The sequence below is a fragment of the Flavobacterium aerium genome, assembly GCF_030766725.1.
GTDB classification, from domain to species: domain Bacteria; phylum Bacteroidota; class Bacteroidia; order Flavobacteriales; family Flavobacteriaceae; genus Flavobacterium; species Flavobacterium aerium.
The window spans coordinates 230,687-346,029 of record NZ_JARQWR010000003.1; the positions used below are offsets into that span (position 1 = coordinate 230,687).

General features: G+C 32.3%; 109 protein-coding genes and 1 tRNA gene (2 of these 110 running past the window's edge). 60 read left to right on the forward strand and 50 right to left on the reverse strand.

The window, feature by feature from the left end; all coding sequences use genetic code 11:
• Positions 1-591 carry the beginning of a hypothetical protein gene (locus tag P6733_RS05510; RefSeq protein ID WP_306350759.1) on the reverse strand. 1,512 nt of this gene lie to the left of the window's left edge, so 591 of the gene's 2,103 nt are visible here — the first part of the coding sequence; the start codon lies at positions 589-591; the stop codon falls past the left edge of the window.
• Positions 592-1,034: 443 nt separating this feature from the next.
• Between P6733_RS05510 and P6733_RS05515 the strand changes: the two genes are divergently transcribed.
• Positions 1,035-1,583, forward strand: a complete 549-nt coding sequence (locus P6733_RS05515) for a GNAT family N-acetyltransferase (RefSeq protein WP_306350761.1) — start codon at positions 1,035-1,037, stop codon at positions 1,581-1,583.
• A 74-nt stretch (positions 1,584-1,657) separates the two neighbouring features.
• On the opposite strand, the gene P6733_RS05520 is transcribed toward P6733_RS05515, so the two are convergent.
• The 6 genes from P6733_RS05520 to P6733_RS05545 form a co-directional block, all read right to left on the reverse strand.
• Entirely contained in the window at positions 1,658-2,782 is a 1,125-nt protein-coding gene (locus P6733_RS05520; protein ID WP_306350763.1) for an AI-2E family transporter, read from the reverse strand.
• Positions 2,783-2,865: 83 nt separating this feature from the next.
• A complete protein-coding gene (locus P6733_RS05525; RefSeq protein ID WP_306350765.1) occupies positions 2,866-4,038 on the reverse strand; it encodes a dicarboxylate/amino acid:cation symporter in 1,173 nt (390 codons plus the stop codon).
• Positions 4,039-4,076: 38 nt separating this feature from the next.
• Positions 4,077-5,081, reverse strand: coding sequence for an EamA family transporter (locus tag P6733_RS05530; RefSeq protein ID WP_306350767.1), 1,005 nt, complete (start codon positions 5,079-5,081; stop codon positions 4,077-4,079).
• 418 nt (positions 5,082-5,499) lie between these two features.
• Complete coding sequence (locus P6733_RS05535; protein ID WP_306350769.1) at positions 5,500-7,479, reverse strand: ATP-binding protein; 1,980 nt, start codon at positions 7,477-7,479, stop codon at positions 5,500-5,502.
• Positions 7,480-7,626: 147 nt separating this feature from the next.
• Positions 7,627-7,875: a hypothetical protein gene (locus P6733_RS05540; protein WP_306350771.1), complete on the reverse strand. Its 249-nt coding sequence runs from the start codon at positions 7,873-7,875 to the stop codon at positions 7,627-7,629.
• A 493-nt stretch (positions 7,876-8,368) separates the two neighbouring features.
• Complete coding sequence (locus P6733_RS05545; protein WP_306350772.1) at positions 8,369-9,271, reverse strand: LysR family transcriptional regulator; 903 nt, start codon at positions 9,269-9,271, stop codon at positions 8,369-8,371.
• A 181-nt stretch (positions 9,272-9,452) separates the two neighbouring features.
• Here P6733_RS05545 and P6733_RS05550 point away from each other — a divergent pair, with 181 nt between their 5' ends.
• Positions 9,453-10,733 (forward strand): acetyl-CoA C-acetyltransferase, encoded by a 1,281-nt coding sequence (locus P6733_RS05550; protein ID WP_306350775.1) that lies wholly within the window; start codon positions 9,453-9,455, stop codon positions 10,731-10,733.
• Between the two features lie 248 nt (positions 10,734-10,981).
• Positions 10,982-11,626: an SDR family NAD(P)-dependent oxidoreductase gene (locus P6733_RS05555; protein WP_306350777.1), complete on the forward strand. Its 645-nt coding sequence runs from the start codon at positions 10,982-10,984 to the stop codon at positions 11,624-11,626.
• Positions 11,627-11,676: 50 nt separating this feature from the next.
• Here P6733_RS05555 and P6733_RS05560 read toward each other — a convergent pair whose 3' ends face one another.
• From P6733_RS05560 to P6733_RS05570, 3 genes are all read right to left on the reverse strand, one after another.
• Positions 11,677-12,429 carry a LytR/AlgR family response regulator transcription factor gene (locus tag P6733_RS05560; RefSeq protein ID WP_306350779.1) on the reverse strand — a complete coding sequence of 251 codons (753 nt, stop codon included), beginning with the start codon at positions 12,427-12,429 and terminating at the stop codon, positions 11,677-11,679.
• Positions 12,422-14,191 carry a tetratricopeptide repeat-containing sensor histidine kinase gene (locus tag P6733_RS05565; protein ID WP_306350781.1) on the reverse strand — a complete coding sequence of 590 codons (1,770 nt, stop codon included), beginning with the start codon at positions 14,189-14,191 and terminating at the stop codon, positions 12,422-12,424. The genes P6733_RS05560 and P6733_RS05565 overlap by 8 nt, the downstream gene beginning before the upstream one ends.
• Positions 14,192-14,269: 78 nt before the next feature.
• Positions 14,270-14,695, reverse strand: a complete 426-nt coding sequence (locus P6733_RS05570) for a hypothetical protein (RefSeq protein WP_306350782.1) — start codon at positions 14,693-14,695, stop codon at positions 14,270-14,272.
• 188 nt (positions 14,696-14,883) lie between these two features.
• Between P6733_RS05570 and P6733_RS05575 the strand changes: the two genes are divergently transcribed.
• The 14 genes from P6733_RS05575 to P6733_RS05640 all read left to right on the forward strand — a co-directional run bounded on the left by P6733_RS05575 (position 14,884) and on the right by P6733_RS05640 (position 25,586).
• A complete protein-coding gene (locus tag P6733_RS05575; protein WP_306350784.1) occupies positions 14,884-15,474 on the forward strand; it encodes a hypothetical protein in 591 nt (196 codons plus the stop codon).
• 29 nt (positions 15,475-15,503) lie between these two features.
• Positions 15,504-16,202: a DUF2589 domain-containing protein gene (locus P6733_RS05580; protein WP_306350786.1), complete on the forward strand. Its 699-nt coding sequence runs from the start codon at positions 15,504-15,506 to the stop codon at positions 16,200-16,202.
• A 32-nt stretch (positions 16,203-16,234) separates the two neighbouring features.
• Positions 16,235-16,516 (forward strand): hypothetical protein, encoded by a 282-nt coding sequence (locus tag P6733_RS05585; RefSeq protein ID WP_306350788.1) that lies wholly within the window; start codon positions 16,235-16,237, stop codon positions 16,514-16,516.
• 21 nt (positions 16,517-16,537) lie between these two features.
• Positions 16,538-16,996 carry a DUF2589 domain-containing protein gene (locus tag P6733_RS05590; protein WP_306350791.1) on the forward strand — a complete coding sequence of 153 codons (459 nt, stop codon included), beginning with the start codon at positions 16,538-16,540 and terminating at the stop codon, positions 16,994-16,996.
• 38 nt (positions 16,997-17,034) lie between these two features.
• A complete protein-coding gene (locus P6733_RS05595) occupies positions 17,035-17,424 on the forward strand; it encodes a hypothetical protein (RefSeq protein ID WP_306350794.1) in 390 nt (129 codons plus the stop codon).
• A gap of 111 nt (positions 17,425-17,535) precedes the next feature.
• Positions 17,536-17,742 (forward strand): hypothetical protein, encoded by a 207-nt coding sequence (locus P6733_RS05600; RefSeq protein WP_306350797.1) that lies wholly within the window; start codon positions 17,536-17,538, stop codon positions 17,740-17,742.
• A 35-nt stretch (positions 17,743-17,777) separates the two neighbouring features.
• Positions 17,778-19,028: a TolC family protein gene (locus tag P6733_RS05605; RefSeq protein ID WP_306350798.1), complete on the forward strand. Its 1,251-nt coding sequence runs from the start codon at positions 17,778-17,780 to the stop codon at positions 19,026-19,028.
• Positions 19,029-19,062: 34 nt separating this feature from the next.
• Positions 19,063-19,872 carry a hypothetical protein gene (locus P6733_RS05610; protein WP_306350800.1) on the forward strand — a complete coding sequence of 270 codons (810 nt, stop codon included), beginning with the start codon at positions 19,063-19,065 and terminating at the stop codon, positions 19,870-19,872.
• Between the two features lie 27 nt (positions 19,873-19,899).
• Positions 19,900-20,364: a jacalin-like lectin gene (locus P6733_RS05615; RefSeq protein ID WP_306350802.1), complete on the forward strand. Its 465-nt coding sequence runs from the start codon at positions 19,900-19,902 to the stop codon at positions 20,362-20,364.
• Between the two features lie 19 nt (positions 20,365-20,383).
• Positions 20,384-21,466, forward strand: coding sequence for a hypothetical protein (locus P6733_RS05620; RefSeq protein WP_306350804.1), 1,083 nt, complete (start codon positions 20,384-20,386; stop codon positions 21,464-21,466).
• A gap of 72 nt (positions 21,467-21,538) precedes the next feature.
• Complete coding sequence (locus P6733_RS05625; protein ID WP_306350806.1) at positions 21,539-22,819, forward strand: glutamate decarboxylase; 1,281 nt, start codon at positions 21,539-21,541, stop codon at positions 22,817-22,819.
• Positions 22,820-22,837: 18 nt separating this feature from the next.
• Positions 22,838-23,872 carry a ligand-gated ion channel gene (locus tag P6733_RS05630; protein WP_306350807.1) on the forward strand — a complete coding sequence of 345 codons (1,035 nt, stop codon included), beginning with the start codon at positions 22,838-22,840 and terminating at the stop codon, positions 23,870-23,872.
• Positions 23,873-24,184: 312 nt separating this feature from the next.
• A complete protein-coding gene (locus tag P6733_RS05635) occupies positions 24,185-25,312 on the forward strand; it encodes a TlpA disulfide reductase family protein (protein WP_306350809.1) in 1,128 nt (375 codons plus the stop codon).
• Between the two features lie 193 nt (positions 25,313-25,505).
• A tRNA-Tyr gene (locus P6733_RS05640) sits at positions 25,506-25,586 on the forward strand.
• A gap of 217 nt (positions 25,587-25,803) precedes the next feature.
• Here the strand turns inward: P6733_RS05640 and P6733_RS05645 are convergent.
• Together P6733_RS05645 and P6733_RS05650 are read right to left on the reverse strand one after the other, a co-directional pair.
• On the reverse strand, positions 25,804-26,490 hold the full coding sequence (locus P6733_RS05645; RefSeq protein ID WP_306350811.1) for an SIMPL domain-containing protein: 687 nt from the start codon (positions 26,488-26,490) through the stop codon (positions 25,804-25,806).
• Between the two features lie 61 nt (positions 26,491-26,551).
• A complete protein-coding gene (locus P6733_RS05650; RefSeq protein WP_306350813.1) occupies positions 26,552-27,193 on the reverse strand; it encodes a rhomboid family intramembrane serine protease in 642 nt (213 codons plus the stop codon).
• A gap of 142 nt (positions 27,194-27,335) precedes the next feature.
• On the opposite strand from P6733_RS05650, the gene P6733_RS05655 reads away from it, so the two are divergent.
• Positions 27,336-28,232: a lysophospholipid acyltransferase family protein gene (locus P6733_RS05655; protein ID WP_306350815.1), complete on the forward strand. Its 897-nt coding sequence runs from the start codon at positions 27,336-27,338 to the stop codon at positions 28,230-28,232.
• Here the strand turns inward: P6733_RS05655 and P6733_RS05660 are convergent.
• The 3 genes from P6733_RS05660 to glmM form a co-directional block, all read right to left on the reverse strand.
• Complete coding sequence (locus tag P6733_RS05660; RefSeq protein WP_306350817.1) at positions 28,210-29,703, reverse strand: aminotransferase class V-fold PLP-dependent enzyme; 1,494 nt, start codon at positions 29,701-29,703, stop codon at positions 28,210-28,212. The two genes, P6733_RS05655 and P6733_RS05660, sit on opposite strands and share 23 nt — an antisense overlap.
• Positions 29,704-29,841: 138 nt before the next feature.
• Positions 29,842-30,447: a peptide deformylase gene (gene def / locus P6733_RS05665; RefSeq protein WP_306350818.1), complete on the reverse strand. Its 606-nt coding sequence runs from the start codon at positions 30,445-30,447 to the stop codon at positions 29,842-29,844.
• A gap of 116 nt (positions 30,448-30,563) precedes the next feature.
• A complete protein-coding gene (glmM, locus tag P6733_RS05670; RefSeq protein ID WP_306350820.1) occupies positions 30,564-31,952 on the reverse strand; it encodes a phosphoglucosamine mutase in 1,389 nt (462 codons plus the stop codon).
• Positions 31,953-32,151: 199 nt separating this feature from the next.
• On the opposite strand from glmM, the gene P6733_RS05675 reads away from it, so the two are divergent.
• The 3 genes from P6733_RS05675 to P6733_RS05685 are packed head-to-tail and all read left to right on the forward strand — an operon-like array spanning position 32,152 to position 35,101.
• Entirely contained in the window at positions 32,152-32,736 is a 585-nt protein-coding gene (locus tag P6733_RS05675; RefSeq protein ID WP_306350822.1) for an acyl carrier protein phosphodiesterase, read from the forward strand.
• Positions 32,733-34,421 carry a gamma-glutamyltransferase gene (ggt, locus tag P6733_RS05680; protein WP_306350824.1) on the forward strand — a complete coding sequence of 563 codons (1,689 nt, stop codon included), beginning with the start codon at positions 32,733-32,735 and terminating at the stop codon, positions 34,419-34,421. The genes P6733_RS05675 and ggt overlap by 4 nt, the downstream gene beginning before the upstream one ends.
• Before the next feature lie 11 nt (positions 34,422-34,432).
• Positions 34,433-35,101: a DNA alkylation repair protein gene (locus P6733_RS05685; protein ID WP_306350826.1), complete on the forward strand. Its 669-nt coding sequence runs from the start codon at positions 34,433-34,435 to the stop codon at positions 35,099-35,101.
• A 41-nt stretch (positions 35,102-35,142) separates the two neighbouring features.
• Here P6733_RS05685 and P6733_RS05690 read toward each other — a convergent pair whose 3' ends face one another.
• A complete protein-coding gene (locus P6733_RS05690; protein ID WP_306350828.1) occupies positions 35,143-35,583 on the reverse strand; it encodes a GNAT family N-acetyltransferase in 441 nt (146 codons plus the stop codon).
• A 432-nt stretch (positions 35,584-36,015) separates the two neighbouring features.
• On the opposite strand from P6733_RS05690, the gene P6733_RS05695 reads away from it, so the two are divergent.
• Positions 36,016-37,512, forward strand: coding sequence for a serine hydrolase (locus P6733_RS05695; RefSeq protein WP_306350830.1), 1,497 nt, complete (start codon positions 36,016-36,018; stop codon positions 37,510-37,512).
• Between the two features lie 352 nt (positions 37,513-37,864).
• Entirely contained in the window at positions 37,865-39,652 is a 1,788-nt protein-coding gene (locus P6733_RS05700) for a chloride channel protein (protein ID WP_306350832.1), read from the forward strand.
• 43 nt (positions 39,653-39,695) lie between these two features.
• On the opposite strand, the gene P6733_RS05705 is transcribed toward P6733_RS05700, so the two are convergent.
• From P6733_RS05705 to P6733_RS05755, 11 genes are all read right to left on the reverse strand, one after another.
• A complete protein-coding gene (locus P6733_RS05705) occupies positions 39,696-40,094 on the reverse strand; it encodes a hypothetical protein (protein WP_306350834.1) in 399 nt (132 codons plus the stop codon).
• A gap of 53 nt (positions 40,095-40,147) precedes the next feature.
• Positions 40,148-40,639, reverse strand: a complete 492-nt coding sequence (locus P6733_RS05710) for a hypothetical protein (RefSeq protein WP_306350835.1) — start codon at positions 40,637-40,639, stop codon at positions 40,148-40,150.
• 180 nt (positions 40,640-40,819) lie between these two features.
• Positions 40,820-41,008 (reverse strand): DUF1493 family protein, encoded by a 189-nt coding sequence (locus P6733_RS05715; RefSeq protein WP_306350837.1) that lies wholly within the window; start codon positions 41,006-41,008, stop codon positions 40,820-40,822.
• An 11-nt stretch (positions 41,009-41,019) separates the two neighbouring features.
• Positions 41,020-41,436, reverse strand: coding sequence for a hypothetical protein (locus tag P6733_RS05720; RefSeq protein ID WP_306350839.1), 417 nt, complete (start codon positions 41,434-41,436; stop codon positions 41,020-41,022).
• Positions 41,437-41,483: 47 nt separating this feature from the next.
• Positions 41,484-41,849, reverse strand: coding sequence for a hypothetical protein (locus P6733_RS05725; protein WP_306350841.1), 366 nt, complete (start codon positions 41,847-41,849; stop codon positions 41,484-41,486).
• Positions 41,850-41,978: 129 nt separating this feature from the next.
• Complete coding sequence (locus tag P6733_RS05730; RefSeq protein ID WP_306350843.1) at positions 41,979-42,425, reverse strand: hypothetical protein; 447 nt, start codon at positions 42,423-42,425, stop codon at positions 41,979-41,981.
• 362 nt (positions 42,426-42,787) lie between these two features.
• Complete coding sequence (locus tag P6733_RS05735) at positions 42,788-43,435, reverse strand: CPBP family intramembrane glutamic endopeptidase (RefSeq protein ID WP_306350845.1); 648 nt, start codon at positions 43,433-43,435, stop codon at positions 42,788-42,790.
• Positions 43,436-43,474: 39 nt separating this feature from the next.
• Positions 43,475-43,951, reverse strand: coding sequence for a hypothetical protein (locus tag P6733_RS05740; protein WP_306350847.1), 477 nt, complete (start codon positions 43,949-43,951; stop codon positions 43,475-43,477).
• A 74-nt stretch (positions 43,952-44,025) separates the two neighbouring features.
• Positions 44,026-44,508 carry a hypothetical protein gene (locus P6733_RS05745; protein ID WP_306350849.1) on the reverse strand — a complete coding sequence of 161 codons (483 nt, stop codon included), beginning with the start codon at positions 44,506-44,508 and terminating at the stop codon, positions 44,026-44,028.
• A gap of 95 nt (positions 44,509-44,603) precedes the next feature.
• Complete coding sequence (locus P6733_RS05750; protein ID WP_306350851.1) at positions 44,604-45,098, reverse strand: hypothetical protein; 495 nt, start codon at positions 45,096-45,098, stop codon at positions 44,604-44,606.
• A gap of 7 nt (positions 45,099-45,105) precedes the next feature.
• Positions 45,106-45,738, reverse strand: a complete 633-nt coding sequence (locus P6733_RS05755) for a GIY-YIG nuclease family protein (protein WP_306350853.1) — start codon at positions 45,736-45,738, stop codon at positions 45,106-45,108.
• A gap of 34 nt (positions 45,739-45,772) precedes the next feature.
• On the opposite strand from P6733_RS05755, the gene P6733_RS05760 reads away from it, so the two are divergent.
• A complete protein-coding gene (locus P6733_RS05760) occupies positions 45,773-45,904 on the forward strand; it encodes a hypothetical protein (RefSeq protein ID WP_306350854.1) in 132 nt (43 codons plus the stop codon).
• A gap of 43 nt (positions 45,905-45,947) precedes the next feature.
• Here P6733_RS05760 and P6733_RS05765 read toward each other — a convergent pair whose 3' ends face one another.
• The 7 genes from P6733_RS05765 to P6733_RS05795 all read right to left on the reverse strand — a co-directional run bounded on the left by P6733_RS05765 (position 45,948) and on the right by P6733_RS05795 (position 56,019).
• Positions 45,948-46,571 carry a hypothetical protein gene (locus tag P6733_RS05765; protein WP_306350857.1) on the reverse strand — a complete coding sequence of 208 codons (624 nt, stop codon included), beginning with the start codon at positions 46,569-46,571 and terminating at the stop codon, positions 45,948-45,950.
• Between the two features lie 25 nt (positions 46,572-46,596).
• Positions 46,597-47,208 carry a hypothetical protein gene (locus tag P6733_RS05770; RefSeq protein WP_306350859.1) on the reverse strand — a complete coding sequence of 204 codons (612 nt, stop codon included), beginning with the start codon at positions 47,206-47,208 and terminating at the stop codon, positions 46,597-46,599.
• A gap of 15 nt (positions 47,209-47,223) precedes the next feature.
• Positions 47,224-47,532, reverse strand: coding sequence for a DUF1493 family protein (locus P6733_RS05775; RefSeq protein ID WP_306350861.1), 309 nt, complete (start codon positions 47,530-47,532; stop codon positions 47,224-47,226).
• Between the two features lies 1 nt (position 47,533).
• Positions 47,534-47,845 carry a hypothetical protein gene (locus P6733_RS05780; RefSeq protein ID WP_306350863.1) on the reverse strand — a complete coding sequence of 104 codons (312 nt, stop codon included), beginning with the start codon at positions 47,843-47,845 and terminating at the stop codon, positions 47,534-47,536.
• Positions 47,846-47,989: 144 nt separating this feature from the next.
• The gene (locus P6733_RS05785; protein WP_306350865.1) at positions 47,990-48,619 is read right to left on the reverse strand and encodes a hypothetical protein; all 630 of its coding nucleotides are present in this window, start codon (positions 48,617-48,619) and stop codon (positions 47,990-47,992) included.
• A gap of 6 nt (positions 48,620-48,625) precedes the next feature.
• On the reverse strand, positions 48,626-55,534 hold the full coding sequence (locus tag P6733_RS05790) for an RHS repeat-associated core domain-containing protein (protein ID WP_306350867.1): 6,909 nt from the start codon (positions 55,532-55,534) through the stop codon (positions 48,626-48,628).
• Between the two features lie 5 nt (positions 55,535-55,539).
• Positions 55,540-56,019 carry a T9SS type A sorting domain-containing protein gene (locus P6733_RS05795; protein WP_306350869.1) on the reverse strand — a complete coding sequence of 160 codons (480 nt, stop codon included), beginning with the start codon at positions 56,017-56,019 and terminating at the stop codon, positions 55,540-55,542.
• Between the two features lie 413 nt (positions 56,020-56,432).
• Here P6733_RS05795 and uvrA point away from each other — a divergent pair, with 413 nt between their 5' ends.
• The 8 genes from uvrA (at position 56,433) to P6733_RS05835 (ending at position 68,978) form a co-directional block, all read left to right on the forward strand.
• On the forward strand, positions 56,433-59,264 hold the full coding sequence (uvrA, locus tag P6733_RS05800; protein ID WP_306350871.1) for an excinuclease ABC subunit UvrA: 2,832 nt from the start codon (positions 56,433-56,435) through the stop codon (positions 59,262-59,264).
• Between the two features lie 26 nt (positions 59,265-59,290).
• A complete protein-coding gene (locus tag P6733_RS05805) occupies positions 59,291-60,016 on the forward strand; it encodes an LOG family protein (protein ID WP_306350873.1) in 726 nt (241 codons plus the stop codon).
• A 208-nt stretch (positions 60,017-60,224) separates the two neighbouring features.
• A complete protein-coding gene (locus P6733_RS05810; RefSeq protein ID WP_306350875.1) occupies positions 60,225-63,056 on the forward strand; it encodes a gluzincin family metallopeptidase in 2,832 nt (943 codons plus the stop codon).
• Positions 63,057-63,325: 269 nt separating this feature from the next.
• Positions 63,326-65,731, forward strand: a complete 2,406-nt coding sequence (locus tag P6733_RS05815) for an alpha-ketoacid dehydrogenase subunit alpha/beta (RefSeq protein WP_306350878.1) — start codon at positions 63,326-63,328, stop codon at positions 65,729-65,731.
• 93 nt (positions 65,732-65,824) lie between these two features.
• On the forward strand, positions 65,825-66,664 hold the full coding sequence (locus P6733_RS05820; protein WP_306350880.1) for a helix-turn-helix domain-containing protein: 840 nt from the start codon (positions 65,825-65,827) through the stop codon (positions 66,662-66,664).
• Positions 66,665-66,767: 103 nt separating this feature from the next.
• Complete coding sequence (locus P6733_RS05825; protein WP_306350882.1) at positions 66,768-67,364, forward strand: ester cyclase; 597 nt, start codon at positions 66,768-66,770, stop codon at positions 67,362-67,364.
• Positions 67,365-67,473: 109 nt separating this feature from the next.
• A complete protein-coding gene (ygiD, locus tag P6733_RS05830; RefSeq protein ID WP_306350884.1) occupies positions 67,474-68,292 on the forward strand; it encodes a 4,5-DOPA-extradiol-dioxygenase in 819 nt (272 codons plus the stop codon).
• Positions 68,293-68,312: 20 nt separating this feature from the next.
• Positions 68,313-68,978, forward strand: a complete 666-nt coding sequence (locus P6733_RS05835; RefSeq protein ID WP_306350886.1) for a class I SAM-dependent methyltransferase — start codon at positions 68,313-68,315, stop codon at positions 68,976-68,978.
• Positions 68,979-69,065: 87 nt separating this feature from the next.
• On the opposite strand, the gene P6733_RS05840 is transcribed toward P6733_RS05835, so the two are convergent.
• Both P6733_RS05840 and P6733_RS05845 read right to left on the reverse strand, forming a co-directional pair.
• On the reverse strand, positions 69,066-69,728 hold the full coding sequence (locus P6733_RS05840) for a hypothetical protein (protein WP_306350888.1): 663 nt from the start codon (positions 69,726-69,728) through the stop codon (positions 69,066-69,068).
• Positions 69,729-70,015: 287 nt separating this feature from the next.
• The gene (locus P6733_RS05845; RefSeq protein ID WP_306350890.1) at positions 70,016-70,471 is read right to left on the reverse strand and encodes a hypothetical protein; all 456 of its coding nucleotides are present in this window, start codon (positions 70,469-70,471) and stop codon (positions 70,016-70,018) included.
• 298 nt (positions 70,472-70,769) lie between these two features.
• On the opposite strand from P6733_RS05845, the gene P6733_RS05850 reads away from it, so the two are divergent.
• On the forward strand, positions 70,770-71,432 hold the full coding sequence (locus tag P6733_RS05850) for a CatA-like O-acetyltransferase (protein WP_306350892.1): 663 nt from the start codon (positions 70,770-70,772) through the stop codon (positions 71,430-71,432).
• 79 nt (positions 71,433-71,511) lie between these two features.
• Positions 71,512-72,096: a TMEM175 family protein gene (locus P6733_RS05855; RefSeq protein ID WP_306350894.1), complete on the forward strand. Its 585-nt coding sequence runs from the start codon at positions 71,512-71,514 to the stop codon at positions 72,094-72,096.
• A gap of 31 nt (positions 72,097-72,127) precedes the next feature.
• Here the strand turns inward: P6733_RS05855 and bla are convergent, their stop codons facing one another.
• From bla to P6733_RS05880, 5 genes are all read right to left on the reverse strand, one after another.
• On the reverse strand, positions 72,128-72,886 hold the full coding sequence (bla, locus tag P6733_RS05860) for a subclass B1 metallo-beta-lactamase (protein ID WP_306350896.1): 759 nt from the start codon (positions 72,884-72,886) through the stop codon (positions 72,128-72,130).
• Positions 72,887-73,008: 122 nt separating this feature from the next.
• Positions 73,009-74,655 carry a serine hydrolase domain-containing protein gene (locus tag P6733_RS05865; RefSeq protein WP_306350898.1) on the reverse strand — a complete coding sequence of 549 codons (1,647 nt, stop codon included), beginning with the start codon at positions 74,653-74,655 and terminating at the stop codon, positions 73,009-73,011.
• Between the two features lie 78 nt (positions 74,656-74,733).
• On the reverse strand, positions 74,734-75,543 hold the full coding sequence (locus P6733_RS05870) for a helix-turn-helix domain-containing protein (RefSeq protein WP_306350899.1): 810 nt from the start codon (positions 75,541-75,543) through the stop codon (positions 74,734-74,736).
• Between the two features lie 36 nt (positions 75,544-75,579).
• Complete coding sequence (locus P6733_RS05875; protein ID WP_306350902.1) at positions 75,580-76,977, reverse strand: serine hydrolase; 1,398 nt, start codon at positions 76,975-76,977, stop codon at positions 75,580-75,582.
• 171 nt (positions 76,978-77,148) lie between these two features.
• The gene (locus tag P6733_RS05880; RefSeq protein WP_306350903.1) at positions 77,149-77,703 is read right to left on the reverse strand and encodes a hypothetical protein; all 555 of its coding nucleotides are present in this window, start codon (positions 77,701-77,703) and stop codon (positions 77,149-77,151) included.
• A gap of 369 nt (positions 77,704-78,072) precedes the next feature.
• Here P6733_RS05880 and P6733_RS05885 point away from each other — a divergent pair, with 369 nt between their 5' ends.
• From P6733_RS05885 to P6733_RS05905, 5 genes are all read left to right on the forward strand, one after another.
• A complete protein-coding gene (locus P6733_RS05885) occupies positions 78,073-78,870 on the forward strand; it encodes a penicillin-binding transpeptidase domain-containing protein (protein WP_306350905.1) in 798 nt (265 codons plus the stop codon).
• Entirely contained in the window at positions 78,867-79,970 is a 1,104-nt protein-coding gene (locus P6733_RS05890) for an NAD(P)H-dependent flavin oxidoreductase (RefSeq protein ID WP_306351140.1), read from the forward strand. The genes P6733_RS05885 and P6733_RS05890 overlap by 4 nt, the downstream gene beginning before the upstream one ends.
• Before the next feature lie 221 nt (positions 79,971-80,191).
• Positions 80,192-80,656, forward strand: coding sequence for a GyrI-like domain-containing protein (locus P6733_RS05895; protein ID WP_306350907.1), 465 nt, complete (start codon positions 80,192-80,194; stop codon positions 80,654-80,656).
• Between the two features lie 30 nt (positions 80,657-80,686).
• On the forward strand, positions 80,687-81,196 hold the full coding sequence (locus P6733_RS05900) for a GNAT family N-acetyltransferase (protein ID WP_306350909.1): 510 nt from the start codon (positions 80,687-80,689) through the stop codon (positions 81,194-81,196).
• Positions 81,197-81,205: 9 nt separating this feature from the next.
• A complete protein-coding gene (locus tag P6733_RS05905; protein WP_306350911.1) occupies positions 81,206-81,655 on the forward strand; it encodes a hypothetical protein in 450 nt (149 codons plus the stop codon).
• 66 nt (positions 81,656-81,721) lie between these two features.
• Here the strand turns inward: P6733_RS05905 and P6733_RS05910 are convergent, their stop codons facing one another.
• The 5 genes from P6733_RS05910 to P6733_RS05930 all read right to left on the reverse strand — a co-directional run bounded on the left by P6733_RS05910 (position 81,722) and on the right by P6733_RS05930 (position 88,884).
• Positions 81,722-82,561 (reverse strand): CvfB family protein, encoded by an 840-nt coding sequence (locus P6733_RS05910; protein ID WP_306350913.1) that lies wholly within the window; start codon positions 82,559-82,561, stop codon positions 81,722-81,724.
• Between the two features lie 123 nt (positions 82,562-82,684).
• Positions 82,685-83,029: a DUF2853 family protein gene (locus P6733_RS05915; protein WP_306350915.1), complete on the reverse strand. Its 345-nt coding sequence runs from the start codon at positions 83,027-83,029 to the stop codon at positions 82,685-82,687.
• A gap of 98 nt (positions 83,030-83,127) precedes the next feature.
• Positions 83,128-84,795, reverse strand: a complete 1,668-nt coding sequence (menD, locus tag P6733_RS05920) for a 2-succinyl-5-enolpyruvyl-6-hydroxy-3-cyclohexene-1-carboxylic-acid synthase (protein WP_306350917.1) — start codon at positions 84,793-84,795, stop codon at positions 83,128-83,130.
• Positions 84,796-84,971: 176 nt separating this feature from the next.
• On the reverse strand, positions 84,972-85,562 hold the full coding sequence (locus P6733_RS05925) for a glutathione peroxidase (RefSeq protein WP_306350919.1): 591 nt from the start codon (positions 85,560-85,562) through the stop codon (positions 84,972-84,974).
• A 133-nt stretch (positions 85,563-85,695) separates the two neighbouring features.
• Positions 85,696-88,884, reverse strand: a complete 3,189-nt coding sequence (locus P6733_RS05930) for a cytochrome c biogenesis protein CcsA (RefSeq protein ID WP_306350921.1) — start codon at positions 88,882-88,884, stop codon at positions 85,696-85,698.
• Positions 88,885-89,205: 321 nt separating this feature from the next.
• Between P6733_RS05930 and rlmF the strand changes: the two genes are divergently transcribed.
• From rlmF to P6733_RS05990, 12 genes are all read left to right on the forward strand, one after another.
• Entirely contained in the window at positions 89,206-90,144 is a 939-nt protein-coding gene (gene rlmF, locus P6733_RS05935; RefSeq protein WP_306350922.1) for a 23S rRNA (adenine(1618)-N(6))-methyltransferase RlmF, read from the forward strand.
• Positions 90,145-90,268: 124 nt separating this feature from the next.
• Positions 90,269-91,915 carry a DKNYY domain-containing protein gene (locus P6733_RS05940; RefSeq protein WP_306350924.1) on the forward strand — a complete coding sequence of 549 codons (1,647 nt, stop codon included), beginning with the start codon at positions 90,269-90,271 and terminating at the stop codon, positions 91,913-91,915.
• 97 nt (positions 91,916-92,012) lie between these two features.
• Positions 92,013-92,777, forward strand: coding sequence for a Rossmann-like and DUF2520 domain-containing protein (locus P6733_RS05945; RefSeq protein WP_306350926.1), 765 nt, complete (start codon positions 92,013-92,015; stop codon positions 92,775-92,777).
• Entirely contained in the window at positions 92,761-93,288 is a 528-nt protein-coding gene (locus P6733_RS05950) for a KdsC family phosphatase (RefSeq protein ID WP_306350928.1), read from the forward strand. The genes P6733_RS05945 and P6733_RS05950 overlap by 17 nt, the downstream gene beginning before the upstream one ends.
• Positions 93,289-93,341: 53 nt before the next feature.
• Complete coding sequence (locus P6733_RS05955; protein WP_306350930.1) at positions 93,342-94,247, forward strand: geranylgeranylglycerol-phosphate geranylgeranyltransferase; 906 nt, start codon at positions 93,342-93,344, stop codon at positions 94,245-94,247.
• Positions 94,240-94,830 (forward strand): Maf family nucleotide pyrophosphatase, encoded by a 591-nt coding sequence (locus P6733_RS05960; RefSeq protein ID WP_306350933.1) that lies wholly within the window; start codon positions 94,240-94,242, stop codon positions 94,828-94,830. Before P6733_RS05955 ends, P6733_RS05960 begins: the two co-directional genes overlap by 8 nt.
• Positions 94,831-94,838: 8 nt before the next feature.
• Complete coding sequence (locus P6733_RS05965; RefSeq protein WP_306350934.1) at positions 94,839-95,393, forward strand: mechanosensitive ion channel domain-containing protein; 555 nt, start codon at positions 94,839-94,841, stop codon at positions 95,391-95,393.
• A 215-nt stretch (positions 95,394-95,608) separates the two neighbouring features.
• Positions 95,609-96,085, forward strand: coding sequence for a hypothetical protein (locus P6733_RS05970; RefSeq protein WP_306350936.1), 477 nt, complete (start codon positions 95,609-95,611; stop codon positions 96,083-96,085).
• 152 nt (positions 96,086-96,237) lie between these two features.
• Positions 96,238-98,748: a PIG-L family deacetylase gene (locus P6733_RS05975; protein WP_306350938.1), complete on the forward strand. Its 2,511-nt coding sequence runs from the start codon at positions 96,238-96,240 to the stop codon at positions 98,746-98,748.
• A 149-nt stretch (positions 98,749-98,897) separates the two neighbouring features.
• Positions 98,898-100,619, forward strand: a complete 1,722-nt coding sequence (locus P6733_RS05980) for a sodium:solute symporter family protein (RefSeq protein ID WP_306350940.1) — start codon at positions 98,898-98,900, stop codon at positions 100,617-100,619.
• A gap of 387 nt (positions 100,620-101,006) precedes the next feature.
• On the forward strand, positions 101,007-102,359 hold the full coding sequence (locus tag P6733_RS05985) for a hypothetical protein (RefSeq protein ID WP_306350943.1): 1,353 nt from the start codon (positions 101,007-101,009) through the stop codon (positions 102,357-102,359).
• Between the two features lie 17 nt (positions 102,360-102,376).
• Positions 102,377-102,964: a DUF6705 family protein gene (locus tag P6733_RS05990; RefSeq protein WP_306350945.1), complete on the forward strand. Its 588-nt coding sequence runs from the start codon at positions 102,377-102,379 to the stop codon at positions 102,962-102,964.
• A gap of 149 nt (positions 102,965-103,113) precedes the next feature.
• Here the strand turns inward: P6733_RS05990 and P6733_RS05995 are convergent, their stop codons facing one another.
• Complete coding sequence (locus P6733_RS05995) at positions 103,114-103,959, reverse strand: DUF2911 domain-containing protein (protein WP_306350947.1); 846 nt, start codon at positions 103,957-103,959, stop codon at positions 103,114-103,116.
• 156 nt (positions 103,960-104,115) lie between these two features.
• On the opposite strand from P6733_RS05995, the gene P6733_RS06000 reads away from it, so the two are divergent.
• Together P6733_RS06000 and P6733_RS06005 are read left to right on the forward strand one after the other, a co-directional pair.
• Complete coding sequence (locus tag P6733_RS06000; RefSeq protein ID WP_306350948.1) at positions 104,116-104,589, forward strand: SRPBCC family protein; 474 nt, start codon at positions 104,116-104,118, stop codon at positions 104,587-104,589.
• 48 nt (positions 104,590-104,637) lie between these two features.
• Positions 104,638-105,924 carry a cryptochrome/photolyase family protein gene (locus P6733_RS06005; protein WP_306350949.1) on the forward strand — a complete coding sequence of 429 codons (1,287 nt, stop codon included), beginning with the start codon at positions 104,638-104,640 and terminating at the stop codon, positions 105,922-105,924.
• Between the two features lie 21 nt (positions 105,925-105,945).
• On the opposite strand, the gene P6733_RS06010 is transcribed toward P6733_RS06005, so the two are convergent.
• Complete coding sequence (locus P6733_RS06010) at positions 105,946-106,605, reverse strand: HAD family hydrolase (protein WP_306350950.1); 660 nt, start codon at positions 106,603-106,605, stop codon at positions 105,946-105,948.
• Positions 106,606-106,762: 157 nt separating this feature from the next.
• Between P6733_RS06010 and P6733_RS06015 the strand changes: the two genes are divergently transcribed.
• From P6733_RS06015 to P6733_RS06025, 3 genes are read left to right on the forward strand one after another with little or no spacing between them, the layout of a single operon-like run.
• Positions 106,763-107,305, forward strand: coding sequence for an RNA polymerase sigma factor (locus tag P6733_RS06015; RefSeq protein WP_306350951.1), 543 nt, complete (start codon positions 106,763-106,765; stop codon positions 107,303-107,305).
• A 30-nt stretch (positions 107,306-107,335) separates the two neighbouring features.
• Entirely contained in the window at positions 107,336-107,752 is a 417-nt protein-coding gene (locus P6733_RS06020; RefSeq protein ID WP_306350953.1) for a hypothetical protein, read from the forward strand.
• 2 nt (positions 107,753-107,754) lie between these two features.
• Positions 107,755-108,207, forward strand: a complete 453-nt coding sequence (locus tag P6733_RS06025; RefSeq protein WP_306350955.1) for a sensor of ECF-type sigma factor — start codon at positions 107,755-107,757, stop codon at positions 108,205-108,207.
• A 54-nt stretch (positions 108,208-108,261) separates the two neighbouring features.
• On the opposite strand, the gene P6733_RS06030 is transcribed toward P6733_RS06025, so the two are convergent.
• A complete protein-coding gene (locus P6733_RS06030) occupies positions 108,262-109,326 on the reverse strand; it encodes a WD40/YVTN/BNR-like repeat-containing protein (protein ID WP_306350957.1) in 1,065 nt (354 codons plus the stop codon).
• Between the two features lie 52 nt (positions 109,327-109,378).
• Entirely contained in the window at positions 109,379-111,319 is a 1,941-nt protein-coding gene (locus P6733_RS06035) for a M1 family metallopeptidase (RefSeq protein ID WP_306350959.1), read from the reverse strand.
• A 523-nt stretch (positions 111,320-111,842) separates the two neighbouring features.
• Between P6733_RS06035 and P6733_RS06040 the strand changes: the two genes are divergently transcribed.
• The 4 genes in view from P6733_RS06040 to P6733_RS06055 are tightly spaced (at most 16 nt apart) and all read left to right on the forward strand, a layout consistent with a single transcriptional unit that may run on beyond the window.
• A complete protein-coding gene (locus tag P6733_RS06040; RefSeq protein ID WP_306350961.1) occupies positions 111,843-113,012 on the forward strand; it encodes a porin in 1,170 nt (389 codons plus the stop codon).
• A 16-nt stretch (positions 113,013-113,028) separates the two neighbouring features.
• A complete protein-coding gene (locus tag P6733_RS06045) occupies positions 113,029-114,459 on the forward strand; it encodes an anion permease (RefSeq protein ID WP_306350963.1) in 1,431 nt (476 codons plus the stop codon).
• A gap of 16 nt (positions 114,460-114,475) precedes the next feature.
• Positions 114,476-115,135, forward strand: coding sequence for a succinate dehydrogenase cytochrome b subunit (locus tag P6733_RS06050; RefSeq protein WP_306350965.1), 660 nt, complete (start codon positions 114,476-114,478; stop codon positions 115,133-115,135).
• Positions 115,136-115,139: 4 nt separating this feature from the next.
• Positions 115,140-115,343, forward strand: partial view of a fumarate reductase/succinate dehydrogenase flavoprotein subunit gene (locus tag P6733_RS06055; protein ID WP_306350967.1) — the 5' end (the start) only. 1,713 nt of this gene lie beyond the right edge of the window; 204 of the gene's 1,917 nt are visible here — the first part of the coding sequence; its start codon is at positions 115,140-115,142; its stop codon lies beyond the right edge, outside the window.

The window sequence follows — 115,343 nt, forward strand, 5'->3', positions numbered from 1 at the left end:
CCGATCCAAAATTATTTGTACACTTGCTAAATGACTAGCTCCCCCATAAAACTTTCCTATTTGACAACCAGCAGGAACTATTATTGGATGGAAATTATCCGAATTATCGAAAAATATTTTTTCTAAATATGTACTATCAATAGCCTCGGAAAAATCATATCCTAGAGAACTAGCACTAGCTAGATTACTTGTTTCATTATCTAAATTAATTTTATCTTGAAGTTTCTTAATAATATCTAATATATTATTCGAATCCCAACTTGGGTCTGATGCTTTAATAAATTTATCATTTCCAAACAATGTTGCTTTTTTAATGCCTCGATAAATTATAAACTTAATTGGAAAACCCAATAAATTAGCATCTAAAGGTCGTATTGCTATATTTAATAATTCCTCATCTCCATTACTTTGAACAGCTAAAACAAGTGATTTCGTTAAAGAGTAGACTGGAGCCTCCTCTAGAACCAAAAATTTATTTTCTAATTGATAACGCTCATATCCTGATTCATCATTTTGAGGACCAAAAGCCATACTCTCGATTTGATTGTTTTGAATACTTTCTTCTTTCGTAAAAAAATATATTTCTGTCATTTATATTAGATTTAATGAAATTAATTGTCATGATTCAAAACTCACTTACTTTTATAAAATTGAAAAAACCTTTTCTTCTTCTTTTAAATAAATTTCACAAGTTCTTTCAAAAAAGCATGTTCAGTTTCTAAATTTAGAAATAAATATTTGGATTAGCTACTTCAAACTTAAGTCTTTTCCTGTTTTTAACGTAAATATCACATTCAATTATCATAAGAAAAAACTTATAATTAAATGGTAGCTTAAGTAAACAGTAGGGGAATCTTTTTTTTATAAAGGGAAATTTTAGAAAAATAAAAATTGTAGTCTTTACTATTTGTCCTTCTCTTTTATACTTAAAGAAAAATCTTCCATATTTCTTTCTATGTAAAAATACTATATCTCAAATTCCTTATCTTTGAGTAGATATTATTACATTATAATAACCCACAACTCTTCTGATTATGATGGATTTTGAAATAATCGAAACAGATCGTTTAAAACTTCGAAAGGTTACACCTGATGTTTATGATTTTATTTTTCAGAATTATACCAATCATGAAATTAAAACTTTCTTAGGATTACATGATGATATTGATTTTCATCGAGAACGTGAAAAATACAATGAGGGCTTAACAACCTATAACAGGTCTTTTCTAGTATTTCAACTATTAGATAAAAATACAGAAACTATAATAGGTTCCTGTGGCTTTCATACTTGGTATCTAGAACATGATCGTGCCGAAATTGGGTATGCTTTAACGAATGAGCAGTACAGAGGCAAAGGATTTATGACGGAAGCTATGGATACTATTATTGCATATGGATTCAACACGATGAATCTACATCGTATTGAGGCATTCATTGGGCCTAATAATACGCCTTCCTTACAATTAATTAAGAACTTTCATTTTACACAGGAAGGACATTTAAGAGAACATTTTTTCAAGAACAATGTGATGGAAGATTCTCTCGTTTTTTCACTTTTGAAAAAGGAATATAAAAGCAAATGATACAACCTAATTCCTATAAAAACAAAAGCCGATTTCTATAGAAATCGGCTTTTGTTTACTCATAAAATATGTTATTATACATCAGAATCCTGATTTAAATATACTTCATCTATTTCTTCTTCAGTTTCTTGTACAGGTGCTGCATGATAGTGTTGTTCATCTTCTCCAAGCACCATTCCCCAAGGCTTTAAACCATCCACACGGTCAAAAATAACTTTGAAAATTGCTATCACTGGAATCGATAAGAACATACCCGTAATACCCCACATCATTTCTCCTACCACTAAACCTAATAAAGCGACAAGTGTATTAATTTTCACTTTGGATCCTACTATTTTAGGCATAATAAAATTACTGTCAACCAAATGTATTGCTGCCATCGAAATCACTACAAACAATACATGACTACTACTTGTTGTTGCAAAAGTGATGATTATCGTAATCAATAAAGCAATGAACATTCCGATGTATGGAATGATATTAAATATTCCTGTAATCAATCCTAGTAAAAAGGCATACTTGATACCAATACATTCAAAAGCAATGCATGCTAATGTTGTTACAATCAACATTTGCAGAAAAAGCCCTACAATGTATTTCTTTACAATATATTGTACTTGATTAATCGCATCATATACAATTAAACTATGATTTTCATGGAATAACGAAACAATAAATCGTAGTAATAAATGGCGGTGTAACAGAATAAAAAACGTATACAGAAAAATAAACATCAGAAACAATACCAATGAAGACACAGACAATAAGGTTTGCCCTACTAGGGATGTTCCCTTACTCAATACATCGGTTGCAAAACTATTGATGTAGTTAATCTGTTCTGTATTATTAACATGGAAAGTATCCGAAATCCAATTCTGTAATGTGGTGGTAGTTTCCAATACTTGTTGCCTAAAGGCAGGTAAATCCTGAGCAAAATCGGTCAATTGAATACCCAATAAAAATAGGACTCCAAAAATGGTAACAATCAAAACCAACAATACAACAAAGGCAGCCAAGCTACGAGGAAAACGCCAGCGTTTCTCCAAAAAATTAGCAAAAGGCAATAATAGCAGGGAGAATAGAAAGGCAAAAATTAGCGGTGCTAATAGTGTTTCTCCTATAATCGCTACGTATCCCACAATAACTAAAATAATCAAAACATGTGCTAATCGCGTATAAAAAGGCGTAATCCGTGTCATTCTAATGTTTTTAATTTGTTACTGAATAAAAATAATCCAAATTACAGTAGCGATTGCATTTATTCTGTAAAATTTGAATCAAATTACTCGTTAGTCAATTTTTTCTTATCAGCATAGGCCGATAGCATCAATGATAATGCCCCATCTCCTGTTATATTACAGGCTGTTCCAAAACTATCTTGTAATGCAAAAATGGTTAGTAGTAAAGCTGTTCCTGCTTCATCAAACCCTAATACTGATATAATGATTCCCAACGAAGCCATTACAGTTCCACCTGGGACACCTGGAGCACCGATAGCAAACACGCCTAATAATAATATGAAAATTACTAGTGTTGATAGAGCCGGTAATGTTCCGTATAAAACCATTGATACTGTCATTACAAAAAATACTTCGGTTAGTACTGATCCACATAAATGGATATTTGCAAACAGCGGAATAGAAAAATCGGTAATATCATCTCTTAATATTTTACTTTTCTTTGCCGATTGTAATGCTACTCCTAAAGTAGCGGCAGAAGACATCGTACCTACAGCTGTAATATAAGCAGGTCCATAATGTTTCAATACTTTCCATGGATTTTTCCCCGAATAAAGTCCTGCCACGCCATACAAAAAGGCTAACCAGATGTAATGACAAACAATTACTATAATTACAACCTTTAAAAACACAGGCAACTGGTGTGTAATGGATCCTTCATAACTTAGAATACAGAAATTTGCTGCTATAAAAAAAGGCAACATTGGTATCAGTACTTTATTTACCAAGGCCAAAACAATTTTCTGAAAATCTTCCAGTAATTCTTCAATCTTTTTTGATTGTGTCCATACTGTGGCTACACCCAACATTAAGGCTAATACTAAAGCGCTCATTACACTCATCACAGGTGGTATATCCAATTGGAATAATAATGCTGGAACTTCTTTCAATCCTTCCTTTGATGCTACAATATCCAAAAAGGGAATAAACTGATATCCTACAAAAGCTCCAAAAAGAGCACTTCCTACAGATGATAAATAAGCAATCAATAATGCCAATCCTAATACTTTGGAAGCATTGCTCTTCAATCGGGTGATGGACGGAGCCACAAATCCAATGATAATTAGGGGAACCATAAAAAAGATCAATTGACCTAATATATACTTAACGGCAATAACAGCCTGAATTTGTTGTTCAGTAATATAGTTACCCAATAGGATACCTAGAATAACACCAATCAGTAATTGGAATACGGTACTCGAAAATACTTTTTTCATAAAATAAATATTCTTTTAAAAATGCTAATGTGCCGGTTTTACGACGTTGTAATGTGTTTATAAGGACGGGAAATTTTAGTCAAAAAACGATTGATTCTGCGCAACTTAACCTTAGTTCGTTTATCCAGCTTAATCTTATATTTTGAAATATTTGTAAATAATACCCCCGCCAGTATTATTCCTAAACCAATAAATTGTGTACTGGTAATTGATTCTCCTGCAATAATCCATCCCAGCAATACTGCTACAATTGGATTAATATATGTATGCGTACTCACCGTAACTGTATCTTTGATAGACAAAAGCCAAATGAATGACAAATAGGCTATAATGGATCCAAAAACAATTAGAAATCCTAATCCTGCCCAAGCTTTTATCGGTACTTCTGCAAAGTGTATGCTACTCCATTCACCTCGAATTAAAGCAATACTAAAACTCACTGTACCTGCTACGATGAGTTGTTGTGCAATATTCATAAAAGTAGAATGTCCAGCTGGATTATTCTTAGAATATAAAGCGCCCAATACCCATGAAACTGAACTGAGTGCCAATACTACAAAAGCAATAATTCGGGTAGAACTATCGGCTTTAACCGATACTGAGCTTACACTTCCCTTTAGGAATAATAATAATCCTGAAAATCCTATTGCCAGTCCTAATACGATGTATTTATTGGAAAAATAATAATTCCAATTTTTCTTATCAATAGCAATAAACCAAAAAGGTCCCGTTGCGATTGCAATTGCTGCTTCGGTAGAGGTAACATACTGCTCACCCCAAGCTACTAATCCTGTACCTCCTGCCAAAATTAAACTGCCAGTAATCGCGTTTTTCTTCCAATTCGGCAAAGATAGTACTTTCTCGCCTTTTGCATAACGCCAGGCAAATAATATCAATCCTGCAATTAAAAAGCGAAATCCTGATAAGATAAAGGGAGGAAATCCTTGTAAACCATAGAAAATAGCTAAGAATGTAGACCCCCAGATAATGTATATACTGGCAAAAGCCAGGAAAACAAGTAATGAATTTTTATATAAAGCCATAATAAATTAGAGTAATAAATGAAATAAAAAAAGCCCTTCATCATTGAAGGGCTTGTAATTGGTACTTTTTATGATCAATAACATTCCTTCAACAATACGATAAATTCATATTGCAGCACATTGAAATTGAAATCATATTCACATTAATAGTTTCCATAGAATAGGTATTTTAAGTTATCGTTTTGGTTGATTATTTGAGCATAAAAAAAAAGCCCTTCATACTGTTGCATGAAAGGCTTTTTATCTATTGAAATATATTTTATATACTAGACCATTTCATACCATAAGGGATTCGAGCAACACATATTCATGTTACTTGAATTAATTATAATATTTTGGTTATTTCTCTTCATTATGCGACAAAAGTAAATAGTTTTTCAATACGAACGGTATATCGAACCAATTTTTTATCAATTAGTTAATATGGAATTTCAAAATTGGCTTTAAAGCCCTTTCCTGTACCAGTTTCAAAAATAACTTTTCCACCAATCGTATGAATTCGTTCTTCTATATTTTTCAAGCCACTTTTATAGACGGCTGCATTCGATTCCATCCCAATTCCATTATCAGAATACGTAATATTCAATTTTTTAACATTACTTAAAAAACCTACAACAATTAGACTGGCTTCACTATGTTTTTTCATATTTACCATTAATTCCTGAAGAATACGAAACACAATAATTTTTTTATTTTCCTGAATTCCCTTCCAATCGATTGCATCCAACCCACGAATGATTACATTCGATTGATTGGTGGAATATTCTGAAAGTAGTTGTTTTAAATGTTCGCCATATTTTGCTCCAGTATCAATCGAACTATTTTCTCTTGAAATATCACGGGTTCGTATATATACCTGATCTAATGTATTCATTAATCTTTCTTTATTCTCAGGAGAAGACAAATCCTGATTTTCTGCGAAAGCCATGGCATTATGTACATCATTTGCTAATTCATCATGTACTTTTTTAGAAATCCTGGTTTCTGTCTTATACGTTTCCTGAACCATTTGCCTTTTATGTATAGATTTAAGTATATAAATCAACAAACCACAAATTAATAATGCCGAAAGTCCTCCTAGTCCATATAAGTTTTTCTGATTACTGATACGTTCTACCTGAATTGCTCTAATTGCTTGGTCTGCCTTCAATTTTAAATTTTCTTCTTTACTTTTAGAAGAATCAAATTTTACGGAAGCAAACTCATCTTTGACTTTCATTCTTACTTTACCAATGCTATCTCTTAAATTGTTATTATAGAGGGCGAGTTCTTTTAGTTCAGATCCTGAGCTATCTTGGATTAATAAATGTAACGCTTCAATACGATCGTCAACACTATTATTCTTTGTTGCAAATTCATAAGCTTTTGATGCATATTTTTTAGCTAGAATTAAATCCTTAGGATAATAATAGCGGGATAAATTCATATAACTTGAAATGAGTTCGTATGAATTATTAATTTGCTCGCGTATCATTAAACCACGCTCAAAATAGAATAGACTTAATTTTCTATCACCCAAATCAAAATAAGCAGTTCCTAGATTATTCAGTACACGTCCTTTTAATTTAAATACTTCTGTTTTTAATTTTTCATCCTTAATCTCAATAGGTATTTGAATTAATGATGATAATATCGGAATAGCCTGCATCGGCGCTTTCTTCTTAATGTATACTACTGCTTGATTATTTTTCAAAATTATTTTTGATAAGGAATCTTCTGTAAGTTCATAGGCTTTTTGATAATAATCTAAAGCTTTATCATAACTCATAAGGTTTTTATAAGCTACTCCCAATATATTATAGGCTTCTCTATAGTATTGTTTATTTGTAGAGTTTTTTAAAAACTTTAATGCTTCTGTCGCTGTATTTTCACTCCCAAAATAATCATTAGACGTTTGTTGAATACGGGCCATTAATAACAGTTTGTATACTACTTGAAGACTATCTTTTCTTAATTCATATTGCAATTTTGAAATGTTATAAAAATAAAAAGTACTATCTAATTTTTCTTTTTTCCAATAATAATTACCGAGTTCTTCATATGCCTTTGCTTTATATAAAGTATCATTTTTTTTAATAGCATAATTTTCGAATTTATGAATATAATACCATGTACTATCTGTAGTATTTTGAGTTCTTAAAGTCACTACATTCCACAATGTTTTCAATACCAAAGAATCTTGATTTGAAGCATAGGCCATTTTATACGCCTTAGTACTGTTATCCAATCGTTTTTGTATTGAAAGAGAATCTTCTTGACTAAGAGTCAAATATTTATTCACTTGATTAATAACATCCTGTTGCCCAATAATCGACTCTTTAGGTTGATTACAGGATATAAAAGCCCCTATAATAATTATAAAAAATAGAAGCTTGTATTTTTTCTTAATCGTTACCATAAAGCTAAAGTACTAATTATAATGTTTTTTCTATAGGCATTATACATTCTTCAATCAAAAAGCAATCATTCATTACCGATAATTTTAAATAAAAAATACCCTCAAGAATAGATTCTTGAGGGTATGTCATACTAAATTATTATTCTATTACTTTTTTGGCGGTGTAATCGGTGTATATCCATCATCTCCACCAGTATCAATTTCATCATCATTAGGTATCACGCCTTTTGGGAATGGAACATCACCTGGATCATTTATAGAATCTTTAGCTTGTAAAGATTCATATGGTTTTTGACTCATTGTGGTTCCTGATTCATCGTATAAACCATCTGTTGAACATGAAAATAATGTAGCGCTGATTGCTAAAATTGCCGTATATATAATTGATTTTTTCATTGTTTTTAAATTTTAAAAATTTGACATAGGAATGGCCGTTCGAACTTTTTTGTTCGATTTTTTTAATACATTCATTCCGTTAAAAATTGGTTTTTGGGAAGTGGGAAATGCGACAACAGAATAGGATGATTTATACTTCCCAGTTCATTATTCTACCCTGTCTTGCATTTCCATAATAGAATCAACTTATACATTTGCCTCAATTGCTGACCGATGTTGTAATTAATTCTGAGACAAAGAAATAACCATTGTCAACGAGTATTGCAGTCAAATTCCGATGATTCTGATAATTCCGATAACTTCCTTGTATTTCCGCCAAATTCCGATTCTATACCTTGAAAAATTCCGATATTTCCGGCTTTACAATCCATTTAAAACACAAAAAATCCAGTGTGAATGACACCAGATTTTTAAATATTGATTTAATTTTTAGGCAAAAAAAATGGCATCATTTACATGATACCATTCGTTTCTTTTCTATGTTATTTGTATATTATAGTGGTTGCATTTCTTTTTCAAATATTTGCTGAATTACAGCAATCTCTTTGGCATAAATTGTTTTCTTACGCATTGCGAAATACAATGTGTTCTCTATCGTGTGTTCCCCTTCCCATAGCACCTTAACTTTCCCTTGACTTACTTCATTTTTACATAAGAAATCTGGAATAACAGCTATACCACTGCGTCCACTAATACAACGGGCAATTGAATTCATGTTAGGAACAATAAAATTGGGTTTAAAATCTGGACGTTTATTAAAATTCATATACCAGAATCTTCTTAAGTGTTCCATATCTGCAGTTGTTCCATACCATATCTGTTGCTTCAACCACTGCTGGGCTCCTTCAAAATCTTTCTTTTTGATTAAGCTGTTGAATACTTCGCTTTCTGTTTCGCTACCTGCTACTAAAACAATCTTTTCTTTTGAAAACGCTTTATTCTCAATTGATTTGTTATCTCCTTTTTGTGGAGTAATTATTAAATCCAGAATACCATTGCATAAGTCATTGAGCATTTCGGGATAATCTCCAAATTTTATAATGACATTAAAATCTAAAGTCGGTAAATAGGATTCTAAAGTAATTTGGAACGTTTCAAAACACATCCCAATACTAATTGTCGGTTTATCTTTTTCCGCACTTCGATGAAAGTGCTGCTCGGCCGATTCTAATTTATTTAATGCATCCAATATATAATTATAAAGTACTTTTCCACGCTCTGTAGAAACCATTTTACGAGACGTACGATCAAACAACTTATAACCTACATAAGCTTCTAATGAACTTAAATGTAAGCTCACACCAGGTTGCGAAATAAACAAGGTCTGAGCTGCGCCAGTAAGTGTACCTGTTTCATATATTGCTTTAAATGTTCTATACCATTCTAAATTGACCATAGCATTTTATATTATATTTATAATGCAAAAGTACTACTTACTCTATTTTAATAATAGCAATTTAACATTCTTATTTTCCTGCTGTTTAGTCTTTTCTCTGTTTTTATATCATAAAAAATTGCCAAATCAAAAATCTGGGTTTTAATATTTTGTATCTTTAATACCATAAAATTTGAACATAATGATAGAAAATAAGCCCGCTCGAAAAGTAGCAATTGTAGGATACAACCGTATTCCTTTTGCACGTCAGAATACAGCCTATATAACCGCTAGTAATAAAGACATGATGACTGCTGTTTTAAATGGACTTATTGAGCGTTATCATTTACAGAATCAGATTTTAGGAGAAGTTGCTGGAGGTGCTGTAATTAAACACAGCTGGGAATTTAACTTAATGCGAGAATGCGTTTTAAATACTTCATTAAATCCCAGAACACCTACCTGTGATTTACAACAGGCTTGTGATACAGGAATTGAATCGGCTATCTATATCGCAAATAAAATAGCCTTAGGACAAATTGATGTTGGTATTGCAGGTGGTGTAGATTCTACCAGTAATGTTCCTTTGATTTTAAATGAAAGTTTGCGAAAAAAATTACTAGCTATTCGAAGAACAAAAGGATCGTGGAATAAATTCACTCAACTTTTATCCATTAAATTTAAAGATTTAGCCCCTATTGCTCCCATGAATAGTGAGCCGAGCACTGGTTTATCTATGGGTGGACATACTGAGTTTACTGCAAAATATTATAATATTTCCCGTGAGGAGCAAGATGTATTAGCTTTGGAAAGTCATCAAAAAATGGTTAAGGCCTATGAACGTGGTTTTTTTGATGATATGATTTCACCGTATTTAGGCTTAGAACGTGACAATAATCTTAGGGCAGACACTAGTCTTGAGAAGCTAGCCCGATTAAGACCTGCATTTGATAAAGAACATGGTACACTTACTGCTGGGAATTCATCTCCACTAACCGATGGTGCATCGGGTTTATTATTAGCCAGCGAAGAATGGGCTAAGGAACACAATTTACCGATTTTGGCCTACATTACTTTTTCTGAATTGGCCGCTATTGAATATGTACAGCATAAGCACAACCTTCTTCTGGCTCCAATTTATGCCTCTACAAAAATGCTTCAAAGAGCCAAAATGAATTTGCAGGACTTTGATTTTTATGAAATCCATGAAGCTTTTGCAGCACAAGTACTCGCTACTTTAAAAATATGGGAAAGTCCAGAACTCACCAAAGAATTTGGACTGGATCATCATCTAGGCGCTATTGATCGTGCAAAACTCAATGTGAACGGAAGTAGTACCGCAGCAGGTCACCCATTTGCAGCAACTGGCGGGCGTATTATTGCTACTATGTCCAAATTACTGAACGAAAAAGGATCTGGAAAAGGATTTATTTCTATCTGTGCTGCGGGTGGACAGGGAGTGACAATGATTATTGAAAAATAAACCTCAACATTCAGGTTTATTACTAAATAAATAGGTTGCATAACATCGAAATAAGGCTAATTCTATTCTTACAAAACATATTAAATATTTTGTTCTCTCCACACTATAAATCCTCCCTTTATAGCAGAGAAATAAGTCCAAAATACTTTTAAATCTTTACAATAAATCGTAACTTAGTTTCGCCGTCAATCAATACTGATTTAGGGCATGAAAAAGGATTTTTTGAATAAAAAAACAAAAAAAATTATATGAAAAAAGCAGTTATAATAATTGGTGCTGGAACCGGTTTAAGTAAAGGAATAGCACATAAATTTGGAAAAGAAAATTACACCATTGGTTTAATCAGTCGTAATGCTGAAAATCTAAAAAAACTTCAAACAGAATTAGCAGAAAAAGGAATTGAAAGTTTTTATGCTACCGCAGATGCACATCATGCTAATGAATTAACCACAGCCATAGAGAAATTAAAAAAAGAATTAGGCGGAATAGATGTATTAGTCTATAATGTCGCTAATATAAAACACAAAGATATACTGGAAGAAACATCTGATACATTGGTCAATGATTTCACCTTAAATGTTGCTAATGCGTTACACTCTTTACAATGCGTTCATAATGATTTAAAGGATAGAAAAGGAGCATTTCTATTGTCTGGAGGTGGTCTTTCATTATTTCCACATTCACAATATGGATCATTAGCTATTGGTAAAGCGAGTATTCGTAATCTAGCTTTTCAATTGAATAAACGACTAAAGCCTGAAAACATATTTGTAGGAACGGTTACCATTGCAGGTAGTATTGAAGAAAATAGTAAAACACATTCTCCAGCAATACTAGCCAATAAGTTTTGGGAATTATTACAACATCGATCTGAAGCTGAAATCCAGCATTAATATAAAAAGAGAACGTTATATGATAACGTTCCCTTTTTTAATATGATTCTCTATTTCAAAACAGAATAGCGTTCTACAAATTGATCTTTGTATCGTCTACTTATCGTAATCTTTTTTCCCGAGATTAGTTCCATTTGATTATCGGCTAAATGAAGTTTTTTCACTTTATTTAAATTCACCACATGGTTACGATGAATTTGAATGAATTGTTTTTCTGGTAATTTCTGAAACAATAACTTTAATGATATCTCAATTAAAAAAGAATCATCTTCCGTGAATATAGTTGCATACTTCCCTTCTACTTCTATGAATTCAATATGATCAAAGGGAACTTTAACCAAAGTATCTCGTTTCTTAATGAGAAAAAAGGCTTCCATAATTAATGTTGCTCCTATTTGTCCAGAGGAAAATAAACCTACCGTATTCGTGAATTTTTCCAAGGCTAATTCTAAAGCATATTCAAGCTCTAAGGTATTGAAGGGTTTGATTAAATAACTATAGGGTTTTGTGAGTCGAGCGGCTTCAAATGTACCCCGATCTACTGCACTGGTTAGAAATACAAAAGGTTTTAATGTAGCTGGATTTTCATTAATCCGTTCAGCAAAAACAATCCCATCTGGTTTCCCATCCAAGTATACATCGATAATTACAATATCTGGTTTTTGAGCATAGAAAAAACCAAGCCCATCTTTTAAATTTGTTGCTACAGCTGTAACTTCATACCCTTTTTCTTCTAGAGTTTCACGCAATATCTGTCCTTGCTCCGGTTCATCTTCAATAATGAGTATACGTATCTTAATCATGGTTTTCATTTTTTGCTAACTCTAAAGTAATAAAAACTCGGGTACCAATCCCTTCTTCACTTTCCAAATCTAATGTTCCTCCATTTTTCTCAGTCATGGTTTTACATAATTCTAAGCCTAATCCTGTACTCATCTTACCATGAGTATCTCTTTGTCTTTTTTCCAAATGGACATTAAAAATAGAAGCTAAAACAGTTTTTGAAATTCCTATTCCATTATCTTCAACAACTAACTGGATTAACTGTTCTTTTGTTCGGGTATAAAGCTTTATCTCACCTCCATTTTTCGTGAACTTTAAGGCATTATCAATCAAATTTCGAATGACGATTTTGAAAGCATTCAAATCAGCATAAATCCATACATGAGTAGGAATATCTTGAATAAATTGGATTTGTTTCAGTTTCATCGATTCGATATAGTTAACACATACTTGTTCCACAATAACATGCAACGGTAATTTTTCTATCGTAAAAAAAAGATTCTTATTTTGTTCCAAAGCCCAGTAGAGCAAATTGTCTAGCATGGAATAGGTGCTTTCTGTAATTCTGATATTTGATTCCAATAGTTTTTGAAAATCAATGTAATTTTGATTAACCAGTGCTTTCTGTAACTTGACATTACTTTCTTTCAACATATAAACTGGTGATCGGAGATCATGGGCTACAATTGAAAACAGACGATCTTTTGTTCGGTTTAATTCATCAAGTTGAATATTCTGACGGGCAATTATCTTGTTCTTTTTTAAACGTTGTCTGTAGGCAACAATCCCAATTAAAAGACAAATTAATAAGGTGATTGTGACAATAATAAAAGTATTCCGTTCTGCTCTTTTTGCTTGTAAAAGTACCTTTTGAAGCTTAGCTTCTTTTTCCAATAATTTAATCTCACTTTCTTTCTTATTGACAATAAACTTCTTCTCTTGTTCTGCCAATTCCCATACCTTATCTCTATTCCATATCTTCTCCTGTATCTCAATATAAGCTTTATAATATACTAATGCTTTTTCGTTATTGCCTTTTGATTCCATTGCCAATGCAAGATTAAAATAAATATCATCTTGGATATCTAGGGCTTTTATCTTCTGAGCCAATACTAACGCTTTTTTAAAATATCGAATCGCCTCATCATCACGATACTGCTCAAAATACAAATCTCCTAAATTAAGATATCCTGTGGCAATCCTTAAACTGTCTTTTAACTCCTCATGAATTGCAATACTTTGTTTATAATATACCTCAGACTTTTTAAAATCGTGGTTTTCAATATTGGCATAACAACGGGCTATATTATTGTATATTCCTCCCTCTAGATATTTATTATCAGGAAAACCACCTGCTTCAGATTCTAATTTGAGGTAATATTCTAATGCTTTTTCATAATTTTCTTGTTCAAAATATGAAATTGCAATGTCTATATTCAAGTTAAACCAACCCAATGGTTCTTTAAATTGCATGCCTATTTTCTGAGCTTTTAATAACGTAACCAAAGCTTCTTTATACAACTCATTTTTACAATAAAAACTTCCTTTTAAGTAGTAACTTAAATATAATAAAGTATCCTTTTTTACTCCATTTTCGTAATAATTAATTGAAGTCAATATGGCTGGTAAAAGACTATCGTATTTTTTCTCCTCCAGTAACATATGCATCTTATGAAAAGGGACAAAACTTAACGTTGAAACGCTATTTTTTGTCCCTTTTTCTACGTTTATATTTTTTTTACAAATCAAACATTGCTGTTTTGTAATCGTTGAAAGTTTCATTGATGTTCCTGTTTGTTGTCCAAACGACGGAAATAATCCTAAAAAAAAATAAGTACTATTGTTTTCATTCTATATAAATTAAATATTAGTCAATGAATTTGACATTCCAACTGTTTTTCCGCCTCTTATTTTACCTGTACCCATATCATTATCAACCTGAATTTCAATGATGCTATAAAATTCATCTAAGTCAAAAGGGACCGATTTGATATACCATAAATTAATAGCTTCCATTCTGGAGCTTCTAAAATTGATATTAATTTTTTTCACAGGTAATAGCTCTTTATAAAGCTCCATAAATTCTTCCGGAACTAAGGAAATTTCAGATTTTGAGCTATCAGAAATAGGCAGATAACACATAATTTCGATAGTCCATGATCTTTTCCCTGCAACCTTAGATTTATCATAGGTAGCATTAACAAAGGGTGTCATACAAACAGGTTCCATTTTGGCAGGATCTGTAGGGATTTGAAATGATTTTTGAATAAGAATTGGTTCAGACATATTTATATTATTTTATAAGTTACATGCTAGTAAAAATAGTTAAATAATGCTTATACCTACTATTTTACCACTCATACTATTCGTATTACCACTCCTGCCATTTCTCCAAAACTACATGATTCCTCGCTGTAATATTGTCCTATAAATACGTCACAAATCAATCTTTTTATCAACAAAAAAATAGGACAATGAAACCATCAGTTAATGAAATTCAAACCGTTCTAACGAAAAAAGGGTATCTCTTTTTTGACCAGAACCTACCTTATAATATCAATATTATTGGGATCCGCAATAAAAATGAAATCGCCAATTCTTTTGACGATACATTATGTCTAATCTATCGTGATGATAGTCTTACTCTTCAACTATTCTCATTCCCTGTTACAACCGATCCAGGATTGTATTGGTTAAAAAATCCTTTAAATGTAAACGGAACAGCAATTCTAGTTCCGGGGCAATACAAAGGATCGCATCAAGTAGGAATGCACAAAGGACAGTATGAAGCTTTAGTACAAAAAGCCCCCCTAAAAGTATGGAGAGATGCTAACAAAGATGGAGTTTTAAACTTCTCAGGTATTCAACATGAAGGAATCTTCGGAATTAACATTCACCGCAGTAATCCACAAACAGAATCTCAATCTGTTGAAAAATGGTCTGCTGGATGTACTGTTTTCAAAAAGGTTGCTGATTTTGATTTCTTCATGAGTATTTGCCGTAAGTCAAAGAATCTATACGGAAACTCTTTCACCTACACTTTACTAGAGGAGGCTGATTTCTAACGAATTAATAACCCTTAAATATTTACATTATGAACATTGCAAATCAATTCAAAGGTCTTCCAATGGAGGATCTTATCGGTGGTCCTTTATCGGCAGCCGTCAAATCCAACGTGGATTTAGCCAAATCAACGGCTGCCTTTATTAATGACATCGGTTTTGAACAAATCAAAGGAGAAGATGGAATCTTAGTTCCGGGTCCAGCCCGAATGGTCGATTTTATGTTCGAACGTCCAGGAATCGATAAAGATGGAAATGCTACTGTAGAGGAAGTAAAAATGAAAGTTCCAATGCTAGCCATTGTACCGATTCCAAATCTACAAGTAGATTTAGTAGACATCACATTTGACATGGAGGTTAAAAGCTCTGTTAAATCTGTGGATAAATCTGCTTCTGAAGGAAAATTCAGTGCTAGTTTAAGTGCAAAAATTGGATTCTTTACGATCAACGCTACTGTTTCAGGTGCTGTTTCTGCGAGTAAAGAAAACACGCGTTCTTCTGATAAATCTGCAAAATACCATGTTGAAGTAAAAGCAACAAACCATGGTATGCCAGAGGGATTATCTAGAGTATTGGACATCATGAATGATGCTGCAAAACCACGTCAGGTTATTGCCTACAAACCAAACGAAAATGGTGAAATCGCTAGAGGAGAAGATGGTAAACCAACAGACAAAGGAACCTTAGTAAACGCTGATGGAACTCCTGCAAATGAAACTCCAAAAGAATAAATCCATTAATCATTAACTAAACGCCAACTGTTATGCTACCCGATACCTCAAAAAAGACCGCTATTGCAGAGATACGATACGTCAAAAAAGTAACCATAGGAACTGTCAATCCAAGCGCTCCTTTTTCTGAGGACAAACGTGAAGAGCAGTTGGCGTTTCTTAATAAATGCCTATCACAACATCCTAAAGGAACCATCATCGGTAAAGATATATCGATTGGGACTTTCATGATGGGTGAACACGAACTGAATATGCAAAGCACTACCTATCATATTGGCTTCACTAGAAAGCCTTATTGGATGGGTGAAAAATAAAAAACTTTAAAAACTAATATCATGTCACAACAACGATTTGACCATTTATTACAAGCTATTCACAATGCTGTACTTCGTGCCCAAGAACTTACGGAAGAACAACACATTCAGCAAATAGCAAAATATTTTGATGAAGATGGGAAACCAATTATTCAGGAACTACAGGTCCCAACACTAGATCCTGATGATGATCCGGAAAATATGACAATTCTTAGAGTTCCACTTTTGAGTTTGCTTCCGCCTTCTGCTATAAAAATCAAAGAATTGAAGTTGAACTTTAAAGTAGCACTTGGTAAAATTAAACTAGAACAGTCGAATAGCAAGAATAATGGCCCAAGTCTAGACATTGATATGGGTGGTGGTGGTGGAATTTTCGGAAAAAAACAAGCTACTGCAAAAATTGAAATCATTTTTGAATCTGGTGATCCTTCCGAATCTTTCCTAAGAATCAATGATTATTTAGTAAAAAGTGTAGTGTAATCCACTACATCAGTATTAACCTTTTAAATAAATACACAATGGCACTAACTTTTAAAAAAGGCTGGAACACAGCCAAGCCAGGTTATGAAAAAAAGTATGGTCAGTACCAAGCTTTTTTGGACACCTTGACAGAAACATCAATTATCAATGCTTTTAAGAACGCCCGAAATCACTTTTCAGATCATTGGGTATTAGAATTCATTGATATTGCTACAAGCAGTAGCAGAACAGAACGTGTTACCATAGAACAGGGAACACACCAACCAGAAGATACCCGTGGCGGTGGATTCTGCTTACATTTCACTGGACGTGACAATTATAACTATGCTTTCCATTTCTACATCATTCAAAATTTAGATGGAACACCAAAGATTATGGAAATAAGCTACCGTGAAAACAATCAGACTGTGAGTGATTATAGATCATAATTGCTAGAGATTAACCCTTTTTAACCCTTAAAAACTCTTTGTGAGTTCCTCAAAAATCATCCGGATGTGTAGAGGTTATCATTCTAATGTTTCATATAAAATTATTATATCATGGGAAGTTTAATCACTGTAAAAGGAAGACAACAACAGGCTTTTTATGTAACCAAAATCAATAAACTAGCCTTGGATGATGAATTATGCATCTGTGCATTAGCCGATTTTTCACTCAAGAAAGGGATTCCTTATCCTGTTTGTGAAATTCAGCATAAAGTTGACATTACTCGAATCAATGCTATTAATCTTGATGAATTAGCATAGTATAACTACCACTCCAATCTATTAAAATCTCGATCATGAAAACACGTGTTGTATTAATCAGTATAGGCTTCTTATGCTCTATTCCGAACGTAATAAGTCAGAACATTTGGTCCTTAAAAGAATGTATTACCTATGGTAGAGCACATAGTTTTGATGCGGAAGAAATTGCTGTACTAAATACCACATATAAAGAAGACAAAAAAGCAATTCACGCCTCATACATGCCGCAATACAAGGCTACATTAAATCCATCGTATACAGCCGATTACAATTACAAGTCGTTACTACAAACAAGTTTAGGTCTTGAAATTAATACGATTATTTCTGCCGGTTCCAAAAAGAAATATGAATTACAAAAAGCCGATTTAATCATTACGCAAAGTGAATATGCAATTGCTACTGCACAAAATAATGTAGAAGAACAAATATTATATGCCTATACCAATGTGCTTCTTGCAAAAGAACAGTATGCTATTTTATTGGATTTTTACAATCGACTACTCCTACTCTTGGATACACCTACTCTTAATGAAAATGATAATGTATCACTCCGAGATGATGTATTCTTCAATGCCTTATTGGAGCAAGATGGACAAGAATTGTTATCCTTAAAACAGCAATATGAAATTGCTTTAGTACGATTACAACAAACCATGAATCTACCTTTTGATCCATTATTTGAAGTGGACGAAATTCCAGAATTTATGGTGTCCTACCCTACTTTGGAGGATGCTTTTCCTAAAGCAACAATAGCCGATCCATCCATCAGTAGTCGATTATTTGATCAGATGATTGCTCAAAAAGATATTGCTATTGCAAAAAGTAATCTTTATCCCGCTATTGATTTTCAGTATACACCCTATCATACCTGGAATAGTTTACCAAATCAACCCGATATACAGCATTACTTCGGAATCCGAATTGCCATTCCTATTCTGAATCTTAAAAGCCAGAAAGCAAACATCCAACGGGCTACTATTAATCTGCATTTACAAGAAACTATACTCGATAATCAGAAGGAGAAATTATACAATACAGTCAATCTAATTCTCCAGAATTTAAAGAATAGGCAAGCTCTTTTTATTCAATCGGCACAATCCTATAACAAAACAGAAGAATTATTTAGTGATACCGAAGAACGATTTTTATTACAGGCTGTTTCCTATGAAGACTATATGGCTACGCGCAGTTGGGATAAAGAAAATGCTTTGAAATTAATCGCCTTAAAATACGAAGTCATCACACTGGCAAAACTGCTGGATTTCTATACAGGTGTAACCCTTTAATTTTTGCTTTTTCACTCACTTAATACAAAATATCATGAATGCAATTTATGAAAAGATTAAAAATCGATCAGCTTATGCGATTGAGACATCCGAAGAAGTCTATGAAGAACAAGATGCTGTACCCAAAATAATGGTCGCACATTCCTCTTCTAAGCCAACTGATTATGACGCTGAGTTTCAGGAAAATTTAAACATTGATATCGAACAGATGTTACACTATTGCCTGCAAAAAGGAAAAAAAATAACCGCAGAAATTGGAGCATTACTCAATAGTAGTACACTTTCTCATCGGGTAGTGTTATACAATCTCCTTCAAAAAACGATAGAACCAGCAACGGCAAAAGGAATTATTTATCTCAATCAATATCAGGAAGATTCAAAAGTAAATTTCTTTAAAATACCATTGGTACGTTATTTCACGATATTACTAATGGTTACTATTCTACTAATGGTTTTTGGTCTTTATTTCAGTGAAATAGTAATTGAAAATACGGGTACGCAAATACCCTACAATGATGTTAGTATTTCGATTGCAAACTGGAGCTATACTATTATCTCAGCCAGCTTGGGAGCATTAATCTATTTTTTATTAAAGCTATTAAAACAAGTTCGAGAGGCAACCTTAACAACGAATCATATTCCCTATTACTGGATTGGGCTATTTCTCGGAATACTCAGTGGAATCTTCTTTACTGAGAGTCATATTCTTGATCCCTCCCTGACACAAAATTATCTATTAAATCACTTCATCGCAGCTCTTATTGGCGGATTATCAGGTGATCTACTTTATCAAATTTCAAAAAAAATCATTCAAAAAATCACAGCAATCATCGCTGTTTTCTAAAACAATTAACCCTTAAATTATTTTCTTATGAGCTTACAAATTGAAAAATTCGGCCCAAGTGGCGGAATAGGTGGTAACAATTTCACAATCATTGCCGAAGGTGAAACTACTGCAATAATCATCCGATCTGGTTCTTGGATTGATGCTATACAAATAGCTTATACCGATGCCAATGGAAAAGAAGAACGAACTGCAAAATGTGGTGGTAATGGTGGTACAGAGCAAATCTTAAAGTTAGCCAAAGAGGAATGTATCACGAAAGTATCAGGTCGTTATGGCAGTTACATTGACAGTATTATTTTCGAAACTAACCTCGGGAAAAAATACACTTTTGGAGGTCCTGGAGGTCATACCAACTTCACTTTTACAGTACCTAACAAAATGAATTTTGCAGGTTTTACTGGAAGATCAGGCTCTTTTGTTGATGCTCTAGGTATTTGCTGTGTCAGCGCAAATGGACTTTCTGATTTAAAAAACAAATTCAAATTCTAACCTTTTAAAATTTCTAAAAATGAAAAAACTTTTTTTATGGTACGCAGGAACAGGTACCACAGCAGAACATATGAAGAATTTCTTCAATATCACTTCAAGCGCTACAATTAAAACTGCTTATGTTGATGGTTTAGGAACACCAAAAAATCGCGAAGAAAGTCAACTAGCAGGTAATTATAAAACCAATAGTTGGACAGAATGGTTTATGGGTTTCATAAAAAAAACAGAATTGGGACATGATCAAATCTATGGTTATAAAGAGAAACATCAGTTGGCGCAACTAGAGCATTACTTTAAGCTTTTGGATGAAGTAGATCCAGTAAAAGACAAAGAAGTCGAATTAGTCGTTGGTGGACACAGTCGTGGGGCTGCAGTAGGATTATTAGGATTTATAACGGCGCTATATGCATCTTGTAAATCAGGACAAACCTTAAAAGGGAGTCCAATTCAAAAAATCAAAATCATTGCTGTTGATCCAGTAGCTGGACATAAAGGTAATGATATCCTTGGCTTAGAAACAGAAAAGGCTTTCAAGGACAATCCAATATTGTACATGTTGAATTACATTGCGACTTCTAGTGGTAAAAAAAATCTATTCAAAGTAATTTATTACTCTGCTCGATTTGATGCTCGTGATGAATTTAAATCAGATAACCATTGGTTAAAATACGCTGAGAGTCAACGTGTCAATCCACAGATTGAAACGAACTTTTACATTGGTGGTTTCAGACATTCTTCCATGGTTTTCAATGAGGAAGAAATTACCCAATTGTATCCTAATACTGCATGTCCGACTATTTTACTAAAAGAGATTGTAAAATGTGAATTGCAATTAGTGCAAGAAAATATCACTGGAGTAATTCAGGAGGATATTCAAAAAATTGAGCGTCTGGCTATTCACAATATTGCTTTAGGCAAAGGAAATCCTGTGTTAATCAAACAAACGAATATCAAAGCTTATGGCTTAGTAGAAGGTTATGTGGCTTATCATGGAAGCTCTTTACAGGAAATAATTCTGAGTGCTACTAATAATGGGAAGAATATTTCTGCTCTAAATCCTAGCAACAAAATAGAATCCAATCAACGCTTTATAAATCAATAATTCTTGTATTAAATATCCCTAGTTCAACTCTAGGGATATTTCTTTCCTCATTAATTTTTAATTTCTACTCCCATGAAACATGATATCCTCTCCTTTTCTGAAAATTTTCCTGAAAAAGGAATCGATGCTGCCCAGGCGTATCGCAAAATTTGTGAAGAACTTACTATGGATGGTAACATACATCTGGATTTAGGGAGTTTTACAACGACATTAATGGATCCTTATGCTGATAAACTGATTATGGATCAGATTGGTAAAAATTTTATTGATTTTTCAGAATATCAACAAACGAAAAAAATCCATGATCGAGTGGTTACTATGCTATCGGCTATGCTCCATGCTCCTGCACAGTTAACTCCAGTAGGAACAGCAACAATCGGATCGTCTGAAGCAGTAGAATTGGCATTACTTGCTCATAAGTGGCATTGGAAAAAAAGACAACAAGCAAATAATAGATCCACAGCCCGTCCAAATATTGTATACAGTAGTAATGCACATGTATGTTGGGATAAGTTTGCTCTTTATTTTGATGTTGAACCTCGTAAAATCCCTATTAAATCTTTTAATGATTACCCAATAGAAGAAATTCTAAAAAACATCGATAAGAATACTATTTGCGTAGGCGCAGTTGCAGGAAATACCTATACTGGAAGCATTGACCCCATTCAGGAACTAAATCATCGACTTAGCATCCTAAATCAGGAAAATGGTTGGGATATTGGGATTCATGTAGATGCAGCAATTGGAGGTTTTATCTTACCTTTTTTACCAGAAACAAAGATGCTGAAATGGGATTTTCGTTTGCCTCTCGTCCGTACAATTAATTTATCGGGGCATAAATTCGGCTTGGTATATCCTGGTGTTGGATGGCTCATCTTTAGAGATCAAACAGCACTTCCTCGGGAATTAATTTTTAGCTCCCATTATTTAGTAGAGCCAATAGAAACCTACACTTTGAATTTCTCAAAAGGTTCCTCTATGATTCTAGCCCAATATTTTACCCTCTTGCAACATGGTATAGAAGGATATGAGAAAATCATTTCGCAATGTTGTACTACAGCCAATATACTTCGACAGGAATTAGAACAGTCTGGTTATTTTAAAATAATAGATGATCGAACCTTACCTGTAGTTGCCTTCCAACTAAAGAATTCTGATGTAGTGGATATACAAGCTTTAGTTACACAGCTTCGAGCCAAAAACTGGATGTTACCGGCCTATAAAATGCCTCAAAATCTAGAAAATGAAATTCTAATTCGAGTTGTTGTTAAAGAAAATTTCAGTCCAAGAATGGCCGAAATTCTGAGTAATGATATCATTACAGCCTATGAAAAACTAAGCTTCAATACCTAATGTTATTCTATTGCCATTATGAAAACAAAGTTTATATACTTCTTCTTAATTTGCTTTGCTTTTGCAAATGCTTCGACTTTAAAGCAAACTAAAAAAACAAAAGACAATACCACAGGGCCTATTGTAGTAACTGTGTCTATTCATCTTAATAAGATTTATGATATTAATTCTGTAAATCAGACCTATCTAATTGATGCCTATTTGGTATTATCTTGGCATAATCCAAAATCATTTTCAGGTCAAGAATATCAAATTCCAGAAGAACGTATTATTTATGAGAATGAAGAATTTCCTAAAAACATTGCTGTTCCTTCTTTTGAATTCATTAATATTCTTGGAAATCGAGAAATTATTAATAGACGATTAATCATAAATCCTAATGGACAATTGACCTACAATGAGCGCTTTCATGGTATGTTTACCACTCCAATGGATTTTCATAAATACCCAAATGATAAACAATGCTTTACACTTCAATTGGAATCCTTTTCATTAGCAAAAAATGATTTGTTGTTTGTAAATCCAAAACTTTTTCCAGAAAAACTGGATGAGTCATATATGGAAGAATGGACGATACTGGGTACGAAAGATTATGTGAATGACATGGCTTACAATCATCTTAGTATTGATGCAAAAAAGGCAGAATTATTTTCCCGTTGTAATTTTGAAATTTACGCACAACGTAAAATTGGTTATTATCTCTGGAAAGTTATTTTACCAATAGGGATCCTTATTGTCGCTTCATGGCTAGTATTCTGGGTAAAAGATTTTGCGAATCAGTTGAGTATTTCGTTCACTTTAATGTTAACCATGGTTACGTTTAATTTCTATACCTCATCACTCCTGCCTACATTACCCTATAATACTTTTATAGAAATGATTATCATCTCTGGATATATCTCAATTTTTCTAACTTCAATTGCGATTATATTTAGTTATGCTTATTCAAAAAATGAACAAACGACAACACGAATTAATTCGTTCTTTCGTTTATTTTTTCCATCTCTTTATTTATTATATATCTTATTATGTATAATTATCATCTTTTTATAATGAATAATGGGTATTATCTAGAAAATGACTGCAATTGATTAACTTAATTTATTGACAATTTATTCTTAAAACGCATATTATATCATAATTCCACTGTTTTGTTAGTTGTATTTATGTTAAAATTATAAAAATCAATAAATTTCATTATTCAATAAAAACCTGTTAATCAGTAGTTTAAAAAAATATAATCTACGTAAAGTTTAAGTAAAGTCTTTATCGACAAATAATAACAAAATTTTAGTTTTAAAAATTGTCATTGCGCCTGATTTTTAAATACTTTTGTTTCTTAAAACGATAAATTTTAATTTGAAAATGAAAAAAATTCTTTTGTTAGCTTCTTTTACGGCTATTTTAGTGTCCTGTAATAAAGCATCTGAAAACGAATATGTGATTACTGGAACGGTAACAGGTGTAGAAAATGGTAAAATGGTTATTCTTGAAAAACCAGGAGATATGGGTCTAGTACCGGTTGATACTGTTAAAGTAGAAAACGGAACATTTAAATTTATTGGAAAATCTACTGAACCAGAAATCCATTTAATTCAAGTTGATGCAGTAAATGGAAAAGTACCTTTCATCTTAGAAAATGGTGAAATCAAAATTGTTGTTTACAAAGATAGCGTTAACACAAGTAAAGTTTCTGGTACTTATAATAATGATGAGTTAGCACAGTTCAACGCTGCTGGAATGAAAGTTCAAAAAAGAATGATGGAATTCCAAAAAGTGAATACTGAGAAAATGACTAAAGCACAACAAAGTAACGATACTGTTGTAATTAATCAATTAAGAAAAGAATACACTGGTTTCCAAAAAGAACTAGAAGGTCAATCTAATACTTATATTGAAACACATCCAAAATCATTCATTTCTGTATTGTTAATTGAAGGATTATTCAATAGCCCAACAGCTGATGTAAAGGTGATTGAGAAATACTACAACACACTTTCTTCTGATTTGAAAAACACTAAACCAGGAAAATCTATTAAAGAAAAACTAGGATCTGCTACAACTGTTGAAGTTGGTAAAGCTGCTCCAGAATTTAGTGCACCAAATCCTGAAGGAAAAATGGTTTCTTTAAAAGAATCATTAGGTAAAGTTACAATCATCGATTTCTGGGCATCTTGGTGTGGTCCATGTAGAAAAGAAAACCCTAATGTTGTGGCTCTTTACAATGAGTTCCACGATAAAGGTTTAAACATTATCGGAGTATCTTTAGATAAAGAAGGTGATGCTGCAAAATGGAAAGAAGCTATTGCAAATGATAAATTAACTTGGACTCAAGTTTCTAATTTAAAATTTTGGCAAGATCCAATCGCTACACAATACAATGTAAAATCTATTCCTCAAATGTTCATCTTAGATGCTAATGGAGTAATTGTAGGTAAAGATTTAAGAGGTGAAGAACTAAAAAATAAAGTAAAAGAACTGTTAGCAATCTAATTTTTGCACTAAAAAACATCTTTTTTTAAAAAATCTCCCTAGTGGAGATTTTTTTATTTTATTCACTCCCAATAAGTTAAATACCGGCATGAAAATTATCTAAAAATAATCTCTAAAAATTGTTTGTATAATTAAAAAACAGTCCTATATTTGCAACCTCGTTAAGCGGAAAACGCTGAACCAGCAAGGTATCGGGGAGATACTCAAGCGGCCAACGAGGGCAGACTGTAAATCTGCTGGGAAACCTTCGTAGGTTCGAATCCTACTCTCCCCACATCAAACCCGAACAGCAATGTTCGGGTTTTTTTATGCCTTAATTTCAAGCTTATTTTCTAGTTTATTATTCACGTTGTAATGAAGTGCTTTTAAAAGCATTCTTTACTAAAAATCGAATACTGCTATAGCTAATCTATAAAAGTATATTATATCGCTTATATGCATAAAAAAAGGCGATCCAAATGGATCGCCTTTTCTCTATTCTAGTACTGTGATTAGTTCAATAAAAAACTTACCGTTACATTTCCTGTTACATCAATATCACCAACAGCTAATGTTTCTCTTGGCATACTGCTATCTCCTGCTACCATTTTCATTGAAGCATACATTGGTCTTGGGTAGTTTGTTTGTGAGTTATCACTAATCAATACTGCTTTTCCAATTTTTTGACCTAAAGCTCCAGCGAAATCTTCTGCTTTATGTTTTGCATTCAAGATTGCTTTTTTTCTAGCTTCTGATTCTAATTGCTCAATTTTAGAAGATTTGAATTCAACTTTTTCAATTTTGTTGATTCCAGCTTCTACCAATCCATTCATTAAAGCCTCATATTTAGATAAGTCTTTCAATTCAATGTTGATCGTTTGAGTTGCATTATAGTAATTTTTCTTTTTCTCGTAATCGTATTGTTTGTTTAAAGAAACTTGTTGAGTAAGAACATCTTCTTTTGGTAAATTCATTTTTTTGATGAATTTCACAACAGCTTCAATAGCGATATCATTTTTCTTTTTTACATCTGTAGCTTCATTTCCTGTTGTTTCAACACTCACAATAATCTGAGCATTGTCTGGAGTTACTTTGATGATACCTTCACCAGAAACTGTAATTTGCGGTACTTGTTTTAGATCTTGAGCATTAGCGAATGTCATAGTCATGGTAAATAAGATTAGGAATAATTTTTTCATAAGTGGGATTTTAAATTCTGTTATATAAATGTTTGAACTGGGAAATACAAAAGTTGTGCCATTATAGCTTACCAGCTTTCGCGAGGATAAACAACAGGACAATAGGCAAAGCTAAAATAACAACCATAAAGGTATTATCTGTTAACATATGGGGATTTTTAGTTAAAGTTATTAAATATCCTCCTATTGCACCACCAAAGTGGGCAGTATGTCCAATATTATCATTCTTTGCTTTCATTCCGTAGATAGAATACAATAAATATACAATACCAAAAATATACGCCGGAATTGGAATTGGGATAAAGAATAAATAGATGCTTGATTCGGGCTGTAATAAAATAGCAGAGTACAATACTCCTGTTACTGCTCCAGAGGCTCCTACTGCTCTATAAGAATATTCGTCTTTATGAAACCATAGTGTTAATAGGTTTCCAAAAACTAAACTTCCTATATAAATCATAATGAAAGAGAATCCACCTAAATAACTAATCACTACTGGTGCAAAGAAATAAAGCGTTAGCATATTAAATATCAAGTGCATCATATCGACATGTAAAAATGCTGAGGATATCATTCTGATTTGTTCTCCTGCACGAATACTACCGATATGAAATTCATATTTTCTGAAAAATGACATATCGTTAAAACCTTTATAACTGATTAGTACGTTTAGGGCAATGATAATAATTAAAATAATGTCCATGGTAAAGCTTTGAATTGTTTTATTGGTATGTAAAATTACAGAATGCAAGTGAAACTTTCAGTGCATTTAAAGAAATATCCTATCAAAAATCAAAATAGTTGCATTAGAATAAAAAGTATATTTGTAAAAAATTTGAATACGAATGCAATTACTCGCTTATATCCTTCTCTATCCTATATTTTGGTGTATTTCTATACTTCCATTTAGACTCCTTTATATGTTATCAGATGGTATTTATATCCTCATTTATCGCATCATTGGTTATCGAAAAAGAACCGTTCGAGACAATATCGCTATGGCATTACCGAATCTTTCGATTGCAGAAAGACGCAAAATTGAAAAAGACTTTTACCATCATTTCTGTGATACTTTCTTAGAAATGATTAAAACAATGACTATAACACACGAAGAAATCAATAAACGTTTTGTTTTCACCAATGTAGAAGCTATTGCTGAAATGGAAGCCAAACAAAAAAGCGTTTCTTTTGTCTGTGCTCATTATGCAAGTTATGAATGGTTATTAGTAGCAAATACTAAAATGAAATTTCAGGGTTATGGAATTTATAAACGCATTCGAAATAAATACTTTGATCGTTTAGTACATAAAATAAGATCAAAGTTTAATGCAAAGCTTATTGATGCTAAGGAATCCATTCAGGTTATTAAAGAAAATCAGCAGAAAGGGATTCTAGGTTTTTATGGTTTTGTAACCGATCAATCTCCAAAATTACATCGTACTACTCATTGGGCAAATTTCATGGGTATTTATGTTCCCATTCATACAGGAGCAGAAATGTTGGCCAAAAGAATGGATATGAATGTATTATTTGTGAAAACGGAAAAAGTAAAAAGAGGACATTATCAGGCTACTTTTATTCCTGTAGAAGGTAATATTAAAGCAATTCCGAATTACGAAATTAGCGAGGCTTATTTAAAACTACTGGAGCAACAAATACATGAAGCTCCAGCTTATTATTTATGGACGCACAAGCGTTGGAAACACCGTAAGGCAGATCCTAAAGCTCAAACCACTGCTTAACCATTTCTTTTTCTGTAGGCGCATAATTAATATGCACAAATTCATTCGTTACTTTATTGTAAGTGTACTCTTTTGCCCATTCCTGATGGTTTTCGGCTAAAGCTTTTATACTATCGCATACAAACTGAATTTCCTCATTTAATGTTGTTGGGTGAATTGACATTCTAATCCATCCTGGTTTTTTAATCAAATCACCTAACGTAATTTGATCTACTAATGAATGTGATGTTTCTTGATCTACATGCAATAGGAAGTGACCATAAGTTCCTGCACAACTGCATCCTCCACGGGTTTGAATACCAAAACGGTCATTCAAAATTTTCACACCTAAATTAAAATGTAAATCATTGATAAAGAAGGAAACTACTCCTAAACGATCTTGATGTTGTGGAGCAAGAAGTATAATATTTTCTTTATCATTCAATTCAGAAAAGACAAAATCAATAATTTCATGTTCTCTCTTTAAGATATTTTCAACACCCATTTGCTCTTTCAATTGAATCGCTAAGGCTGTTTTAATTACTTGAAGGAAACCCGGTGTTCCACCATCTTCTCTTTCTTCTATATTCTCCAGATATTTATGTTCTCCCCAAGGATTCGTCCAGCTTACGGTTCCTCCTCCAGGACAATCTGGAATCATATTTTTATATAATTTTTTATTGAATACCAATACTCCTGAAGTTCCTGGTCCACCAAGGAATTTATGAGGAGAAAAGAATATTGCATCTAGTGAAGCTTCTGGATCTTCTGGATGCATATCAATCGCTACATAAGGTGCAGAACAAGCAAAATCAACAAAACAAACACCATTGTGCTTGTGAATCAATTTGGCCACTTCATAATAGGGCGTTCTAATTCCTGTCACATTCGAACAGGCAGTGATTGAAGCTATTTTTAGCGTACAATCTTTATATTGTTCCAATAGTTTTTCAAAACTTTTTAAACAAAGTAATCCTTGCTCACAGGCTGGAATTACTTCTACACGGGCAATCGTTTCAAGCCAAGAAGTTTGGTTTGAATGATGCTCCATGTGAGAGATAAAAACTACAGGTTTTTTTTCTTCTGGAACCTGAGTATACGCTTTTAGATTTTCAGGAACTTTCAATCCTAAAATACGTTGAAACTTATTGATTACTCCTGTCATTCCTGTACCATCTACAATTAAAACATCGTCTTCATTACTGTTCACGTGTTTCTTAATAATGTTTCTGGCTTGGTGGTATGCCATAGTCATTGCAGTACCTGAAACTGTAGTTTCTGTATGTGTATTGGCTACAAATGGACCAAATTGATTCATTAATTTTTCTTCAATTGGTCGATATAATCTACCGCTTGCAGTCCAATCTGTATAGATAATTTTCTTTTTCCCATAAGGTGAAACAAAATCTTGGTCTATACCGATAATATTTTTTCTAAACTGTTGAAAATAAACTTCCAATTCGGTTTGTAATATTGTATCTGCTGTGTTCATTAGGCAATATGTTTGAAGCAAATTTATGCTTTTTTATACAAATGAAAATAGTGACGGTTGTTAATTCTGATTTTGTTGTTTTTATTTAACAAAAAAAACCAAATACTGTCTCGTTGGTTCGATTAGGAATTATTGGGATTATCTCCTTTTTTTAGCGCTCTTTTTTAAGAAAAGTTCCATTTCATCATTGGCTGGGATTAATTCTAAATTGGCTTGTTCCAAAAGACGATCTGTAAACAGAATCCCATTTAAATGATCGATTTCATGTTGAAATACTACGGCTGTAAAACCTTCTATCATTTCTTCTTTTTCATTCCCTGAAACATCCATATACGAAATCTTAATGGCGTAACTTCTCAATACATTATCCTGAATATCGGGAATAGACAAACAACCTTCTTTTCCTTTACGAAGAAAATCTGAATACCACGTGATTTTTGGATTGAGGTATAATTCTGCGGGTTCATCATCTTTATCAAAACGGGTTACCCAAACAACATTACGGTTGATTCCCAATTGTGGGGCTGCGATACCAATACCAGGATTTGCTGGATCATTCATCGATAAAAGCATGCGTTCACTCAATAGCTTAATCAATTCCTCATCAGGTCTAACATCAGTAGATACTGTTTTCAATACAACCAATTCCTTAGGATCTGTGACTTGTATAATATGCATCATACCGGTTCCCAATTGAATCAGTTCTTTTTCGGCTTTTGTAAATTTTTCGGCTTTAGTTTTCATCTTCTGCGCTTGGACAGTAATGGTTAATACTATAAAAATCGCGGTAGTACAAAGTCTTTTTCTCATGCTATTCACTATAAAAAATGCCCGACAGTACACTGTCGGGCATCGTATCTTTAGATTCCTGCGATTACTTTAATCTCATCTATAATTCTCAAAGCAAGCTTATCGGCTGCTGCTTGAGTAGAAGCTTCTGTATAAATACGGATAATAGGTTCTGTATTCGATTTTCTTAAATGAACCCATTCTTCTGCAAAATCAATCTTTACTCCATCCACTGTTGAAATATTTTCTGATTTATATTTTGCTGTCATGGCTTCAAGAATTGCATCAACATCAATTTGAGGAGTCAATTCAATTTTATTTTTACTCATGTAATATTCTGGATAGGAAGCTCTCAAAGCAGAAACTGACATTTTTTTATTGGCCAGATGCGTTAAAAACAAAGCCACTCCTACTAATGAATCACGTCCGTAATGTAATTCAGGATAAATAATACCTCCATTACCTTCACCTCCAATGATGGCGTTGTTCTTTTTCATTAATTCTACAACATTCACCTCTCCTACTGCACTAGCTTCATAAGTACCATGGTGAATATTTGTCACATCGCGTAAAGCACGAGAAGATGACATATTTGAAACTGTATTCCCTGGAGTTTTACTTAAAACATAATCTGCACAAGCAACCAAAGTATATTCTTCTCCAAACATTTCTCCATCTTCAGCAATAAAAGCTAAACGGTCCACATCTGGATCAACCACAATTCCTAAATCTGCTTTTTCTTTCACTACCAATTCAGAAATATCCGTAAGATGTTCTTTTAACGGTTCTGGATTGTGTGGAAAATGCCCATTGGGTTCACAATATAATCGCACAACCTCAACGCCCATTTGCTCTAATAGCTTCGGAATAATAATTCCTCCCGAAGAGTTCACTCCATCTACTACAACTTTAAACTTTCCTTTTTTCACAGCTTCAATATCCACTAAAGGTAAATTCAATACCTCATCAATATGAATATCCATGTAAGCATCATTTTCTGTAACCGTGCCTAGATTGTCTACATCTACGAAATCAAACAATTCATTTTCGGCAATATTTAAAATTTTCGCTCCTTCTTCTCCATTTAGGAATTCTCCTTTTTCATTCAATAATTTCAAGGCATTCCATTGTTTTGGATTATGGCTTGCCGTTAATATAATCCCACCATCTGCTTTTTCTAGCGGTACAGCTACTTCCACTGTTGGTGTGGTTGATAATCCTAAATCTACTACATCAATTCCCAATCCTACTAAAGTATTTACTACTAAATTATGAATCATTGGACCAGAAATACGGGCATCTCTACCAATAACTACTGTCAGTTTTTCTTTTTTAGCATAATCCTTTAGCCATGTTCCGTATGCTGCTGCAAACTTCACTGCATCAATTGGAGTAAGATTGTCTCCTACTTTTCCACCAATTGTTCCTCTAATTCCTGATATTGATTTTATTAATGTCATCTTCTAATTTTATAAAAAACAAATATACGAGTCTTTGATTAAAATTTTTCTAAATGTTAAAAAGTTAAGATTTAATTCTAAATCTAGTATTCCTTATTGCTTCCACTTTGAATTACCGGATGACTCACTATACTTTTGATGATAAAAAAACATGCTTTTTCATTCTACATATTTAAATACTATTCCGTAATTTGTACGAATGAATTTTCTAGCACATATTTATCTATCCGACAACAATCCTATGGTGGAAATTGGCAACTTTATGGCCGATGGAATTCGAGGAAAACAACTGGATCAATTTGATCCGGAAATTCAAAAAGGTATTATACTCCACCGTGCGATTGACACTTTCACGGATGCACATCCTCTTTTTAGGCAAAGTACAAAGCGGTTGCATGCTAATTACGGTCATTATTCGGGAGTAATTATTGATGTATTTTACGATCATTTTTTAGCCAAAAATTGGTCGAATTATTCCAATATACCTTTGCAAAATTTTGCAGCAAAATTTTACCGTACACTGGATGATCATTATCCTATTCTTACAGCAAAAACACAAAATTTATTGCCGTATATGAAACAGGAAAATTGGCTTTATATTTACCATACTGTAGATGGTCTCAAACATATTTTAACGCAAATGGATTCGAGAACAAAAAACACATCCAAAATGCGTTTTGCTACTACCGAATTAGTTGAATTCTACGATGATTTTGAAAAAGAATTTACTGAATTCTTCGAAGAATTACGCGCTCATACTCTTGAAAAATTTAATACTTTATGAAAAACATTACCCCCGTACTCCTCCTTTTCTTATTCATCGCCTGTAAAACAGAGAGACAAACTGTACAACCTACTGGTTTAGTAACCGATCATGTTATTGTAGTTTCCGCTCGTGAAGAAGCCTCCGCTATCGGAGCAGAAATTATGCGCAAAGGCGGAAATGCTTATGATGCCATGATAGGAACCGAATTGGCCTTGGCCGTTGCATATCCAAGTGCTGGAAATCTTGGTGGTGGTGGATTTATGGTGTACCGCAAAGCAAATGGTGAAATTGGTTCTTTGGACTATAGAGAAAAAGCTCCTTTGGCAGCTTCAGCAAAAATGTTCCAAGACGAGAACGGAAATATTATTCCGGGCAAAAGTACAGAAACTGCATTTGCTGTTGGAATTCCTGGTACCATTGCAGGATTGTTTGAAGTTCACAAAAAACTAGGTTCTCTTCCTATAGAAGAAATTTTAAAACCAGTAATTGCTTTAGCAGAGCGTGGTGTTATTGTTACAAAAGATCAGGAAAAGAGCTTGGCTACTTATCATGATGTTTTCGTTAAAGCCAATGGCCCTTCTTCTTTGTTTTCTCAAACTTTCAAAAAAAATGATACTATAAAATATCCTGCCTTAGCACAAACCTTAAAAAGGATTGTACAAAATGGTAAAAAAGAATTTTATGAAGGAGAAACCGCTCAAAAATTTGTAAATTATGTGAAGACTAAAGGTGGTATTATCACACTAGACGACATGAAGCAATACGAAGCAAAATGGCGTAATCCTATCACTTTCAATTATAAGGAATTAAAAATTATTTCGATGCCACCTCCAAGTAGTGGAGGAATTACTATGGCTCAGATTTTTCAAATGATTGAAACATATGATATCGGAATTACTGGACATAATTCTACTAAAACCATTCAGGTAATTACAGAAGCGGAACGTAGAGCGTATGCCGATCGTAATTATTTTTTGGGTGATCCAGATTTTGTAAAAAATCCAACAAACGAATTGATGGATCGTAATTATCTAAAGAACCGTATGAATAATTTCTCTTTTGAGAAAGCTACTTTATCTTCCGATATTGCGCATGGTGTCATTCAATTTCACGAAAGTAAAGAAACTACACATTACTCGATTGTTGATAAAGATGGTAATGCTGTAGCAGTGACCACTACTTTAAATGATAATTATGGTTGTAAATTATATTGTGATGAATTAGGGTTTTTCCTAAATAATGAAATGGATGATTTCAGTGCCAAACCAGGCATCCCTAATCTATATGGTTTAATTGGTGCCAAAGCCAACAGCATAGCACCAGGAAAAAGAATGTTGAGTTCTATGACTCCTACTATTGTAGAAAAGCATGGACAATTATATATGGTTGTGGGAACACCGGGTGGTTCTACGATTATCACTTCCGTTTTACAAACAATTCTGAATGTATATGAATTCAATATGAGCATGCAGGAAGCTGTTGATGCTCCTCGTTTCCATCACCAATGGTTACCAGATGAAGTAACCTTTGAACCGAATGGTTTTGATGCGAAAACATTAAATGAGCTGAAACAAAAAGGGTATAACATCAATGAAAAAGACAATCCTATCATTGGTAAAGTGGATGCTATTTTGGTTTTACCGAATAAAAAACTGGAAGGTGGCGCCGATAAAAGAGGTGATGATAAAGCAGTAGGATTCTAAATAGAACTTCGATGGGATTCTGTAGTGATTTAAAACTTGCCTTTCAGCAAAATGCTTCTGAAGCGAATGCCATTCCAATGGCAAATTACATGAAAAATCGTTTTGCTTTTTATGGTATTAAATCGGAACAACGCAAAGCTTTATTGAAAGCCATTTGGAAAGAGCATTCAAAAGAAATCAATGAAAATCCATGGGGAATTGCCCTTGCTTTATTCCAGAACAAAGAGCGAGAATGCCATTATTGTGCTGTAGAAATCATTAGTAAAACGCTAAAGAATAAATACCAGAAGAAAGACATTGGTAACATTGAAATTCTAATTACACACAATTCATGGTGGGATACAGTTGATGCTACTGCCAAGGATATTCTCGGTAATTATTTAATGTTGTATCCCGAAGAAGTTTCTACGGTGATAGAGCGGTTCTCGAATCATACCAATATGTGGCTGAATCGATCGGCTATCTTATTTCAATTGGGTTACAAAGAACATACAAATCCAGCGTTGCTATTTTCCGAATGTATGAAACATGCTAGTTCAAACGAGTTTTTCATTCAAAAAGCAATAGGTTGGGCACTGAGAGAATATGCTAAAAAAAATTCCAAGGCTGTCTTAGATTTTGTCGATTCTACGCCATTAAAACCTTTAAGCAAAAGGGAAGCTTTAAAACATTTTAAATAAAAAAATAAGCGCTATGTACAAGTTGTACATAGCGCTTATTTTTATTCTAATTCCATATGGAGTAAAGGATAAGCTTTTCCTTGTCCGTCGATAGCAGAACGATCGACAGTTATAAAACCAAAGTACTTGTAGAAACCTACAGCCTGCTCATTCTCTTCGTTAACATCAACTTTAGTGACTTTCATTTTTTCAATAGCATATCGAAGTAACTCTTTTCCGATTCCTTTGCTTCGACTGTCTGGATGAATAAAAAGCATTTCCAATTTGTCTTCGGCTATTCCTATAAAACCCATGATTTCATTGTTATCATTTCGAATAGAAGCGAGTTCTAACATTTTCAAATATTCATTTAGAATCAAAGGTCTGTAAAACGCTATATCGGCTTCGTCTAAAAAATGATGTGTTGCTCGTACGGATGCTTCCCATACCGTAACTACTTCTAGGTATTCTGACTCCTGAATACGCATTATCTTATGATTCATCTCCTTAATTTTAATTTTGATTGTTCTCAAAAATAACAACTTTCTTCAAAATTTAAAATTCTACCGCATCTCTTTTGAAGCATAAAACTCATTTTTGAACCTTATTTGTTAAAATAATCTTATAATTTATTCATTATCAGTAGTATAATTGAAAAAATCATAGTAATTTTATACTCCATAGAAAAACAAAATAAACGATTTTATAAGTATTGTTTAACTAACTGTATAATTGAATTCAAAACACCATGAACTTACAGCCTCTAAATTACATAGGCTTGCTGAAAAATGGAATAAAATACAGATGAACTTCATACTTCCTAACCATTTCAGGCAAGCCTATAATTTTAAATAAAATACTTCCTAAATAATTTATTTTCAAATAACTGTAACATTTTATTTTTTAAGCCGTCATAATTAAAAAGACTTTTAATTATGAAAAAAACAGCCCTATTCTTTTTATTATTCCTTCACTTTTATAGTCAAGCACAAACTATTCCTACGGACAATCCTTTACAAAGTGAATTAGACCAGTTTGTCCAAAAAGCTGCCTTATTGTACATGAAGGATAATGGCAATACTGCCCTTTCCATTGGAATCATAAAAGACAATATAGCATATACTTACAATTATGGTACCACAAAATATGGAGAACAAATTTTACCCACAAACCATACTGCTTATGAAATTGGTTCCATCTCCAAAACTTTTGCAGGAACACTAGTTGCACTAGCACTAAAGGATAAAAAAATTAACCTGAAAGATGATATTCGAAAATACTTGGATCAAAAATATCCAAATCTCGAATACAATGGACAACCTATCCGAATAGAACATTTGGTAAGTCATACTTCGGGATTACCAAAATTCATACCTAATATTGATTTAAATAATAAATCTGAGGATAGCGTGATTGCGCAAATTATAGCATCGTCTAAGAACTATAGTACTGATGTATTTCTTAAAGATCTTCATCAAATTAAAATCAATTCTTTACCCGGCACTCAATATAATTATTCGAATGCTGCAACGGAACTGATGGGAATTATACTAGAAAAAGTATATCATAAGTCCTATACAAAACTATTGAAAGATTATATAACGGTTCCATTAAAAATGATTAATACAGAAATCAATCCCAACAGAAATAATCCTAATTTAATTGCTGGCTATAATTCCAATTTTAAGATAATGCCTCCTATTCCGTCCAATGTAATAGCTGCTGGTGGTATATACGCTACAACTACGGATATGCTTCAGTATTTAAAGTTTCATTTGAACGAAAAAAACGATATTGCTCACTTATCTCATCAAGTGACTTGGAGAGATTCTGAAAGCTTTGCTCTTGGATTATATTGGCGTATCAATACAACTTCAGAAGGTGTACAAAAATTATCCCATAGCGGAGGAACATTTGGTTATTCCAGCTATGGTGTTATTTATCCTGAATTGAATATTGGAATTATCATGTTGACGAATTGTAGTGGTGCTTCTTCCCAAAATGATTTAGAAAACACTGCCGAAAAAATATTCAATAATCTTTATTATACTCCGACTGAACTAGCAGCAGAGGATTTTGAACTTCCTCGAAATATTAAAAAGCTTCGAATTCAATTACTTCAAAGAGGTTTTAATCAAGCCATTGCTGTTGCCGAGGATTTAAACTCTCAAAAAAATAAACTCTCCGAAGGAGAATTAAATAATTGGGGCTACACTTTATTGAGAAGTAACAAAAAAACTGAAGCACTCGAAATTTTCAAATTGAATGTTCACCTATTTCCTAAAAGTGGTAATACTTATGATAGTCTAGCAGAAACATACGAAAATCTTAAAAATAAAGAATTGGCTCTTCAAAATTACAAACGCTCTCTGGAATTGGACCCAGCAAATAGTAATGCCGTAGAACGCATCAAAAAATTAGAGCAAAAATAGATTCCGCATTTCGAGATTTCAATCATCAATCGAGTCAATACCCTATGCACTTTATTCTACATAGGGTATTTTTTTTTACTATCGTTTTATGCTTTTCATCAGAATATTTAATACTGCCGTGTAGATATTACTGTATATATAGTAGGTCTTTTCTCCTATTCTTTAAATTATGATAAAATAAAAACATTTTGAATAGCGAGTACATTCTTATCTTTTTAAATCATTCTTTCAGAATACGTGATTTTTTTTCTATAAAACAGGATAATTAAGAAATTTCAATAATAAATATGTTCTTTTTCATTCAAAAATGGGTAGAAAAGTGTTAATTTAGCGTTTTCACAAAAAACCAGAAATGTATACAAAATATCTTAAAAAGTTTGAGATGCTTATCTCATGGACACAAGCAAGGCTCTCTAACAGACATTTTATATTCCTTTCCAGTATATTGGTAGGTGTTTCGTCCGCACTGGCCGTAATTGTTTTAAAGACATTTGCTCACTCTGTTTATTCTTTTGCGGAGAGCGTTAATAAAATTCTGAATGTCAAACACGTTAATGTGATATTACCCATTATTGGTATTTTATTAACGGCTGTAGTTATTAAAAGAGTATTGGGTGGAACCATTGAAAAAGGAACTTCTCAGTTAATGTATGCTGTCGCAAAAAAAGCCAGTATTCTTCCTAAAAAACAAATGTATGCTCAGATCATCACCAGTTCCCTAACCGTTGGTTTAGGAGGTTCTGCTGGGCTTGAGTCACCAATTACTATAACGGGTGCTGCCTTTGGTTCTAATTATGCACAAGCCTACGGATTAAGTTATCGTGATCGTACGCTATTATTAGCTTGTGGTGTAGCTGCAGGTATTGCTGCTGCCTTTAATGCTCCCATTGCAGGTGTACTTTTCACGATTGAAGTATTATTGGCTGATGTAGGGATAACGGCTTTTATTCCCATTATGATCTCAGCAGCAACTGGGGCTATTGTTTCAAACATTATCTTAAACGAAAATATTCTTCTCTCTTTTAAACAACAACAATCTTTTGATTATAATAATATTCCTTATTATGTGATATTAGGCGGATTAGCTGGTTTTATTTCTATTTATCATTCCAGAGTTTTTCAGCGTATTGAGCATTACTTTGAACGTTATAATGTAGGTCGCTATAAAAAAGCCCTCATTGGATCGTTGATGTTGGCTGCTATTATTTATGTGTTTCCATCCTTATTTGGAGAGGGTTATGAGAGTATTAAAATCCTGTCCCAACAGAATCCTGAGCGCCTATTGGATGAAACCATTTTTAGTGGTTTTCGCAATAATACATGGGTATTATTAGTATTTGTTGGCGCAACCACTTTGCTTAAAGTATTTGCTACGGGTATTACTTTAGGAAGTGGTGGTAATGGAGGAAACTTTGCGCCCTCACTATTTGTGGGTTCTTATTTAGGATTCTTCTTTTCTACTTTTATCAATCAGTTAGGAATAACCAAACCATTACCCGTTAGTAATTTTACATTGGTAGGAATGGCTGGTTTATTAAGTGGTCTTTTCCATGCTCCACTTACCGCAATATTCCTTATTGCAGAGATTACTGGTGGTTATAATTTGATGATTCCTTTAATGATGGTTTCTTCAATCAGCTTTGCTATTTCGAAACAGTTTGAAAACCACTCTATGGATATTAAGAAACTGGCGGCAAAAGGTCATGTTTTTACGAGTAACAAGGATAAGAATATCTTAACGACTATTGAGGCTTCTACCATCATCCAGACCGATTATGAAAGTATTCAACCGGAAGATAATTTAGAGAAGTTAGTCGCTTTGATTTCGCATTCTAAACAGGTTGTTTTCCCTGTTGTAAACAACGATCAGGAACTGGTTGGAATCATTTATTTTGATGCCATCCGCGATATTATTTTCAGTCCTTTCAAGGCGAAATATACCTTGGTCAAAGAAATCATGAAAGCACCTAGCAATACTATAAATTCTTATGATAATATGGAACGCATTATGAAGAAATTTGACACTTCTCATGAGACGTATCTACCTGTTATAAAAGACGGTAAGTATTATGGTTTTATCTCCAAAACCGTAGCTCTGGAGACTTATAGAAATCAATTGAAAACAATGACGATTGAGTAGTTTTTAGAAATGAGATACTAGTATTTTGTATCAATTTAAAATATTATTTAACCTCTTCTGAAAGAGCAACATCCATAAAGGGAATTCTTAAATTTTCTAATTCTTTCTTTAAGATATTTATAAATTTTTTTATCATTAAATTATCTTCCCAAAAATCTTCAAGATTACATTGTTTTAATAGTTTATCATTCTTTGTTATATAAAACTCTAATTGATCATAAGACAAATTAAATTCAATAGAATGCTCAAAATAATCAAAATCAAAACAAATTGAATAATTTATTTTGCCTTCATATTTCCCTCGAACCCCTAAAAATTTATAACTTCTTACAGACAAATTATAAATTCTTTCTTCTATAAAAATCTTATATAACAGAACAACACAATCATTTTGTAATTTAGATTTTATACCTACCTCTTGATTAAAAACTGTATTAATCATAATGTTTTATTTTATGTTCGATATTCATCTATTTCTCTTCCGGGAAATCTACTTTAAAAACTTAAAATCCATAAACAAAATACAATAATAGTAGCTATAAACGTGAACCAACAGTATTTTCTTTTTTCATCTCTTGTCCACTTATCAAACTTATCAAAATACTTTATGTATTTGTCATTTTTGAAAACAAAAACATAACATACTATACCTGATAGTATTCCAAAAATTATAAAATATATTGTTCCAAGATTATCAGTATTAAAAAGTTTGTGAATTAAGCCAACTACTCCAAAAATTAAAAAAAACAATAACCCTAATAAAATTCCACCGGCAACAGTCACACTCATTCCGAAATTTTTATTTCCAAAAACAGAATCTATTTCTTTTTGAATATCTATTCCTAATTTTTCATATCTTCTTTTTTGAAATGGCAACTTATGAATAAGTCTAAAAGGATTTATTTTGTTTGTTAACAGATGTAATTTATAATGTGCTTTATAATAGCAAAAATGTATTACGTTTAAATATAATTCTAGTTTATTCATAACCTATTTCTATCGCACATGATATATTGTTATTCTTTCATTACATTAAGGATTAAACCATTTACCTTTTTCGACAACATGTCCCAAGTGTTCAATGGTTAATGCTTTTTTCTCTGGACATATTTCTTTTCTAAAAAATAACCGTATTAAAATTACTTTTTTCCATGAATATTCTGGGTATTAAAAATAATCTTCTATTATAAAACCAGCAGATTTCACATTAAACTCTTTAAAAAAAAGTTTCATAATATGTTCTGCATCCAAATCAAATATTTTTAATTGCGGTGAAGCTATATTTGTAAAACGGGTTATATCCTTTAAACCCGTTTTATCTTTTATAAACTTTATAATTTTATGTTCAATATCCATATAATCGTATTTTATTTATTAGTATTATAATCTAATATTGTGCTTCCATGCCCAACCATTCCTGTTCCTATGATAGGGGAGTTCCTTCCTAAAAAAGTTCCCCAAGTATATGATTTACCATAAAGAGTCGGAAGTGATTTTGTACCTAAAAAATTTATACTTTTTGAACCTATTTTTTCCGTAAAATATACAGAAGACTTTAATGTATTTTTAGAACCTCCTAATACAATTCTCATACCTATTGATGCTTTTGAAATAGTAGTTAATCCCATCCATATCAATTTTCCTCCCATATAAATTTCTCCAACTGCAAATAAATTACTTGTAAAACTCGCAGAATCATCAGTAATTGCCCCTGAAGCTAGTGTTCCATTAACTTTTACTCCATACCCTCGGTGTAAAGTTTTATTACCTTGCCCATGTTCCATAACTCTAGTTGGCTCTATAACTTCTCCTTTATTATTATATTTATAATCTATAGTATCCCATTATCATTGATTTTATTTCCTTTCTCATCATAACCATTATCGTTATCATGCATCGCATGGTTCAAGGCTGTCACGGTAAACGCAGTAGCGGCACCTTGCCAAAAGTTCCCTCCTGTTAGGGCTGCCCCAGCACCACCCGAAACTGTACCAAAAGCAATGGTACCAAAGTCTCCACTACCCCAGCTACCACCAGCACCTTTCCATGTTGAGCCATTGGCTAATTTTCCACCACTCCATACGGAACCCACCATACTACTAATTGAGGCACTGGCAAAACCAGTCCAGAAATTCCCTCCTTGAACACCACTTAATCCTCCTTGAAAGGTACCATGGGCTAAGGCTTGGAAAACCATCCTTGTTCCGAGCTGTCGTATGGTATTCGCAATATCCCCAATTCCATTGGTCTACATTTTATATTTTAATTTAAGTAAATACTCGTAGCAGACAAGTACCAATGGATTTCTGAAAAAATATATTTTTTTTCATTTTGGTAAAAAAAGCTTACTTTTTTTAACTTCTTTATTACCCCAAAAAAAACTTCCTTTCCTAATTACATTATACATTTCAATTCCAAGATAATTATGAATTGATAGTATTTTAGAATTATCTTTTAAAATTATTAAATTAATATATCCATTAAATATTGATTCAATAATTTCAATCGTAGTGTTATTTTCTAATTCATGATTATTAAAAACTATGCACTCATCAAAAACACTAATATCAATAATAATTTCATCATTATTGATAGTAAAATGGATACTATCATTATTTTTAATTAAATAAAAATCACAAAAATCATGTAAAAAAATTGATTCATCGAACTTTATAAATTCTACTTTGTTAAACAAATTGGTTTTGTACTTTTTAAGTATGTTATTAAAAATATTGATTTTAAATAGTACTTTTTCACTAAAATTATTGCTCATAAATATTATCTTAAAGTTTTTATTATTGGATTTGCTATTTCGTTTGCTGTCCAAGTGGATCTAATATATAGATGTCTTAATGCAATGTTTGGGTTCTCGCTAACACCTATCCCAATTCTAATTCCATAACCCCAAGCACCTTCAGAATTTTGAAAGGTTGACCCCATTTACATTTAGAAGTCCTTTTCTTACAACAGAGTTTCCGAAAAATTTTGACCCAATACCAATTGTTTTATTTGAAATAGCTGCACCTGAAAAAACATTCCTTACGCCTTTAAGAGCTGTTCCACCGATAAAAAATTAGCTATTGTATTATCCTCAGTGATTGCTCCTGAGGAAAGCTAACCACTGTTTTACCATACTTATACATTCTTTTCTTGATTAGTCTTGATTAGAGATAATATCATTACAACAAAACTTAATATACAGGTTATTAACATAAAATAATGACTATTTTCTTTAAATTTTAATAACGTAAGAAAAAAAGGAAAAACTATTAAGGTTATAATATTGCTTAAAGAATGCGCAATAAAACAGACAAAAATATTTTTCGTTTTTACATATAAAATTCCTAAAAAAACTGCTAATATAAAAACTGCTAATAAATTTGAATTAGAGAGATAATGAACAATAGTGAAGCCTAATGAAGATAAAACTACTGCTTTTTTAATAGATACTTTTTTAATTAGAAAAGGTAATAAACTACCTCTAAAAATTAACTCTTCAAGCAATGGTGATAACAATAAGACTTTTAATACTCCATAATTAGTATAATTTCCTATTTTATTTATTGTATCATCTTTATAAATTAGCAATGGTAATATGCTGAAAAAAAATGAAAAACTTAAAGTAAATAAAAAGATTTGTATTGTCAAATTCTTATTTACTTTCAAAAATTGTTTATTAGAATAATCTTCTTTATTATTCCAAAAGAAGAAGGATCCCACAAAAAAAGCATATAACAAAATACTTTTAAAATTATACTTCGAATCATAATATGTAATAATCATTACACAAACTATATATAAATAAAATTTCATCATTTCCTTTTACTTTGTTTTATAATACAAATCATATCTGCTATATCCAGAATAAGGACTATAGGCATTATTTATTGTAGGAGTTTGAATTTCACCTTGTGGCATAAACATATATTTAATTAAGGCATTTTTTGCTCCCTGTATTCTCATTTCTTTTTGTATTCTATCTGAAGGTTGATTATTTTTAGCTAGATTACCATCCCCTAACAGTTCCCCAACTGGTCCTTTCTTAGTAATAAATTCTAATATTTTTATTCCAAGTTCTTCCCCAATTTTGCCTGGTATTTGATCAATTAATCCATTGACATTTGTTCCAGGAATATTCTTATAGCTCACTTCTATATCTAGTCCATTAAATTTAACCCCTTTATGAGTTAAACTAAAAGGATGTGCTTTAAGCCATTTTTGAATTTCATTTATATTACCTCCATATTCTTTTACTATCTGTTTTGCAAGTTCTCTATCAGGATCTATCTGTTTATGCATCGCATGGTTCAATACTGTCACGGTAAACCCTGTTGCAGCACCTTGCCAAAAATTCCCTCTTGTTAGGGCTGCATCTAAACATTATCTAAATAGGAAAGTATATACATTTTTTTATAATTTGAGTCTTCATTCATTAATTGTTTTTTTAGTTCAACTAATTTTAAATTATTCTGTTCATTACATTGAACATACAAATAAAAATATGGTAAAAGAAATTCCTGCTTCTTTAATAAATCAACCATTCTATCTTTATATAGTCCTGGAGAATATAATATCATTTCATCTATGTATATTTTCCAAAATAATAATTCTAGATTTCTAGGGTATTCTTGTAAAGCTATTTTAAATAATTCTTCTACTCTCAAAGGCAATTTTGAAATTTCTTTTTCTGAAAAAAAGTTGTGTGATACACAATATGACTCCGTGCCATAATCAAAAGAAATATTCCAATATATTAATATTAAGTTTATAAAATCATCTTCTGAATAATTACTTTGAGCTAATCGATCTTCATATAAATCAATTGATTTTGTTATATTAAAATTTAAATTTTCCATATACTAATTAGCTTAATGCAATATTTTTATGTTACTGAATTTAAATTGAGTTTTTAAAGGTTACCTTCAGCCTATATTAAATATTTATAGGTCTATTATTTTTTATTTTTCTCAAAATATCCTTCATGAAAATTATTAGTATTAATTATAAATTTCTCTTTACCACCAATTATATAATCGATTGCTCCATCAGGAAATGAAAAGGTTACAACTGGAATTTTATTTTCTTCTTCCGTCAAATTTTTACCAATTTTTATCTTTTTATCATATTGTAAAATATACCAATCATGTGTTTCAAGATCTCTCCATCTAAATTTAGGATAATACTGCATTTCGACTGGAATAGTTTTATTACCCATTAAAGTCCATTTTTTCATTTTTATACCTGTATTTAAAGCTGTATAAAAACAAAAACTATAACCTGAGTTTATAATTTCATCTAAATTCTGAGTTTCTTTATCAATATTAAAAACCCATATTAAATCTCCACCTAAATAATTAACATCTGAATAAAAATATTGAAAATAACGTATTTCTATTCCGTTAACAATTTTAAATATATTGCCTGTAGTCATTCTTTTTAAAGCCATAGCATTCTTATTTTATTCCGTATTTTCCCCAATATTTTTGCGCTACTCCATTTATTTTATTATACAATTTATCTAAACCATGACTTAAAATTTCTGTCTGCTCATAGTATTTTGCTTGAAATTTAGTCAGCCCACCTTTATATAGTACTGGTTCAACATTTTTTATCCAAGCTTCTTTTGTGGGATCTAACAAATGTTGCTCAAATCGTTTTAATATGCCTTGTTTTGTTTTACCTACATATTCTATAACTTTTGTTTCTTTATTTACGAGATGATAAACTTCATAAAGTTCTTTAACAGCTCCACCACCTTCAACAAACTCAAAAAGTCCCATTCCAAATTCTTGCGGCTCAAAATATTTTGGATCAAGCTTTCTAATTGTTTCTTTCTTTTTAACTGGTGGATCCAGATCATGCATCGCATGGTTCAAGGCTGTCACGGTAAACCCTGTTGCAGCACCTTGCCAAAAGTTCCCTCCTGTTAGGGCTGCGCCTGCACCACCCGAAACTGTACCAAAAGCAATGGTACCAAAGTCTCCACTACCCCAGCTACCACCAACACCTTTCCATGTTGAGCCATTGGCTAATTTTCCACCACTCCATACGGAACCTACCATACTACTAATGGAAGTACCTAGCAATACTATTAATTCTTATGATAATATGCAGCGCATCATGAAGAAATTTAACGCTTCCCATGAAACGTATCTACCTGTTATAAAAGACAATAAGTATTATGGTTTTATCTCCAAAACTGTAGCTCTGGAGACTTATAGAAATCAATTGAAAACAATGACGATTGAATAATTTTTAGAAATGAGATACTAGTATTTTGTATCAATTTAAAATATTATTTAACCCTAAAGGGTACCTTATTCGATATTATTTCTTTATCATACAACTCATAACCCATAGCTTGTAAAGAATCCAGTGTCGATTTATTTAATACCGTTTTGACAACATCTTTATCTGCCTGGTATCGAATTTCAAAATCATACATTTTATCCTCTTCTACTTCATACGATTCATAATTTGAACTATACAACGATTTATTTTTTACATAAAAAGGAAAATTAACCACTGCTTTACTTTTAGCTTTAACTTTAGTAATTCTTTTTATATTTGAAAACTGATTCAAATATAGATTTTTTTTAACATTGGTTCCGAAAGTATAACTTCCTGTTGAACCACTAAATGTAAATAATACTTCTCTTCCATTTTCTTTCAATATTATTGTTGGATATAATAATGTTAATCTATTAACACCAAAAAATTCAAAATTATTACGTCCATAAAAATCAATAGGTAAATAATAATCCTTATTGGTTGGATTGATAATCTCTAAGGATACTATGGTACTATCTTTAATTATGCTATTGGTAATTATAAACGCTAGCCGATTATTATTGGCAGACTTATTTACTCCACATGATACTATTACTACAAAAATGAATAGTAAACTTAATATTCTCATCCCCTAAAATTTAATCAATACATTTCTATTTAACCGTAAAGGGTACCTTATTCGATATTATTTCTTTATCATACAATTCATAGCCCATAGCCTGTAAGGAATCCAATGTCAACTTATTTAATACCGTTTTGACAACATCTTTATCTGCCTGGTATCGAATTTCAAAATCATACACTTTACCCTCCTCTACTTCATACCATTTATAACTAGAAGTGTAAGGTGATTCTAGTTTTACATAAAAAGGAAAATTAACTACAGTTTTACTTTTTGCACTTACTTTGGTTATTTTTTTTACGCTTGAAAATTGATTTAAATACCATTCTTTTTTTAAATAATAATTAGGTATACGATCATCAGCAGAACCATAACCTAATAACAAAACTTCTTTCTTATTTTCAGATATGGTAATTGAAGGATATAATAACATTTTTTCTTTGACTTTTAAAAAATCATAGTTATTACGATCAAAAAGATCAATAGGTAAATAATAATCTTTATTGGTTGGATTGATAATCTCCATAGAAATGTAACTACTATCTTTTACTATATTATTTTTTATATTGAATGCTATCTTCTTTGTAGAACAACTTCCTACTATTAAAAGCACGAAAAGCAGATATACTATTTTCTTATCCATTAACAAACATTTTGATTATTCTAAAGGATCAAACCATTCTCCTTTTTTAACTACCTCAATCATATGCCCTATAGTAATAGGCTGTTTTTGTTTTTGTTTTATCTTTTTAAATCTAATTATATCCCAAAATTTTGGGGTTTTATAAAAATATTTATCTAGATCTAGATAACCCTTTTTAATCTTGAATTTTTCAAAAAATTCAAGAAAAAGATAAAATGCATCATCTTCATATTTACAAAAATCACTCAGATTGGAAGAAACTCTTATTTCCTTATTTAATGCCTTTCTAAAAAATAGTAAGACATCTTTTTCTAATTCGTTCATATTATTCATTATTATAAATACCATAGACACCAGCAGATGCTCTAGTACCTCCAAATATTGATGCATTTCTACCTAAAAATAGTCCTAAATTTTGTGTAGGCACCCCTGTTATTGTTGGAAGTCTAAAAGGCATTTTCGCGTTAATTCCCAAAACTCTTGTATAATAATAGGATGATTCTAAAGTAGTTTTAGAACCACCTAATCCAACTTTTAATCCTAAATTTGCTTTTGATAAATGTGTAATTCCCATTTTTAATTCAGTTGCTCCAGTTACTAAATTAAAAGCATCTAATACAAAATCTGTAAGCCTCATACCTTTACCTTGTCTAAGGTTTCCAATGACCGTTAAAAGATTTTTTTAAGAAAATTTGATGCAAGCTTTAACTCAAAATTATACTTACCTTATAATGGAGTAAATACTCTATTACCATCCATTAATACAATATTAATAAATCACTTAAAATTGATATTTATCACTAATAATATTTTTATAATATGGTATTAAAGTAGTAGTAGATAATTTTTGTTGTAATGCCTTTGAGGCAACACTATCAATAATTTTTTCATTCATTTTGTAATTTAATTGAATGAAATATTTTTTGTTTTTATCTAAATCATATTTAATATTTCCATTACATAAATCTGTATTCAACGTAAAAGGAATTTGAATATCTTTTTTCTTATTTGGATGTAAAACAATTACATTATTAAGCTCTTTTAAACCTTCATAGTATAATTTTGCTTTTTCAGTATCAATTTCAAAACATTTCGTCACTTTTGAATTAATTTGATCTGCTTTAAAAATGAACATTTCTCCCTTAGGAGATATTAATTGATTACCATCATAAATATCATATTCTAAGTGAGTAGCTTTATTTAAGGCTGTATTAAAACTCAAATATCCATCTAAACGAGTAGTATCCATCGTTATAAAATAACTTGTTTCACTTGTATTAAGTAATTCTACTGTTACAAACTTTTTAGACATATTTACATTAATAACTTTCATGTTAACCTCTTGAATTTTATCAACATTAATATTACAAGAAAATAGAATTAATAAGAATAAAGAAAAATATACTTTCATAATTATTTAAGGTTTAGTCATTATATAAAAATTAGAATCAATTATTGATTGGGAAGGGTATCCTCCTACTTTTACTTCCCATCTTTGCGCAGCCCATTCTGTCATTGAATTAGCTTTCCTTATACCATATTTTTCAACCCATTTATCAAAAATCCCTGAGTTGAAATGATATACATGATTAAGTTCATGCCCTATAGTCGCAGCTAAAAGTCTATAACTCGTCAAGGCCTTTCTGCTAATCTCAACAGAGCTTTTAACTCTATACTCTCCTTTTTTATTTGGTATGGATTGTGTCAACCCATAAGCTTCTCCTCCTTCATCAGAATATATTCTATCCTTCAGTAGAAATGTGGGGTTTCCCGATTTATCCATCAAGTCAGGGAAAATATCTTCGGCAAAACTACCTAATTGGCTTTGATAAATATTAGCTGTAGCATCTGGATCAAACCCTTTTAATTTTAATCTATTATCTATTATTTTTCTATCTTTATTACTATGCATCGCATGGTTCAATGCTGTCACGGTAAACCCTGTTGCAGCGCCTTGCCAAAAGTTCCCTCCTGTTAGGGCTGCTCCTGCACCACCCGATACTGTACCAAAAGCAATGGTACCAAAGTCTCCACTACCCCAGCTACCACCAACACCTTTCCATGTTGAGCCATTGGCCAATTTTCCACCACTCCATACAGAACCCACAATACTACTAATCGAGGCACTCGCAAAACCAGTCCAGAAATTCCCTCCTTGGATACCCGAAATAAGTCCTTGTGCAGTGCCATGAGCCAGTGCTTGATAACTTAACTTGAGTCCAAATTGAGCGATTGTTGAAGTTCCTGTACCAATACCAAATGTAACTGCTCCACTAATAGCTCCAACAAATGATGCTTTAATTAATCCGCCCACTGTAAACGGAACATCCGCTAACAAAGCCGTTAAGGTATAGGTCGTTGCGGCAATCGCCGCCCCAACTAGAACTGCTGTCAGTAAAAATTCTCCACTCGGATCACTGTACTTGAATGGATTGTTATACGCATAACTATAACGGTTATAATTCTGTGTATTACTCGGATCCTGTACATAATTATCCGGTTGCAGGAATCGGTGTAATTTAGGATCGTACAAACGTCCATTCATATGAATCAAACCGACACTTTGTAAATGTTCGTGTCCTGTATAACCTCGATCCAAAACGGTTAATTCTGCTAAATCTCTCCCTTGTCCATTCTGGACCTTTATGATACTTCCCCAGGCGTCAAACAAACGCTTTTCAATGACTGCTCCTGCTTCATTACTAACCGCTAAAATTGTTCCTTGGTAATCGCGGTGCAAATATAAATATTCTGCTGTAGTTCCATTACTTTTTAGAACAACAGGTGATGTATATCCATCCCCACCAATATACGTAATAAATTCTACTTCTCCTGTTTCAATATTTTCTTTAATTTCCATGCTTCCATCACTGGAGTAATGCTTTCGCAACGGACGTTGAGTCTTATCATCCTGTAGTCCGCCATAGAACATACTGCTCCTCCCATTGGAATCGTTATAGAGAAAACTAATTTTATCTACCCCTGTTTCTTCAATCTGAACTGGGCCTTTAAAGACGTTATAACTAACATTCAACTGTCGGGTTGCGTTTGGTGTATTACTTGTTTTACGAATGCGTAGATCATCAAACCAAACATTTCCTATACCCATATTATCTACACGGATATTCAATCGTTTAATATTTGCCGGAACTGTTACTGTACGTTCCACATATACCCAATCATTTTTTAACTCTGTTACTAAATGTTCTACTTGTGTATAATGCCCCACTTCATTCTCCTTGTACATGAATAAAACAATTCTTCCCGTAGGATTATCACTGTATATCCACCCTGAAAAAGTATATTGAGTATCATTTGCATTATTAATATAGACTGATTCATCAGAATGAACAGCATTTACAGGTATTTGTGAAGCACTAACCTTTAATGAAGATTTACCCGTCTTAAATTTTGAATTATCATACGAAATTCCTAATGGTTGAATAGCTTCACTCCATTTATTATGCCCTTCCATATCATCATTAAAAATTCCTTCTCTATGTTGGTAATACGGAGCCGATTTAGCATTCAGGTCAATCGAATTATTTTGATATGGTTTAGCTGAGTCATAATTATATTGACCTAATTCATTTTGGGTAATTCGACCACGTTCATCATAACTTTGCTCTATTTGTTGTCCTTCTACACTATTAAAATGAGTCAAACGGTCTAGTTCATCATATTGAAATGCTTCCGACCAATTGAAACTATTATTAAAACGACTGGTTAAGTTTCCTCGTTTCGGTTCAAAATTAGTATACAGATTAATCATATCTGTTGCACCAATATTGTGCTTAAACTGGGATGGGAATCCATAATCATCATATTGATTTGTGACTGCTACCCCGTTACCCATCGTCGCTTTTGTTAATTGTCCGCGTGCATTGACATTATCTGTTTGCCATAATACTTTTCCACTGGCTACATCAATAACCTGCCATGGGTATCCATTTTTATATGTATTTTTAATTTTCCGACTGGAATTTTTCGTTGCAGAGGAAGCATTATATTCTATCGTATTTTGTCTACCGAATTCATCGTACGTAAAGTATTTTACAAAACCACTATAGGGAGCCGTTCCTTCATTGGCTTCAATCAATCGCTTGTAATTGTCATACTCATAAAAATAAGCCGTATTCACTCCCGCAATATTATCTTTAAAGTCACTGTATATCAATAATTGACTGGCATCATCATAATAATAAGTCGTTTTTGTATTGGTTAAGTTCCCAACAATTTTTTTCTCCATCAACTTACCTACTGCATCATATACAAATTCAGTAGCACCATTGGGTGTCGTTTCTTTAATCGTTTCTCCTAACGGACTATAAGCATACGTATATTTTCCTGCCGATGGATCCACTAAGGATTTCTTTCTACCCCATTCATCATATTCTATTGCAATTACATTTCCTTGGTAATCGGTCGTTTTCTGACTTCCATTGGCATAATAGGTATAGTTAATCGCTCCCCCTAAATCGGTAGAAGTTACCACATGGCCATTGGCATTTTTGATAGAGCTCGTTGTTTTTGTTCCATCTTGAGCGACCACTGTAGTCCCAAAATAAAGTATTGTGGTTACTAAACCTGTGTATCCTGTATTGGTTATAACACGGTTATAATCGTCATATTCTGTAGTATTCCATTGGCTTGGTGTTGAGAAATAAGGTTCACTTACTTTATTTTTACGACCTAAGAAATCATATTCTACGCTTTTGTACGACCAGGAATTATCAATGTTCTTTACTCCCGATTTGATGCCTCTTCCCAAGGCATCACTAATTTCAACACTCGTACTTCCATCATCTCCCGTTTTTACCGTAGTATATTCATTCGCTGATTTGGTATAGGCATACTGTATGCTTTTGTTCAAATAATTAGTAGCTTTTCTTACTTTACCCCAAGTATCGTATTCAGTGGTAGATGTTAAATTAAATGGATCGGTAGCCGATAAAACCAAACCATACAAAGGATGGTAACTATTAATTTTACTGACCAAACCAGCAACATCCGTTGTAGTTTTTACAAAACGTGCTGTGGGGTCATAGGTAAACTGAACTGTTCTCGGCGTTACCGTTGTAGGATATCCGGTTGCCCCGACAATCTTTTTCGTAATGTTACCGTAAGCATCGTATTCAAATTCCTCAGTCTGGTATTTTTCTTCGGTTGTATTTCCTTTTTTCATCGATTTAATCAATCGATTGTTGGCATAATATAACGATTCCGTGGTTTTGAAAGTATCCGAATATGCTTCTGTCATCGAATTAATGGTTGCTGGACGACCGATATAATAATTAGCCCCAGTACCCGATATATCACTATTAAAAATCGTACTTATAGTACTTGTGCCTTGTAGTGTCCCATTCAGGAAATTTTTCGTCACTGTTTTTACTGGTAAAAAATAAGGTGTATCGTACGTATACGATGTTTCTGTAGTGATATTCGTTAGATAATCCTTTACAACCTGGGTATTCAAAAAGGCATGATAAACCATATTGGTTGTATAGCAATTAAAGTCATTAACAGTACTGTTTACAATCATATCTGGATCTCCCGAGGTCACAAAAGCAAATTGGCTTCCATTATTCAATAATTGAGTATAACTTCTTTGGGTAGCCCCTCTCCACAAAGGATTATTTTCGGTAATACTCCACACGCGTTTCGTACTCGCATTTTGATACCAGGTACTACGTGCCGTTTTCGTAAAACCAATGGTTCCAAGTCCATGCATATTTACGACAAATCCATGATATCTGAAATCCTGAAATTTCACGACACCATTAACAGTATTTTTGAGCAATGATACTAAATAATTGCTCGGTATTTTTTTAATTTCAATATTCGGATAATTTACACTATTGGAAGAAGAATACAATTCCGTCAACATTCCTTGTCCATTATTGGCTTCAGTAGATTCCATCGTTTTATAGCTGATTTCATCTACTATATTCCCTCCTGAACTGGTTACTTTTCGTAACAAATTATCTTGAGATACATCTTTAGTAAAATCTACATAAGTTAACTGATTATGATGATTTCTGACCATGATTAGCTCTTTGTTCAATCCTTGATGTTTATAACTCGATACTATAGGAATAGGTAAATCAGGTGATCTATTATCATTTTTGCAATCTGAAAAACAAGGACTAGAATAATCATGTGTAAAAGTTGATTGAGATGTAGTATTACCAATATTGTTAACAAAAGTATTTACTGTCCACTGAGTATCATGATCATTTATGGTCCAATTTGGTTTATAATAATTACGCCAAACACGCACTAAATCTGACTTACCATCACCATTGGTATCCAATGCATAGTAATTATTATAAAAACGTTGTGTACTATAATGTTGTTCTGTATCTGGCCAATATTCAGTGATATTATGCGATTCTTTTTCAAAAAAACTTCCTCCTGTATATTTAGGATTACTATAGTAAATATGCCATAATGTATGATTTTCTCCTCCTTCGGTATCTGGTAGCATAATATCCGTTTTACCGTCACCATTAAAATCTCCAAATAATATCTGTTTAGTCGATGAATAAGCATCCAGAATTCCTTGCCCAATTATATCAACCTGAATCCAGGGAGCAGACTGAAGTTGTGTAAAACTAACAATTTTATACTTCTTCCCTTCATTTAATATAAGTATATCAGATTTACCATCTCCATTAAAATCCATCACATATCTTCGTTCATAATACTCATTCCCTCCTAGTATATTTGAATTATTACCTAGTCTAACATAGCCTTTTTCTCCTAAAACACTACTTGTAGAAGGATCAAAATCAACAATAAAATGTTCAACTCCATCATTAACAATACTCTGATTACATATTGAAACCGAACCTCCATCGTATGGATAATAAGTCATATATCCAGTATTAAGTCTCTGATTCTTATTACTTATTATAAGAATTTCGCTAATTCCATCTCCATTAAAATCTCCTTCTAAGTAATTTGTAGTCTTCTTAAGTTCAGAAAAGGTTTCACAATTGGATACACCATACCCGCAATTATATTCCTGATAACCACAATAATAATACTCATTCATTGTTTCTCCTACAGAAACTTTATTATCAATATTTATTGTTTTAGACAATGAATTAATAATTGAATTTCCTGTAAGATTATAAACTTTAAATTCTGTTGTATTTATAGATTCATTTGCAAATCCAATAGATTGAAATTGGTTTAATTTATTATCTGTTAAAATAGTTGCCGTAAATTTCTGTCTTTTACTACTGACAAAAGGTAAGTTTAATGCTGTTGCACCATCCATATTCTGAAACAACTTAGTAAACACCTGATTATTTGTTGTAAAATCCAATCGTCCATCGCCATCAAAATCACCCGATAATTCTGTATCATTAAAATTTAAATTATTATTATAAGTCGTTGTATATTGTGAATTATTAATATTTGTTTGTGTGTTGATATAATCAAATAAGACTGGATTAGCTCCTTCTAGTGCTCCATTAAACTCTTGAATTTGCGATATTTTCTCATAACCTAATTGTAAATCGACGATATGAGTAAATTGATATTTTCTAAATAATATATTATTTGTTTTAACTTCAATATTATCTAATAACACTCCCTTTTCATACTTAAGACCTTGTACATAGGCAAATTCACTTCTCTTTGCTACTTTGTAATTAAATTTAATGCTATTAAGCGGTGTCAATCCGTTTACGTTAGCACTAAATTTTATTTCATCAATACATAAACTTTTGTTCTGGGGATTGGTATAATGGTAGGTGATATAATTGCCATTCGTATCTTCAAAACGAACAATATAAAAAGCCGTCAAATCTGCAGCATTTGTACCTCCATAATTCCCATACCATGAACGGGATCCATCAGGTGATGTAACAATAAAATAAGTGGTTTCGCCACTTCCTTTTAATTCAATTTTGGTATTCGATTTGACTTCAGTTTCATAGATAGAGCCATGTCCCCAATAAGCACCAGATTCGGGTTTAATAATCAATCGTTGTCCATCCAAAGCCAATTTATCATTTTCATCAAAATCAACACCATCTATATAACCATCAACATCCAAACGGGTAGCAATTCTACTGATGTTTGAAATTGCATTAATATTCCATCCCTGTCCTGCAATACCACCCATTTGACCACTACTATACACTAAATTAATTACGGGTGCTACATTCTTTACACTGGTTGGCATAGCAATTGGTAACGTATAGGAGGTTTGTCCTGAACTGGAAATTTCTAATTTACCTTGTGTATCATGAAAATTCTGTGAAAAAGATAAACTTGTAATAAACAATATAATTGTAAGTAATTTTAATTTCATATCGCTTATTCTTTAATAATTTTAATTGATTTCTGTTGGCCATTCACATACAATAACAATAGATTATATACTCCACGTGGGTATTGTTGAAATGGTATTGTATATCGGGTAGTTCCCTCTAAATTTTGATATTCTTTTAAGAGTTGTCCATTTAAAGAATGTAGCACAATAGATGTCACTACATTTTCATCAACAGGTATCCATTTTAGATAGAGTTCTTCTACTACTGGATTGGGATAATAAGACAACAAATCTCCTGGGAAAAATTCTACAAAATCTTCTGAAACAAATGGAATTGTATCATTTGAAATTCTAGAATTTATTTCATCACTAATAGGCAGATGGAATAAACGTTCAATTTGATTACCTGCATCATCATAGTGAAAACGCAGTACTCCTGCAGATGGAGTTACACTACCTTTCTTTACACCTTGCGCAGAAAGTATACAAGGTATAATCAATAGTATCCATAAAATATTTTTCATCGTCATAAGAATTAAGTTGCTATACAAATGATTTCATTACTAGTAATTTCCCAATAATTATTTATTGAAAAATTTAACACTAAAAATGAAACAAAAAGCAAAACTACTATTTTTTTATCATTATGAAAAACATATTCACTATTGCCATACGGAAGTTTTTTTTAAACATTTTACGTTAAAACCATAATTTTTAATGTATTAAATGCATAAAAATAGATTAATTACATTTTTAATCGATAAATAACACTTTATACGGATAGTTAATTTTTTGTTAACATAATTTAACAATTAATGCTCCTTTTTTAAAACTGATAATTCATTTTTTTAACACAATAACTTTTAACAAAATCTTCAATCGGGTATGTTAAAAAGACCAAACCAAAGTATTACCTTTGTTTTTTGCTCAATAGTTTATGATAAAATCAGATGATACTATAGAAGTATTGGGTGCGCGAGTACACAATCTAAAGAATATAGATATAACCATTCCACGAGAAAAATTAGTGGTGATTACCGGACTTTCCGGTAGCGGAAAATCATCCCTTGCTTTCGATACCATATATGCTGAAGGACAACGTCGTTATGTAGAAACATTCTCTGCCTATGCACGTCAGTTCTTAGGTGGCTTGGAGCGTCCAGATGTGGACAAAATTGATGGTTTGTCTCCTGTTATTGCCATCGAACAAAAAACAACCAGTAAGAGCCCTCGATCAACCGTTGGTACAATTACTGAAATCTACGATTTTTTACGTCTATTGTATGCTCGTGCTGGTGAAGCATTCAGTTACAATACGGGAGAAAAAATGGTGAGTTATAGTGATGAACAAATCAAATCTTTAATTTTTGAGGATTTTGTAGGCAAACGCATTAATATTCTTGCACCTGTTGTTCGTTCACGTAAAGGACATTACCGCGAATTATTTGAACAAATCTCAAAACAAGGGTTTGTAAAAGTTCGTGTCGATGGTGAAATCAAAGATATTGAAAGTGGATTCAAATTAGACCGTTATAAAACCCACGATATCGAAATTGTTATTGATCGTATGGTTATCGAAGATAATCCAGATCATGACAAACGATTAAATGATAGTATCAACACAGCCATGCATCATGGTGATAATGTTTTGATGATACTGGACCAAGATAGTAATGAAGTACGTTATTTCAGTAGAAATTTAATGTGTCCCACTTCTGGTATTTCTTATCCAAATCCAGAACCTAATAATTTTTCGTTCAACTCTCCAAAGGGAGCTTGTGATCATTGTAATGGTTTAGGTACAGTACATGAAATTAATCTTAAAAAGATCATTCCCAATCCAAAACTTTCCATAAAAAGTGGTGGGTTCATCCCGTTAGGGGAATATAAAAGCACATGGATTTTCAAACAATTGGAAACCATTGGTGAAAAATACAATTTCAAATTAACAGACCCTATTGAAGATATTCCTGCCGAGGCAATGGAGATGATTCTAAATGGTGGTAAAGAAAAATTTGTTGTAGAATCCAAAACATTAGGAATCGCACGTGATTATAAAATTGATTTTGAAGGAGTTTCAAATTTCATCAAGAATCAATTTAATGAAAGTGAATCTACAACTATTAAGCGTTGGGCAAAAGATTTTATGGACGAAGTGAATTGTCCAGAATGTCATGGCACACGTTTGAAAAAAGAATCACTTTATTTCAAAATAAACGATCAGAATATTGCTGAACTGTCTCAAATGGATATTTCAGAATTAAGTAAATTCTTCGAAGGATTGAACGAACATCTTTCTGAAAAACAGAAAATCATTGCTAGTGAAATTATCAAGGAGATTAAATCCCGTTTAGGATTTCTTCTTGATGTAGGATTAAATTATTTGGCTTTAAGCCGTAGTTCTAAATCATTATCTGGTGGAGAAGCACAACGTATTCGTTTGGCGACTCAAATTGGATCTCAATTGGTTGGTGTATTATACATATTGGATGAGCCAAGTATTGGTTTACATCAAAGGGATAATGAAAAATTAATTCATTCGTTAGAGCAATTACGCGATATAGGGAATTCTGTCCTTGTGGTGGAACACGATAAAGACATGATCCTTCGTGCCGATTATGTAATTGATATTGGACCCGCAGCAGGACGATTTGGTGGTGAGATTGTGAGTAAAGGTACTCCAGCTGAAATGCTGAAAGAACATACTCTAACAGCATCTTATCTAAACAATGAAAGAACTATTGCTGTCCCTGCAAAAAGAAGAGAAGGCAATGGAAAGAGCTTAAAATTAACAGGAGCAACAGGAAACAATCTGAAGAATGTAAGTATTGAGCTTCCTTTAGGGAAATTGATTTGTGTTACTGGAGTATCAGGAAGTGGAAAGTCAACATTAATCAATGAAACGCTCTACCCTATTCTGAATGCTCATTTTTTCAATGCTGTAAAAAAACCACAACCGTATAAAAAAATTGAAGGATTAGAACACATCGATAAAGTTATCGATATTGATCAATCGCCAATTGGAAGAACACCACGATCTAATCCAGCTACATATACTGATGTATTCTCAGAGATTAGAAGTTTATTTACACAAACTTCCGAAGCTATGATTCGTGGATACAAGCCGGGAAGATTTAGTTTTAATGTAAAAGGTGGGCGTTGTGAAACCTGTGAAGGTTCTGGTGTGCGTGTAATTGAAATGAATTTCTTACCGGATGTATATGTCGAATGTGAAACTTGTCAAGGAAAACGTTTCAACCGAGAAACATTGGAAATTCGTTACAAAGGAAAATCCATTTCTGACATATTGAATATGACAGTTGATGAAGCTGTTCCTTTCTTTGAAAACATTCCTAAAATTTACCGTAAGGTAAAAACAATTCAAGATGTAGGTTTGGGTTATATTACATTAGGACAACAAAGTACTACTTTATCTGGAGGAGAAGCGCAACGTATCAAATTAGCGACTGAACTCTCTAAGAAAGATACAGGAAATACCTTCTATATTTTAGATGAGCCTACAACAGGATTACATTTTGAAGATATTCGTGTATTAATGGGCGTTATAGATACGTTGGTCAATAAAGGTAATACGGTATTGATAATCGAACATAATATGGATGTAATCAAGCTAGCCGATTACATTATTGACATTGGTTATGAAGGTGGAAAAAATGGTGGACAGGTAGTGTGTAAAGGAACCCCTGAAGAAATAATAAAAAATAAAAAGAGTTATACGGCTCAATTTCTTAAAAAAGAATTAAGTTAGTATTTGTTAAATAATAAACGCAGAAAATGAGTGTAAAAGAATTTGAATCAGAAGACGAAAGAATAAAAGCACAATTCAACCAAAAAACATGGAATGAAATCAGAACCAATGATTCTTGGGCAATTTTCAAAATCATGTCGGAATTTGTAAATGGCTTTGAGAACATGGGACGTATCGGTCCTTGTGTTTCTATCTTTGGTTCTGCAAGAACAAAACCAGACGATAAATATTATCTATTAGCAGAGAAAATTGCTTATAAAATCACAAAAGGAGGCTACGGTGTCATTACAGGTGGTGGTCCCGGAATTATGGAAGCCGGTAATAAAGGTGCCCATTTTGGAGGAGGAACTTCTGTAGGTTTAAATATTGAATTACCTTTTGAACAACATTATAACCCTTATATCGACAGAGATAAAAACTTACAGTTTGATTATTTCTTCGTTCGTAAGGTAATGTTTGTAAAATACTCACAAGGATTTGTAGTTATGCCTGGAGGGTTTGGAACTTTAGATGAATTGTTTGAAGCAATAACATTAATCCAAACGAAAAAAATTGGTAAATTTCCAATCATCCTTGTCGGAAGTGATTTCTGGAGTGGGTTGATGGAATGGATAAAAACTACCTTATTAGGAAAATACAATAACGTTAGTGCACACGATTTAGATTTAATCAAAATTGTAGACACGGAAGACGAAGTTTTAGACGCTTTAGATAGTTTCTATAAAAAATATAATTTGAGTCCAAATTTCTAATTAAAAAGCTGCTTTATGCAGCTTTTTTTATTAATTCCTTATAATTTTATTCTTACGAAATCCATTTCTTAAGATTCTCATTTTAAACAATAAACTACAGAAAAAATAGTTTTAGTACTTAAACTCCTAAATGGTTCTATTTCCAATAGAAATTATTATATTAGGGTAGAAATTAAGTCTTAATCCTATAAAATTCATTGCAAAATAATTGAAATTACTCTTTAAAATTACTTTCTATTTAGTCATCTTACTTTTCTCAGTAAAACAGTATGGACAACATCATTCTGAGCTGAAAGTAACGATAAATGATGAATTGAAATTAGCACAGGTTGTACAAAAAATAACGTACAATAATGAGACAAAAGATACATTAAATCAAATTTTGCTGAATGATTGGAATAATTCTTATTCCGAAAAAAACACCCCACTCGCTCGACGTTTCTCTGATGAATTTTCACGCTCTTTTCATTTGGCTAAAAATGAAGAACGTGGTAATACAGCGCTATTTGCTGTGATTGACCAGAACAATCTCAATTTAAACTGGAAAAGACCCGAAAAGCATCCTGATTTAGTACAGGTACAATTGAAAAACCCTATTTATCCGGGACATCAATTTACTATTACAGTTGTTTATACTGTTAAGCTACCACACAGTCGTTTCACAAAATATGGCTACAGTGACAATGGAACACTTTTTCTTAAAAACTGGTTCCTTACTCCTGCCATCTATGAGGATCATAAATTCTTACAGTACAGCAACGAAAATTTGGATGATATTGCCAATGCAATTTCCAACTTTACTGTCACACTCAAACTCCCTCAGCATCTGGAACTGACCACGGATTTAAATTTCAATGGAAAAACAATTGATGAAGAGGGAAAGCAAGTTTATGAACTTACCGGCAAAAACAGGAATGATATTGGTTTAATCTTAGAACCAAAATCTACTTTTTCAAAGTATAAAAATGATATTCTTGAAGTAGAAACGAATCTCAAAGACAACCGAATTAACGAGATTCAAAAGGCAATGATTATTGACAAGGTAGTTCGTTTTGTCAATCAAAACATTGGCCACTATCCCAACGAAAAAATCATTATTTCACAAGTAGATTATGATCGAAATCCATTTTACGGATTGAACCAATTACCTGCATTCATCAGTCCTTTCTCAGATGAATACTTGTACGAAGTACAGTTTTTAAAGACTTATTTAAATAATTATCTCAAAAACAGCTTACACCTTAACCCAAGAAAAGACAATTGGATTTATGATGGTATTCAGGTCTATACGATGATGAAGTATATAAACGAATATTATCCTGATAGTAAAATGATGGGGAATGTATCCAAGTTCAAACTTTTGAAAGGTTATATGCTCACAAGCATAGGTTTTAACGAACAATACAGCTACCTCTATATGTTGATGGCTCGTAAAAATCTTGACCAACCTATTGGCGATCCAAAGAATACTTTTATAAAATTCAATGAGCAAATAGCGGGGAAATATAGAGCTGGATTAAGCTTGAATTACTTGGACAAATATTTAGAGCATGATATTGTAAAAAACAGTATTCAGGAATTCTATGGCTACAACTTAGAACAACATGCCACTCGAGTTGATTTTGAAAGTATATTAAAGAATAATACCGATAAAGACATCCGTTGGTTTTTTGACGAAATCATTAATACACGAAATATTATTGATTATAAATTTGGTAAAATATCCAAAACAAAGGATAGTATTACGGTGACACTTCGAAATAATACTGAAACCACAGTACCTATTTCATTATATGGTGTAAAGAATGATTCTATTGTATTTAAAAAATGGTTTGAAAACATCAAAAAGGATAGCACCTTCACCGTAGAAAGACATGATGCGGATAAAGTAGTAATCAATTATAATAAAGAAGTTCCAGAATACAACTTAAGAAACAACTGGAAATCTCTACGTGGTTTCATCTTCAATAATCGTCCCTTAAAGTTTAATTTCTTGAAGGACTTAGAAGATCCTTACTACAATCAGGTTTTTTACGTACCTGTAATTGGTTATAATCTTTATGATGGCGTTTCACCTGGAATACGATTACACAACAAATCTATTTTGGATAAACCCTTCCAATTTGATATTGCCCCTACTTACTCAACCAAAACGAGTTCGATTACGGGTAATATTAATTTATTGTACAATCAATACATTCGTGAAGGAGGATTATACAACATACGTTATTCGTTAGGAACGTCTTATTTCCATTATGCTCCAGATGCTACCTATTTGAAGTTTAATCCAATGGTACAATTCCGAATTAGAGAGAATAATTTCCGAGATAATAAGAAACAACTGATACAAGTACGTTATGTATCAGTAATTCGTGATGCTACAACTTTCTCTGTGGACTCTAAAAATGAAGATTATAGCGTATTCAATGCCCGATACTCCAATACTGCAACCGAAGTTACCAAGCACTTTAATCTAACCACGGATTTACAAATCGCAAATGCCTTTGGAAAAATATCTGCTGAGATAGAATACCGAAAATTATTTGAAAATAACCGACAAGTAAACTTTAGATTATTTGCAGGATCTTTTATGTATCGAAGTACAAATTCAGATTTTTTCAGCTTTGCATTGGATCGTCCTACCGATTATTTATTTGATTATAACTATTATGGTCGATCTGAAAGCACTGGATTGTTCAGTCAACAGTTAATCATAGCCGATGGTGGTTTCAAATCGAAATTGGACACACCGTATGCTAACCAATGGATTGTAACTGCAAATGGTAGTTTTAATATCTGGAATTGGGTAGAATTATATGGAGATGTTGGAACATTGAAGAATAAATTTGATCGTCCAAAATTTGTGTATGATAGTGGTATTCGTCTTAATCTCGTTACGGATTATTTCGAATTATATTTTCCTATTTATTCGAATAATGGGTGGGAAATAGCTCAACCGAATTACAATGAAAGAATTCGATTTATTGTAACTATAAGTCCAAAAACATTAATAAATCTCTTTACCAGAAAATGGCTTTAAAAGTGATAAAAATAAAAAAATACTAAAAAAACAATACACAATTTGCATAATACAGTAGATTTTTAGTATATTCAATCACTAAAACTTCAAAAAAAATACTTCCTTTTTTTTACACATATAACAGTATAGCCCCAGTAATAATGACAATCTATCAATCATTATACCTCAGATTATAATTTGATTGACAATAATTAAATTATTAATTATTGTCTTTTTTGTATTATTTCATTGTTTTAATTAAATTTGTGGCATACACTAGATATTTCATTATGACAAATACAGCCACAACGCAAACACTTTCTTTTGAAGATTTCAAAACTGAAGTACTGAATGACTATAAAATTGCAATTACTAGTAGAGAATGTAGTCTTTTAGGGCGCAAAGAAGTTTTAACTGGGAAAGCGAAGTTTGGTATCTTTGGTGATGGTAAAGAAGTACCTCAATTGGCAATGGCCAAAGCTTTTAAAAATGGTGATTTCCGCTCAGGATATTACCGTGACCAGACGTTTATGATGGCTATTGGTCAAATGAATATTGAACAATTTTTTGCAGGTTTATATGGTCATGCCGATATCGAGCACGATCCAATGTCGGCAGGAAGACAAATGGGTGGGCATTTTGCAACACACAGTTTGAATCCTGACGGGTCATGGAAAAATCTAACTGTACAAAAAAATTCAAGTTCTGATATCTCTCCTACTGGAGGGCAAATGCCTCGTTTATTAGGTTTAGCACAAGCTTCAAAAATATACAGAAATGTTACTGGAATAGAGAACAAAACTAATTTCTCTATCAATGGTAATGAAATTGCTTGGGGAACTATTGGTAACGCCAGTACATCTGAGGGATTATTCTTCGAAACCATTAATGCTGCTGGTGTTTTACAAGTACCAATGGTAATGAGTGTTTGGGATGATGAATATGGTATTTCTGTACATGCAAGACATCAAACTACAAAAGAAAACATTTCGGAAATCTTAAAAGGGTTTCAGCGTGATGAAGAAAATAAAGGTTTTGAAATCATTCGTGTAGAAGGTTGGAATTATCCCGCTTTAATTGCAGCGTATGAAAAAGCCGCTAAAATAGCACGTGAAGAACATGTACCAGTATTAGTACACGTGAATCAATTGACTCAACCACAAGGGCATTCAACTTCTGGATCTCACGAACGTTATAAAAATGCTGACCGTTTAGCATGGGAAGCAGATTTTGACTGTTTACTTCAGATGAGAAACTGGATGATTACCAATAATATTGCTACAGTTGAAGCATTGGATGAAATTGATGCAATCACTAAAAAAGAAGTATTAGAAGGTAAAAAAGCAGCATGGAGTGCATTTGTAACACCATTAAAAGCAGAGCAACAAGAAATTGTAGCTTTATTAGAAAAAATTGCTGCCACTAGTAACAATAAAGTATTTATTGCAAAATATGCTGCTGACTTAGCTGCTATTAAAGAACCTATTCGTAAAGATATCCTTGTAGCCGCTCGTAAAGTATTACGTCTTATTGTAAAAGAAGATGGAAGAAGTGAATTAGCTGCTTGGATTAATAATTATACTGATAAAATTCAACCAAAATTTAGCTCACATTTATATTCTGAATCAGGTAAAAATGTATTTTCTGTAGCTGAAGTTTTACCAACCTATGATGATAATGCTGAAGATGTTGATGGTCGATTAATTATCCGTGATAATTTTGATGCTATTTTTGCAAACCATCCTGAGACCTTAATCTTCGGAGAAGATTCAGGAAATATTGGTGACGTAAATCAAGGATTAGAAGGATTACAAGAAAAATATGGAGAATTACGTGTTGCCGATGTTGGAATCCGTGAAGCTACTATATTAGGTCAAGGAATTGGAATGGCAATGAGAGGTTTACGTCCTATTGCAGAAATTCAATATTTAGACTATTTATTGTATGCTATTCAAATCATGAGTGATGACTTGGCTACATTACAATATAGAACAAAAGGGAAACAGAAAGCACCGCTAATCGTAAGAACACGTGGTCATAGACTAGAAGGAATCTGGCACTCAGGTTCGCCAATGGGAATGATCATCAATGCTATTAGAGGTATACACGTTTTAGTACCAAGAAATATGACTAAAGCAGCTGGTTTCTACAATACTTTATTAGAAACAGATGAACCAGCTTTAGTAATCGAATGCTTAAACGGTTACCGATTAAAAGAGAAAATGCCTAATAATATTGGTGCTTTCAAAACTCCAATCGGTGTTGTAGAAACGTTGAAAAAAGGTAAAGACATTACATTAGTATCTTATGGTTCAACGCTACGTTTAGTAGAGCAAGCTGCCAAAGAATTAATGGAAGTAGGTATTGATTGTGAAATCATCGATGTTCAGTCTTTATTACCATTCGATGTCAATCAAGATATTGTTAAGAGTATTGCAAAAACCAATCGTTTATTAGTAATCGATGAGGATGTACAAGGAGGTGCTTCTGCTTATATTTTACAACAAATTGTAGATAAGCAAAATGCTTACAAACATTTGGATAGTAAACCAGAGGCTATGTCTGCTAATGACCACCGCCCTGCTTATGGAACTGATGGAGATTATTTCTCTAAACCTTCTATTGAAGACATCTACGAAAAAGTATATTCGATTATGCATGAAGTAAATCCAGGAGAATATCCAAGCTTGAGGTAATATTCTGAATCTTATTATATTTGATCCCAATTCTAACCGATTGGGATTTTTTTTGCTTCATTTCATATAAAAATAGTACTTTTAAGGGGACCAATGGATGTCAAAATTCCGCCTCAAATGGAACAACCTTTCTTTATATATAAGTTCACCGAAGAATCGGCATTGAAAGCAATTAACACGCCGTCAAAGCCACATCGTCATGATTATGAAGAACTCATTATCGTAGCTGAAGGATCACCCGATCATTTTATCGATCTAAATAAAGAGACTATCACTGCTCCTACTGTAATTTATGTTGCCCAAGGCAAAATACATCACTTTTTACCCACAGAAGCCACTCGTGGTTGGGGAATACGTTATAAGACAGAATTCATTCCTGAAAGTAAATTTCATTTCTATTCTAATTTTCTAGACAGTATCAATTATCCAATTCAATCTGACGAATGTTTACTCAAAATTGAAACCCTTTGTGAGATTATGCTGGATGAATACAAACAGCCTATTATCAATATTACCATGATCAAAAAACTATTGGAAGCAGTATTGTCGAAACTGGAAGAAGAGGGACGAAAATTAATTATAGACAATCCTCACTCTTCGCAATTGATCACTTTTAATAATTTTTTAAAAATAGTAGAAGACAATTACAAACGAACGGTTGATGTACATTTCTATGCAGACAAGTTGAATACTTCATTACGAAACCTGAATTTAATTTGTCAAAACGTATTTAATAAAAGTGTTTCTGAAATCATTGAAACCCGTAAGTTAATTGAAGCCAGACAGCTACTACTCCATAGTGACAAGTCTATTTCCGAAATAGGGTTTGAATTAGGCTATCAGGAAAAATCATATTTCACTAGAGTTTTCACCAAAAAAACAGGTCTTACCCCTACCCAATTTAAAGCCCAAATCCAACCGCTTTTTGCATAAAAGTGCAACACTTCTTCCTAAAAGTGTAACCCAATAGCTTTGAAACAATTGCATCTTTGTAGTATAATTTTTTAGTTCAATTTAACCTTTAAAATGAAAAAAAATGAAAAAAAGATCACTTCACATTGGAATTCTGAGTACACTACTTTTAGTTTTATTATTTTCAACTGTAAGTTGTAATACAAAAATAGAACATGTAGACACTTCAAAACTAGAGGCTAAGGTAGATTCCTTAGAAAATCAACTGAAAAAATTCAATGATGAAAAAGCATTAACTGAAATGCGACTCATCCGATTCGACTCTTTGGATTTTGATATATACAGTAATGCGAAGTGGGATCAACTCCATATTAGCCATGCTGATAACATTTTGGTTACTTATCCTGATGGTCATCAAACCAAAGAAATTGGGACACATATTGATGAATTAAAACCTCAATTTGTTTTTGCGCCTGATACAAAAATAACATCACATCCTGTAAAATTTGGAAGTGGTGACTGGACATCTGTCATTGGTGAAATGGAAGGAACTTTTACAAAACCAATGCCCATTGGAAACGGGAAATTCATACCGCCTACAGGAAAGAAATTCAAATTGCCTATGTGTACTGTAGGGAAATGGAAAGATGGAAAAATGATTGAAGAATATTTGTTCTGGGATAATATGGCCTTTATGAAACAAGTAGGAATTGCTCAATAAAAATAAAGGGAGGCTATCATTTTGATAAAATCCCTTTATATTATTTTGTATCATGAATAGACTCGATTTTTTAAAAGTGGTAGCTCTGCTCCCCTTAATTACAAAGACTATGAAACTGAATGAATTAAATAAAATGACTGCTTCTTTTTCTAATACCACAAAAATGCCGGTATTATTTTTAGGTCATGGTAGTCCAATGAATGCTATTGAAGAGAATGAATTTACCCGCAATTGGAATGCAATAGGAAAATCACTTCCTAAGCCCAACGCTATAGTATGTATCTCAGCGCATTGGGAAACCAAAGGTACTTTTGTTACAGCAATGGAAAAACCGCAAACAATACATGATTTTGGTGGATTTCCTGAGGCTTTATTTGCCGTAGAATATCCTGCTCCTGGTTCTCCTGATTTAGCAAAAGAAACACAGCAAATTATTACGAAAACCAATGTGGAACTGGATGATAAATGGGGATTGGATCATGGAGCATGGAGTGTAATTAAACACTTATATCCCAACGCTGATGTTCCAGTAATTCAAATGAGTTTGGATTATTATCAAAATCCACAATACCATTATGAATTAGCACAAGAATTGACTGCTTTACGCCATAAAGGTGTATTAATTATTGGTAGTGGAAATATCGTTCACAATCTAAGACGATTGGATTGGAAAAATACAGATGGTGGTTATGATTGGGCTATAGAAGCCAATGAGAAAATGAAAGAATTAATCTTGGATAATAATCACAAGCAATTGATTAATTATCAAACAATGGGAAAAGCTTTTGAATTATCGATTCCAACACCCGAACATTACTTACCTTTACTCTACACCTTAGGTTTAAAGGGTGACCATGAGAAAACCACTTTTTTCAATGATAAAACCGTAATGGGTTCTATTTCGATGACCTCATTAATCATTGATTAAACCATTTAAATGATAATCGTATGCAACATAAATTTAGTGAAACTGAATTAAAAGAAATAGCCCGTCAACTGAGTTGTCCGGACGGCGAAAATGGAATAAAAACAGGGGAACGTATGGACACTGCGAATGGAAACATGACGCATAGAGCCATTGAGACATTATCCATTGCTAGTAATCAACAGATTCTGGAAATTGGCCCGGGTAATGGAAGTCATCTTGCACAGTTATTGAATAAAGCCCATAATCTACATTATACCGGAATTGATATTTCAAAAACGATGGTTGATGAAGCTTCCAGAATTAATGCGGAACAGATACAAACTGGAACCGCTACCTTTCTGTTGACAGATGGATTACATCTTAATTTTAAAGAAGAATCATTTGATCGGGTTTTTACGGTAAATACTGTTTATTTCTGGGGAAATCCAACGGAATACATCGCTGAAATATACCGTATCCTTAAAACAGATGGATTATTTAATCTGGCTTTTGTACAACAGCATTCCATGGAGAAATTACCTTTTACGCAATATGGATTTCAATTATATACTATTGAGAAAGCAACTAATTTGCTTAAAAGCGCTTCATTTTCAATACAGAATATTACAAATGAAACAGAAGAATTAATCAATAATATGGAATCTAAGATTGAGCGTGATTTTGTGATTATTACTGCCCGAAAATAAAAAAGGCTGTTACTGTAAAAGTAATAGCCTTTTTTATTCACTAACTGGTACTCTCTTTAAAAACCCATTCATTTGTTCATCTTTTTATTATGCATCATAGTATAGTTCTAAAATTAATTTACCTTTATTATTACACCATTTTATCCAAAATTTTTCCGCATTATCATCTTCAAGCATCAGCCAATCACCATCAATTTTAATAGGATAATAGAAGCTGTCTTTATTCTTTGGGAATTGTTGAGACTTCTGATCTGGAGCTAATCGTAATGGATTTTCTTTTTCATTAAAATCAACTGAGAATACAGTCAATATATGTACTTCAATAGTTTCAAACTTAAAATTCAAATTCGATTCTTTTATGTATTTTATGGTATTTTTATTCTCATTTACAATTACTTTATAGAATTCATTTTCTTTTCCCAAGCATTTAAATACTAACAGCGTATTTTCTGGTTTAATAGCATAGGGATCAATATCATCATATTTAAACTTATCATCAAAATAAAATGACTTCCATTTTGACTGATCTAAATTATAGATTGTTAATTCATTTTGTTGATTGTATGTGTTTTTTAATACTATGAAACCAGTATATGGAATTTCTGATTTTTCTTCATTTACAATTTCGCTTTGGTTAGGCTTATTGTCAATCGTAGCGGGTATCGCATGAGAGCTATGAATCGTATATAAAGCAAAAATTGAAATGATAGTCAAGACATATAGGACAAATAATAGTAGTAGCTTTGTCATTTTTTTATCCCTCTTTTCATTCCGCATACTGAAAATCTGGATAAGAAAAAGAATAGGGTATAACAAAACCAGTATTATAAATAAAACAAAAAGATAGGTCATTAATAAAGAAAAGATAGCTTGAGAATCTACGGTATCTAGATTTCTATTAAAATATTGATGAGCTGGTTTGTCCCAATAATAAATGAAAGTGAGAATGATAAATACTGTAAATACACCAAGCTGAATATTAAATATTACTTTCCAATTCTTTATTATAAAATTCTTTATCATAGTCCTTTATATCGTTATTGATCAAACTCAAAATTCTCTTCTTTATCTGAAAGAATATCGTAAACTACATTTCCTTTTTTGAGTATATAAAAAATATCTTTATTCCCTTTTTCATATCTAATGTAAGCAATGAGATCTTGATTATGACCATCTAATCCTTCCTTTCCTCCTTTGTATTGATTATTGAGGATGTTTGTTTTTTTATAGATATAGATGGAATATAAATGATATTTCGGTGTGTTTACACCTACTATCTTTTCTTCAATTTTCTTTTTTAGTATTTCATAATCCGTGTTGTTGTATGAAAAATTTCCTTCTGAATAAAAATAATCGATTCTATTTTTATTTTCTTTCGTTTTAAACTCATAGGTAGCTGGTGATAAAGCGACCAACTGGAAGTCTTGCGACTTATTAGTCACACAAGCTATAAATAGTATGAACAAGGGAATAATAACGATTATTTTTTTCATTTAATCTTTTACTTAAATCTTTTGTTTTTTATCTGAAATCAAATCTAGTATCGTATTCGTAGTATCAATCGAATTTATCAATATAATAGAAGATAACCAAAATGAGTCGTCAATTTCTATAATTCAATCTTGGCTATATTGTTTCCAACAATCATTTAAATTAGGGTTTTCAAAGTTCATCAATAAAACAAATAACGCTATATCAGGCTACTAAATAAAAATAGTTTTTTTTAAATAAAATAGAGTAACTTCATCCTTTATAATATCCTACACTACAGGGAACATAATGGCACTATCAATGATTACAGAATTTCAGAAAGTCAATACTGAAACATGGGAACGTAAACCTTATTTCGATTATTTCTACAATACTATCAAATGCAAATACAACATCAATGCTACAATTGATATTACAGACTTATTAAAGGCTATTAAAGAGAATCAACTTCGTTTTTTCCCTACTTTTTTATATGTCATTATGCGCGCTGTGAATGATAATAAAGAATTTAGGATGAGTTTTGATGCTGATGGTAATTTAGGTTACTGGAATTATGTACTTCCCTCCTATACTATTTTCCATGATGATGATAAAACGTTTTCTGATGTATGGAGTGAATATCATGCCGTATTTTCTGAATTTTACACTACGATTATTACCGACATGGAAACTTATAAGGATGTGAAGGCTATTAAAGCACGACTGAATCGCCCTGGTAATTTTTGTCCTGTATCTTCTTTGCCTTGGTTAAGCTTTACAAACTTCAGTCAGGATACGTATACGGAGTCTTCATTATTATTCCCCATTATCCGATTTGGAAAATTTTATACAGAAAACAATAAGGTTTTGTTACCGATTTCAGTTTTTGCAAATCACGCTGTAGCGGATGGTTATCACACGTGTAAATTAATTAATGACATGCAGGATTATGCTTTTAATGCATTAAATTGGATATCAATCTAATAGTAATTCCCTTTATTGCAGCTTTGTCTTATCTTATTTTTTATCTATTTTTGAAATTATAACCTAATAATCAACTATTATGAATAAAGGTCGTTTAGAAGCATTTAGCGATGGCGTAATTGCTATTATCATTACCATTATGGTATTGGAAATCAAAGTTCCACACGGAGGAAATGATTTTAATGCATTAAAACCTTTACTACCCGTATTTCTAAGTTATGTACTGAGTTTTATTTATGTAGGTATCTATTGGAACAATCACCATCATATGTTACAAGGAACTCAAAAAGTAAATGGCTCTATATTATGGGCAAATTTACATTTACTATTCTGGTTGTCCGTTATCCCTTTTGTAACAGGATGGATGGGAGAAAATCACTTTGCTCCCGCTACTATGGCTTTATACGGTGGCGTACTATTAATGTGTGCTATTTCGTACGCTATCTTACAATATTATATTATTAAAAAAAATGGGAAAAGTTCCACTCTATCAGTTGCTTTAGGCAGAGATTTAAAAGGAAAGATATCCCCTGTACTATATACCTTGGCCATTATTGCTTCATTTTTTAGTGAATGGGTTTCGGGAATTATTTATATTTTAGTTGCCTTAATGTGGTTGATTCCTAGCAAAAAAATAGAACGAAGATTAGAAGATCTTGAGTAAAATTCTTCTAATCATGTCTATAGAAGTTTTTCTATTGCGTCTTAAATAATTTGATGGTATAATCAAGTAACTGTTTATTCCCATATTCTCCATGTCCTGGAACCACGATTTCTACATTTGGATATTCCTTTCTTACTTTTTCAACTGTACTTGACCAGTCTGCAATATTTGAATCACCTAAATAACCTTTATTAGCTTCTAATTCTTTTATTAAACAACCTCCAAATAGAATATTCTCACTTGGAAAATAACCAACTACATTATCTCTGGTATGTCCTTCTCCTAAAAACTTTACAATACTATTTTCATTACCTACTCTTAGAACCAGTGAATCCTTAAAGCCATTTTGAGGAACCGTAAAATTATTCTCTTTTGCAAATTCAATAGTTTTGAAATATGCATATGAAGGAACATCATTTTTATGAAATGCGTTTAGTCCTGCTAAACAATCATTATGGAAATGGGTTGGAATAATTGCCTTTATTTTACAATGAAGTGTTCCTTCTATCCATTTGATTAGTTCTTCTGAACTTTCGTCATTCGTTGGTGTATCAAAGATCGCTACTTCATTATTATTTCTCACAATAAGGCCGTTACAAGGAACATTTCCAAAATCTTGGGTTTGTAAAAATGAGATGTGTACAAAAGAATTTTCAGCAATTTGAGTTACAATTAAATCCTTGGATTTGTATACTTCTTTAGATTTGAATGGCTCTTCTTTTTTAGAACTACAATTTAAATTTGTTACCAAGATTCCAATAACCAATACCATTTTTATAATAACTTTCATTTTGCTTTTCTGTTTTAAGAATTTCTACTCAAGGTTCTATAGTTCTATATTTAACGCAAAAAAAGATTTTGAAGTATCAAACGGCTATTGCTAATTTGTAATCACAAAACCCACATTATATACTATTTCGTTATGGCAGGAATTAAATAGTCCTGCATGATTTTTTCAACTTGTTTGTGTCCGTAATCTGTATTGTATGCTGTCGAAGTGATAACAATAACAAGCGGTTGGTCTTTGAAAATAAATACTCTATTCCCACCGTTTCCACTGGAATAATAAACTTCATAATTTTTGCCCTCAACATGGTAGGTTTTGTTCCAAAATAAATAACCATAATATTCACCCTCAGCTATTGTCATTTGTTTTGATAAACTTTTTGCTACCCATTCTTGGGTAAGAATTTGTTTGCCATTCCAAATCCCTTGGTTTCTGTATAACTGTCCAACTTTTGCAAAGTCTAATGAACGCAATCGTAAACCGCCGGCTGTATTGGCCACTCCTTGTGGTGTGAACTCCCATTGATATTTTGTAATTCCAAGTGGCTTAAATAAGTTTTTATCTGCATATTTATCTAAACCATTGGGAACCGATTTGTGAATAACATCACCCAAAATCACTACGCCAGCTGTAAAATAATCCCATCTTTTCTCTGCTACTTTTGTTTTATCGATGGATAGATTTAAAGCAAAATCAACCCAGTTTTTGGTAGGGTACATATTTTCTTCATTCCCAGGTGATTCTTGATCCATATCACTACCATCCAATGAGGAACTCATTGTCAACAACTCTTTTAGAGTAATATTCTCTTTTTCAATGGAATAATTTTGAAATGTTTTCAAGTCATAAAATTCATGGAGTGGTTGCATCTCATTTTTTATATAACCCGCATTAATTGCAATTCCCATAATAGTGGAAGCAAATGATTTCCCAACGGATCTTGTATCGTGAAGTTTGCTTCTAGTGGCTCCGTTAAAATATTCTTCCAGTAAGAGTTTACCGTCTTTTATGACAACAAGGCTTGTTATATTCTTATAGGTTTGTGTTGCAATTTTTCTGTTGAGTTCTTCAATTTTAGAAATATCAATTTTCTCCGTAGAAACTTCCCAATCTTTAAGAGGCTTTATCGGTTGAACTTTAATCAGTTTTTCATCAACTATGATTTCGGGAACTATCATTTTTATTTGTCCTTCGGCAATAATAGCACCTGTCAATAGCTCGTCTAGTTTTATATAAGGTCTAATTTCAATCGTAAGAATATGCTCTCCACTTGTTAATGCTTCCAGTCCTCCATTTCCTAGAAATCTATTCCATAGAAATCTTCCCCAAGAGTCTTCGTTTGTAGTGCTTATTAAAGGAATTCTAAAAACTGTTCTCTTATTTTTACTATCAAAACTACCTGCACCGGCATTCAGATTCTCAACATAAATCTTTTTACCATCCACAATGAATGTAAATTGATAATTTCCATTTTTAGTCAACTCTTCAGCGGATAGTTGAGGCAAAAGCAAATGAAGATAATTGGTCAAAGAGTTCCTTAAAAAAACTCTAATATTTAAATCTGTTTTTTCTTTGAGTTCAAAAGCAGTCAGAAAATCACTTTGTTTAAAGTTCTCCATTTCAATGGTTTTCTCCATAAAAGCAATTTTACCAATGTTTTCAAGGTGAATCGGAGAAACAATACTATCATTTTTTACCCAGTTTGTTGTCTGTCCAAAAATTGTTACCGATATAAGAAGCATTATTGGAATTAGAACACAAGCTTTTTTCATATTTTAAAAATTAGATTTAGTTCCCAAAACTAAGAAAGGAAGAACAACCAAAATAGAACAGAATTAACATCATGAAAATTACTTGGTAATAATTTTTCTAAAATCTTTTGGGTTTATTCCGCTAACTGATTTGAAACAACGATTAAAATGGCTTTGATCTGAAAACCCACATCCGTAGGCTATTTCAGTCAAGGAAAGCTGCTTATTTGATAAAAGTGTATACGATTTTTCAATTTTTAATTTTCTTAAATAATCTCCCAAATTACAATTGAAGTATTTCGAAAAGTCTCTAGAAAGATGGACGGGATGAATCCCTAATGTATTAGATAAATATTCGAGCGTTAGATTATCTGAAAATTCATAGAATAAAATTTCTTTGATTTTATGCACCCACATTGGATTCTTATCCAAATCTACGTGTGAATTCCGAAACATTTCTGCTAGTGTTTGTAACAACAATGACTGAATTGATAGTGTAGTGGTATTGTCTTCAATTTTAGTTTCTTTAAATATCTTATACAGTAAAAATTTAATGTCAACATTAGCAATTTTTGTACTGCCTTGTAATTTGTCAATATTAAAATCCAATTGATCAAACCAAGTATTTTTTAATTCAATTTGGAAACCCCGGGTGTAACCTTCAGGTTTTATGTTGTAATGTGGTTCTTGCCAATGATGAAATAGTAGGCTTCCTGCCCCACAATTATAAACTTCTTTCTTATTGCCTTCAATAACATTTCCTTCCAAAATAAAAGTAAAATAAGCATTCTCATGGTAGTGCCAATCCACACGATCAAGAGTATATTCTGTGTCAGTCAAAGTAATCCCATCCAAATGAATGGTTTGATTCGTCTGTCCATAAAATTCTCCCGTCTGTAATTGCTTCATGTTTTGCGCTTTTAGAAGTTGTATTGTTTTCTAATGTTATTTTTTACTTATTTTGTTTAATAGATCAAAACATATCACATCAATTTTTTCATTTATTCCAGAAACATTCGATAATATGATAATCGCCGTTTTCTCTTCAACATTGACAGCCATTGAAGAGGAATATCCACCTGTGCCACCATTATGCCAAAATAATTCTTTATCCTTTTCTAATTTTAGAATATGCCAGCCTAAACCTATTTTCATTTTATCTTTTATAACAAAGGTTGGTTTTCGCGTTAGCGAAAGTTCTTTGTTTTCAGGATTAAACTGTGCATTGGCAAACTTTGCCAAATCTGCTGTTGTGGATAGAATCCCACCACCGCCAAATAAAACATCAAAATCCCAATTGGATACCAATTCTCCATTTGCACTTAATCCTTTTACAAGCTTATTGCCTAAATTTTGCGAACTTGTAAATGAATCCATCATTTTATATTTATCGAAAATCTTCTTTTGAAGTAATGCATTAAAACTTGTTTTTTGAGATAATCCAAGTGTATAACCTAATAACCCAGCGCCAAGGTTTGAATAAGAATAGGTTTTTAAAGGTTCATTTTCAAGTTTCAAAAGGTTTTTAAGGTATTCCTCAAGTTCTTTTGCTTTATAATTTTTATACGGATTTATTTCATTTGACAAATCCAAATTCTGTGGTAAACGAGGTAATCCAGAAGTATGATTTGCTAAACTTTCAAAACTTATTTTGATATTATCTTTAAAAGGGAAAGAATAATATGAATTCACATAATCTGTCAATTTTATTTTTTTCTCTTCCACCAAAGAAGCTAAAACAGTCGAAGTGAACACTTTTGTAATGGAACCTATTTCAAAAACTTTATGCTGATTCTCAGATGGTTTTATCGAATCGTTTTCTTTTATAATTCCATAATAATTTGTTTTCCCATTTTGAATTATTGCAATGGAAAGTTGGGCATTATTAGGAAAATCTTTTGATTTCGAATATATAATCTCGGCAATTTCTTTTGGATAACTTCTTAAAGCATAAAAAGTATTATTTCCTCCATTATTTGATTCTTCATAGGGTTTGATAAAGAGTCCATTTATCTTGTTTTGACTATCAATAGAAATGTGTACAGCAAAAATAGCTTTTTCAAATTTCGTTTTATAAGTTGCGTAAGTTCCTTCTTCAATTTTGATGAATTCTTTACTTTCTATTTTACCCACTTGAGTTTTCAAATTACTCAGAAATTGTTTTGTATCTGCAAGCGGTAGGCCTTGTTTCATTTCAGATGAAAAGCTATTGAATATTTCATCGTATTTGTCATCATTATAATTTGCTTGAAAATTTTCCATTGCTGTTTTATAATTTTCCGTCTGAGCAAATGAAATAGTAGTAACAAAAATTGTAATTAGGATAAAAAATAATCTTCTCATACCTATTTTTATTAGAATGTTAGTTAATGTTTTGAACCTTTTCGCTTAAATTAGGAATCGAGTTACAGAAGCCGAATTTATAACTAATATTCAATCAAATTACAAACATTGAATTTTGTGCGTCAGTCTGCTTGATGTAAGACCTTTGTTAATGCATTTTTTTTATTCATTTCATTTGTAATGCTCTTTTTCTTTACAATTCTCGAATGCTTCAGTGACTAAGTTTTCAAAGAGTTGTCCTTTTGCGTAAATTGTCATCCATTCAATTCCATTTGAAGCGGGTAAACAAATTGCAATCTTTCCATTTGCAGCTTCTTCTCTGCATTTTTTTGTTGCCGATAGGCTATTTCCAGAATTTGGCATTCCTGATAAACCTGGTCTATATGTATTTTTAAATAATTCTGTGAAGTCTAATTTACCTTCTTCAAGTAAAATAATAATTGATCCTCTTTTCCAACTTGTCGCATTCCATAAATATTCGTGTCCCTCAATACATTCTTTTGAAGTATCAAATCTAAATTTCCCTTTTTCACTAATTAAAATATCAGAATTAGTTTTATACAATTCATCTTCTTTTTTAAGCCCAAACACATAAGCCAAATAGCAATTATCCAGAAGAGGTTTTAAAACCAAATTATGGGCAGGCAATGAACTTTTCTCATTGTAATGATGTCTAATTTCTCCTGTCAGATTAACCTCTAATGGCGAAAAATATTCGTTTCTCATGCTTTAATTTATTTATAGCTGTACTAAAGTTTCTGCGACTGTTTTATGAATTTTGTACACCAATCTACTTGATGTAAGGATCTAATTACTAAATCCATTTAATTAATAAAAGAACCGGTAACTCTCAAATATACAAAGATTTCACAAATCTTAAAGATTCATAATATAACAGTCCTATAATTGAAAAAAGAGTTTCTAACTCTCCTATATAAAACTAATACTCCAATACAAATACCCTATCCTACTGACTTACAGAAAGTCGGATTATTTATTGAATATTTTAGTTTTAATAACATTATTTTACTTGATATAAAATCCTATTTCATCTATCTTTGTTAATGGCCCAAAAGCTATTTACACCTCCTATTTATGAAACATTTTTTACTATTTGCATTACTTTTTTGTTCTGTTATTACCTTTGGACAAGTCAATTTAGATTCTATTTTCAAACAATATAATGTAACGGGTAGTGTTACTATTTATGATTTCAAAAATCAAAAGTGGGTTTTTAGTGATCCTGTAGATGCTAATGTTGCTTCGCTTCCTGCTTCTACATTTAAAATTATTAATTCTTGTATTGCTTTGGAATTAGGGGTAATAAAGGATGAACATGAAATTATAGCATGGGATGGAAAAGTACGTAAGCTAGGAGATCAACCGATGGAGGCTTGGAATAAGGATAATGATTTAGTATCCGCTTATAAAAATTCAACGATTTGGTTTTATGAAGCTTTAGCCGAAAAAATAACCAAAGATCGTTACAAACAGTATTTAAGTAAATGCCATTATGGAAATGGTAATCTTACTGAACCAGGCGTTAATTTTTGGGTATATGGAGCTTTTGCTATTGATCCAATTAGTCAAATTCAATTTTTAAAGAATCTTCATTTTCAACAATTGCCTTTTTCAAAAAGAACGTATGCTATCATGAAGAAATTAATGATTTCTGAAGAAAATGATCAATATACTTTTAGAGATAAAACAGGTTGGGCTACCAAAGATGGGAAAGACATCGGTTGGTGGGTAGGTTATGTAGAAACCAAAAACAATGTTTACTTTTTTGCCACACGTGTCAATAAAGATGAGAAAGACAACAACCCAAACTTTGCTGCAAGCCGTAAAGAAATTACAAAAGAGGCTTTAAGACAAATTAAAGCTATAGAATAGTTCCGCAGCGTAATAAAGACGATTATTTAAATTCACATCATATGAAATGGGAAAATGAATTAACGCGACAATTAAGAATCACCTATCCCATCATTCAGGCACCCATGCTAGGCATTACTACACCAGAAATGGTAGCGGCTGCGTCTAATACTGGTGGATTAGGCTCTTTACCCATAGGAGGATTATCTCCTGCAAAAACAACTGAATTAATACTCCAAACCAAAGCATTAACGAATAAACCTTTTGCTGTAAATCTTTTTGTACACGACCTCCCTTCACTATATGATAATGAAGCGTATGAAGCGATGCAAAACTATTTGGAACAATATGCTACGCAACACGGAACAACTTTCACCCGACAAGCTCTACAAGATATTCGATTCTATCATTATCTGGAACAAATTGAGATTTTAATTGAACATCAAATTCCTATTGTAAGTTTCACTTTCGGAATACTAAATGATGATAGTATTAAGAAATTAAAGGAAGCAGGAATTATTTTAATTGGAACTGCAACTTCCTTAGAAGAAGCTCAATTATTAGAACAAAAAGAGATTGATTACATCGCTGTACAAGGAATTGAAGCAGGTGGCCATCGAGGGTCATTTATCAAAGGTGCATTACCGATGATTGGGCTTATGCCTCTGCTCAAACAATTAAAATCAGTAATACAAACACCACTAATTGCAGCTGGTGCTATTGCCGATGGAGAAAGTGTAAAAACAGCTTTGACACAAGATGCTATTGCCGTACAAATTGGCACCTTATTTATCCCTGCCAAAGAAAGTACTGCTGCCCCCATTTACAAAGAAAGTATTCAACACGCGAAAGACACGGATACAGAACTTACGCAGTCCTTCTCTGGTCGTTGGGCAAGAGGTGTTAAAAATACTTTTATGGAAGATATGATTAAATCTGGATTAAAAATTCCAGCATATCCAGTCCAGAATACTTTAACAAGTAGTTTGCGTGTGTATGGACAACAGCAAAACAATAAAAACCTAATCTCGCTCTGGGCAGGACAAGCTTCTTCAAAAGCTAAAGTTGGAACTACCACCGAAATTTTATTAAACCTTATTAAGGATACAGAAAAGCAATAACTTTCTCAGGATTATGTTACTATAATGTAAGGGTAACATCATTAAATCATGAGGTATTTCTCTCTTTATTTTGAACCAATCAAAATTTAAAAAAACTAATTGTTAATACTGATATAGGCATATTTTTTTGATTAGAAATACTATATATTTGAAGTTCTTTATCACTCAATTTTTGCGATATTAATAAAATAAAACACTAAAATAACTTAATACATACCCAAATGAATACTCCAACGACCCTTGAATCTTTTAAAATTATCGGGATAACGGTAAGAACTACTAATAAAAACGGTAAGGCTATGGAGGACATTGGAAATCTTTGGAATCGTTTTTATACCTCGAATATTCAAACATTAATTCCCAATAAAGAAGACAGTGCTATTTACTCTATCTATACTGATTATGAATCAGATTATACAGGCAAATACACTTGTATTCTAGGCTGTAAAGTAAGTTCATTAAATGATATTCCAGAAGGCCTTGAAGGAAAAGAAATTAATGGAGGAAAGTACATAAAATATACTGCCAAAGGAAAAATGCCAGAAGCTGTAGGTCAAACTTGGGGTGAAATATGGAATCAGGACACACAATTAAATCGTCTATATACTGCCGATTTTGAAGTTTACGATGAAAAATCTGCTTTACCTCAAGATCAAGCAGAAGTAGGAATATACATTGCTATATAAATAATAACAGAAATTAAAATTAAACAAATTATGGCTCAACTTGAAACGGACCGTTTACAATTACGTTACCTTACGTTAGATGATTCTACTTTTATATATACTCTTTTAAACACACCTGAGTGGATTAAATATATTGGAGATCGTGATATAAAATCATTAGATGATGCACGCAACTATATTACAAATGGTCCCTTTGAAAGTTATGAGAAAAATGGTTTTGGTCCTTTTGTCGTACAGCTAAAGGAGAGCAATATTCCTATTGGATTATGTGGGCTTTACAAAAGAGATGGTTTGGATGATGTTGATATTGGTTTTGCTTTTCTATCCGAATATAGCGGTAAAGGATATGCGTATGAGGCAGCTTCTACAACATTAGAATATGCCAAAACAACTTTAAATATGAATAGTATTGCTGCTATTACAGTGGAATACAATATTAGCTCTATAAATCTGATCAAAAAAATAGGATTAACCTTTGAAAAAATAATCCGCATTCCTAATGATCCAGAAGATTTGATGCTATTTGTTTACAGAAAATAAGGGTTGAATATGCATAATGAAATTCAAGATACTGTTACAAAACATATTCTAGATACTTTAACCGCTCGTTTTTATAATGTATTTACCAATACAGGAGATTCAAAGCCTCAGGTAGAGCGTATTTACGACCTCTTCATTGCAAAAGCTATTATCATAAAAAACAGTGGGTTGAGTCCTGAAATTTATTCCTTATCAGAATTTGTTATTCCACGAGAAAAACTATTAACCGATGGACGATTAATTGATTTTAAAGAAGAAGAAATTGATGAAAGCACTACGGTTTTTGGAAACATAGCCCAACGTATCAGTTTTTATAAAAAATCAGGTATTCTGGAAGGGAAAGAATTTAAAACAAAAGGCGTTAAAAATATTCAGTTTATACATACTTCTGAAGGTTGGAAAATGAATGCTTTAACGTGGGATGATGAAAGAGAAGGATTTTCAATCCCTATCTATTAGTTATCATCAAACTGAATAAAAAAAAGTCGGGATATACCCGACTTTTATGTTTTTAAGAAATATGTATTATTCTTTCACCAAATGAATACCATCTTCTTTTATTTCGATTAACTTTTGTTTGAAGAGTGCTCCCACTGCTTTCTTAAAAGTCTTTTTACTCATTTTTAATACCGTTTTGATATCTTCTGGATGACTGTTGTCATTTAAACGTAAAAAGCCTCTATTCGCTCTTAATTCATCTAAAATCTTTTCCGCATTAGGTTCAATATTCTCATACCCTAATTTTTGTACCGAAACATCAATCTTGTTATCAGGTCTAATGTTCTTGATATACCCTCTTATACGGTCGCCTGTACGCAAATCATCATATACTTCATCTTTGTATAATAATCCTTTGTGCTTCTCATTAATGATCACATTAATACCAACTTCTGTAATATGGGAAACGATTAAATCTACCTCTTCGTTTTTCTCAACAGTCAGTTCATCATTACTTAAAAACTGATTTGTTTTACTAGAAGCTACTAATCGGTTTGTTTTCTCATCCATATACAGATAAACTAAGTAACGTTTACCTTTCTCCATCGGGCGAGCTTGCTCTTTAAAGGGAACCAAGATATCTTTTTCCATACCCCAATCCATAAAAGCCCCAATCTGATTTACATAATTCACTCGTAATAATGCAAATTCATTCAGTAATATATAAGGTTCTAATGTAGTTGCAACGGGTCTTTCTTCATGGTCTAAATAAACAAAAACGATAAGTTCTTCCCCTATTTCAAATTCCCTTGGTACATATTTATTCGGTAGAAGAATGTCTTCATTTTCATTTCCATTTCCTAAAAACAGTCCTACCTTGGTGTCTCTTAAAATGGTTAACGTATTGTATTTTCCTATTTCAATCATTTCGTAAAATTATGCTACAAAGGTATTCATTTTGTTGAGACCGTTGGCACGCTATGAAATTCATTCATAAAAAAAGTGCCCAATTTAAAATTGGGCACTCTATAACTTTTTTAGTTTGGTCGATTATTTGTTGTAAACACTTTCTTTTTTGAAATGTGTTGCAAGTAAATAATAAACTACAACTCTATACTTATTCTTATTAGAACGACCGTACTTTTCAATTACACTGTCAATTGCTTTATCAAGCTCAGGACCATCTTTTAAACCTAACTTTTTAATCAAAAAGTTGTTTTTTACCGTTTCTAATTCTTTTGGGCTCGTACCTGAAACAGTAGAGGCATCAGCATTATAAATAGAAGGACCACAACCGATCGTAACTTTTGTCAACAAATCCATGTTAGGTGTTACACCACATTTATCTTTTAAATCTGCAGCATACTTAGTAATCAACTCGTCTCTTTTGCTCATAATAATAATTTTTTATGTTTAAAAATGGTTTTACTTTATCCAAATTTAACACTTTATTTAAAAAACAAAGCTTAAAATCTGATTAATATTAAGTTAATTTATACTAAGTTCTTGAAATATTGCAACAAAATGTCATTATTCAACTTTTCTGGCGTATGTATTTCCAGTAAACAAGGTTTATCATTGGAATTAAAAAAATTAGGTAATGTAGCTACTAAGTCCGCTTCAGTACTTACATTCGAATAATGATAATCATACATCTTAGCCAACTGTTCTGCTGATAATTGATGGGAAGTTTCAAAAAAAGTATTGAAGACTTCGCTTTCTTGATGTCCAGGTAAAATTCTAAAAATCCCCCCTCCTCCATTATTAATCAAAATAATTTTGAAGTTGGATGGTGTATAATTGTTCCAGATAGCGTTACTGTCGTAAAAGAAGCCAATATCCCCCGTAAGTAGTATTGTCATTTTAGAAGAAGCTACGGCTGCTCCTACGGCTGTAGAAGTACTACCATCTATTCCACTTGTACCTCGATTACAGAATACTTCTATTGAAGGATCTATTGGAACCAATTGAGCATAACGAATAGCAGAACTATTACTTAAATGCAGCATACTATTATCGGGCAAAGCTGGAATTACTTTTTCAAATACTTTAAAATCAGAAAAAGGTATGGATTTCAGATATTCAGTATGTTTTTGTGCTCTAAGCAATTGAATAGCATGAGCATGTTCTTTATAATCACTTGGGTTATTCTGTACCAATGGAATCAATGCATTCCAAAAAGTATTCACACTTACTTCAAAATGCTTTGTTAAGCATCCATAAGTATTGTAAGCTCTTAATACATCAATATGCCAATGTTCCTTAGGTTGGTACCCTCTTAAAAAGGCTTTAATTCTTTTAGAAACAACCATCCCACCAAATGTGATTAAAATATCCGGTTGGAACGCTAAGAAATCTTCTTTTGTAAAAGGGGTAATTATTGTATCAATATGATCTAAAAATGTAGCATGATGTACATTTGAAGTCGTTTCTGTCATCACTATAACAGACGGATCTTGTGCCCAATATTCTATTATTTTTGAATCAATTGTATTGGGTTCATTCGTTCCAATTAAAATTAATTTCTTTGATGCTGCATTCCATTGTGTTGCATAAGATTCCAGTTCTACAGATGAAATAGTAGCCTCATTTGTTTTTGAAGCTAAAATTTCTGGAGATACCGTTAGTTGAGGAATGGTATCATACAATGGCTCTTCAAACGGAGCGTTAATATGAACAGGGCCTTTCTTTTCAATAGCTGTATTTATAGCCTCATTGATCAGCTGTTCATTCTCAGCTTCATCTACTAGGCCATCTTTAAGGTTTGCATTGTACAAGGAATGATTCTGGAAAACATTTTGTTGACGAATCGTTTGCCCATCCCCAATATCAATTTTCTCTGTTGGTCGATCTGCCGAAATAACCACTACTGGTATTTGACTATAAAATGCTTCTGCAACTGCAGGATAATAATTCAGCAATGCCGATCCAGAAGTACAAACGACAGCTACTGGTTTTTTAATTTGTTGTGCAATTCCCATTGCAAAAAAAGCCGCGCAACGTTCATCAACGATACTGTAGCATTTAAAAAAAGGGTTGTTTACAAAGCCTATGGTTAAAGGGGCATTTCGTGATCCAGGAGAGATCACTATATCAGTGATTCCTTTTGCTTTACATATTTCAATAATACTTTGAGCCAAAGGTATTTTAGGGTAAATCATTGTGCAAAAAATTATTTTTTTCTTGAGTTTCTATAATTTATTTATCAAAACAAATTAATTTCAAATCTACTAATAATTCGTCTGAATCTAGGGGAAAATAAGAACAAATTAAAAAAGAGATAATCCTTCTTTAATTTGAAGGATTATCTCTTTATGTACTGATTTTAAAAAATAAACTAAGCTTTAATCCAGTTTACAACTTCTGGATCAGTAGGCAATGTTTTTGGTCCAATTACTTTTTCCAATTCGCCATTTGTATTTAGTAAATATTTTTGGAAATTCCATTCTACTTCAGAATCTTGTAATCCATTTTTAGATTTCTCTGTTAGGAATTTATAAATTGGTGCCATATCCTCTCCTTTCACAGAAATTTTGTCCATCATAGGGAATGTCACACCATAATTTTGTTCGCAGAAAGTAGCAATTTCTTCATTTGTACCTGGCTCCTGACTAGCAAAATTATTTGCTGGAAAACCTACAATAACAAAATTTTGATCTTTATATTCATCATAAATTTTTTGTAAGTCTTTATATTGTGGTGTTAATCCACATTTTGAAGCGGTATTCACTACTAATATTTTTTTCCCTTTTAATGAGGCAAAATCAAATTCTTTCCCATAAAGGTCTTTTACTTTAAACTGATAAATACTTTCTTTAGTCATAGATTCATTTTTTTCGTTAATTGCCATAGTATCTTCTTTTTTAGCTTGATTTTGACAACTCGCTAAAACCACTATAGCACAAACAGCAGTTATTATTTTTTTCATAATAGATTTGGTTATTTTTTTCGATTATAAAATTACAAATTATTGAATTCAACCAAATTAAACTTTTGTTAAACCTTTAAATAAAATAGCCCCTGAAATACATCAGAGGCTATTAAATTAAACTTATATAATCTTATTTCTTATAAAACTTCTTGTATTTCAAATAAGAGAAGAATCCTATAATTGTTACAAATGCTGTCGAATAATAAACAAAATCTGGTGTTACTACTTTATCTCCACTAGCATAAGAATGTAATCCTGTTAAATAGAAATTCACTCCAAAATAAGTCATCAATACTGAACTGAAAGATGCCACACTAACTAGATTAAAAATCCATCTTCCACGTAGTGCAGGAACTAATCGCATGTGGATTACAAATCCGTATACCATGATACTAATTAATGCCCATGTTTCTTTTGGATCCCATCCCCAATAACGACCCCAGCTTTCATTTGCCCATTGTCCTCCTAAGAAGTTACCAATAGTCAACATGACAAGACCAACAGTCAATGCCATTTCAGTGATGTATGTTAATTCTTGGATATTTAAATCCATCTTCATTTTGTTATTCTTGTTCGTGAATATCATCAAGAATAATGATACTAATCCTAATACCATACCTAAAGCAAATGGTCCGTAACTAGCTACAATAACTGCCACGTGAATCATTAACCAATATGAGTTTAATACAGGCTGTAGATTAGCAATCGCCGGATCCATCCAGTTCATGTGTGCTACCCATAGAATCATTGCTGCTACAAACGTTGTTGAAGCTACTGTTAAATGTGACTTTCTTCCAAATGCTAAACCAAAGAACATCGTTGCCCATCCTACATAAATCATCGATTCGTAAGCATCACTCCACGGTGCATGACCAGAAATATACCAACGTGCAATTAATCCTGCAGTATGTAAAGCAAATAATATTCCAACGAATATATGGCTTCCTTTCACCATGATATTAATAAACTTTCGTTCTCTGAAAATTTTAAGTATCGTAAAAGTAAACATCACAATTCCTGCAAGAAAATACCATTGATATAGATTCTTGAATATATCATATTTATTGTATAAAATCTCTAAATCTATTTTACGATCGGTAGGTCTAACTTTACTTCCGTATTTCTTTTGAAATCCTTCTACACTTTCTACCAGCTTATCTGCATTTTTATATCCATCTGTTTTATTAGCTTCATTTAAAGCTGACATATATAGCGGTAAAACATTTTTCGTGTAAATTGAATCGATCCCTTTTATTGGTGTTTCATTCAATTCTAGGTAGGAAACCCATTTATTATTTTCATCAAAAGGAATTGGGAAAATCTTTAAAATACTTCCGCTTAAAGCAGTGTATAAAAGGTCAATTTTACGAGCGGTTTCAATAAAATCTTTTTGAAATTGATTTGGAACAGCAGCATGATTTGCATCTTCAAGAACTTGTGCTAATTTATAATTTCCTCTTTCATCAAAGAAACTTACTAATGGTGCATATTTAGTTTTAACATCTACTCCAATAATCTTACGAAGACTGTCATTCCCTCTTTTCAAATATACTAATGGTACATTGTACCAAACTTGTGGGAATTGTGTCATGGATAAGAATACCTGATCAGAGTTTAATCCTTTGTAATGATCATCATTACTTACTTTACGTAACAATTCAGAAGAAAACGTATTAATCGGTTTCATTCTTCCTTTTCCATCTTGAATTACAATTTTACCAAATTTAGCAGCGTGATCTTTGCTTACTGTAAATTTCATAATCAATGAATCGGCTTGTGCCGCTGTAGGCAATTGTACTTCAGTATGGTCTTTATCTCCTACATGCTCTGCATGACCAGGATGATCTGCATGTTCTTGGGCAAAGCCATTAAAGCTCAATAAAAGAACTAGAATGGATAGTAATTTTGCTTTTTTAGCTTTCACTTTATCTAATTTAACTTTCAAATCACCAAAACGAGTATTCTTATCGAATAAAATTGCCATTAGAGCAAAATACAATAAGAAGTAACCAACATATGTAATCCATGTTCCCCACTCATCGTGGTTTACAGAAAGTATTGTTCCTTTTTCATCTGGATCAAACATGGCTTGAAAGAAACGATATCCTTTATGATCTAAAATATTGTTCATGTATATTCTTGCATCAAATTTTTTCTCTGGATCAAGAATCGTCACCTGACTTTCAAATGAAGCATAATTCTTTTCGGTGCCCGGATACTTCTCTGCAATAAATTTGTTTAATTTAATTTTGAACGGCAAAGTATACACTTTACTTCCGTAGAAAAGTGTGTATTCTAAATTCCCAAGTTTAAAGGATTGTGGTTCACCCATCTTTCCTTTAGCCCCTAGTAACGTAACTGTTTTTTCTTGTCCTTCGGATTTTACTTTTAAAACTAGAGCATCATCGCCTTTTGTTTTATAATCGTTGTTCGATTCAAAATCCATTACTCCTTTAATTGCTAATTCAGGAAAAACAAATTGTGTACCTCCTAAATTATATAATGAACGCATCATTAAAGGTTGTACGGTATCTTTTGCTACACTACCTTTAAATTGATCAGCCATACGCATAAAATTACCTTCAAAAGGTGTTTTAATAGTATAGGTATCTCCATCTTTCATAACATTAACAGCACCTTCAGTCGGTTTGTTGAATGCAAACAATACATTATGAATATTTTGTACTTCTCCTTCTTTCAAGAAATGCTCGTGACGTGTTCCATCACCAGACTCAACAAGTTTGATATAAAATACCCCATTCTTATCTTCTTTGACAAACTCTTTCGCTCCCATTACAAAGTTCTCGTAAGTTACTTCGAATGGAATATTGTTAAACTTATCTTGAATTGAAAATTTATTCATTCTTGGAGTCGCTGCCGAAAATAGCTTGTGTTCCTCATACGTACGACGTTTCATTTCGCCTTGGTATTCTCCGTCAACAAAAAGAGTTAAATACGTTTTATCAGAAAACACCTGATTTTCAGTAGCTCCTTCACGGATTGGCATAACTCCCTCATAACTGATATAACGCGTTACAAAAGCTCCTAATAGGATGAAAATAAAAGAAAGGTGTAATAATAAAGTCGCCCATTTTTCTTTTTTATGCAATTGGTAACGTTTAATGTTTCCAATAAAATTAATCATAAAAAAGACCATGATTGCTTCGAACCACCAAGCATTGTAAATTAGAATTCTTGCGGTATCGGTATTGTAGGCATCTTCAATAAAAGTTCCTATTGCCATTGCTAAAGCAAAGGATAGAAATAAGATAGCCATTAATCGAGTAGAAAATAAAAAAGAGAATATTTTTTTATCCATGATAGCGGGATGTTATTTTTTTGTAAACTTGCGCAAAAGTAAGTAAAATACTTTGAAAGGAATGTGAATTCAGCAATAGAAAAACCGCTTTTTAACGGTCATTTGAAGTCTTTAACATAAGTTTAGGAAATCCAGCAAAATATCGTAATACTTGTTTATATTCGTTATAAATAACAACTCTTCGCATTCTAAATTTCATTGGAATTTTATACAAAAATTCAGGGAACACCGTAAGTATTTTTATATTTGCAAATAAATTGGGCCAATATGTCTAATTCTTGATTATTACTAGGTTTCATGGCCTAACAAAGAACAATCCAAATGATGCCAAAATCAAAAGCTATTTCAGCAGAGAAAACAAGTCTTCATCCCCGAAATAAACATCGATTTTCGTACAACTTCCCTGAACTTATCAAAAGCTGTCCAGAACTCGCTCCTTTTGTTTTTACAAATCAATATAAGACTGATACCATTGACTTTGGTAATCCAGAGGCTGTGATGAAATTGAACTATGCTTTATTAAAACTTCATTATGGAATTACCTATTGGGATATTCCCAAAAACTTTCTTTGCCCTGCAATTCCAGGACGAGCAGATTATATTCATTATTTAGCCGACTTACTGAGAACAACAATATCTTCTAAAAAAGACAAAATGATTTTAGATGTGGGTATTGGCGCCAATACTGTCTATCCGCTTATAGGTCATAAAGAATACAATTGGAACTTTGTAGGAACAGACATCAATCCTATTGCATTAAAAACCGCTCAGGAAATCATTTCTAACAATGACTTAAATGAGGTTATTGCATGCCGATTACAACCCAATCCAAAGAACATATTTCTAGGTATCATACAACCTAATGAATACTATGATGCTACTTTATGCAATCCACCTTTCCATAGTTCTGCCCTAGAAGCTACTTCTGGAACACAACGAAAATTAAAAAATTTACAAGGCAAAAAAGTGAAGGATACTGTTCTCAATTTTGGTGGTCAAAATGCTGAATTATGGTATGATGGTGGTGAAATTGGTTTTATCAATCAAATGATTGAACAAAGTGTTCTCTTTCAAAAGCAATGTTTTTGGTTTACCACTTTAGTTTCTAAAAAAACCAATCTACCACTTATTTATAAAGCTTTGAAAAAAATAAAAGCCGTAGATATCAAAACAATTGAAATGGCACAAGGTCAAAAAATCAGTCGCATTATTGCTTGGACATTTCTATCTACTGAGGAACAACTTTCTTGGAAAAAATAATTATTTAAAAATTCAAAATAGATCCTAATTTCCTAATTATTAATACAATCGGTAATAATTAAAAATCTTTTTCTAGTTTAGTATCCTATTATAGCACTATCATAGATTACTAAACGAAAATAACATGCCGAAATATCCTTTTTATTATATTATTTTTTGTCTCTTCTCTTTAACTTGTTGTTCCCAACAAAATAAGAATATTATAACAGATCCTATTATTGATCCATTACTAGAGGTCAGTCTCAATGAATGTCAATATCTTGATAGCCCAATTTACATTATCAATAGTAATTATGTTATTTACGAAAACTGTAAAATTCGAAAATATATTAATGCTGATATAAATACTTTTCATTTACCAAAATACGACCAAAGTCGCTTATTTGCCTTGGATAAAAATGGCGTCTATTACAATGGTGAATTAATTCCAACTGATACTACAGGATTTGTAATTATTGGAGAAGGCCGAAATCCAAAAAAAAGAGAGATGCTTTGGAAAACAAAAACAAAATTATTCACTAATACTACCGAAATAAAAGGTCCTGATGTTGCTACTTTCAATACTATTGAATGCTCCAATGGGTTGTATTATAAGGACAAAAATTATGTTTATTACTATGATACCAAAATTGAAGGATCAGATGGCACTACAGTATCTGCTTCCTGTGATAATACCTGCTATGATAAAAACTATCTTTATGTTGATGGAAAAATCGCAAAATTTGGAGGTAAGCCACTAAAACCCATCAATGATGTACTTTCAAAGACATCTACTGTTGTCATTACACGGGATCAAAAAAGACAATCAGGAATTGATGCTTTGACGCTTAAACCATTATCTAGAAAGTATTCAATGGATAAAAATCATGTCTATTATGAAACTTCCAAAACACCGATTAAACCAAAAGATTTTTCAAATGTAAAAGTATGGGATCAAGTCAACAGAACCTATGTTACAGATGGAATTATGGTATATTATGGCAATGACCAACCCGAACCTGATTTTGATACTAAGTCTTTTGGAATGTTACCACATTCTGATTTTTGTTTTGATAAAAATGGGGTGTATGAGAGAGAATACATCGAAAAAACGGGTAAAGTAATTAATAGCAAATTTCCTTTCAAATACACTACAGCAGTAACAGACAAAAACACTTTTATTACCAATAACTCCCGATATATCATTTATGAAAACCATGCTTATGACCCATGGGACAAGGAATTATATGAAAATTTAAGCCCAGAACAAATCCGTTTAATCAAAAAGGATAAATTGACTTTATCCAAAACGGAAGGAAATAATGAGTCTAAAATCGTTTTTGATTATTCACTTTATAAATCTGAAGACAAAATTTATTGGAAGGAAAAACCAACTAATGCAGATGCTAAAACCTTCGAACAATTTGGATATTATTACTTCAAAGACAAGAACAATCTCTACTCCTATAGTCCAAATAATGGCTTACTTCCAATGAATGGAATTGATGTAAAATCTGTTAAGGACTTCAATGGTTTGCTTATGGATAAAAATTACATTTATATGGGTACTAATCGTATTATTAAAAGTGAGAATGCAACACTGCTAGCTATTTTTACAGGATATCGAAAAGGTTGTGGATCCGATCAAGTACCAGGTTCTAATTTTTATTTATTTCACAATGTTGATGGTTATTGGTTAGCACTTATTTCTACTACTGTCAAAATCCGAAATCTAGGTACAACTTTAAAACCTGATTGGAATAAAAATAACACCAATTTTGAGCTCCAATAAAGACTATTTTTGTAGAAAACATTATTAAAACAGAGCTAAAGGATAATATCTATCGGTTCTCTTTTTATAGTTCGATTTTTCTCAATATTTTAGCCAAATGATTCAAGTGACTATTATTGGTTCGGGAAATGTGGCACAACATCTCATCAGTGCTTTTAGCAAAAGTACTGTTGTAGAAATTGCTCAGGTATATTCTCGTCATAAAACCATACTCCATCCAGTAATTCCTATCGATAAAATAGTGAATGATTTTTCATTATTGAGAAAAGTAGACTTGTATATTATAGCCGTTACGGATGATGCAATTGAACAAGTGGCACATCAACTTCCTTTTGAGAATGAGTTAATCGTTCATACTTCTGGAAGTGTAGCTATGGAAGCCTTGGGAACAAAAAATAGAATTGGTGTTTTCTATCCATTACAAACGTTTACAAAAGACAAAGCTGTTAATTTTAAGGACATTCCGATGTGTCTAGAAAGTGGTGATGAAAAAGATTATCCAATATTAGAAAAAATAGCTCAATCTATTTCTGACCATGTTTTTAATATTAATTCAGAACAAAGGAAAGCAATACATGTAGCGGCAGTATTTGTTAATAATTTTGTAAACAATCTATATCAGATTGGGAATGAAATCTGCCTTGAGAATAATGTTCCATTTGACATCTTAAAACCGCTTATTACAGAGACTGCTTCAAAAATTATGACACTCGATCCGGTAGCCGCTCAAACGGGTCCTGCAAAACGAAATGATCAAAAGACAATTGATAAACATCTTGATTTTCTTCAAAACAAACTTCATAAAGATTTATATAAACAATTAACACAATCGATACAACAAAGCAATGGCAAGAAATTATAAAGAAATAATGAATGATATCACCACGTTTATTTTTGACATAGATGGTGTATTAACCGATAGTACAATCTCTGTTACCACAAGTGGAGAAATGTTACGCACAATGAATATTCGTGATGGTTATGCCATTAAAACAGCCATTGAAACAGGATACAATGTTTGCATTATTTCAGGAGGAAGCAATGAAGGAGTTCGCGTTCGAATGAAAGGACTTGGAGTTACCGATATTCATTTAGGAACCCATAATAAAGTGGAAACTTTTAATGAATACCTTAAAGCAAATAATATTCAAGCAGGCCAAGTATTATACATGGGTGATGATATCCCAGATTACCACGTAATGAAATTAGTTGGTTTGGCTACTGCACCACAAGATGCTGTACCGGAAATAAAACAATTATGTAATTATATTTCCCATATCAATGGCGGTAGAGGATGTGTCCGTGATGTGATAGAACAAGTAATGAAAGTACAAGAAAAATGGATGTCTCATTTTGATGCACAATTTGATTAATCTACAATCCAAATAGCTATTCCCACATTAATCACAAATGCTCTATCATCCCTATGCTAAAATTTTTCAAACTTATACGTTATCAAAATTTACTGTTGTTGGCATTAGCCCAATTGGTTTTTCATTTTGGATTTCTAAAACTCCAAAATATTCCTTTAGCATTGCAAGATTGGCAATTTATATTACTCGTTATTGCAACAGTACTTATTGCTGCTGGAGGTTTTTTAATCAATCAAGTTTTTGAACCCCGTTCAGATTCAGCATTAATTGGAGATTTATTCACTGAGGACAAAGCCTATAATTATTATGCCGCTTTAAATATTGTTGCTGTAGGTATTGGATTTTATTTAGCCAATAGCATTGAAAAACCTAGTTTTGCTGCCGTATTTGTTGTGGCTTCTGCTACTCTGTATGTTTATGCAACAAGCTTAAAGCAAATGCTTTTAGTGGGTACAATTGTCGTTTCCATGCTTGCTGCATTCAGTATTATTGTCATCGGATTATTTGATTTATTTCCTGTTGTTACAGCAGAAAATCAACCTTTAATGGCTGTACTTTTTCAAATTCTAGTGGATTATGCCGTATTTACTTTTACACTATTATTGATTAGGGCATTAGTTAAAGATTTACAAAATGTAAACCAAGATTACAATCTTGGAATCAGCACTTTACCAATCACATTAGGAGCGCAAAGAACAAGCAAATTGGTTTTTGGATTATGTTTAATTCCAATTGCTTTATTAGTATATTACATCAACACCTATATTTTTGAATTACAATGGGCTATGGGTTATGCTATGCTTTTCATTGTAGGTCCACTACTCTATCTTATGATTAAAATGTGGGGCGCCAAAACAACAAAGGATTATCAAAACTTAGGTATCATTTTACAAATGGTACTACTTTTTACAATACTATCCATTGTAGTGATTACAATTAACAGACAATATTATGCTTAAAGAAAAATTCAAAGACTATAAAATCATATTAGCTTCTGGTTCGCCTAGAAGACAACAATTCTTAAAAGATTTAGGTATCGATTTTGAAATCCGTCTAAAAGAAGTGGAAGAGATATATCCTGATCATTTGAAAGGGGAAGAAATCACCACTTTCTTAGCTATTTTAAAAGCAAATGCCTTTGAACATGATATACAACCCAATGAAATTGTTATCACTAGTGATACTATTGTATGGCACCGTGATAAAGCAGTAGGCAAACCCAAAGATTACGATGATGCCTTTTCTATTCTAAAATCATTATCCAATGCTACACATCAGGTAATTACCTCTGTATGTTTCAGAACCTCGGAGACTACTTTTACATTTCATGAAACAACCGAAGTAACATTCAAAAAATTAGATGATGAAGTGATTCAATATTATCTAGAAAACTTTAAGCCCTATGATAAAGCTGGTGCTTATGGGATTCAGGAATGGATTGGATTAGTTGGTATCAGTAAGATTGTAGGTTCCTATACTAATATCGTTGGACTTCCCGTTGATAAAGTCTATGAAAATTTGGTTAACTTCACGAATAAATAAAATTCATAATGATTAAAGAATATTTAAAAGAAATAATTAGCTCTGGAATTGTTATAATCCTTATGATTATATCACGTTTTGTTGTTTCCTTTTTAATTCGAAGCTTTGCCAAAGTATCGCAAAGTCTTGAACACAGAACCAAACTAGTAATTAAATACATCAATATCTTTATTACACTATTAGGATGTTTAGCACTATTCTTTATTTGGGGTGTTCAACCTAATAATTTATTTGTAGCCCTTTCTTCTGTTTTTGCCGTTATAGGTGTCGCCATGTTTGCTCAATGGTCAATATTAAGCAATATCACTGCGGGAGTAATATTATTCTTTTCTTTTCCTTTTAAAATTGGAGATATCATTCATATTCATGATAAGGATTTTGCTATTGAAGATGCTGAAATTACGGATATTAAAGCTTTTCATATCTATTTAAAAACGAAAGACGGTGAACTAATCACTTATCCTAATAATTTACTATTACAGAAAGGAATTACAATCGTAAATCATAAAACTGAGACTAAAAAAGAACCACAAGATCACAATAGTCAATATACTAGTCATTAATTTTTAAATTTAGTAAAATCTCTTGTCTTTTTTGTATTACACATAAAAACAAGATGTTACATAATTTTTATTTTAAGAAAAATATCACAAAAAATTAAATTTAAAACAATTCATCTGTTCTAAAAATATTACGGCACAGTTCTTGAAAATTGCAATAAAGCACCGAATGAAAATACAAGTAAAGTGCTTTATTATAAATTTAAAAGATAACAAAGATGAAAACCCTACAATTTATTTCCCTCGGAATTGTATTATTTTTTTCCAATGCAATCCATGCACAAGTATCTGTAAATGTAAACATTGGTACGCCACCCGCTTGGGGTCCACCAATAACAGAACAAGTTCGCTATTATTATTTACCAGATGTAGAAGCGTATTATGATATCAATTCCTCTATGTTCCTCTATTTTGGTACAAAAGGTAAATGGATTAGAGCGCGTAATTTACCTCGAGCTTACCGCAACTATGATTTATACAATGGTCAAAAAGTAGTGATTAATAACTATTATGGTTCATCTCCTTATGTTTATTACAAAAAACATAAAGCAAAATATCATGGACATCATTATGAATCAAGAGAGCACCGAGGTAATCGAAAAAATTATGTTTACAACTCGAATAGATCACACGATGACCGAGATCATCATGATCATGGAAAAAAAAGAAAAAATAGAGATCACGACGATGATTAAAAATTAAAAGTTTCAAAAAGAAGAGGTACAATTGTATCTCTTCTTTTTTTGCATGGAATTCATGGTAACTTTCTGTTAAAGAAAAAATAAAATAGAGTTGTAATTTCGATTAATTACTATATTTGAATCATTGCCAAATTAATCATCTTACTATGCATAAGCTTACTTATCAAGCAGTTCTATTCTTATTTTTTATTTCTCAAATCGCATTAGCCCAACAGCCCGCAAAACCTAATTCGACAGAACTTTATAACCAAATAAAGAAACTAAATTTCTTAGGGTCTGTGCTCTATCTTGCTGCACATCCTGATGATGAAAATACACGTCTTATTTCCTACATGTCCAATGAGCAGAAAGCCCGAACAGGTTATTTGTCATTAACTCGAGGAGATGGAGGTCAAAACTTAATCGGTACTGAACTTAGAGAACAACTCGGCGTTATCCGAACACAAGAGTTGATTGAAGCTCGTAAAATTGATGGTGGAGAACAATTCTTTACCAGAGCCAATGATTTTGGTTTTTCAAAAGTCCCAGACGAAACATTAGCCATTTGGAACAAAGAACAAGTATTGAGTGATATCATTTGGACCATCCGAAAATTCCAACCGGATGTAATTATTAATCGTTTCGATCATCGTTCCCCCGGGACAACACACGGTCACCATACTTCTTCTGCTATGTTGAGTGTGGAAGCTTTTGACTTAGCCAACAATAAAAATACATTTCCAGATCAATTAAAACTTGTTGATGTATGGCAACCAAAACGATTATTATTCAACGTATCTTGGTGGTTCTATGGAGGAAAAGACAAATTTGATAAAGCTGACAAAAGCAAATTAATCCATTTTAAAACTGGTGTTTATTATCCTGAGTTAGGAAAATCGAACCAAGAAATAGCTGCTTTAAGCCGAAGCAGACACCAATCTCAAGGTTTTGGTTCTACAGGAAGTCGTGGTGATGATATTGAATATTTGGATCAAATTAAAGGTGATAAGGTAAAAGATGAAACCAACTTATTTGAAGGTATTGATACTTCATGGAATCGCGTAAAAGGAGGAAATGCTATTGGGGAAATAGTTACTGAAATAGAGAAGAATTTTGATTTCAAAAATCCTTCTGCTAGTATTCCTAGTCTTGTAAAAGCCTATACTTTAATTCAAAACTTAGAGGACAAGCATTGGAAAGAAATTAAAACCGAGGAAATTAAAAAAATTATTGCAGGATGTGCTGGTCTTTATTTAGAGGCTGTATCAGAAACACAATCTGCTACTCCCGGTAGTACCGAAAAACTAAATCTAGAAGCTATTAATCGTTGTATTACCCCAATAAAACTAATTGATTACACACTACTTCCTCAGCAAAAAACTGTATCTCAAAATCTTGATTTAAAAAATAACGAAGGTCTAAATATAGAAACGCTAATAGAGTTTCCTGAGAATACTGCTTATACTGAACCTTATTGGTTAAAGGAACAAGGAACATTAGGCATGTATCGTGTTGATAACCAAGAATTAATTGGTATTCCAGATATAATACGTACGGCAAAAGTGGTATTTAAAGTTCAAATTAATGACGTTACTATTCCTTTTGAGCGCCCAATCGTCTATAAATATAACGACGAAGTAAAAGGAGAAGTTTACAAACCATTTGATATTGTTCCGGATGTAACTTCAACAATATTGGATAAAGTAAAAATATTCAATGATAATACTGCAAAAACAATTGGTGTACAAATCAAAGCTGGTAAAGACAATGTAGTAGGACAATTACATCTTGAGGCTCCAGCAGATTGGAAAATTACCCCGCAACAAATCCCGTTTTCAATCAATAAGAAAGATGGAACTCAAACCGTTTATTTTGAAGTTACACCACCCGTTATTGCTACAGAAGCAACCTTAAAAAGTATTGCAACGCTCGATAATAAATCCTTCAATAAAGAGCAAATTATCATCAATTACAGTCATATCGCAGAACAACAAATTTTAAAACCATCTGAAGCACGATTAATCAAACTGGACATAAAAATCCGTGGAAATAAAATTGCTTACATCATGGGAGCTGGGGATAATATCCCTGAAAGCCTAGGTCAAATGGGATATCTGGTAGAACAAATTAAACCCGAAGAGATTAATTCTGAAAAATTGACTAATTTTGACGCCGTTATTGTAGGTATTCGTGCTTATAACACGGTTGAATCTCTTGCTTTCAAACAAAATATCCTGTTTGATTATGTAAAAAAGGGAGGAACAATGATTGTACAATACAACACTAACGGTAGATTAATTACTAAAAATATAGCGCCTTATCCTTTAAAAATCTCTAATTATCGAGTTACCGATGAGAATGCCGAAGTTCGTTTCCTAGTACCCAATCACAAAGTATTAAATTTCCCCAACAAAATAACATCCAATGATTTCAAAGGATGGGTTCAAGAACAAGGATTGTATTATCCTGATGAATGGTCAAAAGAGTTTGAAGCAATTCTATCCTCAAATGATGATAATGAAAGTCCTAAAAATGGCGCATTATTAATTGCTGCATATGGTAAAGGCCATTACATTTATACTGGATTAAGTTTCTTTAGAGAATTACCTGTAGGTATAGCCGGAGCCTATCGCTTAATGGCTAATCTCATTGCAATTGACCAACCAGAGAAGATATAATACTAGATAGTATATACTAATAAGATTAATGAAGTAAAATGAAAAATAAACCTCCAAAAACGTGGAAGAAAATATATTCTTTGGTATTGATTGCCAATGTCATATATATATTGTTTTTTTATTTCTTAATGCATTTTTTTTCATAACCTATGCAAACTATTGACTGGATTATACTAATCGTTACTCTGCTTTTTATTGTCATATATGGTACATTAAAAACCCGAGGAAGCAAGAACGTTAAAGATTACATTTTAGGAAATAATGAAGTTCCTTGGTGGACTGTAGGTCTTTCAGTAATGGCTACACAAGCCAGTGCTATTACATTCCTTTCCGCACCAGGTCAAGCCTATCATGATGGAATGGGCTTTGTTCAGTTCTATTTTGGCTTACCCTTAGCCATGATTATCATCTGTATCACTTTTATTCCAATTTATCATCGCTTAAAAGTATATACCGCTTACGAATTTCTAGAGCAACGTTTCGATTTAAAAACTCGTTCACTTACCGCTCTATTATTCCTTGTACAAAGAGGACTTTCTACTGGTATTACTATATACGCCCCAGCCATCATCTTATCTTCTATCTTAGGATGGAATCTTAATATGATGAATATTATCATTGGAGTCTTAGTTATTATTTATACCGTAACAGGAGGAACCAATGCCGTAAACGTCACACAAAAACATCAAATGTTTGTGATTATGACCGGGATGTTTATTGCTTTCTTTTTTATTGTAAGTAACCTTCCTAAAGAAGTAAGTTTTTCAAATGCTTTACAAATTGCAGGAATCAATGGGAAAATGAATATTGTTGATTTTTCTTTTGACCCAAAAAGTCGATATACCTTTTGGAGTGGGATTACTGGTGGTTTATTCCTAGCACTTTCTTATTTCGGAACAGATCAATCGCAAGTAGGTCGCTACTTAGGTGGTAGGTCTATTAGAGAAAGTCAATTAGGATTAATCTTCAATGGCTTGTTAAAAGTACCCATGCAGTTTTTCATCCTATTAACTGGTGTAATGGTATTTGTTTTCTTTCAATTCCAATCTTCTCCTTTAAACTTTAATCCCAATAGTAAGGTCGTTGTTAATAAATCTCCTTATGCTGAAGATTATAAGAAACTGGAAAATCAATTGGAGGAGATTACTCAGGACAAAAAAGAGTTTACTTTACAATATTCAAGTCAATTGAATCAGAATTATGAAAATGCTACGCTAAAACATAAAATACTAGCCCTCTCTTTAAAAGAAAAAGATATTCGTGACCAAGCAAAAGAAATTATTAAAAAAGCCGATGATGCCGCCGAAACGAATGATAAAGATTATGTCTTTATCCATTTCATATTACATTACCTTCCGCAAGGACTTGTAGGGCTTTTAATCGCTGTTATTCTATCGGCTGCAATGTCATCTACCGCATCTGGTTTAACGGCCTTAGCTTCCACTACAACAATCGACATTTACAAAAGAAATTTAAAATCGGAAAAATCAGATCAGCATTTCGTAAATGCTACAAAAGTATTCACTTTATTATGGGGATTAGTCGCGATACTATTTGCTTGTTATGGTACATTATTCGAAAACCTAATACAGTTTGTTAATATCATTGGATCCGTATTCTATGGTACGATTCTGGGAGTATTTTTAGTTGCCTTTTACTTTAAGTTTGTAGGCGCTAAAGCTATTTTCTGGGCAGCAATAATTTGCCAATTATCCATCTTTTATATATTCTGGTTGGATTTAGTTAGTTTCCTATGGCTTAATATCATTGGCGCAGTACTAACAATCCTTCTATCAATGTTATTACAAATAATCTTCAAGAAAGGAAAGGGATCTGGACCAGAACCAACAATGGAAATTATAAACGAGTAAACCAAAATACCATAAGATTACTCCAAAATCAGTTAATTATTTTTCAATATCTTATATAAACCAGTCAGGATTTCTTGACTGGTTTTCTTATTTATACCCCTCTTCAAATAGGCTTACATCTGTATTCAAAATGTACTCATTAATAGATATTCGAAGAAAAACAGACTCCAAACAAAAATTGAGCCTATTCAACCATCAAAAAGAATTACCTCTTCCCTCTTTATCCTTTTAAGAATATATCTTGCCTTCTGATGATATAAAACATACACTATCAAACAATTAAAACCTTGAAAGGTCTTAAAGTTAATCCCTAAGAACCTGTATTTACATGTTGTCTCAATACTATTTCAAAATAGTAACGAAATCATGAACTAAAAACATCTGAACATGAAGGTAATTTTACGGAAAACTCTAAAAATCATAACTTTTACAGCCCTAATGTTTATATATGGTTGTGAGATTAATGAAGATTATTTAAAGGAAAATAAGTATCAACAGGAAATAAAAATTTCAAATATTGAATTTAAAGATTTACTAAAACGAAATGATTTTAATACTGCATTGTCCATAATAAAACCTGAGAAAAGAACGAACCTTTTTGATCGAACAATTATGGAAGAGGAATATGGTTTTACCATTGCCGATGCTCCTGCTAAAGTAATTGAGACAGCAAACACAACTACGTTTACTTTATTAATTATACGAAATAATTCCAATGACAATGAATTTGAGAACTTGGTTATTGCTCTAGATAGTCTGAATCAGACTCAAGCAGTACTTGTAAAATATAAACCTTTTGTCCCGATACAACAAATTGCATTAAACCATCTTATTTTTAAAGGAAACATTGAACTCACACCGATTACCTATAACGCCAATTTAACTGAAGCTAGAACACGCTATGAATGTTTAACCATTGTTACGTCAAGATGTACTGGTCGTCCTTATGATTGTGGTGGTCAAATATGTGGGTATAATTACAGTCATTCTTGTGGCTTTAATAGTGATTATACCCCTCCAAACGATGGCAGTGGAGGGGGTGGAAGTACTACAACGGGACCAGGTGTAGATCTCATGACCACAATCAATCATCAAGATCTCCATGCGAGCAAACTGGGTGCTATAACAAACAATAACCTTGTATATTCCAAAATGGCCGATTTAAAAAATAGAGTACATGATAATAAGGAACATGGATATGAGTTTACTACTCATACAAATGGTACTTTTATACCATCGGATTTATTGATTGGACAACAAACTGGGGTACCATTTCCAGCGGTACAAATCAACACAAAATTGAGAATCCATGTACATCATACACAACTCGAAGCCATACCGTCTGGTGCAGATGTTCTAGGCTTCGCCTTTTTGTACTATAATAAAGTAAATATGGGTGCAACCGATGCTCTGGAAGTAACCTCGATCATCATGAGTAACAACATTAATTATGCCCTGCGCGTTACAAACCCGGCTAAACTGCAAAGCTTTTTTAATGATTATAATGATCTTAGTTTAATTAATGCATCTGGGAAAACCTTTGGTGATGCTGTAGATTATTTATTTAAAAACATTAGCAAACAAGCAAATGATAAATGTAATGGCGACTGTACAGATGCTGAATACGATGCTTTATTAGAAATGTATTTTATGGAAGCGCTTAAAGATTTAAATTGTGGGATTAGCCTGTATTATGCCCTACCCACGGATAGCAATTATTCCTGGGAAATTATAAAATAACTTAAATTGTAAAAATTATGAAAACAATAGTAACACTATTACTAGCTCTGTACATTCATACAGTCAGTTTTGCACAACGCCCACAGTGGACTACGGTTTCGTTAGAAAACAAAAGCTACACAACAGAGCACTACATCTATTTTAAGGATATCAATCACTCCTTAGACAAATTCATAGGGACGTGGATCTACAATCAGGGAAATGACTCTTTTAAAATTACTTTTATTAAAAAACTAAATCAGCCCAGTCCTATTAATCACTTTCAAAAACTAGATCTCTTAATAAGCCACTACGAATACAAACAAAACGGGACGATAATATTTGAAACCTATACCACTAACTTTAGCTTGGTTGATTATGTACTACTAAAAGATTCTGATAACATGGTAATGCTATATGGCGAACCCTCCTTTACCCATCCTTCAAAAAAAAGAATTGGAGATTTACTGGTTACCTACTCTTTAAACTCAAGCAATCAGCCGATCCTTACCTGGGTGAGAACAGATTATCCAGTACGTGAACTGCCCATCCCTTACCGAGGTTATACAACTTCTGATATTTCCGATTTTATCGCACCAGCAAATATGATTCTTATAAAAGAATAAAAAATTTCTATAAACTTAATGTTACCATTATTTACAAAACCAAAATGTCCCGTTTAAAATAAGTCAGCATAGTGTTAACTTATTTCTAAACGAGACATTATTAAGTAAAACCAATCAACCTATTTCAGGGTGGTTTATTTTATATAGAATTATTTTCTACTCCACTCAGCAATAGAATCTTTATTCATTTTTACATAATCATTATTCCCTGCTTTTTCAGAAGCAGTCAAAGATAATTTTGCAGTTTCAATCGCTCCTTTTTTATCTCCTAATTTTGCTTGAATTAATGACTTCAGTCTCAAGAACCAAAAAGCATCATTTCCTTTCATTTCCACAGCTTTATTTACCCATGTTAATGCTTTATCTAAACTTGTATTAGATTGGTAGTAATATTGAGCTGAACCAAAGTAATCATCAGCTGTTGGTCCTGCAAGTGTTGCTTTAATACTTTCTGCAGCGATTTTTTGAGTCGGCACTTCAAATTTTACTGGTACAATTGTCTTATCCCAGATAATTTCAAGTTCAGCAGAATCATTCGTAATATTATTCAAATCAATTGTAAAAGTATCTACCGTTCTACCTAATAATACGGGTACTACATTCGTTCTTAAAGCTACTTTTTTCTCATTGAACTCATTTGGAAGTCCCCAATTGTCAATGTCTTTATAAAAAATAACTTCCCATTTATCTACTTTAGGAATGGTATACAAAGAATACTTTCCTTTTGGTAATGTTTTACCGTCAATAACTACATCATCTCCGAAAGTAATGATTGTATTACTATTCGCTCCTGTTCTCCATAATTTTCCAAATGGTACTAAATCACCAAAAATGTTTCTGCCTTTAGTACTTGGTCTTGAATATTCGATATCTACATTTGTTAATCCAACTACTTGCTCTGATACAGATTTAGGACTCGCTGCTGGAGTTTTCACTTGTGCAACGCTAAACAATGTAGTGAGCAGAAATGCTGAAGAAATTATAATTTTTTTCATAAAAAATTTGATTAATTGTTTTTAAGATGGGTACGAATTTAGTTAAATTATTGATTCTAAAATGTTAATCATTACCTAAATAAATTATTTTTTTGTTTAAGTTTTAATCTAAATCATTAAACATTATTTATCTTTACGTTCCAAAAGAAATCACGAATGAAACTGTATACTCTCCGTTCCAAACAAGAATTACCCATTACTGCCAAAGAAGCTTGGGAGTTCTTATCGAATCCACAAAATTTAAAACGCATCACACCAGAACATATGGGTTTTAAAATAATATCGGACGACGACAGACCGATGTATGCAGGGCAAATTATTCAATATAAAATTACACCATTATTAGGCATTCCTATAACATGGGTAACTGAAATCACACAGGTTAGTGATCAATCTTTTTTTGTAGATGATCAGAAGTTTGGCCCCTATGCATATTGGCACCATAAACATTTTATCAAAGAAATCGCTGGTGGTATTGAAATGGAAGATATCATAGATTATAAAATGCCTTTTGGTTTTTTAGGGCAACTATTACATCCCCTATTGGTAAAACCTAATCTGGATAGGATATTCAAATACCGTCAGGAAAAACTAGCTGAAATTTTTGGTATTTATAAAGAACCTTCATAAATGCATTCGTAAATAACATCGAAACATTTTTAATTTTTACTCAATCTTATGACATTATTCTGGTTCAGACGAGATTTACGATTGCATGATAATCTAGGTTTATTTGAAGCCCTAAATCAAAATACGGCTGTATTGCCCATCTTTATATTTGATAAAAAAATACTTTCAGAACTACCAAATAACGATCCCCGAGTAACCTTTATTCATCAGCAACTTACCAAAATTCAAAAACAACTGAATAGCATTGGGAAATCTCTCGCTGTATTTTATGATGAGCCAGAGGTTGTGTTTCGTCGATTAATTCAGAAAAACAAAATCACACAGGTTTATACAAATCACGATTATGAGCCATATGCTCAAAAAAGGGATTTGGCAATTACACAATTACTTCAGCAACATGCCATTGAGTTTAGAACCTTTAAAGATCAAGTCATTTTTGAAAAAAGTGAAATTGTAAAAGAGGATGGTACACCTTATGTTGTATATACACCTTATATGAAAAAATGGAAAGAGAAATTCAAACCTGAATTAATCCAACCTTATCCTTCCGAAAATTTATTACACTCTATTGCAACGCATAGTTATCCCTTTCTTCAATTAGAAAATATTGATTTTGAAACCTCAACTATTCTGGCGATGCCTTATGCTCTATCTGATGATTTGGTGACTCATTATGAGCAAACACGAAATTTACCTTCCATAGCCGGCACTTCTATGTTGAGTACACATCTCCGATTTGGTTCGGTTAGTATTCGTGAAATAATTCGATTCATTATTGAGAATCCAAAAGAAACCTTTTGGAATGAATTAATATGGCGTGAGTTTTTCATGCAAATTCTATGGCATTTTCCTCATACTATTCATAAAAGTTTCCGACCAAAGTATGATGCCATACAATGGTCAAACAATGAAGTTCTATTTCAAAAATGGTGTGATGGAAATACAGGATACCCTTTTGTTGATGCAGGAATGCGGGAACTTAACGCAACTGGTCATATGCACAACCGCGTTCGAATGGTAGTAGCCAGTTTTCTATGCAAACATTTATTAATTGATTGGCGTTGGGGAGAAACTTATTTCGCGCAAAAACTATTGGATTATGAACAATCCAGTAATGTTGGAAATTGGCAATGGGCAGCAGGAAGTGGTGTCGATGCAGCTCCGTATTTTAGAATATTCAATCCTTCTGAACAACTTAAGAAATTCGATCCAGATTTTATTTATACTAGAAAATGGGTTCCAGAATTTCAGGAGTTAACCTATACTTTACCAATTGTAGATCATAAAGAGGCTCGTGAAAAAGCCCTTAAAGTATATAAAGCCGCTGTTCAGTAAACAACGGCTTCGAAATGTTTATTAGTTTTTTATATCTCTCACTTTAGCAAAATTCAACTCATTAAAATGGTTGACAATAATATCTGCCTGAGATAAATCTTGTAATTTAGAATGGATGCTATTATAACCTACACAATAAATATCGGCTGCCTTAGAAGCTTGAATACCATTCGTTGAATCTTCAATGACAATGCAATGTTCTTTTGGTGCTTTCGATAAAGATGCCGCATGAAGAAATATAGCTGGGTGTGGTTTTGATTTTGGAAAATCTTCTCCACTTACAATATCTGTAAAATATGGATAAAGATTAAATCTTTTAAAAATTCGGTCGATTGTTACTTTAGAAGCTGAAGATGCTAATATCAATTGAATACCATTATGATGCAAATCTTTAATCAATTGCTCAACGCCTTCTAACAATTCAAGGTCTTTTTTATAATCAAAAGCATCATTAAATATTGCTCTTTTACGATTCACTAATACTTCCGTATCCTCCAGAATATTAAATTGCGATTTTATTTTTTCATATACATTTTTTGTAGAGTTTCCTGTAAAAGTGGTGAACATTTGTTCGGAAATATCAATTCCTAATTCATCAAAATGTTGGAAATAAGCATAACGATGTACAGGTTCAGTATCTACTATTACCCCATCCATATCGAATATTACAGTCTTAATCATTGGTTGTGTTGTTGTTTGTGCAAAAGTAGGTATATTTCAAAGATTTAATACCATCAAATTCATTCCTGTAAACAATCAATTTATAGAAATTTCTATTTTTATAATCATAAGATTAAACCTTTTCAATTATCTTTAGTCTTACTTATAAAGATTTCTTTTGCAACAGGAACATGAATTTATCCAAGAGTTATTAAATCCAAAAACGCAGAACAAAGCGTTTCAGCAACTCTTGTCTGAATATCAAAAACCGCTCTATCGTCATATTCGAAATATTGTATTGAACCATGATGATACCGATGATGTATTGCAAAACACTTTTGTAAAAGTTTTTCATAACCTGAAAAATTTCAAAGGAGAAAGTAAACTTTTCTCATGGATTTATAGAATTGCCACGAATGAAGCGCTTACATTCATTTCTCAAAAAGCCAAAAAAAATGGCACTACCAGTGAAGCTTTACAAAATAGCGTTGTAGCTAATTTACAGGCAGATGTCTATTTTGATGGTGATGAAATTCAACTGAAATTACAAAAAGCAATTGCATTATTACCTGAGAAACAACAACTGGTTTTCAAAATGAGGTATTTTGAAGAATTAAAATATGAAGAATTATCTGAAATTTTAGACACATCGGTAGGAGCTTTAAAAGCTTCATATCATCATGCTGTTAAAAAAATTGAAGAATATATGACCAAGAATTAAACCTTTTATAAATATCAATGTCTAATAGTTATGAACAATTTTGACTTACATAAACATCCAAAAATAAATTCAGGTTTTAAAACCCCTGAGCATTATTTTGATGATTTTTCGGCAAAAATAGTACAACAACTACCCGAAGCAGATACTAGTAAGGTAATTCCATTGTTTGGTTCTAAACTAAAATGGATGTCCGCAATAGCCGCTGTATTATTAATAGCTATATCAATTCCTTTACTGAATCAATCTTCAGCTAAAGCAAATGATATTGATACCGCGACATTAGAAAATTACTTGAGCGATCAATCTAATGTTAGCCAATATGATGTGATTAATTTATTGAATACCGAAGATATAAAAGATATAAAAATTGATCTAGCGCTGGATGATAAGGCTATGGAAGATGTATTATCTCAAAACAATAATTTAGAACTTTACTTAAACGAATAATTATGAAATTTAAAACCTTATTTTCACTATTTCTACTCCTTTGTGCTCTGACTTCTTTTGCGCAAGATGGACAAAGTAAAAAAGAACAAATTCAGGCTTTGAAAAGTTCATTTTTCACTACTGAATTAGCATTAACCTCTAATGAAGCAGAGAAGTTCTGGCCTATTTACAATAGTTATGATGATAAACAGTATGAACTTAGACATGATAAAATGCATGCGCTTATTCGTAAAATGAAAGATGGATCGGTAGATAAAATGAGTGATAAAGAGGCATTGGTTTTTCTAAGTCAGATTGACAATGTTGAAGATGAATTATACCAAAACAGAAAAAAATTAGTATCCGATTTAAAAACCGTAATTAGCCCTGTAAAAATCATAAAGCTTAAAAAAGCAGAAGATGATTTCAATAGAAAATTACTTAAACAATACCGCGACAAAAAGGATAAAAAATAATTTCATTTCCAAAACAATACCCAAAAAAGAAGGGAGCTCTGTGCTCCCTTTTTTTTATGCTTTAAAATTAATCCGTATAATTTTATTTTTTCCTGCTGCAATAGCCGTAGTCTCGTTTTGAAAGCGAATGGTATAAAGCTCTTTATCCGTACTCAGTTGTTTCCAACTTGTTCCCCCATCTGCCGAATAATACAATCCTGAAGCCCCCACTGTTACAATTCCTTTACCATTAGTATTAGGAACATATTGTACACAAGAAGTATATCCAAAAGCTGATTTATCTGCGATCAGTTCCCATGATTTACCTCCATTAGTAGTAATCGCTTTATTACTGAAATTATCTTGTTGTTTTTCATAATCTCCACCTACAATAATACCTTGATTTTGATCATAAAAATCGGCTGAAAAAATACCTGTCATTGTTTTTCCTTCCGTAATAGGCGTTTGATAAGCTTTCCATGTTTTAGCTTTATCGGTAGATACAAATATTCTAGATTTTTTACCTCCTGTAACCATCCAAGTTTTATCTCCACGAATAATTAAATTGGTATTACTTGCAGCAAAAGCGCCTTCTCCTTCTTCTATTTTTGGTAAACCTTCACAACTCTTTTTTACCCAAGTTTCTCCACCATCGGTTGTAACGATGATTGAAAGACAACCATTCATAGGATCTCCCATAGCTATGCCTTCTTTATTATTCCAAAACTGCATACTATCATAGAATACTTTTTCATCGTGTTCCTGATATACTAATCGGTTCTCAGTTCCATCTTTTGAAATTTTATACAATAAAGCAGGATTGCCTACAGTCAGAATAAACACATCTGTTTTAGTCTGTGCAATGGCTCTAAACTCTAAGGCTAAGGAATCTTTTGCAACGATACCTTTAAAGTTCTTTTCTTTCTTAAAATCTCGATATCCATATTGTCCGTGATTACCAGCATACCATACACGATTGCTATCAATTGCTATTGCTCGAATACTGATTGTATCTTGATATAAGGTATCTACACTAATTTGATTATATACTATTTCTGTATTTAAATCTTCCGTTTTGGATTCATTCTTACATGAAAATAAACCAACAAAGAGTATGGCTAAATATAAAGGATGTTTCATTGATGTAATATAAAATCGGCAACCTTACTAGTGTAAAATTGCCGAATAGTTATTATTTAGTTATCGCCCAAATATCATTATTTCCTTCTACATCTGGAAGAACTTTATCAGGATCAATTTCTACTTTTATAATTTTTTTATCGTTTTTAACCAAGTAGTCCCATTTGTTGTTTTTTTGCCAAACCTCAACAGGAAGTGTTTTTCTTTCTTTAGCACCACCTTCATATGTAATTTCAAAAAGAACGGGCATCGGTATACCATAATTTTCAAACGTAATCAAACTACTTTTATCTTTCTTCACAACATCAGTAACACCTAAATCGATATTTCCTGTTCCTGCAAACCATCCTCTCCAAAACCAGTTCAGATTTTCTCCTGCAATATTATCCATGCTGTTAAAGAAGTCCGAAGGTTGTGGATGCTTGTATGCCCATGTTTTAATATACATTTTGAAAGCAGTATCAAAACGTTCTGGTCCTAAAATATATTCACGCAACATAATCATACCCGCTGCTGGTTTATAATAAGCTACGTAACCTAAATTTCTATTTTGGGCAATATCAGGATAGGTATCAATTCCTTCGCGTTTTGTCCATTTTAACCACCCAACAGAGCTTCTATTAGATGAATTTTCTTTGATGTATTCTCCTTTATTAAATTGAATAGTACTATAGTAATTAATGAAACTATTAAATCCTTCATCCATCCAAGCATAACGACGCTCGTTTGAACCTACAATCATTGGAAACCAGTTGTGACCAAATTCATGATCTGTAACTCCCCATAGTGATCCTCCTGTAGATTTGTAACCACAAAATGAAAGTCCTGGATATTCCATTCCTCCTGCATTTGAAGCTACATTTACTGCTGCAGGATAAGGATATTCAAACCATGTTTTTGAGTAATGTTCAATAGCTCCTTTTGTGTATTCTGTAGAACGTGACCATGCATTTTGTCCATCACTTTCTTTTGGATAAACAGATTGTGCTATTGATTTCTTACCACTTGGAAGGTTAATTCTTGCTGCATCCCAAATAAAGGATTTAGAAGTACCAAAAGCCACATCACGAGAATTTTCCATCTTAAAATGCCACGTCAATTTTCCACTTTGTTTTGGTCTAGTAATTTTAGTATTACCCACCTCATCAGGTGTAATAATGTAAACTGTTTTATCGCTGTTTTCTGCTTTTTTCAATCTACTTATTTGCTCTTTGGTCAATACTTCAGAGGCATTTACTAATTCTCCAGAACCACCCACAATATGATCGTAAGGCACTGTTATTTTATAATCGTAATTACCATATTCTAAGTAAAACTCTCCAGCTCCTAAATATGGCTCTGTATTCCACCCTACTACATCATCAAATACCGCTACTCTAGGATACCATTGTGCAATAGAATATACGGTTCCTTTTTTAGTATCAAATTGTCCCATACGATCCATACCTTCTCTTGGAATTTTAAATTCAAAATCCATTGAAACGGTAGCTTTTCCTCCTTTCGCAGGAATAGGTTCTTTAAAGAAAATCTGCATACGAGTATCAGAAATAATATGTTTCGCATACGAATCTGAATGTCCTACTTTTGCAGCTATATTAGTAAGTTTCAATCCACCATCTGTATCGCCTTCATAGCGATTCCCTTGTGGTGGAGTTGTCAATGTTCCTCTAGAATCTTCTGTAAAGCGGTTTTGTTCCACATACAACCAGATATACTCTAAAGCTTCTGGACTATTATTATGATAGGTCATAGTTACTTTCCCTTTCAAAATATTAGTTTTATCATCAAGCTCAGCTTCTATAACATAATCGGCAGCATTTTGCCAATAATTCGGTCCTGGTACCCCTGAGGCAGAACGGAATTCATTTCCTCTACGATACATAATATCGTCAAACAAATGTTGGTTACTACCTTCAGCTTGCTGTGCCTGAATAAAAAAAGTATTGCATAATAATGCTAATACAAGTCCAAGCTTTCTTCTGAATTGTTTCATTATTTATTTTTTTAATTGAATACGCTAATGTAATTAATTCCTTGATTCCTTTCGTATCATTTTGATAAGAAAAACACATCAATTTTGAATGATTCTAAAAACCAAAAAAACAAACTAAAAATGTTAACGTACCCAAAAAATGAGTTATATTTACTGTTAAATTAACTTTTTTAACACATAAAAACCGAATTAACGTTAATTTAAAAATAAATATTTAAAAAATTTACATTTCTGTTGATTCTTTAAAACAAATCCGAATAATACCACCAACGAAGTGTATTAAATTACTAACCTACAATACCGTGGCTATGAATCAATTTATAAGGATTTCTCTTTCAAAATTAAAATACTATTATCACATGATAAATATCATTTTTAATAGTTGTTATGCTAACTAATTTTGTACCGTAATACAATCATTATCCTATTTTAAAAGAAGTAAAATCATTCAATAGTAGTGCACAAACCTCACTACTTCGGAAATCAAATTATTTTCTTTTTATACAATATAAATAACCAATATATGATCCCCAAAACCCCACACCACCTCAAAACTTTTAGTTTATTCATTTTAGTATTGTTGCTCTTCAATACCATTACTCTGTTTGCACAAACAGAGTTAAAAACAAATGACACTATTAAAAAAGAATTACCTCAACCAAAATTTGTCTTTAAAGGTTTATTCCAAGCACGTTATCTCACAGGAATGAGTGATGATGTAGACATTAATGGATTGCATCATAGTGATCAAGATGCCGTAAACAACTCATTTGATGTGAAACGTGCTCGTATACAAGTAAAAGCAATTATAAGTGATCGTACTGAAGTTGCCTTGTTGATGAACTTAGCTGATTTCAAGTCGGATCCTAAAAATAAGGTACTTGAAAATGCTTACTTAACGTACATCTTAAATCCTTATATCAAAATCACTGCAGGACAGTTTCGTCCTACATTTGGTTTAGAAAATACCTACCCTATTGATATTATAAAATCAATGGATTTTTCCAACCAGTACTATGAATTTGGGAATAATGGTTGGGAGAGTTTCCAAATAGGTGTTGGTATATCCGGTAAAGTTAAGCTTAAAGAAATGCCTTTTTCATATGCTCTGACTGTCTTTAATGGTAATGGTCGTAATCAAAATGCGGATAAGGATAATGGTAAACAATATACAGGCCGATTTGTATTTGGATTAACACAAAAAAACAAAATTAATCTAGGTTTGAATGGTGGTGTCGGAGAAGTTTTTGATAAAAAAGTATATGCTGTGGGTATAGATGCTACAGCGGAATTTAAACTACAAGATAATCTGTTTTTAGAAATGCAAGTAGAAGCAAAACAGGCAACCAATCATAATATGTATTTCAAGATGGAGCCTATTGATCGTCTTCCACAAATTAGCAAATATCAAATGCGTGGTTTTTATGTATTACCTAATCTACGCTACGAAATCAAATCACATCGATTAACTTCTGTCGAATTTTCTTGTCGTTATGAAAATTTTGATACCAATTACCGATTAGAATCTAATGTACGTCAAACTTGGCTACCCATGTTAAATTTCGAATTCCTGAAAGATTATAATGCTCGAATCCAATTAGGCGTACAAATCGATCAATATGAACGAAATATTGTAAATACTACTACTTACAATAATAAACTATTCATTCTTCAAGTACAAACTCGATTATAAATAAAATCAAAATATCATGAAAGAAATACAACCTCTACGTCTACTGATCACAGTAGTATTTGGACTCATTATATGGGTAATTCCAGTACCCGATGGTGTAACCCCAGAAGCTTGGCATTTACTAGCCATTTTCTTAGCGACCATCTTGGGAATTATTCTAAAAGCGGCAAGCATGGGAACAATGTGTATGATGGCAATCGCTATGGTTGCCGTATCTGGTGTTCTTGCTCCTGGTAATCCCGGAAAATCAATCTCATTAGCCTTACGTAGTTTTGGTGATAAAGTAATTTGGTTAATTGGTATTTCGTTTTTTATTGCTCGTGGTTTTATTAAAACGGGATTGGGAAATAGAATTGCTTATTTATTCATCCGACTATTTGGTAAAAGTTCATTAGGATTAGCTTATGGGTTAGGACTAGCCGATTTAATGTTGGCACCTGCTATACCAAGTAATACAGCACGTGGTGGTGGAATTATTTATCCTATTATGAAATCAATGTCTTTGAGCTTTGGATCTGATCCTGATAAACCAGAAACCCATCGAAAGCTAGGTTCTTATTTAACCCTTAGTAGTTATAACATGAACCTAATCACCTCATCAATGTTCTTAACAGGTACAGCTAGTAATCCAATGTGTCAAAAATTTGCTGCCGATTTAGGAATTACTATTACTTGGATGTCATGGGCAGAAGCTGCTATCGTACCGGGTATTGTAGCTTTCTTAGTCATTCCATTATTATTATATAAAATATACCCTCCAGAATTAAAGAAAACAGGCGATGCACCTAAGTTAGCTAAGGAAAAATTAAAAGAAATGGGACCTGTATCCCGAAATGAATGGTTGATGTTATTAGCTTTCTTCATTCTTCTTTTTCTATGGATTACAGGTGATTTATTCAGTATTGATGCTACAACAACTGCTTTCATTGGATTAGTCCTTCTATTACTAACTTCTGTATTAACTTGGGAAGATGTCAAAGCTGAAAAAGGAGCTTGGGATACCATTGTTTGGTTCTCTACTTTGGTTATGATGGCAAGTTCATTGAACGAACTAGGATTCATTAGCTGGTTCAGTAATATAATCAAATTACAAATTGGAGATATGAGTTGGCAAATTGCCTTTCCTGTAATTGTTGGAGTGTACTTCCTAAGTCATTATTTATTTGCTAGTGCAACCGCTCACGTTGCTGCCATGTATGCTGCTTTATTAGCCGTAGGTATATCTGTAGGAATACCGGGTTTATTATTAGCTTTTATTCTAGGATTCTGTGGCTCATTATATGGAACATTAACGCATTATGGCCATGGCCCTGCTCCCGTATTCTTTGGTAGTGGTTATGTCGATCTAAAAAGTTGGTGGCTCAAAGGCCTAGCTACTGGTGTGGCATTACTGCTTATTTATATGATCGTAGGTGGTGGGTGGATGAAAATTATAGGGGTTTATTAATCAAAACGAAAACAAAATGCAAAATACAACTTTGACAAAAAAAATTATAATGGCCCTCACGGGATTATTTCTCTGTTTTTTCCTCATTATACATTTTTTAGGGAATATGCAGTTGTTTATTCCCGGGGAGAAGGGACAAGAACAATTTAATTATTATTCTGATTTACTATCGGGTAATATCGTAATTAAAATAATTTCCTATGTATTATACCTCAGCCTTATTGGCCATGCATTATATGCATTAATCATAACACTTCGAAATACGAAATCTGGTGGGTCTTTTAAAAAAGATAAACGCGGTAGAGCTAGTAAATGGTACAGTAGAAACATGGGAATATTAGGAACGATTCTATTAATCTTCTTAGTGATTCATTTTAAAGACTTTTGGTACGTCTATAAATTTGGAACTGTTCCCTTGGATCAATGGGGTAAAAAAGATTTATATACTGTTGTAATCAATGCTTATAACAATATTGGATACGTAATTCTGTATGTGGTCTGTATGATTGCTTTAGGCTATCATTTACTCCACGGATTCTATAGTGCCTGCCGTACATTGGGTGTGTATCATCCAAAATATGTACGTTGGTTAAAATACTTTGGGACAGTATATTCAATTGGTATCTCCCTTGGGTTTGCCATAATACCGATCTACATTTTTATTACAAAAAACTAGCGCTATGAAATTAAATTCTAAAATACCCGATGGTCCATTAGAGAACAAATGGGATTACTATAAAAGTCACGCCAAATTGGTTAATCCAGCCAATCGAAAAAAATTAGATGTTATTGTTATTGGAACAGGTTTGGCAGGAAGTGCCGCTGCTGCTTCATTAGGAGAAATGGGCTATAACGTAAAAAGTTTCTGTTTTCAGGATTCTGCT

Excerpts from the sequence above, each read along its gene's own strand:
- P6733_RS05795 (WP_306350869.1), bottom strand. The coding sequence starts at position 56,019 with ATGAAAAATATTTTATGGATACTATTGATTATACCTTGTATACTTTCT.
- bla (WP_306350896.1), bottom strand. The coding sequence starts at position 72,886 with ATGAAAGTTATTATAAAAATGGTATTGGTTATTGGAATCTTGGTAACA.
- P6733_RS05880 (WP_306350903.1), bottom strand. The coding sequence starts at position 77,703 with ATGAGAAACGAATATTTTTCGCCATTAGAGGTTAATCTGACAGGAGAA.
- P6733_RS05885 (WP_306350905.1), top strand. The coding sequence starts at position 78,073 with ATGAAACATTTTTTACTATTTGCATTACTTTTTTGTTCTGTTATTACC.
- P6733_RS05875 (WP_306350902.1), bottom strand. The coding sequence starts at position 76,977 with ATGAGAAGATTATTTTTTATCCTAATTACAATTTTTGTTACTACTATT.
- P6733_RS05590 (WP_306350791.1), top strand. The coding sequence starts at position 16,538 with ATGTCACAACAACGATTTGACCATTTATTACAAGCTATTCACAATGCT.
- P6733_RS05645 (WP_306350811.1), bottom strand. The coding sequence starts at position 26,490 with ATGAAAAAATTATTCCTAATCTTATTTACCATGACTATGACATTCGCT.
- P6733_RS05690 (WP_306350828.1), bottom strand. The coding sequence starts at position 35,583 with ATGAATCATAAGATAATGCGTATTCAGGAGTCAGAATACCTAGAAGTA.
- ygiD (WP_306350884.1), top strand. The coding sequence starts at position 67,474 with ATGAAACTGAATGAATTAAATAAAATGACTGCTTCTTTTTCTAATACC.
- P6733_RS05725 (WP_306350841.1), bottom strand. The coding sequence starts at position 41,849 with ATGGTTTTCCAAGCCTTAGCCCATGGTACCTTTCAAGGAGGATTAAGT.
- P6733_RS05730 (WP_306350843.1), bottom strand. The coding sequence starts at position 42,425 with ATGAGCAATAATTTTAGTGAAAAAGTACTATTTAAAATCAATATTTTT.
- P6733_RS05985 (WP_306350943.1), top strand. The coding sequence starts at position 101,007 with ATGAAGGTAATTTTACGGAAAACTCTAAAAATCATAACTTTTACAGCC.
- P6733_RS05595 (WP_306350794.1), top strand. The coding sequence starts at position 17,035 with ATGGCACTAACTTTTAAAAAAGGCTGGAACACAGCCAAGCCAGGTTAT.
- P6733_RS05615 (WP_306350802.1), top strand. The coding sequence starts at position 19,900 with ATGAGCTTACAAATTGAAAAATTCGGCCCAAGTGGCGGAATAGGTGGT.
- P6733_RS05625 (WP_306350806.1), top strand. The coding sequence starts at position 21,539 with ATGAAACATGATATCCTCTCCTTTTCTGAAAATTTTCCTGAAAAAGGA.
- P6733_RS05840 (WP_306350888.1), bottom strand. The coding sequence starts at position 69,728 with ATGACAAAGCTACTACTATTATTTGTCCTATATGTCTTGACTATCATT.
- P6733_RS05710 (WP_306350835.1), bottom strand. The coding sequence starts at position 40,639 with ATGAATAAACTAGAATTATATTTAAACGTAATACATTTTTGCTATTAT.
- P6733_RS05765 (WP_306350857.1), bottom strand. The coding sequence starts at position 46,571 with ATGAGAATATTAAGTTTACTATTCATTTTTGTAGTAATAGTATCATGT.
- P6733_RS05700 (WP_306350832.1), top strand. The coding sequence starts at position 37,865 with ATGTATACAAAATATCTTAAAAAGTTTGAGATGCTTATCTCATGGACA.
- P6733_RS06005 (WP_306350949.1), top strand. The coding sequence starts at position 104,638 with ATGACATTATTCTGGTTCAGACGAGATTTACGATTGCATGATAATCTA.
- P6733_RS05910 (WP_306350913.1), bottom strand. The coding sequence starts at position 82,561 with ATGATTGAAATAGGAAAATACAATACGTTAACCATTTTAAGAGACACC.
- P6733_RS05870 (WP_306350899.1), bottom strand. The coding sequence starts at position 75,543 with ATGAAGCAATTACAGACGGGAGAATTTTATGGACAGACGAATCAAACC.
- P6733_RS05635 (WP_306350809.1), top strand. The coding sequence starts at position 24,185 with ATGAAAAAAATTCTTTTGTTAGCTTCTTTTACGGCTATTTTAGTGTCC.
- P6733_RS05630 (WP_306350807.1), top strand. The coding sequence starts at position 22,838 with ATGAAAACAAAGTTTATATACTTCTTCTTAATTTGCTTTGCTTTTGCA.
- P6733_RS05685 (WP_306350826.1), top strand. The coding sequence starts at position 34,433 with ATGGGATTCTGTAGTGATTTAAAACTTGCCTTTCAGCAAAATGCTTCT.
- P6733_RS05905 (WP_306350911.1), top strand. The coding sequence starts at position 81,206 with ATGCATAATGAAATTCAAGATACTGTTACAAAACATATTCTAGATACT.
- P6733_RS05575 (WP_306350784.1), top strand. The coding sequence starts at position 14,884 with ATGAAACCATCAGTTAATGAAATTCAAACCGTTCTAACGAAAAAAGGG.
- P6733_RS05805 (WP_306350873.1), top strand. The coding sequence starts at position 59,291 with ATGAGTGTAAAAGAATTTGAATCAGAAGACGAAAGAATAAAAGCACAA.
- P6733_RS05950 (WP_306350928.1), top strand. The coding sequence starts at position 92,761 with ATGGCAAGAAATTATAAAGAAATAATGAATGATATCACCACGTTTATT.
- ggt (WP_306350824.1), top strand. The coding sequence starts at position 32,733 with ATGAAAAACATTACCCCCGTACTCCTCCTTTTCTTATTCATCGCCTGT.
- P6733_RS05555 (WP_306350777.1), top strand. The coding sequence starts at position 10,982 with ATGAAAAAAGCAGTTATAATAATTGGTGCTGGAACCGGTTTAAGTAAA.
- P6733_RS05760 (WP_306350854.1), top strand. The coding sequence starts at position 45,773 with ATGAAGAAATTTAACGCTTCCCATGAAACGTATCTACCTGTTATAAAA.
- P6733_RS05815 (WP_306350878.1), top strand. The coding sequence starts at position 63,326 with ATGACAAATACAGCCACAACGCAAACACTTTCTTTTGAAGATTTCAAA.
- P6733_RS05705 (WP_306350834.1), bottom strand. The coding sequence starts at position 40,094 with ATGATTAATACAGTTTTTAATCAAGAGGTAGGTATAAAATCTAAATTA.
- P6733_RS05750 (WP_306350851.1), bottom strand. The coding sequence starts at position 45,098 with ATGGCTTTAAAAAGAATGACTACAGGCAATATATTTAAAATTGTTAAC.
- P6733_RS06050 (WP_306350965.1), top strand. The coding sequence starts at position 114,476 with ATGCAAAATACAACTTTGACAAAAAAAATTATAATGGCCCTCACGGGA.
- P6733_RS05570 (WP_306350782.1), bottom strand. The coding sequence starts at position 14,695 with ATGTCTGAACCAATTCTTATTCAAAAATCATTTCAAATCCCTACAGAT.
- P6733_RS05585 (WP_306350788.1), top strand. The coding sequence starts at position 16,235 with ATGCTACCCGATACCTCAAAAAAGACCGCTATTGCAGAGATACGATAC.
- P6733_RS05965 (WP_306350934.1), top strand. The coding sequence starts at position 94,839 with ATGATTAAAGAATATTTAAAAGAAATAATTAGCTCTGGAATTGTTATA.
- P6733_RS05775 (WP_306350861.1), bottom strand. The coding sequence starts at position 47,532 with ATGAACGAATTAGAAAAAGATGTCTTACTATTTTTTAGAAAGGCATTA.
- glmM (WP_306350820.1), bottom strand. The coding sequence starts at position 31,952 with ATGACATTAATAAAATCAATATCAGGAATTAGAGGAACAATTGGTGGA.
- P6733_RS06010 (WP_306350950.1), bottom strand. The coding sequence starts at position 106,605 with ATGATTAAGACTGTAATATTCGATATGGATGGGGTAATAGTAGATACT.
- P6733_RS05960 (WP_306350933.1), top strand. The coding sequence starts at position 94,240 with ATGCTTAAAGAAAAATTCAAAGACTATAAAATCATATTAGCTTCTGGT.
- P6733_RS05835 (WP_306350886.1), top strand. The coding sequence starts at position 68,313 with ATGCAACATAAATTTAGTGAAACTGAATTAAAAGAAATAGCCCGTCAA.
- P6733_RS05660 (WP_306350817.1), bottom strand. The coding sequence starts at position 29,703 with ATGAACACAGCAGATACAATATTACAAACCGAATTGGAAGTTTATTTT.
- P6733_RS05845 (WP_306350890.1), bottom strand. The coding sequence starts at position 70,471 with ATGAAAAAAATAATCGTTATTATTCCCTTGTTCATACTATTTATAGCT.
- P6733_RS05915 (WP_306350915.1), bottom strand. The coding sequence starts at position 83,029 with ATGAGCAAAAGAGACGAGTTGATTACTAAGTATGCTGCAGATTTAAAA.
- P6733_RS05605 (WP_306350798.1), top strand. The coding sequence starts at position 17,778 with ATGAAAACACGTGTTGTATTAATCAGTATAGGCTTCTTATGCTCTATT.
- P6733_RS05790 (WP_306350867.1), bottom strand. The coding sequence starts at position 55,534 with ATGAAATTAAAATTACTTACAATTATATTGTTTATTACAAGTTTATCT.
- P6733_RS06040 (WP_306350961.1), top strand. The coding sequence starts at position 111,843 with ATGATCCCCAAAACCCCACACCACCTCAAAACTTTTAGTTTATTCATT.
- P6733_RS06035 (WP_306350959.1), bottom strand. The coding sequence starts at position 111,319 with ATGAAACAATTCAGAAGAAAGCTTGGACTTGTATTAGCATTATTATGC.
- P6733_RS05995 (WP_306350947.1), bottom strand. The coding sequence starts at position 103,959 with ATGAAAAAAATTATAATTTCTTCAGCATTTCTGCTCACTACATTGTTT.
- P6733_RS05620 (WP_306350804.1), top strand. The coding sequence starts at position 20,384 with ATGAAAAAACTTTTTTTATGGTACGCAGGAACAGGTACCACAGCAGAA.
- P6733_RS05740 (WP_306350847.1), bottom strand. The coding sequence starts at position 43,951 with ATGCATAAACAGATAGATCCTGATAGAGAACTTGCAAAACAGATAGTA.
- uvrA (WP_306350871.1), top strand. The coding sequence starts at position 56,433 with ATGATAAAATCAGATGATACTATAGAAGTATTGGGTGCGCGAGTACAC.
- P6733_RS05525 (WP_306350765.1), bottom strand. The coding sequence starts at position 4,038 with ATGAAAAAAGTATTTTCGAGTACCGTATTCCAATTACTGATTGGTGTT.
- P6733_RS05695 (WP_306350830.1), top strand. The coding sequence starts at position 36,016 with ATGAAAAAAACAGCCCTATTCTTTTTATTATTCCTTCACTTTTATAGT.
- P6733_RS05515 (WP_306350761.1), top strand. The coding sequence starts at position 1,035 with ATGATGGATTTTGAAATAATCGAAACAGATCGTTTAAAACTTCGAAAG.
- P6733_RS06030 (WP_306350957.1), bottom strand. The coding sequence starts at position 109,326 with ATGAAACATCCTTTATATTTAGCCATACTCTTTGTTGGTTTATTTTCA.
- P6733_RS05895 (WP_306350907.1), top strand. The coding sequence starts at position 80,192 with ATGAATACTCCAACGACCCTTGAATCTTTTAAAATTATCGGGATAACG.
- rlmF (WP_306350922.1), top strand. The coding sequence starts at position 89,206 with ATGATGCCAAAATCAAAAGCTATTTCAGCAGAGAAAACAAGTCTTCAT.
- P6733_RS06045 (WP_306350963.1), top strand. The coding sequence starts at position 113,029 with ATGAAAGAAATACAACCTCTACGTCTACTGATCACAGTAGTATTTGGA.
- P6733_RS05560 (WP_306350779.1), bottom strand. The coding sequence starts at position 12,429 with ATGATTAAGATACGTATACTCATTATTGAAGATGAACCGGAGCAAGGA.
- menD (WP_306350917.1), bottom strand. The coding sequence starts at position 84,795 with ATGATTTACCCTAAAATACCTTTGGCTCAAAGTATTATTGAAATATGT.
- P6733_RS05655 (WP_306350815.1), top strand. The coding sequence starts at position 27,336 with ATGCAATTACTCGCTTATATCCTTCTCTATCCTATATTTTGGTGTATT.
- P6733_RS06025 (WP_306350955.1), top strand. The coding sequence starts at position 107,755 with ATGAAATTTAAAACCTTATTTTCACTATTTCTACTCCTTTGTGCTCTG.
- P6733_RS05580 (WP_306350786.1), top strand. The coding sequence starts at position 15,504 with ATGAACATTGCAAATCAATTCAAAGGTCTTCCAATGGAGGATCTTATC.
- P6733_RS05650 (WP_306350813.1), bottom strand. The coding sequence starts at position 27,193 with ATGGACATTATTTTAATTATTATCATTGCCCTAAACGTACTAATCAGT.
- P6733_RS05520 (WP_306350763.1), bottom strand. The coding sequence starts at position 2,782 with ATGACACGGATTACGCCTTTTTATACGCGATTAGCACATGTTTTGATT.
- P6733_RS05925 (WP_306350919.1), bottom strand. The coding sequence starts at position 85,562 with ATGAAAAAAATAATAACTGCTGTTTGTGCTATAGTGGTTTTAGCGAGT.
- P6733_RS05540 (WP_306350771.1), bottom strand. The coding sequence starts at position 7,875 with ATGAAAAAATCAATTATATATACGGCAATTTTAGCAATCAGCGCTACA.
- P6733_RS05785 (WP_306350865.1), bottom strand. The coding sequence starts at position 48,619 with ATGAAAGTATATTTTTCTTTATTCTTATTAATTCTATTTTCTTGTAAT.
- P6733_RS05550 (WP_306350775.1), top strand. The coding sequence starts at position 9,453 with ATGATAGAAAATAAGCCCGCTCGAAAAGTAGCAATTGTAGGATACAAC.
- P6733_RS05715 (WP_306350837.1), bottom strand. The coding sequence starts at position 41,008 with ATGGATATTGAACATAAAATTATAAAGTTTATAAAAGATAAAACGGGT.
- P6733_RS05930 (WP_306350921.1), bottom strand. The coding sequence starts at position 88,884 with ATGGATAAAAAAATATTCTCTTTTTTATTTTCTACTCGATTAATGGCT.
- P6733_RS05955 (WP_306350930.1), top strand. The coding sequence starts at position 93,342 with ATGCTAAAATTTTTCAAACTTATACGTTATCAAAATTTACTGTTGTTG.
- P6733_RS05770 (WP_306350859.1), bottom strand. The coding sequence starts at position 47,208 with ATGGATAAGAAAATAGTATATCTGCTTTTCGTGCTTTTAATAGTAGGA.
- P6733_RS05535 (WP_306350769.1), bottom strand. The coding sequence starts at position 7,479 with ATGGTAACGATTAAGAAAAAATACAAGCTTCTATTTTTTATAATTATT.
- P6733_RS05855 (WP_306350894.1), top strand. The coding sequence starts at position 71,512 with ATGAATAAAGGTCGTTTAGAAGCATTTAGCGATGGCGTAATTGCTATT.
- P6733_RS05975 (WP_306350938.1), top strand. The coding sequence starts at position 96,238 with ATGCATAAGCTTACTTATCAAGCAGTTCTATTCTTATTTTTTATTTCT.
- P6733_RS05825 (WP_306350882.1), top strand. The coding sequence starts at position 66,768 with ATGAAAAAAAGATCACTTCACATTGGAATTCTGAGTACACTACTTTTA.
- P6733_RS06020 (WP_306350953.1), top strand. The coding sequence starts at position 107,336 with ATGAACAATTTTGACTTACATAAACATCCAAAAATAAATTCAGGTTTT.
- P6733_RS05820 (WP_306350880.1), top strand. The coding sequence starts at position 65,825 with ATGGATGTCAAAATTCCGCCTCAAATGGAACAACCTTTCTTTATATAT.
- P6733_RS05865 (WP_306350898.1), bottom strand. The coding sequence starts at position 74,655 with ATGAAAAAAGCTTGTGTTCTAATTCCAATAATGCTTCTTATATCGGTA.
- P6733_RS05990 (WP_306350945.1), top strand. The coding sequence starts at position 102,377 with ATGAAAACAATAGTAACACTATTACTAGCTCTGTACATTCATACAGTC.
- P6733_RS06000 (WP_306350948.1), top strand. The coding sequence starts at position 104,116 with ATGAAACTGTATACTCTCCGTTCCAAACAAGAATTACCCATTACTGCC.
- P6733_RS05980 (WP_306350940.1), top strand. The coding sequence starts at position 98,898 with ATGCAAACTATTGACTGGATTATACTAATCGTTACTCTGCTTTTTATT.
- P6733_RS05850 (WP_306350892.1), top strand. The coding sequence starts at position 70,770 with ATGATTACAGAATTTCAGAAAGTCAATACTGAAACATGGGAACGTAAA.
- P6733_RS05600 (WP_306350797.1), top strand. The coding sequence starts at position 17,536 with ATGGGAAGTTTAATCACTGTAAAAGGAAGACAACAACAGGCTTTTTAT.
- P6733_RS05530 (WP_306350767.1), bottom strand. The coding sequence starts at position 5,081 with ATGGCTTTATATAAAAATTCATTACTTGTTTTCCTGGCTTTTGCCAGT.
- P6733_RS05675 (WP_306350822.1), top strand. The coding sequence starts at position 32,152 with ATGAATTTTCTAGCACATATTTATCTATCCGACAACAATCCTATGGTG.
- P6733_RS05545 (WP_306350772.1), bottom strand. The coding sequence starts at position 9,271 with ATGGTCAATTTAGAATGGTATAGAACATTTAAAGCAATATATGAAACA.
- P6733_RS05780 (WP_306350863.1), bottom strand. The coding sequence starts at position 47,845 with ATGAGGCTTACAGATTTTGTATTAGATGCTTTTAATTTAGTAACTGGA.
- P6733_RS05565 (WP_306350781.1), bottom strand. The coding sequence starts at position 14,191 with ATGAAACTTTCAACGATTACAAAACAGCAATGTTTGATTTGTAAAAAA.
- P6733_RS05940 (WP_306350924.1), top strand. The coding sequence starts at position 90,269 with ATGCCGAAATATCCTTTTTATTATATTATTTTTTGTCTCTTCTCTTTA.
- P6733_RS05720 (WP_306350839.1), bottom strand. The coding sequence starts at position 41,436 with ATGGAACATGGGCAAGGTAATAAAACTTTACACCGAGGGTATGGAGTA.
- P6733_RS05900 (WP_306350909.1), top strand. The coding sequence starts at position 80,687 with ATGGCTCAACTTGAAACGGACCGTTTACAATTACGTTACCTTACGTTA.
- P6733_RS05610 (WP_306350800.1), top strand. The coding sequence starts at position 19,063 with ATGAATGCAATTTATGAAAAGATTAAAAATCGATCAGCTTATGCGATT.
- P6733_RS05735 (WP_306350845.1), bottom strand. The coding sequence starts at position 43,435 with ATGATTATTACATATTATGATTCGAAGTATAATTTTAAAAGTATTTTG.
- P6733_RS05970 (WP_306350936.1), top strand. The coding sequence starts at position 95,609 with ATGAAAACCCTACAATTTATTTCCCTCGGAATTGTATTATTTTTTTCC.
- P6733_RS05945 (WP_306350926.1), top strand. The coding sequence starts at position 92,013 with ATGATTCAAGTGACTATTATTGGTTCGGGAAATGTGGCACAACATCTC.
- P6733_RS05745 (WP_306350849.1), bottom strand. The coding sequence starts at position 44,508 with ATGGAAAATTTAAATTTTAATATAACAAAATCAATTGATTTATATGAA.
- def (WP_306350818.1), bottom strand. The coding sequence starts at position 30,447 with ATGAAAACTAAAGCCGAAAAATTTACAAAAGCCGAAAAAGAACTGATT.